Source organism: Sphingobacterium sp. ML3W (assembly GCF_029542085.1).
GTDB lineage: Bacteria > Bacteroidota > Bacteroidia > Sphingobacteriales > Sphingobacteriaceae > Sphingobacterium.
In genome coordinates, this window is the sequence record NZ_CP107036.1 from 3,920,584 (window position 1) to 4,035,926 (window position 115,343).

At 40.2% G+C, this 115,343-nt stretch carries 81 protein-coding genes (2 of these 81 only partly in view); 50 read left to right on the top strand and 31 right to left on the bottom strand.

Annotation, left to right across the window (positions count from 1 at the left end):
• Positions 1-617: the start of a polyribonucleotide nucleotidyltransferase gene (gene pnp / locus OGI71_RS16650; RefSeq protein ID WP_120261476.1), read on the bottom strand. Its footprint begins 1,570 nt before the window's first position; the window shows 617 of its 2,187 coding nt (coding positions 1-617); its start codon is at positions 615-617; its stop codon lies beyond the left edge, outside the window.
• Between the two features lie 612 nt (positions 618-1,229).
• Between pnp and OGI71_RS16655 the strand changes: the two genes are divergently transcribed.
• The gene (locus OGI71_RS16655; RefSeq protein ID WP_282250399.1) at positions 1,230-1,460 is read left to right on the top strand and encodes a DUF6266 family protein; all 231 of its coding nucleotides are present in this window, start codon (positions 1,230-1,232) and stop codon (positions 1,458-1,460) included.
• A gap of 20 nt (positions 1,461-1,480) precedes the next feature.
• Positions 1,481-1,756, top strand: a complete 276-nt coding sequence (locus OGI71_RS16660) for a hypothetical protein (protein WP_282250401.1) — start codon at positions 1,481-1,483, stop codon at positions 1,754-1,756.
• 111 nt (positions 1,757-1,867) lie between these two features.
• On the opposite strand, the gene rpsO is transcribed toward OGI71_RS16660, so the two are convergent.
• Together rpsO and OGI71_RS16670 are read right to left on the bottom strand one after the other, a co-directional pair.
• On the bottom strand, positions 1,868-2,146 hold the full coding sequence (gene rpsO / locus OGI71_RS16665; protein WP_120261475.1) for a 30S ribosomal protein S15: 279 nt from the start codon (positions 2,144-2,146) through the stop codon (positions 1,868-1,870).
• Between the two features lie 102 nt (positions 2,147-2,248).
• A complete protein-coding gene (locus OGI71_RS16670) occupies positions 2,249-3,463 on the bottom strand; it encodes a heparan-alpha-glucosaminide N-acetyltransferase domain-containing protein (protein WP_282250402.1) in 1,215 nt (404 codons plus the stop codon).
• A 317-nt stretch (positions 3,464-3,780) separates the two neighbouring features.
• Here OGI71_RS16670 and OGI71_RS16675 point away from each other — a divergent pair, with 317 nt between their 5' ends.
• From OGI71_RS16675 to OGI71_RS16725, 11 genes are all read left to right on the top strand, one after another.
• Complete coding sequence (locus OGI71_RS16675) at positions 3,781-7,086, top strand: SusC/RagA family TonB-linked outer membrane protein (protein WP_282250403.1); 3,306 nt, start codon at positions 3,781-3,783, stop codon at positions 7,084-7,086.
• An 18-nt stretch (positions 7,087-7,104) separates the two neighbouring features.
• Positions 7,105-8,859 (top strand): SusD/RagB family nutrient-binding outer membrane lipoprotein, encoded by a 1,755-nt coding sequence (locus tag OGI71_RS16680; protein WP_282250404.1) that lies wholly within the window; start codon positions 7,105-7,107, stop codon positions 8,857-8,859.
• Between the two features lie 153 nt (positions 8,860-9,012).
• The gene (locus tag OGI71_RS16685; protein ID WP_282250405.1) at positions 9,013-10,176 is read left to right on the top strand and encodes an ROK family transcriptional regulator; all 1,164 of its coding nucleotides are present in this window, start codon (positions 9,013-9,015) and stop codon (positions 10,174-10,176) included.
• Positions 10,177-10,532: 356 nt separating this feature from the next.
• A complete protein-coding gene (locus OGI71_RS16690) occupies positions 10,533-11,705 on the top strand; it encodes an ROK family protein (RefSeq protein ID WP_282250406.1) in 1,173 nt (390 codons plus the stop codon).
• A 24-nt stretch (positions 11,706-11,729) separates the two neighbouring features.
• Positions 11,730-14,825, top strand: coding sequence for a SusC/RagA family TonB-linked outer membrane protein (locus tag OGI71_RS16695; protein ID WP_282250407.1), 3,096 nt, complete (start codon positions 11,730-11,732; stop codon positions 14,823-14,825).
• Positions 14,826-14,845: 20 nt separating this feature from the next.
• Positions 14,846-16,744: a SusD/RagB family nutrient-binding outer membrane lipoprotein gene (locus OGI71_RS16700; RefSeq protein WP_282250408.1), complete on the top strand. Its 1,899-nt coding sequence runs from the start codon at positions 14,846-14,848 to the stop codon at positions 16,742-16,744.
• 357 nt (positions 16,745-17,101) lie between these two features.
• Positions 17,102-18,265, top strand: a complete 1,164-nt coding sequence (locus OGI71_RS16705) for an ROK family protein (RefSeq protein ID WP_282250409.1) — start codon at positions 17,102-17,104, stop codon at positions 18,263-18,265.
• 24 nt (positions 18,266-18,289) lie between these two features.
• Positions 18,290-21,637, top strand: a complete 3,348-nt coding sequence (locus OGI71_RS16710; protein ID WP_282250410.1) for a SusC/RagA family TonB-linked outer membrane protein — start codon at positions 18,290-18,292, stop codon at positions 21,635-21,637.
• Positions 21,638-21,648: 11 nt separating this feature from the next.
• On the top strand, positions 21,649-23,229 hold the full coding sequence (locus OGI71_RS16715) for a SusD/RagB family nutrient-binding outer membrane lipoprotein (RefSeq protein ID WP_282250411.1): 1,581 nt from the start codon (positions 21,649-21,651) through the stop codon (positions 23,227-23,229).
• Positions 23,230-23,302: 73 nt separating this feature from the next.
• Positions 23,303-24,739 (top strand): alpha-L-fucosidase, encoded by a 1,437-nt coding sequence (locus OGI71_RS16720; RefSeq protein WP_282250412.1) that lies wholly within the window; start codon positions 23,303-23,305, stop codon positions 24,737-24,739.
• 282 nt (positions 24,740-25,021) lie between these two features.
• A complete protein-coding gene (locus OGI71_RS16725) occupies positions 25,022-25,981 on the top strand; it encodes a sialidase family protein (protein ID WP_282250413.1) in 960 nt (319 codons plus the stop codon).
• Between the two features lie 89 nt (positions 25,982-26,070).
• Here the strand turns inward: OGI71_RS16725 and OGI71_RS16730 are convergent, their stop codons facing one another.
• Entirely contained in the window at positions 26,071-28,434 is a 2,364-nt protein-coding gene (locus OGI71_RS16730) for a glycoside hydrolase family 3 N-terminal domain-containing protein (RefSeq protein ID WP_282250414.1), read from the bottom strand.
• A gap of 381 nt (positions 28,435-28,815) precedes the next feature.
• Positions 28,816-29,316, bottom strand: a complete 501-nt coding sequence (locus tag OGI71_RS16735; protein WP_282250415.1) for a hypothetical protein — start codon at positions 29,314-29,316, stop codon at positions 28,816-28,818.
• Between the two features lie 429 nt (positions 29,317-29,745).
• Here OGI71_RS16735 and OGI71_RS16740 point away from each other — a divergent pair, with 429 nt between their 5' ends.
• Entirely contained in the window at positions 29,746-32,136 is a 2,391-nt protein-coding gene (locus tag OGI71_RS16740; protein ID WP_282250416.1) for a TonB-dependent receptor, read from the top strand.
• A 116-nt stretch (positions 32,137-32,252) separates the two neighbouring features.
• Here the strand turns inward: OGI71_RS16740 and OGI71_RS16745 are convergent, their stop codons facing one another.
• Complete coding sequence (locus OGI71_RS16745) at positions 32,253-32,945, bottom strand: outer membrane beta-barrel protein (RefSeq protein WP_282250417.1); 693 nt, start codon at positions 32,943-32,945, stop codon at positions 32,253-32,255.
• A 255-nt stretch (positions 32,946-33,200) separates the two neighbouring features.
• Between OGI71_RS16745 and OGI71_RS16750 the strand changes: the two genes are divergently transcribed.
• The 5 genes from OGI71_RS16750 to OGI71_RS16770 all read left to right on the top strand — a co-directional run bounded on the left by OGI71_RS16750 (position 33,201) and on the right by OGI71_RS16770 (position 42,700).
• Positions 33,201-36,404, top strand: a complete 3,204-nt coding sequence (locus tag OGI71_RS16750) for a TonB-dependent receptor (RefSeq protein ID WP_282250418.1) — start codon at positions 33,201-33,203, stop codon at positions 36,402-36,404.
• Between the two features lie 13 nt (positions 36,405-36,417).
• Positions 36,418-38,121: a RagB/SusD family nutrient uptake outer membrane protein gene (locus OGI71_RS16755; RefSeq protein ID WP_282250419.1), complete on the top strand. Its 1,704-nt coding sequence runs from the start codon at positions 36,418-36,420 to the stop codon at positions 38,119-38,121.
• 2 nt (positions 38,122-38,123) lie between these two features.
• Positions 38,124-40,046, top strand: coding sequence for a heparinase II/III family protein (locus OGI71_RS16760; RefSeq protein WP_282250420.1), 1,923 nt, complete (start codon positions 38,124-38,126; stop codon positions 40,044-40,046).
• Positions 40,043-41,305, top strand: a complete 1,263-nt coding sequence (locus tag OGI71_RS16765) for a DUF2264 domain-containing protein (RefSeq protein WP_282250421.1) — start codon at positions 40,043-40,045, stop codon at positions 41,303-41,305. The genes OGI71_RS16760 and OGI71_RS16765 overlap by 4 nt, the downstream gene beginning before the upstream one ends.
• 138 nt (positions 41,306-41,443) lie before the next feature.
• Positions 41,444-42,700: a glycoside hydrolase family 88 protein gene (locus OGI71_RS16770; protein ID WP_223583804.1), complete on the top strand. Its 1,257-nt coding sequence runs from the start codon at positions 41,444-41,446 to the stop codon at positions 42,698-42,700.
• Between the two features lie 151 nt (positions 42,701-42,851).
• Here the strand turns inward: OGI71_RS16770 and OGI71_RS16775 are convergent, their stop codons facing one another.
• Positions 42,852-44,951 carry a polysaccharide lyase 8 family protein gene (locus tag OGI71_RS16775; RefSeq protein WP_282250422.1) on the bottom strand — a complete coding sequence of 700 codons (2,100 nt, stop codon included), beginning with the start codon at positions 44,949-44,951 and terminating at the stop codon, positions 42,852-42,854.
• Between the two features lie 22 nt (positions 44,952-44,973).
• Positions 44,974-46,383, bottom strand: coding sequence for a sulfatase-like hydrolase/transferase (locus OGI71_RS16780; RefSeq protein WP_282250423.1), 1,410 nt, complete (start codon positions 46,381-46,383; stop codon positions 44,974-44,976).
• 122 nt (positions 46,384-46,505) lie between these two features.
• Between OGI71_RS16780 and OGI71_RS16785 the strand changes: the two genes are divergently transcribed.
• A complete protein-coding gene (locus tag OGI71_RS16785) occupies positions 46,506-47,117 on the top strand; it encodes a hypothetical protein (RefSeq protein WP_282250424.1) in 612 nt (203 codons plus the stop codon).
• 51 nt (positions 47,118-47,168) lie between these two features.
• Positions 47,169-48,254, top strand: a complete 1,086-nt coding sequence (locus OGI71_RS16790; protein ID WP_282250425.1) for a Gfo/Idh/MocA family oxidoreductase — start codon at positions 47,169-47,171, stop codon at positions 48,252-48,254.
• Between the two features lie 124 nt (positions 48,255-48,378).
• On the opposite strand, the gene OGI71_RS16795 is transcribed toward OGI71_RS16790, so the two are convergent.
• The 7 genes from OGI71_RS16795 to OGI71_RS16825 all read right to left on the bottom strand — a co-directional run bounded on the left by OGI71_RS16795 (position 48,379) and on the right by OGI71_RS16825 (position 60,934).
• A complete protein-coding gene (locus OGI71_RS16795; RefSeq protein WP_282250426.1) occupies positions 48,379-49,623 on the bottom strand; it encodes a YdcF family protein in 1,245 nt (414 codons plus the stop codon).
• 11 nt (positions 49,624-49,634) lie between these two features.
• On the bottom strand, positions 49,635-51,155 hold the full coding sequence (locus tag OGI71_RS16800) for a RagB/SusD family nutrient uptake outer membrane protein (RefSeq protein WP_282250427.1): 1,521 nt from the start codon (positions 51,153-51,155) through the stop codon (positions 49,635-49,637).
• Between the two features lie 75 nt (positions 51,156-51,230).
• The gene (locus OGI71_RS16805) at positions 51,231-54,482 is read right to left on the bottom strand and encodes a TonB-dependent receptor (RefSeq protein ID WP_282250428.1); all 3,252 of its coding nucleotides are present in this window, start codon (positions 54,480-54,482) and stop codon (positions 51,231-51,233) included.
• Positions 54,483-54,620: 138 nt separating this feature from the next.
• Positions 54,621-54,938 carry a hypothetical protein gene (locus tag OGI71_RS16810; protein WP_282250429.1) on the bottom strand — a complete coding sequence of 106 codons (318 nt, stop codon included), beginning with the start codon at positions 54,936-54,938 and terminating at the stop codon, positions 54,621-54,623.
• Positions 54,939-55,007: 69 nt separating this feature from the next.
• The gene (locus OGI71_RS16815) at positions 55,008-55,679 is read right to left on the bottom strand and encodes a hypothetical protein (RefSeq protein ID WP_282250430.1); all 672 of its coding nucleotides are present in this window, start codon (positions 55,677-55,679) and stop codon (positions 55,008-55,010) included.
• 19 nt (positions 55,680-55,698) lie between these two features.
• The gene (locus tag OGI71_RS16820; protein ID WP_282250431.1) at positions 55,699-59,118 is read right to left on the bottom strand and encodes a DEAD/DEAH box helicase; all 3,420 of its coding nucleotides are present in this window, start codon (positions 59,116-59,118) and stop codon (positions 55,699-55,701) included.
• A 79-nt stretch (positions 59,119-59,197) separates the two neighbouring features.
• Positions 59,198-60,934 carry a hypothetical protein gene (locus tag OGI71_RS16825; protein WP_282250432.1) on the bottom strand — a complete coding sequence of 579 codons (1,737 nt, stop codon included), beginning with the start codon at positions 60,932-60,934 and terminating at the stop codon, positions 59,198-59,200.
• A 786-nt stretch (positions 60,935-61,720) separates the two neighbouring features.
• Here OGI71_RS16825 and OGI71_RS16830 point away from each other — a divergent pair.
• Positions 61,721-62,794: a S41 family peptidase gene (locus OGI71_RS16830; protein WP_282250433.1), complete on the top strand. Its 1,074-nt coding sequence runs from the start codon at positions 61,721-61,723 to the stop codon at positions 62,792-62,794.
• 37 nt (positions 62,795-62,831) lie between these two features.
• Positions 62,832-63,923: a DKNYY domain-containing protein gene (locus tag OGI71_RS16835; protein ID WP_282250434.1), complete on the top strand. Its 1,092-nt coding sequence runs from the start codon at positions 62,832-62,834 to the stop codon at positions 63,921-63,923.
• 37 nt (positions 63,924-63,960) lie between these two features.
• Here OGI71_RS16835 and OGI71_RS16840 read toward each other — a convergent pair whose 3' ends face one another.
• Entirely contained in the window at positions 63,961-64,101 is a 141-nt protein-coding gene (locus OGI71_RS16840; protein ID WP_282250435.1) for a DeoR family transcriptional regulator, read from the bottom strand.
• Positions 64,102-64,372: 271 nt separating this feature from the next.
• Between OGI71_RS16840 and OGI71_RS16845 the strand changes: the two genes are divergently transcribed.
• The gene (locus tag OGI71_RS16845; RefSeq protein ID WP_282250436.1) at positions 64,373-65,836 is read left to right on the top strand and encodes a hypothetical protein; all 1,464 of its coding nucleotides are present in this window, start codon (positions 64,373-64,375) and stop codon (positions 65,834-65,836) included.
• A 99-nt stretch (positions 65,837-65,935) separates the two neighbouring features.
• On the opposite strand, the gene OGI71_RS16850 is transcribed toward OGI71_RS16845, so the two are convergent.
• The 3 genes from OGI71_RS16850 to OGI71_RS16860 all read right to left on the bottom strand — a co-directional run bounded on the left by OGI71_RS16850 (position 65,936) and on the right by OGI71_RS16860 (position 72,564).
• Complete coding sequence (locus tag OGI71_RS16850) at positions 65,936-67,828, bottom strand: alkaline phosphatase (protein WP_282250437.1); 1,893 nt, start codon at positions 67,826-67,828, stop codon at positions 65,936-65,938.
• Entirely contained in the window at positions 67,822-69,378 is a 1,557-nt protein-coding gene (locus OGI71_RS16855) for a RagB/SusD family nutrient uptake outer membrane protein (protein ID WP_282250438.1), read from the bottom strand. The genes OGI71_RS16850 and OGI71_RS16855 overlap by 7 nt, the downstream gene beginning before the upstream one ends.
• A 99-nt stretch (positions 69,379-69,477) precedes the next feature.
• Complete coding sequence (locus tag OGI71_RS16860) at positions 69,478-72,564, bottom strand: TonB-dependent receptor (protein ID WP_282250439.1); 3,087 nt, start codon at positions 72,562-72,564, stop codon at positions 69,478-69,480.
• A gap of 272 nt (positions 72,565-72,836) precedes the next feature.
• Here OGI71_RS16860 and OGI71_RS16865 point away from each other — a divergent pair, with 272 nt between their 5' ends.
• From OGI71_RS16865 to OGI71_RS16875, 3 genes are all read left to right on the top strand, one after another.
• Positions 72,837-74,630, top strand: a complete 1,794-nt coding sequence (locus tag OGI71_RS16865) for an alpha-L-fucosidase (protein ID WP_282250440.1) — start codon at positions 72,837-72,839, stop codon at positions 74,628-74,630.
• A gap of 370 nt (positions 74,631-75,000) precedes the next feature.
• On the top strand, positions 75,001-76,875 hold the full coding sequence (locus tag OGI71_RS16870) for a PAS domain S-box protein (RefSeq protein WP_282250441.1): 1,875 nt from the start codon (positions 75,001-75,003) through the stop codon (positions 76,873-76,875).
• A complete protein-coding gene (locus OGI71_RS16875) occupies positions 76,875-77,282 on the top strand; it encodes a response regulator (protein ID WP_282250442.1) in 408 nt (135 codons plus the stop codon). The genes OGI71_RS16870 and OGI71_RS16875 overlap by 1 nt, the downstream gene beginning before the upstream one ends.
• Positions 77,283-77,436: 154 nt before the next feature.
• Here OGI71_RS16875 and OGI71_RS16880 read toward each other — a convergent pair whose 3' ends face one another.
• Positions 77,437-79,212: an aminopeptidase P family protein gene (locus OGI71_RS16880; RefSeq protein ID WP_282250443.1), complete on the bottom strand. Its 1,776-nt coding sequence runs from the start codon at positions 79,210-79,212 to the stop codon at positions 77,437-77,439.
• 315 nt (positions 79,213-79,527) lie between these two features.
• Here OGI71_RS16880 and dacB point away from each other — a divergent pair, with 315 nt between their 5' ends.
• The 5 genes from dacB (at position 79,528) to OGI71_RS16905 (ending at position 87,048) form a co-directional block, all read left to right on the top strand.
• Positions 79,528-80,952 (top strand): D-alanyl-D-alanine carboxypeptidase/D-alanyl-D-alanine-endopeptidase, encoded by a 1,425-nt coding sequence (dacB, locus tag OGI71_RS16885; protein WP_282250444.1) that lies wholly within the window; start codon positions 79,528-79,530, stop codon positions 80,950-80,952.
• A gap of 93 nt (positions 80,953-81,045) precedes the next feature.
• Positions 81,046-83,328 (top strand): NADP-dependent malic enzyme, encoded by a 2,283-nt coding sequence (locus OGI71_RS16890; RefSeq protein ID WP_282250445.1) that lies wholly within the window; start codon positions 81,046-81,048, stop codon positions 83,326-83,328.
• Positions 83,329-83,361: 33 nt separating this feature from the next.
• Positions 83,362-83,943 carry a Holliday junction branch migration protein RuvA gene (gene ruvA / locus OGI71_RS16895; RefSeq protein WP_282250446.1) on the top strand — a complete coding sequence of 194 codons (582 nt, stop codon included), beginning with the start codon at positions 83,362-83,364 and terminating at the stop codon, positions 83,941-83,943.
• A 663-nt stretch (positions 83,944-84,606) separates the two neighbouring features.
• On the top strand, positions 84,607-86,463 hold the full coding sequence (locus OGI71_RS16900; protein WP_282250447.1) for a family 20 glycosylhydrolase: 1,857 nt from the start codon (positions 84,607-84,609) through the stop codon (positions 86,461-86,463).
• 108 nt (positions 86,464-86,571) lie between these two features.
• A complete protein-coding gene (locus tag OGI71_RS16905; RefSeq protein WP_282250448.1) occupies positions 86,572-87,048 on the top strand; it encodes a GAF domain-containing protein in 477 nt (158 codons plus the stop codon).
• A 169-nt stretch (positions 87,049-87,217) separates the two neighbouring features.
• Here the strand turns inward: OGI71_RS16905 and OGI71_RS16910 are convergent, their stop codons facing one another.
• The 11 genes from OGI71_RS16910 to OGI71_RS16960 form a co-directional block, all read right to left on the bottom strand.
• Positions 87,218-88,120 carry a WD40 repeat domain-containing protein gene (locus OGI71_RS16910; protein ID WP_282250449.1) on the bottom strand — a complete coding sequence of 301 codons (903 nt, stop codon included), beginning with the start codon at positions 88,118-88,120 and terminating at the stop codon, positions 87,218-87,220.
• Between the two features lie 430 nt (positions 88,121-88,550).
• Positions 88,551-89,135 (bottom strand): bifunctional phosphoribosyl-AMP cyclohydrolase/phosphoribosyl-ATP diphosphatase HisIE, encoded by a 585-nt coding sequence (gene hisIE / locus OGI71_RS16915; protein WP_282250450.1) that lies wholly within the window; start codon positions 89,133-89,135, stop codon positions 88,551-88,553.
• 122 nt (positions 89,136-89,257) lie between these two features.
• Positions 89,258-90,010 carry an imidazole glycerol phosphate synthase subunit HisF gene (gene hisF / locus OGI71_RS16920; protein WP_282250451.1) on the bottom strand — a complete coding sequence of 251 codons (753 nt, stop codon included), beginning with the start codon at positions 90,008-90,010 and terminating at the stop codon, positions 89,258-89,260.
• 1 nt (position 90,011) lies between these two features.
• Positions 90,012-90,764, bottom strand: a complete 753-nt coding sequence (locus OGI71_RS16925; protein ID WP_223583775.1) for a HisA/HisF-related TIM barrel protein — start codon at positions 90,762-90,764, stop codon at positions 90,012-90,014.
• 12 nt (positions 90,765-90,776) lie between these two features.
• Positions 90,777-91,376 carry an imidazole glycerol phosphate synthase subunit HisH gene (gene hisH, locus OGI71_RS16930; protein WP_282250452.1) on the bottom strand — a complete coding sequence of 200 codons (600 nt, stop codon included), beginning with the start codon at positions 91,374-91,376 and terminating at the stop codon, positions 90,777-90,779.
• Positions 91,377-91,546: 170 nt separating this feature from the next.
• The gene (gene hisB, locus OGI71_RS16935) at positions 91,547-92,686 is read right to left on the bottom strand and encodes a bifunctional histidinol-phosphatase/imidazoleglycerol-phosphate dehydratase HisB (RefSeq protein ID WP_282250453.1); all 1,140 of its coding nucleotides are present in this window, start codon (positions 92,684-92,686) and stop codon (positions 91,547-91,549) included.
• A gap of 4 nt (positions 92,687-92,690) precedes the next feature.
• The gene (gene hisC / locus OGI71_RS16940) at positions 92,691-93,749 is read right to left on the bottom strand and encodes a histidinol-phosphate transaminase (protein WP_282250454.1); all 1,059 of its coding nucleotides are present in this window, start codon (positions 93,747-93,749) and stop codon (positions 92,691-92,693) included.
• Positions 93,750-93,859: 110 nt separating this feature from the next.
• Positions 93,860-94,771 (bottom strand): ribonuclease Z, encoded by a 912-nt coding sequence (locus tag OGI71_RS16945; protein ID WP_282250455.1) that lies wholly within the window; start codon positions 94,769-94,771, stop codon positions 93,860-93,862.
• 1 nt (position 94,772) lies between these two features.
• On the bottom strand, positions 94,773-95,153 hold the full coding sequence (locus OGI71_RS16950) for an STAS domain-containing protein (protein WP_104385068.1): 381 nt from the start codon (positions 95,151-95,153) through the stop codon (positions 94,773-94,775).
• A 33-nt stretch (positions 95,154-95,186) separates the two neighbouring features.
• A complete protein-coding gene (locus tag OGI71_RS16955) occupies positions 95,187-96,137 on the bottom strand; it encodes a phosphoribosylaminoimidazolesuccinocarboxamide synthase (RefSeq protein WP_282250456.1) in 951 nt (316 codons plus the stop codon).
• Positions 96,138-96,172: 35 nt separating this feature from the next.
• Positions 96,173-97,138, bottom strand: a complete 966-nt coding sequence (locus OGI71_RS16960; RefSeq protein ID WP_223583768.1) for a PhoH family protein — start codon at positions 97,136-97,138, stop codon at positions 96,173-96,175.
• A gap of 422 nt (positions 97,139-97,560) precedes the next feature.
• On the opposite strand from OGI71_RS16960, the gene OGI71_RS16965 reads away from it, so the two are divergent.
• From OGI71_RS16965 to OGI71_RS17050, 18 genes are all read left to right on the top strand, one after another.
• Complete coding sequence (locus OGI71_RS16965) at positions 97,561-98,349, top strand: SAM-dependent chlorinase/fluorinase (RefSeq protein WP_120261416.1); 789 nt, start codon at positions 97,561-97,563, stop codon at positions 98,347-98,349.
• Positions 98,350-98,525: 176 nt separating this feature from the next.
• The gene (locus OGI71_RS16970; RefSeq protein WP_282250457.1) at positions 98,526-99,077 is read left to right on the top strand and encodes a hypothetical protein; all 552 of its coding nucleotides are present in this window, start codon (positions 98,526-98,528) and stop codon (positions 99,075-99,077) included.
• 172 nt (positions 99,078-99,249) lie between these two features.
• Positions 99,250-101,085 carry an ABC transporter transmembrane domain-containing protein gene (locus tag OGI71_RS16975; protein WP_282250458.1) on the top strand — a complete coding sequence of 612 codons (1,836 nt, stop codon included), beginning with the start codon at positions 99,250-99,252 and terminating at the stop codon, positions 101,083-101,085.
• Between the two features lie 103 nt (positions 101,086-101,188).
• Positions 101,189-101,584: a hypothetical protein gene (locus tag OGI71_RS16980; RefSeq protein ID WP_282250459.1), complete on the top strand. Its 396-nt coding sequence runs from the start codon at positions 101,189-101,191 to the stop codon at positions 101,582-101,584.
• 77 nt (positions 101,585-101,661) lie between these two features.
• The gene (locus tag OGI71_RS16985) at positions 101,662-102,321 is read left to right on the top strand and encodes a heme exporter protein CcmB (protein WP_282250460.1); all 660 of its coding nucleotides are present in this window, start codon (positions 101,662-101,664) and stop codon (positions 102,319-102,321) included.
• Positions 102,322-102,357: 36 nt separating this feature from the next.
• On the top strand, positions 102,358-103,020 hold the full coding sequence (locus OGI71_RS16990) for a cytochrome c biogenesis protein (RefSeq protein WP_282250461.1): 663 nt from the start codon (positions 102,358-102,360) through the stop codon (positions 103,018-103,020).
• A 351-nt stretch (positions 103,021-103,371) separates the two neighbouring features.
• Positions 103,372-103,581, top strand: a complete 210-nt coding sequence (locus tag OGI71_RS16995) for a CcmD family protein (RefSeq protein ID WP_282250462.1) — start codon at positions 103,372-103,374, stop codon at positions 103,579-103,581.
• A 20-nt stretch (positions 103,582-103,601) separates the two neighbouring features.
• Complete coding sequence (locus OGI71_RS17000) at positions 103,602-104,585, top strand: DUF6427 family protein (RefSeq protein WP_282250463.1); 984 nt, start codon at positions 103,602-103,604, stop codon at positions 104,583-104,585.
• A gap of 176 nt (positions 104,586-104,761) precedes the next feature.
• Positions 104,762-106,090 (top strand): hypothetical protein, encoded by a 1,329-nt coding sequence (locus OGI71_RS17005; RefSeq protein ID WP_282250464.1) that lies wholly within the window; start codon positions 104,762-104,764, stop codon positions 106,088-106,090.
• A 4-nt stretch (positions 106,091-106,094) separates the two neighbouring features.
• Positions 106,095-106,718, top strand: coding sequence for an LPS export ABC transporter periplasmic protein LptC (lptC, locus tag OGI71_RS17010; RefSeq protein WP_282250465.1), 624 nt, complete (start codon positions 106,095-106,097; stop codon positions 106,716-106,718).
• A 279-nt stretch (positions 106,719-106,997) separates the two neighbouring features.
• Positions 106,998-109,103, top strand: coding sequence for a SurA N-terminal domain-containing protein (locus OGI71_RS17015; protein ID WP_282250466.1), 2,106 nt, complete (start codon positions 106,998-107,000; stop codon positions 109,101-109,103).
• 64 nt (positions 109,104-109,167) lie between these two features.
• Positions 109,168-109,713: a DUF2480 family protein gene (locus OGI71_RS17020; RefSeq protein WP_282250467.1), complete on the top strand. Its 546-nt coding sequence runs from the start codon at positions 109,168-109,170 to the stop codon at positions 109,711-109,713.
• A 96-nt stretch (positions 109,714-109,809) separates the two neighbouring features.
• Positions 109,810-110,595: a DUF3108 domain-containing protein gene (locus OGI71_RS17025; RefSeq protein ID WP_223583759.1), complete on the top strand. Its 786-nt coding sequence runs from the start codon at positions 109,810-109,812 to the stop codon at positions 110,593-110,595.
• Between the two features lie 5 nt (positions 110,596-110,600).
• Positions 110,601-111,164, top strand: a complete 564-nt coding sequence (locus OGI71_RS17030; RefSeq protein ID WP_282250468.1) for a DUF3109 family protein — start codon at positions 110,601-110,603, stop codon at positions 111,162-111,164.
• Positions 111,165-111,214: 50 nt separating this feature from the next.
• Positions 111,215-112,186: a polyprenyl synthetase family protein gene (locus OGI71_RS17035; protein WP_120261403.1), complete on the top strand. Its 972-nt coding sequence runs from the start codon at positions 111,215-111,217 to the stop codon at positions 112,184-112,186.
• Complete coding sequence (locus tag OGI71_RS17040) at positions 112,186-113,238, top strand: TerC/Alx family metal homeostasis membrane protein (RefSeq protein ID WP_282250469.1); 1,053 nt, start codon at positions 112,186-112,188, stop codon at positions 113,236-113,238. Before OGI71_RS17035 ends, OGI71_RS17040 begins: the two co-directional genes overlap by 1 nt.
• Positions 113,239-113,436: 198 nt before the next feature.
• Complete coding sequence (locus OGI71_RS17045) at positions 113,437-114,624, top strand: C1 family peptidase (protein WP_282250470.1); 1,188 nt, start codon at positions 113,437-113,439, stop codon at positions 114,622-114,624.
• A 112-nt stretch (positions 114,625-114,736) separates the two neighbouring features.
• Positions 114,737-115,343, top strand: partial view of a thioredoxin family protein gene (locus tag OGI71_RS17050; RefSeq protein WP_223583754.1) — the 5' end (the start) only. It continues 632 nt past the right edge of the window; only the first 607 of its 1,239 coding nucleotides appear in the window; its start codon is at positions 114,737-114,739; its stop codon lies beyond the right edge, outside the window.

Below are 115,343 nucleotides of genomic sequence, written 5' to 3' on the forward strand. Positions count from 1 at the left end.
GCTTCAACCATTTCAGCTTCTGAAATTTCTTTGGCTTCACCTTCCACCATACCGATATCCTGAGCAGAACCAGCAACGATAAATTCTAAAGTTGCATTTTCAAGTTCAGATAATTTTGGATTGATGACCAATTGACCGTCGATTTTCGCTACACGAACTTCTGAGATAGGACCGTTAAAAGGAATATCAGAAACTGCAATTGCAGCAGATGCTGCCAGACCAGCTAAAGCGTCAGGCATAATATCTTTATCAGCAGAAATTAAGCTGATGGCAACTTGTGTATCTGCGTGATAGTTTTCAGGGAATAATGGACGTAATGCGCGATCTACCAAACGAGAAATCAATACTTCATAGTCTGACAATCTAGCCTCACGACGTAAGAAACCACCTGGGATACGACCAGTAGCCGCATATTTCTCTTGATAATCTACTGAAAGTGGTAAAAAATCAACACCAGATTTAGCTTCTTTGGCTGAAACGACAGTTGCAAGCAACATCGTATCACCTTGTTTTAATACTACAGCACCATCAGCTTGTTTCGCTAATTTTCCTGTAGACAATTCGATTTGGGTGCCATTACCCATATCGATGGTTGTTTTAATTTCGTTGTAATTCATTTAATCTTGTTTTTGACACGCTTTTCATCTTGTTGGCAGCGTGCCGATATTTTAAATACGTTAGATTTCAGCACAAAGGTAAATTAAAATATTAAGATTAATGCAATTAACGGTTAGCTAAATACGCAAAGCCAGTACTAAGGCCACAGGGAGGTTATGCAACCGTCGTCATTCTTTGAAAATTTGCTTTAAAAAAGCACCCTATCAACACATCAACTTATCAAGCCAGAAATCGTGATTTTTAAATTTGGGTATTTTCGTTACACAAGTGTAGCTTTATCCCTTTTTTCCTCTTTTAATTTTTAGAGAACAGCATTAGGATCAACTAGTGATCAAATTAGCCTTTTTCACAGTACTTGTTCAGTGCTCGTTCAGTGTTTGCTCAGTGATAACTCAGTAAAGACTGAATAATCAGTGACTGATCACTGTCTAAAAATTGATTGAAAATTGTTATTAGGTATAATGTGGTATTAGGATGTTTCGGCTTTAATGCCTATCTTAACTATCCATATTATAATCAGTTAGTTATGGCAATCATCAAAAATGGCGTTAATGGAACTGTTTCTGGGAAGGCAGGTTCCGTTGTGTTTGTGTTGACGAAAACAGGAAATTATGTACGTTCTCTCCCTCGCGTTAAAAAAACAAGCGCCCACTCCTGAACAGCTGCTCAGTAGAATACGCTTCAAGATTGTGAGGTCGCATATTAACCTGTTAAATTCGATCATCAATATAGGTTATAAGGCGTATAGCTATCCAAAGCGGGCATACGATGTCGCCATGTCTTATAATCTGAACGAAGCACTTATCCAGGGAGCCCCAATCCCATCACTTCCTACACGATAGATTTCGATCAAGAAAAACAAGTGCTTCAGGTTACTTGGAAATATGATGCCTATCTGGAGAAGAAGTTTGACACAAGGTCTTACGATTCCTTCTTAATCCTGTATAGCGCAGCGGATAATGGTGTTGAATATCCACTTTTGATGAACGACTCGAAAAATAGCTTAATATCTGGAAAACAATACGTTAATATTCCAGAGCATAGAAAGGAAGCGACTTATGAAGTGTATCTATTTTTTGTAGTGAGCTATGGTGGAGGTAATACAGACAGCCTGCACTTGGGGAAGATAAAGGTGTGACTATAGCTATTAATGACACTATCATATATTTATAATACCTAAGACGAGATATTTCATAAAAAAAGCCATCCAAAATCTGGATGGCTTTCCTAAAAACCTTTGTACAAAAGCTTATTTGATGATATCACGTAAACCTAGACCTTTGATGATCGCACGGTAACGGTTAATATCAGTTTTGTAAAGATAAGCCAATAATGAACGACGTTTACCTACCAACATTTGTAAGGCACGTTGTGTACCGAAATCTTTTCTGTTCTTTTTCAAATGCTCAGTTAAGTGAGCAATTCTCTTAGTGAATAAAGCAACTTGACCTTCTGTAGATCCAGTGTTAGTAGCTGATCCAGCAAATTCTGCGAAGATTCCAGCTTTGTACTCTTTACTTAAATACATCTCTTGAATAATATTAAAGCGTTAAAAAATTTATTAATTGCCTGCAAAGGTAGTATTTTTTTTTTGATCAGCAAATACACCTTCATAACCTCTTCGCTTTCACTATACTTTTACATATATCTTTTTCTTGTCCAGCCAGTAGCAGATCACCCACATCAGGGTCAAAAAACAGAGTGAATAGACAAAAGAACCAACTTCCGGGATTCCGGGAACCTGGGCACAGATATATTTATAAAACCAACCAAAAGCGTCAATATATTTTTGTGTTCCATCCTCAGCCAGTCCATCCGGGATCCGGAATAGCCCCAAAAAGCGAGGTAAAATTCCACTCAGTACAAATATAAATAAAGGGTTTTTGCCGAATACATCAAAAAATTGGGTCAATTTATTTTTGACACCCTGCACCTCTATAAACCAAATCATACTACCAATTGTCATTGTAGCAAGTCCTGTGGTATAAAGCACGTAGGAACTGGTCCAGATTTTTTTATTGATCGGAAAGCCGAGCGCCCAGATCCAGGCCAAAACAACAAGGATAAAGCCAGTCACAAACATCCCCGACAACAACTTAAAATGAGGTTCATTTGAAGCAGGCACCTTAGACCAGAGCCAGTTCACCTGGCCTTGTTTCTTAATAAACACCCCCACCAGATAACCAAACACAACCTGAACTACTGCCGGCAAAGTACTCATCAATCCCTCTGGATCGAATGGAACACCTTCACCTTTATAAATATGCGGCACCCCTAGAATAGCGATATCGTACTTTGTTCCAAACCATCCTTCTAAGCTATATGGATCCGCTCCCCCCGCCAATGCACAAACAGCCCAGTACAGCAATAGTATACCGGCAGAAATCCAGATAATTGCTTTTTCTTTAAAATAATAAGCTAATATAGAAGCAAAACAATAAGCGATGGCAATACGTTGTAATACCCCAAGAATACGGATGCCTCGACTTGGATCATTGGGATCTACCCATTGTTTAAAAACCAGTTCTGCCCCCTCCCATTTAATAAAAGGCCACCAGTTAATAAAAAGACCAATTGCAAAAATTAAGACCGTACGCTTAAGCACTTTCTTCCAGAAAACGGCCGGACCTGCTTCTTGCAAGCGAGGAATCACAAAGGACATCGCATTCCCCACAGCGAATAGAAAAAACGGGAAAACCAGATCCGTGGGTGAGCACCCATGCCAGGCTGCATGTTTCAGCGGTGCAAACATATGTGCCCAAGTCCCCGGATTATTTACCATAATCATCAGTGCCACAGTAGCCCCACGAAACACATCCAAGGAATAATAACGTTGTTTGATCATAAATTAAGTGATTAGCTAGTAAATATAGGCATTACACAATTCACATTTATGCATAAAAAAAATAATAATGGCACAAACAGGAGTTCTTTTTATTTTTTTTAAAAAGTATTTGGAACTTAATAATAAATACCTAATTTTATGTAACAAGATTTATACTAACCATATATTGTTTTTTAAACATAACGATCTGGAACAATAAGCCAGTTCAAACGGATTATTAACTAGAGTACCTTAGATTAACATTTAACCAATAACTATAGCTGATCCCAAGGATTGACATAGTACTAAACAATTTAATTAACCTTAAATAGTAGAAAATGAGTGTCTTTTACAAAAAAAGTGCGGGCTTAGCCTTATGCACACTGTTTAGCGCAACAGCACTTTACGCGCAACAAACGGTTTCTGGCAGTGTGTCAGACAAAACAGGTCCCCTTCCTGGAGCTACTGTAGCCGTTAAAGGCTCAATTGCCAAAACACTTTCCAACGAGCACGGATCATTCAAAATCAACGCTGAAAAAGGACAAACGATCCGAATCTCTATGATTGGTTACAAACCTCAGGAAATCGTTGTCGGTTCAGCGAGCACAATTAAAATCTTATTGGAAAGTGACGAATCTTCATTAGATGAAGTTGTTGTAACAGCTTTGGGCATCAAAAGAGATAAAAAATCGTTGGGCTATGCAACAGCAACCGTTACCTCTGACGACCTACTAAAAGCGGGTGCAACTCAGAACCCTTTTCTGGCAATGTACGGAAAAGCCGCGGGTGTGGGCATCAATATCGGTTCAGGTGGTCCAACAGGCGGTGTTAATATTCGTATTCGCGGAGCCGCAGGCTTGGAATCTGGAACTAATACACGACCACTATTTGTTGTAGATGGTGTACCGCTTTACGATGAAAGTACCTCCATGGAATCAAGGGGATATGATCCATTGAATTCTTTTGATATGGGTTCCGGCATTAACGATCTTAATGCTGAAGATATTGAATCCATTGAAATCTTAAAAGGGGCGAAAGCCACCGTGCTTTATGGTAGCCAGGCTTTAAATGGTGTTGTTTTAGTAACAACAAAAAGTGGACGGAAAACACGTGGACTAGGAATTCAACTTAACCAACAGATAAGTATCGACAAACCATTTACTTATATTGACTTCCAAAACGACTATGGATCTGGGGCATCTGCCAATGACATCCAATATGCAGATATTAATGGTAAAAAAATTAGAAAGTTACCGTTGAGCAGATTTAGTTTTGGGCCTAAATTTGACAACTCAGACATTATGCTTTATGATAGCACCATGAGTACATATCATGCCTATCCGGACAACTTTATTAATTTCTTTAAAACAGGAATTAATAACAGGACTAATATAGCCGTTTCGGGAGGAGGTGAGATTGGTAGCGCACGTGCATCCTATACCACCAATACCTACAACGATATATTACCTGGGTTTAAACAAAAGCAAAATACATTCAGTTTCAATGGAAATTTTATGCCATCGAAATTTGCCAGTTTCGAATTTGTAAACAATTTATATAGCGTCAACACAAAAAATAGAAGACCGAATATTCAACAATGGGTAGCTACAGGCTTAAATCGTGACTATGATTACAATTGGATTAAAGGATTTTACCATGATGCACAAGGATATAGAAAAGATCTTGAGCCTTATGGTTTAGCGGGCGGTTCACCAGGATTTTGGCCTAATGCCACCTCTAATATTCTTTGGGAACAGAATGATAATCTAGATAAAGACACCAAATTCCACTTAGTCAGCTCAATCAAAACGACATTACAATTTAGTCCACATGTTTCATTTATTGGACAAGCATCTATTGATTACACCAATACGGATGTTGTTACAGAAAATAAAATAACAAGAATGGTTCCAGATAGAATTGGAGGCGGATATAAATGGACCAAACGCAATACAACCGTACAAAACTATCAAGGACTCATGAAATACGAAAATAGTTTCAACAAAGATTGGAGCGTTTTTGGATTTATCGGTGGTGCCTATCAGAAGATTACCGACAACAACATGTTCACTTCCACAGGAAATATGGGCTTATTGTATCCAGACTGGTATTCATTAAACAATGCCAATATTGCAAATTGGCCCACTGCAGGAGCTCGAGGTCAGGTTATGGGAAATGGAAGAGGATCTGATGTTTTATATAGTATGCTAGGATCGGCTACAATATCTTACAAAGAAAGTCACTATTTGGAATTGCAGGCCCGAAACGACTGGAATTCCACCTTACAATCACCTAATAACTCCTATTTTTATCCTGGACTTTCCTATACATGGAACTTTTCAAACGACTTTAAAATACCCAAACTACAGTATGGTAAACTTCGCGTAGCCTGGGCAAATGTCGGTGGAGGTCCATCGACCGCTACCGGAGATCGATATTTTGCAAATAATATTTTTAGCGTAGGACAGTTACCCTACTCATATGGTCCTGTTACTGTCACCCCACCATCCAGTCTCTTCCTAGAAATGATAAAGCCGTTTAGAAAAAGAGAAATAGAGATCGGATTTAATACAAGGTGGTTCCAAAACAGCAGATTAGAAATCGACTATTCGTTTTATAACAACAATACCTACGATCAGATTGTTTCCCAGCCCTTATCTTCCTCAACAGGCTACTCGTCTGCCAAAATTAATACTGGAAATTTAAGGAATTGGGGACACGAGATATTCATCAAGGCTGCTCCAATTGCGAACGAAAAATTTAGATGGGATCTAACATTTACCGCTGCTAACCAATTTTCAAAAGTCATCGCCTTATATCCAGGAATCACTCAAAAATACATCACTGGAAATAGTGGTTTCCAGGTATTTGCTGAAGAAGGAAAAAGAATTGGCGAAATTAAAGCCTATGACTATAAAAGAGATGATAGCGGAAACAAGATTATTGGCCCAAATGGATTATACCAATTATCAGACGATGTCTCCTACATTGGAAAAAATGTCAATCCCGATATTTTCGGTGGTTTTATGAACGATTTCTTCTTCAAAGGGTTCAATTTCCACCTCGGGTTGGATTACAAATTCGGAGGCTCTGTGTTTTCTTATACCAATAATTATTTAATGGGTACAGGGGTCATCAAGCAAAGCTTACCAGGGCGTGACGAAGAAAATGGGGGGGTTGCTTATTATATCGATAAAAACAATAAATTTATTCAAACGCAACATAACGCAGCTGCTCCATCGGATTCCAAAGATGGGATAATTTATCACGATGGTATAATTTTGGACGGTGTAATGGAATCAAATGGATCATACGTCAAAAACAACCAAATTGTAAGCGCGCCAGCATATTATGGAACTTATATTAATGACCTTGGCACTTCTTGGCCGCCAGATCGTTTATTCAAAAACGACTATATCAAATTTCGAGAGATCTCGGTTTCATATACCATTCCGCAGCAATGGGCTAATAATTTAAAACTCCAAAAGCTGACCTTGACGGCTGCTGCTAGAAACCTCGGATATCTTTACAAAAGTATACCAAATATTGATGCTGAAGCCGCTCTTGGTGCACAATCCTACATTGAAAATTCGTTTTATCCATCCGTCAGAACATTCACTTTCGGTGTTAATGTTAGTTTTTAACCAATTAGACATTCAATCATGAAAAAAATATCAATAGTAATTGCATCGGTTTTTATCCTAATTACAGGATGTAAAAAGACATTAGATAAGGAATTTACCAATCCTGAAATATATGACAAAACAGGAAATCTTTTTAGTGGATTATTTACTTCTACACTGTACCAATGGAAATTTTATGTTCAGGACTACGGCGAATGGTGGTGGGATATAGCAGGAACAGGCGCCATGGGTGTCTCAGGCTATACACAAGTTTCACAACGCTATATAACGGATCGCTATGCTTGGTTTGGTCTTTATGATGACTTATCAGGTGTTAACGGGTTCGGAAGTGAAAATCAATTATGGCAGAACAGAATGAAAGCGTTTTATGAGCGCGCGAATGCTTGGGCTGTGATCAAAGACAACCTAAATAATGTATCTGGACAAGAGCTTGACGATAATATCATATACTATCATTTAGTGACGGTTGTGAAAGATTATGCAGCACTACTCACTGTAGATTTTTATAACTCCATCCCCTATTCGGAAGCCTTTCGTGGCAAGGACCGTCTGTTTTTTCCAAAATATGATGATCCGAAGGAAATCTATATCAGCGTACTTAATGATTTAAAGAAAATATCAGATGAACTTCCTGCTGCATACGACAAAATGAGCCCTGCTGCTGTTTCAACGTTTAAAAATCAAGATATTGCATTTCGGGGCGACATCAACAAATGGCTTCAGTACATCAATGCTTTGCGCCTTAAATATGCATTAAGAATATCCGGAGTAGACGAAAATACGGCGAAGACACACATTAATGAAACGTTGGCAAAGAACAATCTACCGACAACAGATATGGTCTGGCAAATGCCTTATGATCTAGACCCAAGAAACGGTGGTGAATGGGTTAGAGGATTATTTGAAGGTTGGGCAGGCACATTCATCCCTAATATTATTATAAAAAGGATGAATTATGGCACTTCTGCGTATGAAAAAGGTGTAGATGACCCTAGACTACCTGTAATTGCGTTTCCCACTAAGCACAGTAATTTTGCCGAATCCATCGGAGACTATCGCGGAGTCAGCATGAATGCAGATGCCCAAAAACCAATTTATGATGGTGGGGAGAAATACTACACAGGTGGACCTAACGGGAATATAAGTGACCATTTCAAACAGAATTCAAAATCCCTTTATAATTTTGCCAACATTACCATGAACAAGAAGTTCCCAGTCTATATGATGTCACAAGCAGAAGTAGACTTGATTTTGGCCGAAATTACTTTAAAAAACTTAGGAAATACCGGTCGTACAGCTGATGCACATATTAAAAATGCAATTTCTAACTCTACTAATTTTTGGTATAATAGAAGTGATGAGAGTGACTTCCAAAAAAGTCAACTGATATTACACCCAGTCAAACCAGCCGCGAGTGATGTCACAAAATATTCTGACTTCATCGCAGCTAAATATAATGCTAAAACCAATGTCGATGATAAATTGGAGATTATTATGCAGCAAAAATATATCCATTTAAACATCATGTGCCCTTATGAATTATGGACAGAAGTCAGAAGAACAAGACATCCAAAACTGGAACCAATGACTTTTAATGGAAAAGTAATGAAACCGTTCCCTGAAAGGTTAAGATACCCTACAGCAGAACAACAAAACAACCCAGACAATTATGCGAAAGTCAAATCTGATGACAATTTTACAAACCCAATCTTTTGGGTACCGCAAAATCTAAGAAATGTAAATCCTTATTGGAGCAATTCCAATTTCGAATAACACATAGCTCCATATTTACCAGCATTGAAAGCCTAGACTTGACTCTAGGCTTTCTACTTTTTAAAAGTATTTAAAAAGTTCTTAAAACTTATCCAAAATACTTATCTTTATCTAACAATTATAACCATTTCCTATATTTAGGTCAATTAAACGATGAAAGCGGACATTTTACGATTATTATATTATAATAAGACACAATCCATTGCGGATCTTTCTAAATCTCTTTCAAAAAGTACACCTATAGTCACAAAGACGATTAATGAACTTGTAAAACAGGAACTTATTCTCGATAATGGTCTGGGTGAATCAACAGGCGGTCGACGTGCGTCCCAATATGGGCTCAACAATAGCCTCCCTTATTTTATTATCAGCATAGCAATAGACCAATATTACAGTTCTTTTACAATTTCCAATTTAGCACACACTATCGTTGCACAGCAGAAGGATGTCGCGATCGACCTAAAAGAGCAGGATGCCGGAGAACGGATCCTCCATTCCTTGGAAACTATTCTTCATGAAAGCCAGATCGACAAAAAAAATATCATTGGCGTGGGAATCAGTATGCCCGGATTTGTCAATCCGGAAGAGAAAATAAACGATTCTTATCCCCAAAACTCCTCGCTCCACCATCTATATAAGCAAATTGAAGACAAGTTGCAGGTAGCCACGGTCATTGACAATGATTCACGATGCGTTGCTTGGGCGGAAAAAGAATTTGGTCATGGGGTTGACATTGCACATACATTAGTGATTAACTTAAATTGGGGGGTTGGTCTTGGAATTATCATAAACGGAGAGATCTTTAAAGGCGCAACAGGTTTTGCTGGAGAGTTTAGTCATATCCCATTATCAGATAAAAACACCCTATGCTCATGTGGTAAGAGAGGTTGTCTCGAAGTCGAAGCTTCCTTAAATGCTGCCATACAAAACACCGAATCAGATATCCAAAATGGTGAATATTCGATTTACTCCACTTTTGCTAAAATAAATTCAAATAAAGCGGATACATTGATTGAAGCTGCAAAGTTGGGGGATCAAATCGCGATTAATAATCTCGGAAAAATTGGCTACATGCTCGGAAAAGGTATTTCAACCCTGCTACATATCCTCAACCCGAACAAAATAATCATTAGTGGCCGTGGAGCGGAAGTGGGTGATATCATAGCCCCACAGATTCAGGTCGCCATCAATGAGTTCAGTATTCCCAAAATTGCAAAAATGACAAAAATAGAAATTTCTGAACTTCACAAAGACGCACAACAAATGGGTACAGCGGCCTTAGTAGCCGAACATCTGATCGATAATATTATCCATTAGCCATATAAATATGCTATTTACACATACAGCTATCTTGATTTTCAGCTTCTCCTCTAATACGCTGTTCCGATCGAGTATGGGTAAAAGAATATAAAGGATATTTGGAAGCTATAAAATCAAGCCATTTATAGCTAAAAATACTAGTCAACAACATGATGGATCCATATACAGGCTCCTAAAAAACGCTCCAATTTTGAGAGCGTTTTTTTTATACCCATGCAAACAAAATAAAATTCAACAAACCAAGAAGACTACTTTTTAAAAAAAAATAAAAAGTTATTTCTACTTAACACAAATATAACATATCTTTAGCGCTCACTAAATGGGAAAACACTAACGCATCCCCACATAATATAATGGAATTGAAGGAGAAAATCCTTGTATATCTTTACTATCTAAAGGAGCTGTCTATTGCTGGACTTTCTAAAAGTCTGTCAAAAAGTACTCCTATTGTTACAAAAGCAATTAATGAGCTATTAGAGCAAGATATTATTGTGGACAAAGGCTTGGCTGCTTCGACTGGAGGCAGAAGGGCTGCATTATATGCGTTAAATGATCACGTAGATCACCTCATTATTAGTGTATCCGTAGATCAGTTCTATACATCCATTCATCTGAGCAATCTGAAACAAGAAATCTTGGCCGAAACATCGGATATCAGACTCGACCTAAGAGATGAATCTGCAGGAAATGATATTCTTGAACACATCAAGACGTTTATTAATAAGCACAAATTAAAGAGCAACAAAATTATTGGAATAGGAATCAGTATGCCCGGTTTTGTCAACGCCCATCTTGGCGTCAATGATTCCTTTGCCGACCATAATCCACTTCATCATCTTAAGAATAGCATTGAAAGCAAGCTGAATATACCAACGATAATCGACAATGATTCTCGTTGCGTCGCTTGGGCGGAAAAGGAATTTGGTGCTGGAGTCGACAGTACACATACCTTAGTCATTAATCTGAATTGGGGAGTAGGTTTAGGGATTATCATTAATGGTGAAATTTTTACTGGTGCTACGGGTTTCGCTGGCGAGTTCAGTCATATCCCGCTTTCAAACACCAACAGTCTATGTTCTTGTGGAAAAAGGGGCTGCCTCGAAGTAGAAGCATCTTTAAAATCTGCCATAGAGCAAACAGAGATAGCCATCCAACAAGGAGAATACTCCATCTACAGTACACTCATCAAAACCATGAGCAACAAAAATAACGCACTCATTGAGGCTGCAAAAATAGGCGATCAATTGGTTATTTACCATATCGGAAAGATCGGTTTTATGATCGGAAAAGGGATCTCTACCCTGCTTCACATCCTCAATCCGAATAAAGTTATTATCAGTGGTCGAGGAGCCGAGATCGGAAATATATTAGGTCCACAGATCCAGAATGCTATCAATGAATTTAGTATTCCGAGAATAGCAAAAATGACCGAAATAGAAATTTCGGGACTACACAAAACTGCACAACAAAAAGGGACAACTGCATTGGTTGTCGAACATTATATCAATCGCATTTTAACGAATTAAACTCTTTACTTAATTACCTAAAAAATGAGTCTATTTTACAAAAAAGCAACGGGCCTAGCATTATGCACTATATTTAGTGCTTCCGCCCTCTATGCACAACAAACTATTACAGGTAAAGTATCCGATGACAAGGGACCTGTTTCAGGGGTTACTGTAGCAGTCAAAGGAACTACAAAGGCAACACAAACAAACGCCAGCGGATCTTTTAATATCGATGCCGCTCCAGGAGAAACAATCCGCCTATCAATCGTCGGATACAAAACCCAGGAAATCGTTGTTGGCTCGACTAAAACGATTAATGTTACATTGACCGCAGATGCTTCGACATTAGGAGAAGTCGTTGTGACGGCAATGGGTATAAAAAGAGAAAAGAAAACACTAGGTTATTCTTTTCAAGAGGTTAAATCCGAACAACTTACAGATGCCAAAGAAACCAACGTTGCGAATGCTTTAGTCGGTAAAGTTTCCGGACTTCAGGTGATCAAAGGTTCTGCAGGTCCAGCATCTTCGACTAAGATCACGCTTCGTGGTAACAACTCACTTACAGGAGATAATCAACCATTAATCATCGTCGATGGTGTACCGATGAACAATTTCCTTGGCGGTATGAAAGGAAATGGTGATAAAAATAATGACATGTGGAATCCTGCGACCGATATGGGTGGCGGATTGGGCGATATCAACCCTGACGATATCGAAAGTATGTCAGTTCTTAAAGGCGGTGCAGCATCTGCTCTATATGGATCAAGAGCTGGTAATGGTGCCATCGTTATCACGACCAAATCGGGTAAAGCTCAAAAAGGCGCTGGTATCACGTATTCTTCCACCATTGGTCTTGAAACCATCTTCATGACACCAAAGCTTCAAAATAGCTATGGCCAAGGAAAAGATGGTGTTTACAATCCAATAAGCACGACAAGCTGGGGCGATAAAGCAACTAAAGTATATGACAATATTGGTGCATACTTTAACACAGGTGTTAATCACACACAAAATCTTGCTTTTCAACAACAGCTGGGCGAAACCAATATTTATTCATCTGCAACCTATTTAAATGACCAAAGTAAGATCCCGGGTTCATCGTTGGAAAGAATCAATTTGATGACCAAAGTTACTTCATCATTCGGCCCTGACAAACGCTGGACCACTGATGTCAAGGTGCAGTACATGAATATGAATGCCAAAAATAGACCTATTTCAGGCCAAAACAATTCAAACGTTTATAGCACTTTATTTACCATGCCTCGTTCCATGAATATTCTGGATTTTAAAAATCCATTGAATGCAGTGGGGGATATGGCTTGGTATGGAACAAGTGAGAATAAGACAATGAACCCGTACTGGTTAGAAAAATACCGTTTGAATAATGACATTCGTGACCGTTTTATCATGAATGGAAACATCAAGTACAAATTCAATGATTGGTTAGATGCGGAAGCAAGATTTGGTCGTGATCAGTATACAACTAATTATGAAAACAAAACTTACGGTGGTAGCCCATTAATTACAGGTGGCAGTTATGGGGTTGGTAAAAATACATTCTTTGAAAACAACTTCACTGTAGCATTAAATGCACGTAAAGATAACTTGATTGGAAAATGGGGTGGATCAGCCTCCGTATTCGGACAAATTATGAAAACGAGATCTACTGGAATCGATGCGAGTACAGGAGAACTGCAAGTACCGAATCTGTTCTACATCAATAACAGTAAATCTTTTCCTACAATCGAACAGAGTTTATTGCAAAAGCAGATCAACTCCCTTTACGCAACGGCGGAAATCAATTATGACAACTATTTATTCCTTAATGTGACAGGCAGAAATGACTGGTCTTCTGCCTTAGGTTTAGACAACAGGTCGTTCTTCTATCCATCTGTAAGTGGATCATGGGTAATTTCAGATATGATCAGCAAGACAGGTGGTTCATTGCCAAGCTGGTTATCTTTTGCCAAGTTAAGAGGATCTTACGCTGAAGTTGGTAATGACCTTCCTTCTTTCCAATTATACAATGTTTATAATATCGGAAAGGATCCAAATGGCAATACCACTGCTGGTATGGGTAATACCAAATATAGCCCTAGTATCCTAAGTGAATTGATCAAAACCATCGAATTTGGTTTCGACACGCGATTATTCAACAGCAGATTAGGATTGGATTTCGCCTGGTATAAAACGAATGCGACCAACCAATTGATTGATCTTCCGATGAATCCTTATAGCGGCTATGAATATGAAAAAATCAATGCTGGAAATATTCAGAACTCGGGTTTTGAAATTGTATTGGATGGAAGGATATTGACCAATAAAGATCAATTAACATGGAATTCCAGCCTAAACTTTTCAAGAAACAGAAATAAGATCATCAGTCTTGCCGATGGAGTGGACATGTACCCATTAGGATCTTATGACAATGTTTCTATCAGAGCACTTGAAGGCGGGTTGTATGGTGATATTTATGGCACTAAATTTCTAAGAGTTGAAGATCCGAATAGTGAATTTAATGGGCAATTGATCTTAAATGGCAGCGGATTGCCACAAGCCGCAAGTGGCCTTCACAAACTTGGGAACCAAGCCCCTAAAGCACTAGTAGGCTGGAATAATAATTTTGCTTACAAAAACTTTGGATTAAGCTTCCAAGTAGACGGAAGATTTGGTGGAGAGTTCTTCTCAGGAACAAATCTCAATCTACAGGCTAATGGTAATGCGGAGATTACAGCACCAAACGGTGAGCGTAACCCATTTGTCGTGGATGGTGTGATTGCATCTAATGGATCATATACAAAAAACACCACACAAACGACCCAACAATTATATTGGACTCAAGTAACCTCAACATCAGGAAACTATGGTATTACGGAGCAAAATGTGTATGATGCGACGAATATCCGTTTGAGAAATGTGACATTGAGCTATAATTTCCCAAAAAGCATACTTGGTAACAGTATTGTCCAACGTGCTAAAGTCAGCTTGACCGGAAATAATCTTTGGATGATTAAAAGTTATGCAAATGGTGTAGATCCAGAATCTGTTTTCGCAATCAACTCCAATGCTACAGGCTTTGAGAACTTTTCTACACCTACATCCAGATCATTCTTTCTTAATGTCACTTTAGGTTTCTAATCAATTAAAAACGATAAATCATGAAAAATATCATATCAAAAATAGGTTTTGCTTTACTTTTGGGGGGAGTTATCAGCTCATGCTCTAAATTTGAAGAGATGAACGTCAATCCGTATAAGGCGAATGACGACCAAGTCAAAATCGAATTCTTTTTTAATAACGCACTTACTGGCGCGCAACAAGACCCTAATATCGCTGAACGTATCTTTGTTCTCGACTGGAAAACTACCGGAAGACAACATATGACCAATGGTTTAGCAACTGGAACAGTAAATGATGATTGGTCCAAAGAATATTATAGATATTCAGCTGAATGGATCAAAAATGCTACCAAAGGAATTGAGGTTGCAACCAATGAAATCAATGCTGGATCCGCAAAAGATTATACCAATAATCTGTTGCAGATCTCCCGTATCTGGAGAGCATACTTGATCAGTGAGGTAACAGATAATTTTGGCCCTACCCCGATTGCGTTCGCAGAAGGAGTCAATCCAAAATATAGTTCAGTCAAAGATGTTTACTATTACCTTTTCGAAGAACTTAAAGACGCAACTTCCAAAATAAAACCCGGAATTAAGGTTCCTGATGATGTTGTCAAGTTTGACCGTGCTTATGGGTTTAACGATGAGAAGTGGATCAAATACGCTAATTCAATGCGTATGCGTTTAGCGATGCGCCTATCTGAGATCGATGCCAACAAAGCAAAATCAGAATTCGAGGCTGCTGTGGCTACCAATAAATACATCAGCAATACAGCAGATAATTTTACTGTTGCGGAGAAAGATGGCTGGGATCCTTTGACAGGTGTCATGAGCCGTAGTTGGAACTATCAGGCCCTTTCGGCGACATTAAATAATCTCTATCTTGGATTAGGTGGAATTCAAACTGAAAAGCAAGTTGCTCAAGATCTGAAGTCTTCAATTAAAGCCGAAAACTATATTGGCAAGCGTTACAGTAATCATTTCACGAGTAAGACTAATGACCCTTCTGCGGGTTACTGGTTGGATGGTCTACCAAATAAAATAGATCCACGTGCGTTAAAAGCATTTTTTATCCCCGGAGATTTTAACAATAGCAATTTCTTCGATAACGGCGACGATTCTAAAAAAACGGTAGACACCTTAGTGAATGGCAATACCAAAATTGCTGTAAACACAAAATATACCTGGAATGCCTTCTCATTAGGCGACTGGGCGGCCAAAGGTACAAATAACCGGCTGAGAAGTACATTAGTCGGTAAAGTTCCGGCAATTGCCGTTCAATTTAGAAGAAGCGCAAATAGCCGTATTTTCTTTGCGAACTGGGAAAGTTATTTCTTGTTGGCCGAAGCATCGCTAAAAGGATGGATAACAGGAACAACAGCACAGGCAGCTTATGAAAATGGTGTAAGAGCTAATTTTGATTATTGGGGAGTAGGTCAGTTTGCTTCGGAATACCTAAGCTCTACGGATTATAACAGAGTGGGCACATCCGTTAGTTTCACACATATTGCGGAACCAGGCGATGCACATACCATGGATTATATTGATGGCTATACGAATGCTGCTGGGACAGTAAGCATTAAGTACCCGGTCAATTCTCTTTACAAAAATGGTACAGTACGTAATGACTTATTGACGAAGATTATTACCCAAAAATTCATTGCCAATTTACCTTGGTTACCATTAGAGTCCTGGAATGACCAAAGAAGATTGGGTTTACCATTCTATGAAAATCCTGCAATTGAAAATGCTTTACCGAACTTACCTGATCTTACATCAGCAAACTTTATGACAAGCAGCATCAAATTCTTTCCGCAACGATTAGCATTCCCATCTTCCTTTAGGGATACTGATCCTGCTGAATACCAAAATGCGGTATCGCTATTGGGTGGAGTGGATAAAGTGTTGACACCACTTTGGTGGGCAAAACAGAAATAAGTTTTTCACTCAATGAATTATAATTAAGCCGGCTCATAGCCGGCTTTTTTTGTATAACCATATATAACTAAATCTTGTTTGTTACAATACATCCTATTTGTATCCGCATAAAATAACAAAGAATAGCATTTTTATTCACTAATAGCCTTAAGTTCAAAATTCTTTTTAAAAAATTTAAAAAGAATTTTGAACTTAACATAAAAAGCACATATCTTTAACTTATAAAGCTTATACAAAGCTGGTATATCCGGTATTTATAAGCAACTATGAAAACCAGATTGATACTAAACACATGATAATCAATCATTAATAAGCTTAAAGAATAAACACAATACCACGAATACAATTGAACTAGATATGATCATCGAGATTTTAAGAATGTTGTATTACAAACCGATGCAACCGATTGCAGACATTGCAAATTCATTGTCCCGAAGCATTCCATCTGTTACCAAACAGATTAATGATCTCATGACTAAAAATGTCATCGTAGAGAAAGGTTATGCTGCATCTACTGGGGGAAGAAAAGCCATACAATATATGCTTAATGAAGATTTAACGCAAAGCATTATCAGCATTACCATCGACCAATTTTACACTTCCATATCTTTAACAAACCTGAAAGCCGAAATAATTTCTTCAAAAAACAACATTCCGATTGACCTTGGAGACAGAAATGCCACAGACGCAATAATAGAAGCCATAAACAATTTCATTAGCACGGGCAATATAGATCTAAATCAGGTTATCGGTATCGGAATCAGTATGCCCGGCTTCGTAAATACTGACACAGGACTAAATGAATCTTATAATGAAGATTCGTGTTTATACAATATCCGTGAGTGTGTAGAAAAAGAATTTCATCTTCCGACTATTATTGACAATGATTCGCGTTGTATTGCTTGGGCTGAAAAGAAATTTGGTGAAGCACAGGATTCATCTCATTCATTAGTGATCAATCTAAATTGGGGTGTAGGCTTAGGTATTTTAATCAATGATGACATATTCAAAGGTACATCGGGCTATGCCGGAGAATTTAGCCATATTCCACTTTCTGAAACACTGACATTATGCTCGTGTGGAAAAAGAGGCTGTTTGGAAGTCGAAGCATCCATTAGCGCAGCTATTCGGAATACCGAAAGAGATATTAAAAATGGAGAATATTCTATTTATGAAAAACTTGTCAATGAGCATGTCAATAAAATTGAGGCTTTAATAGAAGCAGTGCAAATCGGTGACCAAGTAGCCATCAATAATATTGGAAAAATAGGTTACATGCTTGGCAAAGGAATTTCAACATTAATACACATTCTTAATCCAAACAAAATTATCATCAGTGGTAGAGGAGCAGAAATCGGGCATATTCTAGTTCCTCATATTCAGGTTGCGATCAATGAGTATAGTATTCCCAAGATTTCAAAAAAGACAACACTTAGCATCTCCACTTTACACAAAAAAGCACAACAAATGGGGACAATAGCTTTAGTAGTAGAAAAATACATTACCAACATAATTAACTAACGTTTTTAAACAAACACCTAAAACATGAGTCTATTTTACAAAAAAACTGCAGGATTGGCGTTATGTACACTCTTTAGTGCAACATCGCTCTACGCGCAGCAAAGCATTTCTGGAATAGTTTCAGATGCTAATGGACCTATCTCTGGTGCTACTGTTTCTGTAAAGGGAACAACTAGAGGTACACAAACAGGAACCAACGGATCATTTACAATTCAAGCTTCTCAAGGCGAAACGTTACGCGTATCCATTGTTGGATACAAATCTCAGGAGATTGTCGTTGGATCATCCAAAACAATCAATATTAAATTAACTGAAGATGCTTCCAACTTAGAGGAAGTAGTTGTTACAGCGATGGGGATCAAACGGGCACCAAAAGAACTGGGATATGCAATGAGTACTGTAGATTCCAAAGAATTAACAAAAACCGGATCACCAAACTTCGCTGGAGCATTATATGGTAAAGCCCCAGGTGTACGTATCTCAGCAGCTCCCGGTGGCGCCACTTCAGGAATTAACATTAATATTCGTGGTACAAATTCCATTACTGGAAATTCCCAACCTTTAGTCATCATTGACGGGGTACCAATGAGACAAACTTCTTTCAACAACTCGGATTACTGGGGAGATCAACGTGCTCGAGGTAATGGACTGGAAGATCTCAACCCTGAAGACATCGAAAACATCAGTATTCTAAAAGGTGCTTCCGCTGCAGCGCTATATGGATCGGAAGCAATGAATGGTGTTGTTTTGGTGACGACTAAATCTGGAAAAGCAGGAAAAGGGTTTACACTCGATTTTAATGCGACTTACACGCATGACCAAATTGCGTATTTACCAAGATTTCAAGACGTCAGGGGGCCTGGATACTCTAAGGCATATCAAGATGACAAACAATCGGACGATATGTTTCAATATTATGGTAGTGCACAAACTATCAATGGCGTCAATAGAGGCGTCATGAATACTAGTGTGAATTTCGGGCCTCTATTTGATGGAAAAGATATTATTTCCTGGGATGGAAAGGTTCGGCCATACTCCGCCCAAAATGCCTATAATAAATTTTTCAACAATCCAAATAATAGCATTTTCAACTTAGCACTGGGCAATACAACAGAAAATTCCAATATTCGTTTCTCGCTTACTCGGCAAGATAATCAGATGACCGCATTAGAATCTTATAACAAGAAAAATATCGCGAATCTGAACGCTAGCTTTACGCTTTGGAAAAATTTCAAGAATGATGTTGTTGTCAACTTTGTCAATCAACGCACCCATAACAGACCATTTTTAACGGATCGTTTGATTAACAACTTTGGGGGTATGATTTCTACATTTGATAATCCTGAATGGTACTACGATAAATATCAAACGAGTTTAGGTTATAAATATGTAATTGATGCCCCAGATGCCCAAAGTCTAACTCCAGGAGAAAATATACGATACAATGGTTACCGTGGTGATGTTTTAGAGTATGCGTGGAATTCTAAAGCAAAACAATATGATGAATATTCAAACCGTTTGATTGGGTCGTATACAGCCACTTGGAGTGTGACGAATGATTTATCATTACGTGCACGTGTTTCAGCGGATGTCACCGCTCTAAAGACAGAAGACAAACAACCCAACGAAAAGCCGCTATTATTTGGTAACTCTGGGTTTTTCTCCTTGGGAAATCAAAATGCAAACATCTATTATACCGATTTATTGGCTACTTATAATAAACAGTTAAATAAAGACATTAAAATCGGAGTTGTTGGAGGATACACGGCAACTAGATCTGAAGATGTATATGTACAAAACCAAACTGATGGTGGATTAACTGTAAGAAATTGGTTTGACGTAAATGCAACATTAAATCAGGCTACGAGAAGCGACAGATATAATTATAGAAACCGTATGTTAAGAGACGCTCTCTTTGGGACCTTAAATTTCAATTTGAAAGAATTCTGGAATGTTGAAGGTACATTACGTCGTGAACGAATTTCGACCATGCGCCCAGACAACAATGTGCTTTATTATCCATCCGTAAATTCAAGTTTGATTCTGTCCGATGCTTTCCATTTACCAGAATTTTTTAACTATGCCAAATTACGAGGTTCATGGGGTATTGTTGGTAATTATCCGGACATCTATAAAAGTGCCCTGGCATATACACAAAAAACTTTAGGAACGCAAACAAATGGCGGTGCTTCTGTTATATATACAACAGTACCTACCACTGAATTTGGCAATGAAACTATCAAACCAGAGACTAAAAACGAGGTTGAATTTGGTTTGGAAACTAAAATGTTAAACGGGCGATTGGGACTAGATATCACTTATTACAATGGATTGATTAAAGATCAGATCTTAAACTATACTTTGCCAATTAGCTCCGGATCAAATTCAATCCTAGCGAACGTAGGTACTTTACGCAATACGGGATGGGAATTCGCGATTAACGGTACACCAATTCAAAAAGAAAATTTCAGATGGTCTACAACATTGAACTTTTCAATGAATAAAAATATGGTCAAGGAATTACCAGGCAATACCGGCACCTTATTGTTAAGAGATTATGATGGAAACGCAGCACAATTAGTCGCTAATGTAGGTCAGCCCATGGGAGACATCATGGTAAGACCGATTAAATTAGATGACAATGGAAATAAGGTTGTATCCGCAAATGGCTTGTATGAGATCGATGGAAATCGGTGGATAAAAGCAGGAAATGCAATGCCAAAAGCAGTTGGAGGTTTTATCAACAACTTCAATTATAAAAACTTCAACTTAGATATTTTAATGGATTTTAGACTCGGTGGAAGTGTTATGCCTACAGGTATAAATTGGATGACGAGTAGAGGGTTAACAGAGGAAAGTTTAAATAATATGGATGCAGCCCATGGAGGACTAAGCTACTATCAAACGAAAGATGCAAGTGGAAATATCATTGGTGTAGCGACAAACGGCAATACTGGTCCAAATGGGGAAACAGTCTATCACGATGGTATGCTTATGGATGGCAAACTCTCAGATGGAACAAATAATACAAACATTATTTCGCAGGCTACCTATTATAACAGCACCTATAATTGGGGCGGGCCACAATATTCCCAATCAAGGTATGAGCTCTATGTGCAAAAAAATAATTATATAAAAATGCGTGAAATATCACTGGGCTATCGTTTACCTGCTTCAGTCGCTGCTAAATTAAAGGCTAAGAATTTACAAATATCTGCATTTGGCCGCAACTTATTCTTTGTATACAGGTCAATTAAAGATATAGATCCGGAACAAATGACAGGTGGTTCTAACTGGATTAATAATGTTTCAAATGCAGGGACATCACCCGCTACAAGAACCTATGGTTTAATGCTACGTGCTAGCTTCTAAATTTTACGAAAATGAAAAAACAAATTTTTATTTTGGGGCTACTTGCAGCTTCCATATCGACGATAACATCTTGTAAAAAAGATTCTTTTGGTGATTTTTATAAAAACCCTGGTAAAGTGTCAGAATCAACGCCAGAAAAGCAATTTACAGGCATGATTTATGACTTTCGAGCATTAATTATCCCAACTTATGGAAATTATTTCATCACATTACGTCCAACAATCAATCTATACATCCAAAATCTTGGATCTGTAAATCAGGCCAATCAATTAATCCCCGGTTCTGCAGCCGTAGAAGAAAGATGGAACAAATATTATGCTGGTCTAGCACAATACAAGGAATTTGTTCGTTTGTATGACGCACTAAGCGCCGAGGATAAAATTCAGAAAAGGGCAATGGCTTTGGCCGCGAAAGTTTTGTTTTATGACCAAACACAACAAATGGTAGACTTAGTAGGTGATATTCCTTGGACAGAAGCGGGTAAATTAATGGGAAACGGGGGGGATTATACAATATCTTATCCAAAGTATGACAAAGCAGAGGATATTTATACCACCATGTTAGATGATTTAAAAGCAATAAGTACCGAACTAAAGTCTACTACCGTTCCACAAACTTTTGCTGCCACCTTCAAAACACAGGATTTAATTAACAATGGAGATATTACTTTATGGACAAAATATTGTAATTCACTCCGTTTAAGAATGTTAACCCGCGTTTCTGGAACTTCTCAATTTTCTGCGAGAGCGACCACGGAACTTGCTCAGATTGTAGAAGATCCAACGAACTATCCTCTTATTTTAACAAACAGTGAAAACGCCCAAATTGATATTTTTAATATAAGTTCAGATATTAAATCCGAAGACATCAAAGGTGCTTTTGAAACAGATGGTTGGTATTCAAACATAGCCAGTAAATATATGATTGATGAAATGAATAAAATCAACGACCCCCGTCGCCAGTTATTATTTGAAACTGGTTCAACTGCAAATAAAGCCTATATTGGTCTTGATCAGAGCGCCTCATCAGCTGACCAAAACATCTTGGTCAGGGGAACAACATTAAGCTTCTTACATCGTAACACGATTTCGCGAAACAAATTTCTTCCTGGTCTATTGGTAACCGCATCTGAAGTAAACTTATTATTAGCTGAATACTATAATAAACACAACAATAATACAAAAGCGAAATCTGTATTTGAAATAGCATTGAAAGAATCGGTAGACCTCTATACGAAGATTAGTCAGAAAAGTGATGATGCTACTATTGCTAAAGCCACTGTCCCTACAACGACTCAAATTAATGATTTTGTGACAGCTGTCAACTGGGATAATGCGAGTAATAAAATGCAATTGATCGCCACACAAAAATGGTTACATTTCAACTTGTTCCAGGCTGTGGAAAACTGGTCAGAACAACGACGTTTAGATTACCCCAAATTTACGATCCCAACATTTTCTTCTGATAGACAAAAAACTGTCCCCGTCAGATTAACGCTACCTCAAACAGAGGCTACTTACAACACAAAAAATTACGATGAAGTAAAAAGTAAAGACACACCGGACACCAAAATTTTCTGGGACGTCAATTAATAGACACTACATCTACCAAATAGAAAGCCACTCTCGGGTGGCTTTCTTATTATCATTTTCATTATATTTATACATGCAAAAACTGACAACCATTATATCAACCGCACTACTGGCAACAACCGCTACATTGACTTTTGGGCAAGCACACAATGTATCGGGTGGCTACCAAAAACCGACAGATCCCTTAGTGATCGAAAACCTCGAACAATGGCAGGACATGAAATTCGGTCTTTTCATGCACTGGGGAACCTACAGTCAATGGGGAATTGTTGAGAGCTGGAGTATCTGCCCCGAAGATGAGGGCTGGACACAACGCAAACCAGAGCATGGCAAAACCTATTTTGAATACCTCAAGAATTACGAAAATCTGCAGACAACATTCAACCCGACGGATTTCAATCCTCAAAAATGGGCCGACGCAGCAAAAGCAGCCGGAATGAAATATGTGGTCTTTACAACCAAACACCACGATGGTTTTGCGATGTTCGACACCAAAGAATCGGATTATAAGATCACTTCCACCAAAACACCTTTCTCCTCCAACCCAAAAGCAAATGTGACCAAAGAAATCTTTAATACATTTCGCAACGACGGTTTCAAAATCGGAGCTTATTTCTCCAAACCGGATTGGCACTCTGAATATTATTGGTGGCCCTATTTTCCACCTAAAGACAGAAATGTAAATTATGATCCGAAAAAATATCCTGAACGTTGGCAGAAATTTAAAGATTTCACCTACAACCAGATCAATGAACTAACGTCGGAATATGGTAAAGTGGATATTCTATGGTTGGATGGTGGACAAGTACGTCCCTTAGAAACTGTAGACAAGTCAGTAGACTGGCAACAGACAATCAAGGTGGATCAAAATATTGACATGGATCGTATCGGTGGTATGGCCCGAAAAAATCAACCAGGCCTCATCGTGGTAGACCGTACTGTTCCCGGAAACTGGGAAAATTATGTAACACCCGAACAGGCTATCCCTGAGCATCCATTGGATATTCCATGGGAAAGCTGCATCACTATGGGAGACTCCTTTAGCTATGTTCCCAATGACAATTACAAGCCGACAAAGAAAATCGTCGAAACGCTTGTCAAGATTATTTCCCGTGGTGGTAACTATTTGCTGAACATCGCCCCCGGCCCTAAAGGTGATTATGACCAAGCAGCATATGATCGTCTAAATGAATTATCAGCTTGGATGAAAATCAATCAAAGCGCCGTATATGCAACACGTACCGTTGCCCCTTATCATCAAGGTGATTACTATTACACCAAAAGTAAGGACAGCAAGATCGTCAATGTATTTCACCTTTCAGCGGGCGACGCTTATCAACAACCTAATGAATATGTCTTTGAGGTTCCAGCGGATTTTAAAGTGAAAAAAATCACAATTTTGGGCCACAAAGGTCGCTTGGATTGGTCACAACGTGACAACCAGATCACCCTGAGAAGTCCGGGCACCAGATTCAATTATGCTACCGCGATTCAATTGCAAAGCAAATAATAAAAAAGCAGCTGAATTACATCAGCTGCTTTTTTATTATCCGATAACGATGATCGACTTCAGGTATTTTCAAAGGTTTTCATTTGACTACTGAAAACCAGCAAATATAAATCGTCCCCATTTTCGTCCTCAATTAATACCCGAATAACTAAAAACACTAGCTATAAAAAAACAACACTGTTGAACTTAGCAGCACATACTAACAGAATGAAACAAATAACCTTATTTTTAGCATTAATACTCCTAACATTTTATTCATGTAAAAGCTATAAGCCGCAGATAATGTCGTCCCAGCAGATCTTCCAAGAGGGACAGGCCAGTTTCAAACAATGCCATGCCTCAACCATACAATCCATCGGTAAAGACAGCCTCCTGGCCTGCTGGTTTGGCGGTACACATGAATCCAATCCCGATGTGGTAATATGGAGTTCTCATTATAAAAATGGCAAATGGCAATCCCCAGTCCAAATCGCAGATGGGATTCTTGCAGACAAGCGTTATCCGACCTGGAACCCTGTACTCTATCAACAGCCAAAGAACGATACCCTCTATTTGTTTTATAAAATTGGGCCCAACCCACGCGAGTGGAAAGGCTACGTCAAATATTCCATAGACAAAGGTCATCACTGGTCTGCAGCACAGGCATTACCCGATGGTATTTTGGGACCAATCAAAAACAAACCATTTACATTATCTAATGGGGGTATACTATCTCCTTCCAGTACTGAATCAAAAGACGAAATCTGGAAAGCACATATAGAAATCAGTCACGACCACGGTAAAACCTGGTCTATTCATACAATTCGGCCTGACACAAGTATTCAAGTCATTCAGCCCAGTATTGTTCCACACAAAGATGGCCGCCTCCAGGTACTTTGTCGCAGTAAAGAAAATAAAGTAATGAGTGCTTTTTCCTCTGACCAAGGCAACAGCTGGGGACCTTGGAAGGCAACCAACCTGCTCAACCCCAACTCGGCTACTGATGCCATCCGATTGAAAAATGGACTATTTATGATCGTTTACAATCCAGCAATCGCTGGAAATGAATGGTGGGAAGGGCGAACAAAACTCCATGTCGCAACATCCCATGATGGTCTTCACTGGCATGATACACTAACCTTGGAAGATGGGGTCAAAGGAGACGAATATTCTTATCCGACCATTATACAGGATAAAAGTGGTCTAATACATATCACCTATACCTGGAATAGAAAGAGTATCAAACACATTGTCCTCAAATAACGTAAACACAAAATCCCCTCATGAAAATGGGGGGATTTCTTCTTTTCGTAAGACCTTTTAGACGGTCTCTAATCTTTCCAATTAACTGTTTAATAATCCTTCTTTAGCTCCATCTCCCCTTTCAATCGGATATCATCGGATGATGTACCAACCAGCAACCTGAATTTCCCTTTTTCTGTTTTCCATGCATGAGTTGCATTCCACAGTTTGAGGTCTTCTTTGTTCAAGTGGAAAGTGTACTTCTCTTTCTTTCCTGCTGCAATAGCTTTGCGTTCAAATTGTTTTAACTGCATAATGGGTGTTACTACCGAACTAACTTCATCGACAACATATAACTGTGCCACCTCATCGCCGGTCACACTACCCTTATTTTCGACATCAAAGGATACTGTACAGACAAAATCATCCGCCCCTTCGGTCAGTCCCATCTGTAGGTTGCTGTATTCAAACTTACTGTAACTTAATCCGTAGCCAAAAGCATATAGAGGTTTCGCGGACATCTCCACATAATCGTGATGTTTAGGTTTCGTATGATTATAATGTACCGGAAGTTGACCCACAGAGCGCGGCACGGAAATCGGTAACCGGCCAGCGGGATTATAATCGCCAAACAAGACATCGGCAATGGCCAATCCGCCCTCCTGTCCTGGATACCAGGCATTCATAATTGCAGGAATATGTTCTGCTGCCCAATTTAGATTAAGCGGTCTTCCCATAATCGTCACCAGCACCACAGGTTTTCCTGTTGCCTGGATCGCTTTCATAAGTTTTAATTGATCGCCCATCATATCCAACGAAACGCGGTCAAATCCTTCACCGCTTTCCATATCACTGACTGTATTGGGATCTACATTCGCCGCTCCCGTTGCCTGGTAGGAAGTTTTGAAATCCCGTGCACTGGAACCGCCGAGAATCAAAACCACCGCATCGGCTTGCTGTGCTGCTGCCACCGCAGCCGCAATATCAGATTTCGTCGTGTCACGGATAGCGCAACCTTTTACATAATCAACTTGCGTTTCTTTGCCTACCGCTGCGCGGATACCTGTCAATACAGTTTGAACCTTGCCATCAGCCTGTGGAGCCGTATAGTCACCCAATTGATTGTATGCATTGTCGGCATTCGGTCCGATGACCGCGATGCGTTTCAACGATTTGCTCAATGGTAGGGTATTTTGTTCGTTTTTCAGCAAGATGATGGATTCCCGGGCAACCTGTCGCGCAACAGATTTATTCTGCGCTGTGGCAACTTTTTGAACAACGAGTTTCTCATCCACATAAGGTCGGTCAAATAGACCAAGATTGAACTTCATCCGCAATACGCGGGCTACTGCGGTATCCAATACAGCGGGCTCCACCTGGCCCTGTTGCACAGCTTTCAAAAGATTTGGACCATATCCCGATCCGCTCAGGTCAACATCCAATCCCGCATGTATACTTTGTGAAGCAGCTTCCTCCGCTGTAGCGGCTGTAGCATGCCCCCCATTAAGGCCAGAGATACTCAATAAATCTGACACCACAAATCCAGTAAAACCCCAATCTTTACGGAGAACATCCTTTAACAACCAGGGATTTGCGGAGCATGGAATTCCATCAATGCTATTATAAGCAGTCATAACCGAGCCTGCGCCAGATTTAACGGCCTTTTCGAAAGGTGGTAAAAAATAGTGTCTTAAGCTCCGTTCACCAAATGATACCGATTCACCGTTGTGCCCACCATCTGGTGCAGCATAAGCGACAAAGTGTTTTAATGTACCTATGATTTTATCCTGTTGTCCAAGTTTCTCACCCTGAAAACCACGGATCATCGCAGTTCCCATCTTGCCCGTTAAATAAGGATCTTCGCCATAAGTTTCCTCCGTCCGCGACCAGCGTGGGTCTCGTGCAAGATCCAGAACCGGTCCATAGCCATTTTTTCCACCCACAGCGTAGGTTTCCAGCGCTATTGTTGATGCCATGCGTTGAATCAGCGTCGGATTCCAGGTACTCGCTTGCCCTATTGCCGTCGGAAATACCGTAGCACCAATAGCCATATGTCCATGTGGAGCCTCTTCCGACAGCAGCAATGGGATTCCCAAACGGGTACTATCCAGCATATACCGCTGAATGGCGTTGGTCGCACGTGCAGCCTCAATCGGATTAAGACCATTCAGGAGTGTTTTTTGCGTCCAGGGATCGGCACGCAGTGTTGCCCACAACAACCCGATGTGCTGCTCTTTGACTGCTTTCTTTAATTTGTCGCTCACCCCTACATGCTTCCCCTTCTTCTCATACATTTCCCATCCAAGCAATTTGCTCAGCTGTCCCACCTTCTCCTCTACGGTCATTCGTCCCAAAAGATCATTAACACGCTGTTCGGTAGGGAGACGACTATCCTTATAAGGCAATTGTTGCGCCTGGAGCTGTGGATAAAGCAATGTTGACATCGCTGTCAAAAGTAGTATTCGGAGTTTCATGTAGTTTAAAATTATCGGAGTTATGCAACCGGTTTCCAAAAGACTAAAATAAGGATTTAAAGATAATAATCAAGATAATTTTTCTGTTATAGAAATTTCAGTATTTAGAGTCAATAGAACTAATCTACTGCTAGATTTACGCAGTAATTAACGATAATTTTCAATATGAATATTTAATATTATGGTGATTATGGTTAAGAAATCAGTGGCACACATGTAGAAATTATAAGGCTGCTTCTGATGGAGCAAATTCAGCAATGCATTAAAAAGGTTACTAACGGTTCTTATACAAGTACGATCCATCGCCTGTAAAAAGAGATTGTCTATAGCCTAAATAAAAAAGACGGCAAGCCGTCTTTCCATTCATGTGTTATAGGAATGCTACTTATTTTTTTCTTTAATTTTTCCCTTAAAATAATATGCCCTGGAAATAACAAAAGCAAGGGGATTGTTATTTCGATAGGTTAAGACCAAATAATCTCCGTCCACAAGGACACCATAGCTCTCGTACTGATCGCTATCAGCAAACTTAATGCTCTTTTTCTCTTTGTCATAGGTAAAAGACCGTTCAGACTTTCCATCTAAAATAAACTGTTCAAAAGTTCCTTTATCAACCTCACAAAGCTCTTTTCCGCGCTCTAGTTTTAATTTTTGAAAATCACTGCCAAAAGAGAAAGAATAAATATTATCCTTTTCACAATCTTCCGGTTTATAATGAGACTGCTCATCTTTAGTATCACTGGTAGAAAATGTCGGAGTCCAATCATAAGCTTCCAATTGTTTTTTCACATCTTCCGGCGCGATTTTTTCCGGACTGATGGTATCCTTACTGCAACTGCAAAACAAAATCAATACTAGAATTCCCTTAAATAATTTATTCATCCTGGTTCTCATTTAGTTATAATTTTATAACGTTTCAGTGTCGAATTTCGCTACAAGATGAGAACATTTTCTAACCAAAGAGATAAAAGATTCGAACTATTCTTGAGAACGACTGACTTCCGAATGCGCGGCAATTGCTTCGGTCCAAAGATTAGGACAATCTGTTTGTACAATGCGCACATAAGGGTATTTTTCCAAAAAGGACTGACAGATTTTTGCACCTTCTCGACTCGCTTTTTCATCATCATCGACCAGAGTATAAAAAATGTTAATAACAATGTTAATTGATTGAATATAAGAATCATTTTTGTTAATAACATTCCAGCCATTTGAAGTTTTTGAGGAGGAAAAGAAACAGTTAAAAAAAATTATACTAATCACTAAGGGTAAAGTGAAAGTTAACTGTCATAGAGATAAAGCTTAATCAATATGAAACTAACATCAATCTTAATAATTGCGCTGGCGACTCAGGCCACGCAATCACTTGCCCAGGCACAAGATTCGACGAAGACAAACCGACGGGTCGTGACCGAGACTGTCAAAGGTACTGTCCTGGACAAAAATACAAGACTTCCAATTGTTGGTGCTACTATTGTACTGTCCTCCAATGGCAATACAAAATCTGTGAGTACAGATCAGCAAGGCATATTTAGGTTGCTGCAAGTTCCTGTAGGGCGCCAAGTCCTGCAAATACGCATGGCAGGCTACCGACAGGAAGAATTATCAGAATTGCTCATTACATCCGGGCGTGAGAATATACTTAACATTGAAATGGAACCGCAGGCAAACACGCTGAACGAAGCTGTCGTCTACGCCAATACGGGAAAGCAACCTTTAAATCAAATGGCAATGACCAGTGGTCGCTCATTTTCACCAGAGGAGACCAATCGGTATGCTGGGGCTTTCTTTGACCCCGCAAGAATGGCACAGAGCTTTCCCGGAGTCGTCGCTGGTGGTGACGATAATGAGATTATTGTGCGCGGAAATTCACCTAAAAGCTTACAGTGGCGATTGGAAGGGATTGAAATTGTAAATCCCAACCACTTTGGTGCCGAGGGAGCCGCTGGTGGGGGGATAAGCATGCTTAATACCATGGTTTTGGGAAAATCTGATTTCTATACAGGTGGACTGGCCGCTGAATACAACAACGCCATATCGGGGGTGTTTGACCTTAGATTTAGAAGGGGAAATACCGATAAACGCGAATACACATTCAATGTCGGCGTGTTGGGGGTAGGTGCAACTTTAGAAGGTCCTTTCAAAAAAGGAAGCGATGCATCGTATTTAATCAGCTACCGGTACTCCTCATTGAGTCTATTGGAAAAAGTAGGTGTAAAAGTCTCGGATACCGGTATCCCAAAATATCAGGACCTCTCCTTCAATTTTGTATTTCCAACCAAAAAGGCCGGAACATTTTCATTGTTTGGGATAGGCGGTCTGGGAACAGTCAAAGAAACTGCTAAACGCAATTTTCAGGAATGGGAGGAACGCACAGATGCACAGGACATGAACCTGGGATTTAACGCCGGAAGTGCTGGACTAAAACATCAATATATCGCCAATGATAGGCTGTATTTCATCAATATTATTTCGGCATCAATCAGCCGCAATTCCAATAAAACAGATACCCTGACACAGGATTATGTAACTAGCCTATATCACAAAGATAAATTTACAAATACCGCAATCCGTTATGCTGGAAGCCTCAATTATAGAGCGAGCATCAAAAACACGATCCGTGCGGGTATCAATGCCAGCCTGCTTCGCTATGATCTCTATGCGCTAACCTACGATACCGAACTCGCGGCATTAAAAGAACGGATCAATGAAAATGGAAGTACCAGTACCTATGACGCCTTTGCACAACTCAAAACTGAACTATCCGACCGTCTGACATTAAATACGGGTGTACATGCCAACTATTTTGCCTTAAGTAAAAGCTGGACTGCAGAACCCCGATTGGGCTTAAACTGGAAGGTCGCAGCAGACCAGACGATATCCTTTGGTACCGGGCTTTACAATCGTTTAGAACCACTCAGTTATTATTTTGCCAAGAGCGGAACCGGACAAAATACAACAGACAATACCGCACTATCTCCTACCAAGTCTGCTCAGGCTGTTGTTGGGTATGAAAAGAATCTAAGCCGGACACTCCGGGTTAAGACCGAAGTCTATTATCAACATCTATATAATGTCCCGGTTTCTTCAGATCCAGCAATGAATTTCTCCCTACTCAACGTATCAGATATTTCAGCTATTGGTACATCAACCTATCGTCAACTGGTCAATAAAGGTACAGGCAGAAATTATGGTATTGAGTTAACGGTTGAAAAATCACTCAGCAAAGGCTATTATTTTATGGCCACCACTTCGGTATTTGATTCCAAATTCAAAGCACTCAATGGTAAAGAATACAATACAACATTCAATACACGCTATGTTGGTAATCTATTATTGGGAAAAGAATGGACAGTAGGAAAGAATAAAAACAACCTATTTGGTATGAATGCAAAACTGATCTATGCCGGCGGGAGAAAATACTCACCGGTTCTGGAAGATGAATCCTTGCGTTTAGATGAGGAAATCATCGATCAAAGCCGGATTAATACGTTAACTGCCGATCCTTATATTCGACTTGATTTTTCATCGACCTATCGAATAAATCGTAAAAAAGTGAGTCATCTCCTTATTCTGGATATTCAAAACATCCTCAATAGAGAGAATACTGTCGGGATGCATTACAATTTCAGCAAACGTATTATCGAGCCGCAAAAATGGACTGGTATCATACCGACCATTAACTATAGGATCGAATTCTAAACGCTACATATAATAGACTCGAATAGACTTACGATATAAAAAGATTGATTCTTAAAATCATTTTAGGAATCAATCTTTTTAAATACAGGCTTATAGCTATAATAAAAAAATAGTTTCTAAAACTTGTAACCCAAAGAAATTCCTAATGAACGATTTCTTAGTGATCCCCCAGGTTTATAATCGCCCCATTTTGATTCCAAATTAGCAATCCCTTTTTGAAACTCCATACCAACAAGATAATGTCCCCTGAATAGATAGTTCACTTTGGCCCGAACACCGTAATCAAACGATTTTCCAAGAATATAATCTCCATAATCCGCTATACTGGCATCATTTTGAAACTTAATATCACCTTTCTGACCTATACCGATATCATCAATATAGACTGTTTCTGGAGTTTTCCATTTCCCCCCTAATCCAAAGCCTATATAAGGCCCAAGTCCAAATTGCAGGTGATCGTTACCGATTGGTGAATTAAAAACAACATCAATGGGTAATTCCAGATAGGAAGTATTAGCCTTAAAATTATTGCCCCAGCCTATGATTTTACCTTCATTTCGTTCGAAGCCCCGTTTAGCGAATACAACCGCCGGCTCAATAGCGAAACGCTCGCTCATTCTTATCGACGGACCAATTCCTAAATACAGACCTCCGACGGATTCCGTATTTGCTTTATTACCATCCTTGTTTTTTGCATCGATATTCGAGAAGTTCAGGCCTGCTTTCACATTCCATTTAGTTTGTGCGTGTACGAGACAGCCCCCGATCGACAAACATAACAATAACGACAGTTTTTTGATAGTAATCATAAAAGAAATAGGTTTATATAATTTTCATTGTTAACGATAAACAAATGCAAACCGCTACCATTAACCATCAATTTACGGAATAAATACAATTTCACTGCCTATATCTGGCTTCTTTTCAGCATAAATTCAGCTAGAAGCATACTGATTTCTTTACGAAAACGATTGCGACGAAATGACAGAATCGTTTATACTGAATGCTGTAAATTCACAGTACAGAAAATTCATTTTTTCATCCAATTAAATCTAACAAAGCCTATGATCAAGATCCAAAATGCATCCGTTGCGAAAAATCGCTGGGTGCAAGCGGCAATCCCATTATCCTGCCTGTTGGTCGTATCCAATCTGGCAACTTCCCACGCCGCCCCGTTGACCCCTAAATTTACACATAGCAAGCTTTCGCTAGCCATACAACAGAGTTCTATCCAAGGTAAAGTCGTAGATAGTGAAGGTAAGGCCATAGCAAATGTGACGATCCAAATCAAAGGGACCAATCAAGCCACATCGACTAATGCAACCGGTTTTTTTGAACTCAATAGCCAACAGAAAGATGTCATCTTGGTGGTAAGAAGTATTGGTTACAAAACCATCGAAACTGTTGCCCATGCCGGTTCACCTTTAACAATCACCCTGGATAAAGAATCTAAAGGACTTGAAGAAGTTGTCGTCGTTGGTTTCGGTACGCAGAAAAAAGAGAATGTGACAGGTTCCGTCTCCTCTGTTCAAATGTCGGAAGTCCTGGAAAGCAGGCCCGTTACCTCCCTATCTGCGGGTTTAGCAGGTCAGGCACCGGGGCTATATGTCAATCAAGGTTCAGGTAGACCGGGGAGCGATGGTGGTACTCTTCGGGTACGTGGTCAGGGAACATTAAACAATTCGAATCCACTTGTTGTGATCGACGGTGTTATCGGTGATATGAATCTAATCAATCCACAGGACGTCGAAAGTATGTCGGTATTGAAAGACGCAGCTTCAGCTTCCATCTATGGTTCACGCGCAGCCAATGGTGTTATCCTCATCACGACGAAAAAGGGAAAGACCGAACAGTTTAAGGTTACCTATAATAATTATTTCTCTAGCCAGAAACCTTCCAATACCATCCAAATGGTTTCCAACTATGCCAATTATATGGAGCTGATTAATGAAGGGTACAAAAATGGCGATCCAAATGCGAAACCTACATTTTCACAGGAAAAAATAGATCTTTGGCGACAAAATTCAGGGCAAGATCCGTTGAAATATCCCAATTCAGACTGGGTGTCTGAACTATTTCAAAATAAGATCAGCCAAAACCACAATCTGTCCTTTACAGGTGGAAGTGAAAAAATTAAATTTTTCGGTTCCTATGGTCTATTAAATAATCCCGGTGTTATTGAACAAGCTACCTACAAACGTCATACTGGTCGCATCAACCTCGAAGCCGATGTAAAACCCTGGCTTACGCTTGGAGCGAATATCAATGGTGTCGTCTCAAAGACCGATATCGGCACCAATATCATTGATGATGTATTCACCTTTGCGGGAGCGAGTACCCCAGGTATGGTGCTAAGGGCTCCGGACGGCCGGTTTGGTTCGCCCAGCAATCCGGAAGAGAACCCGCAATCCAACAATGTGCTTCACCGCCTCTATGCTCAAAAAGGCAATATTAATAAGAATCGTTTTGTATCCCGATTTTATGGAAAGTTAAAGCCTATTGAAGGCCTTTCTATCGAAGGATCGTACACCTATACTTATGACGACGATTTTATCTATTCGCAGCCTGTGTTCAACGATCGTTGGGACTTCTTGACTAATACCGTCGCCACCGCTGGCACTGGGCGTTCCTCTGTTACCAACGAGTCTGTTAAATCATATCGTTATTATATGGACGGAGTTGCCAAATACAAGAATAAGCTATTTGATAAATTAAATTATGAAGTGATGGTAGGTGCCAGCCAGGAATATTTTAAAGATGGTTGGTTTGCGGCATCCAAACTGGATCTTGTCGATCCTTCACTGACGGTGTTAAATGCGGCGACAATGGATGCTTCCGCCTCCGGCAACACCACGGATTGGGCCATGCGCTCCTTCTTTGGGCGACTCAACCTCTCCTGGGATGATAAATACCTCTTGGAAGCCAATCTCCGTACCGACGGTTCATCGCGCTTTATGACAGGAAAAAGCAGATGGGGTACCTTCCCTTCGGCATCTTTCGGATGGAAAATCTCTTCCGAAGATTTCTACGATGTCAAATGGATGCCAAGTCTTAAATTCCGTGCCTCCTATGGTGCATTGGGCAACAATGGTACTTCAGACGCATCTTTCCGCAGAGACGCTAATATTAACAACTACGAATATCAGACACTATACAATCCGGCCAATTACATCCTGAACAATCAGCTTTATGTCGGATTTGCCCAGACTGTCTTGAGCAACCCTTTATTGACCTGGGAAAATACCTATATCCTGAATGCGGGTCTGGATTTTGACCTCTTCAATTACAAATTGAGCGGTTCAATTGATGTTTTCAATAAAGTAACAGACAATATCCTGATCGACCTACCAGCACCTTTAGTTGTCGGAAATGCAAGCATACCACGTACCAACGCAGCAAAAGTCCGCAATAATGGTATCGAACTTAACCTCAACTACCGCGACAAAATTGGGGATGATTTCAAATTCAACATCGGTGGTAACTTCACCTTCATTGACAATAAAGTGGTCAAATTTAAAGGCAACGACAAATCTATTTCAGGAGCGAATCTTTTACAAGAGGGCTATGCCATCAACACGCAGTATATTTTGTTGACCGATCGCATCTTGCAGACAGACGCAGACATGCAACTCGTACAACAAATGATCGACAATGCTCCTACTGATCCAAATACAAACCAAAAAGTAAACCCATTTGCCTCCTATGGGACACCAAAGAAAGGCGATTTACTCTATAAGGACGCCAATGGCGATGGCATCATTAACGACAATGACCGGGTACCTGTCGGGCATGGTACTGCGCCAAGGATCACTTATGGCTTTAATATGGGATTTGATTATAAAGGTTTTGACTTTTCGGTTTTTCTACAGGGTAATGCAGGCAATAAGGCTATTTGGATAGATAATTATTACACACCAACTGTACGTTGGGGCTACCAGATCAACCAGGAAATCGCGGATGGCAGATGGACAGATGGAGCTACTGATGCCAAATATCCACGACTCTTGCCATACACAGATACAAGAAACACCAGAAACAGTGATTTCTGGTTACAGAACAAAGCTTTTATCCGTGTAAAAAATATCCAACTCGGCTACACCATTCCGAATGAGATTACCAAACGGATCCAGGTTCAGAATCTACGTGTTTTTGGATCGCTGGAAAATTTCTGGACGATTACTAGTTACAAAGGGTTCGACCCCGAGGTGAGTGGCACCAATTACCCAACAATGAAACAGGCTGTCTTCGGTCTTAGTTTAACATTTTAAGTTGTCAAATATCATGAAAAAGATTTCACTACTCATAGCTGGATGCATTGCATTATCATCTTGTTATAAGCTCGATACAACACCTTACAGTCAGGTCAGTGCCGATACATTCTGGCAAAATGAAGACCAGGCGCTCGCTGGCATATTAGGTTGTTATAATGATCTAAAAAAGGAAGCGACCTTCGGTTTACAATTTTCTTATGATGGGCTCAGTGATATTGGGCTGGGCTATGATCCTCCAGGCCTAGGCGAAGTCATCAGCGGTACATTTACAGACCGCTCATCCGTTATTGTGGAAAGGTGGCAGGCCGGATATGACCTGATCCAGCGCTGTAACCATGCCATCGCCCATATTCAGCCGATGACCATAGAAAAAGCCAAACAGGAAGGTTTTATTGCCGAAGCAAAATTTCTCCGTGCGCTAATGTATTTTCAATTGACAAACCTTTATGGAGCTTTGCCAATATATGACGAGACAGTTGATCTGAACAGAGATTTTAGTTCACTCAAAAATAGCCGTTCTTCCGTTGAAGATGTCAAGAAATTCATCCTTGCGGACCTCAACTATGCTATCGATAAATTACCTGTAACGTATGACGCAAAACACTATGGTCGAATCACAAAGGGTGCAGCCTATGCTTTGAGAGGCAAAGTAGCCCTGTACAATAAAGATTGGACATCAGCAATCCGGGATTTTGAAGAAATTGTCTATAACAAAACCAACACTTACGGTTATAACCTCAGTGCTAATTATGCGGCATTGTTTACCATGGAAGGGGATCAGGCTCCTGAAATGATCTTTGCTATACAGAACATGGGCGGAACAGGATTTCCTTATGGCATGCCTATGGCTTTCTATATGGGAACGAGATCAACTTTTGGCAGTGACTGGAACAACTGTATGCCAAGCACACGGCTTGCAGACCGTTACGAAAACCGAGACGGAAGTCCGTTCAACTGGAATGACCATTTCCCAAATTATAATGCAGACAATGCCGTTAAAAAACAAGCGATGGAATCCACACAATCGGGTGGTGTGCTGACAAAGGTACCCGACACAGCCAAGCTACGTCAGATCTATGCCAACCGGGATCCACGGATGAATCAAACACTTATTGTCCCTTATTCACACTACTTGGGCTGGAACGCCAACAAAGAACGTGACATGCAGTTTATTCTTGCAACAGGGGTAAATGAAAATTTCGGGCAGATCCGTAATAATCGGGGCTGGTATACCTACCTATGGCGCAAATTCGTACCTGAAGGCAATCTGAAAGGAGCGATTACCGATCGTGCTCATACACCGATCAATTTCCCGATCCTTCGTTTGGCAGATGTGCTTCTGATGCTTTCCGAAGCCTATAATGAAACCAATCAGCTGGACAAGGCAATCACGGAACTGAATAAGGTACGTACACGTTCGAAAATGCCTGCACTGAATAGCGGCAGTTCATTCCTGGTCGTGAACAGTAAAGCGGAAATGAGTAAACGTATCCAACACGAACGCGCAGTAGAATTAGCAGGCGAAGGATGGCGCTATTTTGATCTCAAGCGTTGGAATCTACTGGAAGATGTGTCGAAGGGCATTATTGAAAAAGGTGTTACTGGCGACAATCTCGTTACCAGAGGGTATCAACCCCGACATAAGCTTTGGCCGGTACCGGGACAAGAAATAGAGATGAACGCGGCACTTCTGCCACAAAATCAAGATTGGTAAACATGAGAATATATCTAATCCTATTCTTCTTTCTCAGTAGTCTCTCTTTTCAGAGGCTACTGGGAAAAGAATTAAAGCTACTCACAGGCACTTTTAAACAGGAAGATCTCAAGATCAACCTGAGCCGGGATAAGTCCTGGATTCCCTATCCAAGTTATTCCGATCGTAAGGCATGGGATCAGCTGATAGCACCCTTCCGGGAGCAGGTTGTTGCGAAAGGCGACAAAGCACTCGACTATCAATGGCAGGTGGTCAAGGCAACAGATTATCTGGAATATGAACGCTCAGGCAACCGCGGCATGATGGAAAAGCCGATGAACGAAAACTGTACCGCGCTTACAAACTTGCTATTAGCTGAGCTAGCTGAGGGGAAAGGACGTTATATCGATCAGATTTTAAACGGTACCTGGCACATGACCGAGATGTCTACCTGGTCATTATCGGCACACCTACCAGCTTTCCAATCCAGCAAAAGATCCCTACCACAAGAACGGACACATGTCATTGACCTCATGGCCGGCGATGTAGGATCCTTACTTTCGTGGATACATTATTTCTTTCGGGACACCTTCAATACTATCAATCCGGAAATTAGTCTACGCTTAAAACAGCACATCCAACAACGCATTATACAGCCTTATCTGGACCGCAATGATATGTGGTGGCAGGGCTTTGAACTCAAAGGAAACCAATTGGTCAACAACTGGAATCCCTGGTGCAATTTTAATGTGCTCACCTGCCTGCTGCTGATAGAAGACAATCCGGATGTTCAACTGACTGGCATCTATAAAACAATGACTTCGGTCGATCGCTTTATAGATTATATCAAAAAAGATGGTGCCTGTGAGGAAGGTCCATCCTATTGGGGGCACGCCGCCGGTAAATTGTACGATTACCTCAAGATCCTTTCCCTGGCAACACAAAACAAGGTCAGTATCTTCGACAAGCCGCTTATCCGTGATATGGGTGAATACATCGCACAATCGTATATCGGTGGTGACAGATGGGTGGTCAATTTTGCCGATGCCTCAGCCAAAGGCGGTGGAGATCCTCTTCTCATCTATCGTTATGGGCAAGATGTACATAGTACTGAAATGATGCAATTTGCGCGATACATGACAGATCTTGGTGGTAAAGGTGCGGACTTTAGACCCTCACGGGATATCTTCCGTGCATTTGAAGATCTACGCTGTTTTCCGCAGCTTAAGCACACACAGGCAGCACTTCCACAAAATGCATTTAAGTGGTATCCGGAAACGCAGTTTCTCTATCTGAAAAAGGAAGGTTTTTTCTTCGCCGCCAAAGGTGGTTTTAATAATGAGAGCCACAACCATAACGATGTCGGGAGCTTTATTCTATACCAGGATCAGCAACCCCTTTTTATTGATGCGGGTGTAGGAACTTACACGAAGAAAACATTTAGTGACGATCGCTATAGTATCTGGACCATGCAGGGTGCCTACCACAACCTTCCACAGATCAATGGTACTGATCAGGCGTTCGGCAAAGAGTACAAGGCCGAAAATGTGGTATTCCTACATGAACAAAATAAATTCCAGCTCGATATCGGGAAAGCCTATCCAAGAACAGCCAATATCGAACATTGGAATAGAAGTTACCGCCTTGCAGCTGACGGTCTGACCATAGCGGACGAGTTTAAGATCAGCAATCCAACACAGGCAAATATAATCCACTTTTTGGTTGCAAAAGAGCCAAAGATTACAAAGGGAGTAATAACCTTAGGTGATGGTCTGGCAGTGCTTCATTTTAACGATGGACAGTTTGTTGCTTCCTACGAATCTATTCCGCAGGACGACCCACGTCTGAGCCAGGTATGGGGTGAGCGGCTTTACCGCATCAGCCTCAAGGCCAAAAGCATTAAATCGACAGGAAAATATAATTTTATCATTAAAAAAGCCAAATGAAAAGAAGAAATTGGATTCAAGCCGTAACATTAACTACTGCAGGAGCACTAATGAACAGCTCCCTGCTTGGTCGTAGTCAATCCATTGGCTCAACGGCGCAACCTTCTACTGACGATCGTGCGTATTGGGTGTCTATTTTAACAAAAATGGCCAGCCCTATTCTCGATCGTATCAGCAAAGAGCGTTTTCGCGCGGAGATGCCAATTGTTAAAAGTGAAACTTATGACTATATAGATCCCAGTGTGGGTTATTTGGAAGCCTTTGGCCGATTATTGTCCGGTATGGCTCCATGGTTGGCCCTGCCAGACGATAAAACCGCAGAAGGGAAGATACGCACTCAATTTAAACAACAAGCCTTACTGGGCATACAACATGGTGTAAATCCTGCTTCGGCAGATTATTTCTCCTGGCGTAGCAAATCCAAGCAACCTCTGGTTGATGCAGCACATTTAGCGCAGGCATTTATGCGTGCCCCAAAAGCATTATGGGATCCGCTGCCGCAAGCAACAAAGCAACAGGTCATTACCGAATTCAAACACTTACGCTGGATCAAACCCAACGAAAGCAACTGGCTTTTGTTTGCCGCGATGACCGAAACTTTTCTCTACAGTATCGGTGAAGACTGTGCCCGTGATAAAATAGACTATGCGGTAAACAAATTTGATCAGGAATGGTACGTCGGCGACGGATGGTATAGTGATGGTGCGCGATTTAGCTTTGATCATTACAATGGTTATGTCATCCATTGCATGCAAGTGGAGACCTTAAGAAATAATCTTAGTGCTGATGCGAAGTACCAACCCATGTATGACCGCGCTTACAAACGTATGCAACGTTATGCACATCATCTGGAGCGCATGATTTCACCTGAAGGCACCTACCCTGTTGTTGGGCGGAGTGCAACGTATAGAAATGCAGCCTTTCAACCGCTCGCTGCAGTCGCACTCGATGGAAAGCTCCCCACGGATCTCTCCAATGGGCAAGTACGCGCGGCATTGACAGCAGTCCTCAAGCACATCTATGCTGATCGCATTTTTCATGAGGATGGTTGGATGGCCCTCGGATTTCTCAATGCCGATCAGGGAAATATAGCAGACAGTTATACCAACTCGGGTTCGCTCTATACTGCTTCCCTCTCATTTCTACCCTTAGGGCTTCCGCCAACGCATGCTTTTTGGTCTGACGCTGCTGCGCAATGGAGCTCACAAAAAGCTTTTGCAGGTTTACCCTTTCCAAAAGATTATTACGTAACTTACTAGGAATATACGCTGTTATGAAACTATCGAAAGTAACATGAGCCGAGTAAACCGAAGGCAGCGTGAAACAAGTGAACCAAACGAAGAGAGTTCATGAATACCCTAATCATAAAATAATAGATGAACAAATAATTTATGCAGATGAAAAAAAGAAAAACCAGTTTAAAAACAATCCTTCTTATCGCTTCTGGGCTTTTTGCGCTCAGCTTTATCGACCAAAAGCCAAACTTCATCGATGCTAGCTTCAACGCTGCAGAGAAACAATATCAATTTTTGGCCAAAGAAGCTGACAAAGACCATAAGTTCCCACGTACATTGACTCCTTCCGGACAATTGCGCGGAACCGATGAATGGGATTGGACAGGAGGTTTTTTCCCTGGCTCACTATGGTATATCTACAACCACACACACAATAAAGAAACGGAGAAAGAAGCGATAAAATGGACCGAAGCACTCGAAAAAGCGAAGGACTTGGACCAACATCACGATATTGGTTTTGTCATGTATTGTTCCTATGGCACGGCAATTAAATACCTCAAGGATCAGAAAAAAATTGCCGATTATAAAGCCATCCTTGTCCATTCAGCCAATACCGCATTAAAGCGCTTTAACCCACAGGTCGGTGTCATCAAGTCATGGAATGAGAAAAAGTCATGGGATGGCAAAACACTTTGGAAATACCCGGTCATCATTGACAATATGATGAACCTAGAAATGCTGTGTTACGTTTCGGATCTGACAGGTGATCCTAAATATAAAGATGTGGCCATCAGTCATGCAACACAAACCATGAAAAACCATTTCCGCACAGACTATAGCACCTACCATGTTGTAGACTATGATGCCAGCGGAAAAGCAATCCATCAACAGACAAATCAGGGGTATGCCGATAATTCAACCTGGGCACGTGGACAGGCATGGGCTATCTACGGATTTACCATGATGTATCGGGAGACAAAAAAACCAGAGTTTCTCAAAACAGCACAGGCAGCAGCTAAATTTTACATGACCCACAAAAATCTTCCAAAAGATAAAATCCCTTACTGGGATTTCAATGCTGGACAACAGGGATATAAATCAGATGCGGATTTTTCAACGTTAAAGCTCAATTACGTCCCTCGTGATGCCTCAGCAGCAGCCATTGTCGCTTCGGCACTCGTTGAACTATCTACCTTAACTTCTGGAGCAGAAAGTAAATCCTATTTAGCTTTTGCCAAGGAAAGTCTACAGACACTATCAGGAGCAGGTTATTTTGCCAAATACGCAAGCAACGGAGGTTTCTTGCTCAAACATAGTGTTGGCAGTCTGCCCCATCACTCCGAAATTGATGTCCCTTTGACCTATGCAGATTATTATTATCTCGAAGGTCTAACTCGATTGGAACAACTCAAAAAATAATAAAAATAGGCTGTATCAAAAGCTGATTTTGGGCAAGCAACGCCAATTAATATTTTGAAACCTCAGTTTCACGAATGAACAAGGTCCAAGTTCTGTGGAGAACTTGGACCTTACTTTTTAATATTCACGGCAATTCGAAAGAATTAAATCTTTATTTGTTACCCGTCGGGATTGTTTCTGATGAGGTACTACCCGCGTACTCAGCCTGCGGCAGCTTTATCTCAACAGTCTGATTTACTTTTGCACGTTTATTGATGAGATGAATACGTACGGCTTTTCCCTGTTGCAGTGGATCTGCCACATCCAGCTTGAAGACGCTATTTCCCTTTGTGATTTGCAGAATAACAGGCTTATCCACCTGAATAGACCAAGCTCCAATTTGATAGGTACCAGACTCATAAAACACGGCCTGAATAGCGGCCAGACCCAGATGTTCTACAGCTTGAATCGCAGGCGTATTGTGCCAAATTTTTAGCTGCTGCATAGCCCGCTTATCGATCTGATCCACACCAGGTACCGCGATATAAGCATAACTTCCATTTATAGGTTTCGCTGCGTGCTCAACCGATAACTTAAATACCTTACCATGTACAGCATCTTTTGATCGGGAACGATTGATGCGGTACCAAGAGCCCGATTGTTCCTTTGCCGTCAGAGCGATTTTCATCGCTTCTGGAAAGTAATAGCCGACCTGATTGTGCATGACATATTCACCTTGTTTGACATTTCGAACCAGTGAATCGGTTGACATCTGCTCTTTTCCATTCCATACGACAGGGCCATTCAACCAAGTTTGATTCAGTGTTGTTACGACCGGCTCCGCAGCACTACAGTTAATTCCGCTGCCCAGACAAACAATCTCCTTATCAAAAAAGAACCATGCTTTTTGTGCAGCCAGTCCATCGTATTGAACAGACATGGCCGATGCGCCGATTGTACCATTGCTGACCCCACCAGAGAAACTATTGGCAGCCAATACACCCCACTGTTCTTTCAGTTCCTGATCACCCTGATAATCTCGGGTTGTTGTCCCCGGAATTTTGTCCCATTCCCATACTGGCATGATATTATAGTATTCTGGACCAAATACCTGAATATTGGTTACACCATCTGTCATATTTTTACCAAGCATATTTTCACCGTTTCCTGACTCCGATTTGTTGGTTCGCTTGCTTGCCAGACGCAGGTTGAAATGAAACTGTTTTCTGAGGTGTGTTGTGTAGTCTCCTTTCCAATAATGTCGATGGAGAGATTGATCTTCTGCATTAAAAGCCTGTATACTATCTAATTTTGCCAATCCTTTCTTCCAGATCTCATTTTTAGCTGGATCAATCAATTGCATCTGCTGCAATATGGCGACTTCCTGATCTTTGCGCAATATATCTGGTCGTGATATCCCGCGCCCATGCACATTAAAATCAATATAACGTGAGCGTATGATCGGCAGGTAGGTTTCCAAAAGAAATTTTTCGAAGAGGGCCAATTTCTCCTTATTAACCGCATAAGGTGTCTCGCGGACATAGGCCATTACCTTAGAAATCCCCTTTAAAAACTCTTCACCATAGCCTGCAATATACAATTGTGGTCCATGTTGTAAGTAAGAGAAATCATATTGTAAGCCCTCTTTCCCATCCACCAACTGGATGGGAAAAAGCAGTTGTTCCATAGCAGCAGCCAGTAGACCGGTATCTTCGAGGATTAGTGCACGATAGAAATAATGCATGGCAATATCACTTTTGTTCGCGCCCGTTTTCTTATAGGGATCCCCTCTCTCCATCAACTTGACCAGTGCTGTTTCCACTGTAGCTGGGATTTTCTCCTGACCGAATTTCATCAGGATCAGACAGACACCTATTGCTTTAGGAGAAGCGATTTCATTGTGCCACCAGTTCGTTGATTCAAATCGGTTATTTGCCCAGTACTGTGCTGCCCGTACAATCTTGTCATAAAGCGACTTTTGCTGATAAGATTTACTCTTGGGAGATACATAAGCTACGATCAAAGCTCTCAAGCGATCCAAGTGTTCTCCTGGAGGCCAGAGTGAAATTGATTTACTCGTGTAATCTATATCAGACCAAGTACCAGCTTCAGTCAACTGATTGCTCCAGATTGTGGTTTTATCACCGTGAGCAGCCGAACTTTGCAATTCGTCCTCGTACACATGTTTTTTGATGCGATCAAATGTTTGCTTGTCCTGTGCCCTTGTCATGACCAGTCCAAATGATAATAAAAATATAAGTATAGCTTTCATTCTTTTTCCAATTATAATCCGATTAAGGGTATTTCTTTTCTGCTGCCCGTCCAATGACATCCATTCGATGTTTCATCATTTGGTTCTGATCATTATCCAAAACTCCACTCAACCATTTGGGAGCAGTCATCTTTTTTTCCCACTCAGCCAATTTATCCAACATTTTATTCACGTTATCGGGATATTTTTCGGCAAGATTATGTTGTTCTTTCAGATCGTTTTTCAAGTTAAATAACAATATCGGATCATCCTTGACGACAATCAGTTTCCATTCGGCATGACGGACCGCTTTAGCGACTCCCCGTCGCCAAAACAAGTAGTCGTGTCCATTTTTCGCTGTCTTATAAGCCGACAGGAGGCTCAGTCCATCGATCTGCTGTCCGGGAATATTTTTCCCCTGTATGGCATCTATACTGGTTGGCAAAATGTCCATACCCGACACCATCGCATCGACTACTTTTCCCTGCGGTAGTCGTGCCGGCCATTGTATAATCATGGGCACGCGTATACCGCCTTCCCATTTCGACCCTTTTAAACCGCGTAGCTGTCCATTATCCGCGCCATTATTTGTAGCCGCACCATTATCATTCATAAAGATAATCAGGGTATTTTCATAAAGTCCATCGCTTTTCAGCTGGTCTATCAAACGGCCAATATTGCTGTCCATATTCTCCAGCATTGCCAAATAAGCGCGGCGCAAAGGATCTGCAACATGACTATATTTACTATTCTGCGTCAGTGGAGCTTCCACAGGAGTATGTATCGCATTAAAAGCCAAATACATAAAAAAAGGTTGCTGGCGATAACGATGAACATAGGAGATTGCCTTGTCGGTCAATGTTTCTGTCAGATAGCGAATAGAATCTTCGGGGACAATACGACTATCATCGACCAGCATCTGCGTAGGTTTTACCTTTCCAGGGATTGGAAAATAAGAACGATCGCCGCCAATAAAACCATAGAAATGATCAAAACCACGCTTAAGTGGATGAAATTGGGGGCCGTCCCCCTGATGCCACTTGCCGATACCTACGGTTTTATACCCATTGTATTTCATAAAATCAGCTATCGTTGCCACCGATGTATCCATCCCAATATCTTCTGGTGTCGTTCCTGCCGTCGGCCGTTTGGAAATATTGTGTTCGAACCCAAAGCGTTGTTGGTACCGCCCCGTCAGCAGACCGGCACGTGAGGGTGCGCAAACCGATGCAGATGCATAAGCACACTGAAAAAGAATCCCATGTTTAGCCAGCTCATCGATATGCGGTGTATGCACCACCTTACCACCATAGCAACCAAAATCATCATAACCGCCATCGTCGCTCAAAATCACAATGACATTGGGCCGCTGCTGTGCAAAAACAGAAATTTCAACTAGAGAAAGTACACTCAACACCGCAAGTATACGATAGAACGTTTTCCGGTAGATCATCGCATTAGATTTATCCCTAAATGTAACCTTAAATGTATTGGATTTTTTGTAAAAAATCGAAAACGATTTCGTTAAGTCAATTTTTTTTAGTCCTTTAGATAAGTAAATCTAATGTGAAGCAGATGGAAACAAATGGCAGAAATCAACTCGCAGTTATTGCTAAAGTTTTGGTCGGAAATCTTCAGGAGCAGGCTTTAACAAAACCCCTGACAAGCCTACGCGAAAGTAGTCGGGAGTCCATCCTGCCAGACCTTTTTCAGTTTGTGGACAAATGGTCAAAAGCACCATTTCCAATTGTGGTAGCGGAGCTCTGGGCAGACTTTACGAAGCTCATTTCTCTTCATCCCGAATTGGGTTTTGTGGTTATTGAAGGCGAATGTATTGCGGATATTCCGAGTTTTTACGCCGAAATCAATCGGGTCTATATGGCCGATGAGAATTGGCAAATTGGGAGTCTGGATGGATTTGATGATCTGCTTTATGGTGGCTTTGGAAAAGTTCAGAACGCAAAAAAACATACAATCATTTGGAAAGACATCGATCACAGCCGTGCGGCATTAGGAGTGACAACCACCCTCGCCTACTATCAGGAAAAACTCGCTGCCAATTCACCTTTCAATCAGACTTATTTCCAACAGAAATTAAGTGATTTACAGGCCGGAAAAGGACAGACCTATTTTGATATCGTAGCGGAAATAATACAATCGCATCCAAAGGTTGACTGGATTTACTAAAGGATTTAAAGATTTCAAAATGTTATCTTTATTGAATCTAAACAGAATACCATGAAACATATAGTAAAGATATTTTTTTTGTTGACGATGCTATTTCAGCATATTGCTTATGCGGACAGTCCACTGAAAGTCGCTGTTGCGGGGCTCAATCACGACCATGTATATCTCCTGCTGAATTTATACAAAGAGAAGAAGGTCGAGATCATTGGAATAGCAGAGTCCAATAGTATCCTCGCGGACAGGATTCAGACACAATACAATCTTCCGAAATCCGTTTTTTACCCAGATCTCTCTTCATTATTAAAAAGAGTAAAACCTGATGTGGTTCTTGCTTACAACCCCACCAATGAGCATATCAATGTAGCGGAAATCTGTCTGCCTCTCAAAATACCGGTCATGGTGGAGAAGCCAATGGCGACCACATTGGCTGATGCCAAACGTATCGCCACACTCTCCAGGGAAAACAAAACACTTTTTTTGGTCAATTATGAAACGACCTGGTATAAAAGCAACCAACAGCTCAAGCAATTATTGGAGCAAAATGCCGTGGGCCGTGTGACACGGATGATTGTAAAGGATGGGCATGAAGGGCCCAAAGAGATCGGCTGCAGCAGCTATTTTCTCGATTGGCTAACGGAGCCGCAAAAAAATGGTGGTGGTGCATTAATGGATTTCGGCTGTTATGGGGCCAATCTCATGACATGGATCAAGAATGGCGAACGGCCTATTTCTGTCAGTGCTATTACACATCGACTGAAACCCGAGATCTATCCCAAAGTCGAAGATGATGCGACCATTATCTTAAAGTACCGCGATGGCAGTACTGGTATCATCCAGGCATCTTGGGCATGGCCTTACAGTGTAAAAGATCTTCAGGTATTTGGGACAAAGGCCCAACTCTATGCACAAAATGATAAAAGACTGGTGAAATATACACAGCATAATGAGGAGCCGACAGTTATTCCAACGGATCAGCCTTATTTTGAAAACCATATCCAATATTTGGAACATGTTTTAAACCGAAAGCAGCTAGCTGAAGGCGATCTAGGTTCCATCAGTAATAATGTGACGGTAGTTGAGATATTGGAGGCTGCGAAGCGTTCTGCGAAAGAAGGAAAGACGGTAACATTAAATTGATCTTTAATAGAAAAAGGTATATAAATAAGTAATCCACACACCTTTTTCTATATTTACCAACATCGTTGACAAAGACATGTTGGATTTGTTTTTTCTCGTTCAATCTGAGTTCTGAGGTGAACCGTTAGGGATCCAGCGGCTCATCCGGATCAATTGTGAATGCTTCTTCTTTCGCCTGAAATTCGATGATAACATCCGAAATTCGTTTTCCAAGGCTGTAGGGTACATAACCCAATTCGCGGATACAACGGTCGGCCATTTTTTCCACTGCATCGATATGTGCCTTACTGCTGTTGACGATAGCAAATTTATCTTTAGGAAATCCATAGTTCAATAGTATACGGGCAGTATTGCGCAGATTTGTAGTTGTATGGCGGGCATGCGGATCGATCAGGATCGCTTGTTCCGGAACTCCCATGACATTGATCAGGTATTTTTTCATCTCGATTGCCTCGATATAAGCCGTTTTATAGGGGTGTACCTTTCCGCCGGAAAGTACAATAAAAGGGGCCAATTTTTCAAAATAACTACGGGCAGCCATGCGTGCTCGCAACATTCCGCCGGGACTGATCGGCTGTCCATAGTTTTCGGGGCCTGCGCCCAGCGTCAGCAACAGGCTGTAAGGGTAAGCGGAAAAATCCGTTTTTTTCACTTGTTCAAACGCCTTTTTATTTTCCTGTGCTATCAGTGGCTCCAATTGCGCGGCATCCCAACGTTCATTGATCTCAAGCAGCCTTACTGCTGTCATCATGGTCATAAAAAGCGCCTCCTTACCAGTCGGAATATCTTTTAGCACATCCTGACGTATATCATCCAAAAGCTGAAGGTAAGCCTTACGATTCACATCAAAAGAAATTGAATCAATCTTGGGATAGTTGGGCTTCTTGCCACCGCCATAGACATCAACAACATAGTTCATGGCACCAAAGTCCTGTAACAGCGCTTTCTTAAGATACATTTTTGCAGTCTCATCCCTTGGTATACCATAAGTCTTTGATGGCATCAAAGCTGATTCAACCAGTTCCTCCAATTTCCTGTTGCCCTTGATCTGACTGGAAATTTGTTCAGCCATGAGTTCGATCTCAGAATTTTTCCATTTAAAAGCTTCCAGAAAACAGCTGAGATCCGCGCAATGATCACTTCGCTTAAAACGGTCAAACCGCTGGTTCAACAATGCTGAAACAGCTGGAGACGCACAAAGCTGCTGTGTTAAGGCAGAATCCTTTAACAACAGATAGCTTGCATAATAATTCTTGCGGATTACCCAGTCCTGCGGACCGGCAGGATTGGGTTTGAGCTGACCTTTGGAAATATGCATTCCGCATATTCCCAAAGTCAACAAAATGATCTTTTTAATGATACCTGTCATATCCGATTCTATTAATAACCCGGATTTTGATACATACGCTGTGGATCCAATTTATATTCATCGAAAGGAATTGGATAGTACCGATCCTTTGTGGATATATTGGAGATTTTAGCATTTCCATAATCCGCCTGGTTTTTAGTTTTAAAGTACGTCACCAATTCCTGCGGATTATAGTTCCGGATTAAGTCAAACCAACGTTGATTTTCGAAAGCCAGCTCCACACGGCGCTCGTGCAAGATCGCCTCCTTTAATGTCGGGTATTTTGTACGGTAGTCATTGTTTAACATTGAGGCTGCATAAGAAGACAGGCCAGCACGTTCGCGCACCTGATCCAATAGCGCAATAGCCTCAGCTTCTTTACCCAGATGGTATTTTGTTTCAGCCAATAATAACATCACATCAGCATAACGGATCAAAATCCAGTCATTTCCGCCCCAGCCTGCACTGCCTGCTTTCACGCTATTATCCCTAAATTTAGTCACAAACCAATCGTTGACTTGAGGGTCTTTTGCAAATTTGACGGAGAAATCCTTTCTTAAGTCACCTTCTTCATAGTCTTTGATTAGGTCCAATTTAACAACCTCGCCCCCCCCAGTTGCTTTGTTTTGCGAATTAATAAATTCACCTTTTGCCTGATAATTCCTTGCAATACTCGAACTGTAGTTCTGATCCCCCTGTAGGTACTGAATTTGAAAAACCAATTCTTTACATTGCATTTTCATCCCGACATCAAATACTTGGGTATATGGTATTTCTTTCAATTGACCGAAAGTCCGCATGCCATAGGATGCGCTAAGATATTGCTCAGCCTTTGCAAAGTTTTCAGCACTTCCTGAAGCCTGAGTAGCACCCAAAGTCAAATATACCTGCCCTAAAATAGCATTCACTGCAGCTTTCGATGTCCGCCCCACGGCATATTCCGCCTGTGTATTCGGCAAATCACTGGAAAGGGCGTCGGTAAGATCCTGAATGATCTGCTGATAAATGACCGATTCCTTTTGACGAAATGCGAGTTCATTTGCCTGTTCCTTGCTGGTTACCTGAACGGTTGACATGGGAATATCGCCGAATTTACGTACCATATGGAAAAGCAGTAATGCACGTACAAATTTTGTTTCGGCCATATACCGCTGTTTCAGCGCTTCGCTTGAGAAAGAGACTTCATCGATATGTGTGAGGATTACATTGCAACGACTAATGCCTGCAAACATTGCCGCCCAGTGTGTTTTTAAATAGGTATTGCTTGGCAGCAGTGAAAAGTCATTGAACTGAAAGGGCTCCCCTGCATTGGACTGATTATCATTACGTCCGGTATTATCGGATCGTTCTTCGTTGTATAGTGTACTGCCCTCGCCTATTGTACTCCCTGAGCGTAGGGTTTGATATAAGCCATTGACAGCTAAAAGCACGTCATTCTCCGACTTAAAATAGTCTTCGATCTGGATGGCGTTTGGATCTTTTTGATTTAAGAAATCTTTGCTACATGAAGACAGGGCAAAAAGCACTAGCGGTAATAAATATCTTTTTTTCATTGAAGTATTTTTTAGTAGTGTAGCCGTTCGATATTTTGCGATTGAAAAATCATAACAGCGTTATAAATATGAATATTAGAAAGTTACTTTTACACCGAGATTATAGGATCTGACCAGTGGGTACAGTCCATAATCGACACCCGGAGTCAGGTTTCCCCGTTGGTTATAATCCGGTTCGGGATTATAGCCTTTGTATTTGGAGATCGTAAAAGGATTGTCCACCGTTGCATACACCCGTATTCCGGATAAACTCAATTTTTCAGCGATGTTTTTTGGCATATTATACCCCAGGGCAATATTGGTCATACGTAAAAAGGAACCATCCTGTAGGTAGAAATCTGACAGACGCGTACTGTTACTTTGTGTACCACCGCGGGAAGCACGGTATACCTTGCCGTTACCTGGGTTTTGTGCCGATCGGTAACGTTGTGCAACATCTGCATACTGGTTGCCAGACCCCTCCATGTTATAGAGGTAGTAATCATAGCCATCCAGTACTTTATTGCCTTGTGATCCATTGAAAGATGCACGTAAATCAAATTCTCTGTAGCGCATACTCAACGCAAAGCCATAGGTAAAATTCGGATGGGGATTACCGATCACCCGTTTGTCTGCATCATTAACAATACCGTTTCCATCGACGTCCTCAAAATAAAGGTCACCGGGTTGCAGCGGCGTAGATGAAGCTGCTGATGGCGCTACTGTTTTATAATTGTCCTCCGTTGCCACGCCAAGAACTTTAAAGCCATAGAACATACCGATTGGGCTTCCTTCCTGTGTGATATGGGTCAGATAGGAACGTTCGGCACCATTGGTTAAGATCGTTGACGATCCACCCAAATCCAAGACTTTATTGCGGTTGACGTTAATATTTCCACTGATGCCCAATTCAAATTCACTTTTACGGATCAATGTCGCGTCCACCTGTAAGTCAACGCCTTTGTTTTGCACTTTGGAATTTGGCAAATTGGTCAATATTGTCGTTGATCCGGATACCGCAGAAATGGGTTGATCGAATAACAAATTAAACGAACGGCTCAAATAGAAATTAGCCATTACATTCAAACGCCCTTTCAGGAGTCCAAGATCCAACCCTGCATTATATTGAGAAGTCGTTTCCCAGCTCAAATTAGGATCATATAGATCACCGGCAGTATATGCCGTACTCACTTTATCACCTAAGATCACACCTGCTGGGGAATTAAACACAGATACAGAGCGATATTCTCGGATATTATTGTTGCCGCTACGCCCCCAGCTTGCCCGCAATTTCAGCGTAGACTGCTGTCCTAACCAATCTGTATAAAAGTCCTCTTTGGAAATTGTCCAGCCTCCAGAAATGGAAGGGAAAGTTCCCCATTTATTATTTGGGCCGAAGCGCGAAGAACCATCGGTACGGATGGAAGCAGATAGGAAGTATTTCGAATCAAAACTATAGTTTACCCTGCTGAAATACGATTGAAGTGTTGTAATACGTTTGAAAGTATCATCCTTTAATAGTTGAAAATTGGAGGGGTCAGCACCTTTATCGGTGATTTCACCAATAGCATTGCTATTAAATCCATTGGCTCTTACACCTTGATAATCGAAATCTGTCCGTTGTGCAGAGTAACCTAACAATGCAGAAATTTGGTGTTTCTCACCAAAAGTCTTGTTATAATTTAATGTCGTCTCAAGGAGCTTATCCACCTCATTTTTGGTTTTGGCATCCGCATAGGCAGCTGTGATTGCTTGTGGAGAATAAGGTTTATTATTTCCGTCAGAAATACTTGTTGGGCGGAAATAATCGTATTTTTCATCATAGGTAGACAATCCACCATTTACTTTGAGATTTAATCCATCGATAATTGAAAAGTCTGCGAAGGCATTATAAAGCCCTTTTTTACCACGGCGGTTATTTTTGACCTGAGTCACATAAGCCAATGGATTTTCGGGATTCTGGATACCATAATTATTTGCAGAAAGCCCGGCCATCAGGTATTGTGCATAAGAACCATCTTCGTTATATACGGGCAATGTAGGGAGATAGATTAGCGCTGCCATCGAGGGACTGCGGTCGTAGCGACCAGTGGTCACTTCGTTGTTGTCGTTGTAAGTAAAGGAAACATTGGCCCCGACAGTGAGTCTTTTACTAACCTTACTGTCAATATTAGCTCGGAAGTTAAATACTTTTTGATCTGTACCCAACATGATACCTTGTTGGTTTTGATACGAGCCACTTAGAAAGTAGCGATTTTTTTCATTGCCGCCATAAGTGGAGAGATTATGGCGTTGGAAAGGCGCATTACGGTAAAGAGCATCTTGCCAATCGGTATCGTATTTGGATTGTTTAGCTGTACCTGTTGCAAAATCATAATATTCTTCAGGAATACTTACAGAACCGGCATTTCCGACATTGCCGATACGGGTTTTATTATCATCATAACGGCGGCTGTCATTCCAAGTAATTCCTTTGGCTGCCAATAGGTCTTTGTAGGAGTTGTTACGACCATCAATCAAAAGGTCGATAAACTGTTCGGCATTCAAAACATCAATTTTTTTGGAGAGCTGACCAAAGCCACCCAGCACTTCATAATCGACATTGTTTTTACCTTCTTTACCGCGTTTGGTGGTGATCAGCACAACGCCGCCAGCTGCCCGCGATCCATAGATGGCAGCGGATGCCGCATCCTTGAGGATATCAATGGATTCGATATCATTGGGATTAATATTTAAATTATTTCCAGCAGGATAGCCATCGATAACATAGAGTGGATCCGAACCTGCGTTGATAGATCCCATACCACGTACGCGGATCTTGGTCCCATCATAAGGGGCACCACTTGTTTGCATTACCTGTACGCCGGCTACTTTACCAACTAAAGCCTGGGATAGTTTTGGTGCACTGAGGTTTAGTTCTTCCGCTTTGACGCTAGCAATTGCACCGGTAACATCAGATTTTCGTATTTTCTGATAACCGATAGAAATCGTTACTTCTTCAAGCGTGTTTTCATTGGTCTGTAGGACAAAGAGCTGCCCATTGGATTGTGCAATAGGTTGGACAAGATTGCTAAATCCGACATAGGAGATACCAAGTCTATCACCGATCTCCGCATCGATCTGAAAATTTCCTTTTTCATCGGATTGAACAGACTTTTTACTTTTCAGATTTTGGATCGTCGCCCCCGAAACTGCGTTGCCCTGCGCATCGACCACACGGCCTCTAACAGGATTTTGTACCAGTAGAAATTGCGAATTGGTGAGTGTGAGAGGTCTGGCTTGAACAGCTGATGAGCTTGCTGCAATGGCACATAACAACCAAAAGACATTGTTGGCTTTAATTTTCATAAGTAGTGCATTTGATTTATGGGTACAAGGTTACAAATGCAATATGAAGGTAGTATCAATAAAAGGTTAATAGTTTTTAACTAAACCGAGTTAGCAAACAATATTGGCTTAACAAAAGGATAACAATAATGAAAGCACTTAGCTCCTCTTCTTAGCAAAGCGCGCGCGAAGCAACAACCGCAACAGCATATACACAACTACTGCAAAAAGGATATTACCGGTCAGTTTGAGTGGTTCAAAATTTTCGAAACTGGTATTTTCATCGCTTTCGACATTGTAGCCTGTCCCGCTTGAATAAAATTCCCAAGGAAATCCTATTGTTAATTTGCCATCCACAGGTAGATCATTCTGATAAGAAATGACAGTCAAAACGACAAAAATAAAAATCGTACCAGCCACCCCTTTTAGGATGGCTGGTAATATTAATCTTCTATTGCCAGGAATCATTGTATACATTGGGATAAATATAATGATTGTTTTTTTTACTAAACGCCAGCCATTTAATAAATACTGTTTGTGGCTAGCTTACTGAAAATCTGGCAATAAAAAAGAATAACTGTTTTCGATATTTCTAACAACGAGTTTGTTTTGTTGAATAAAGCTATACAGGACATTTTTGAGATGTCGAGGGAAAATCTGTAAATGAACAAGACCGGTACGCTCGACCTGCCGAAATATCTGCAACGCTGTGGCACCATTTTCAAAGTAATTATTCTCCAGTAATGCTTCCAGTTTTTGTCGGACATGGAGCATGGCATCCGATTCAAGTTGAAGATCTTTCTCAGCTTTCCATTCTTCAAATTGTAATTCTGGCGCAGGAAGCTTTTTTTTACCCGTTAAAAAGGTCCAAGGCACTTCAATGGAATAACTCCATTTCACCTCATCCTCTTCGATTTTAATACGTACCAGACGCTCTTGAGAAACTTCATATTCTTCTCGATGGAATTCCATCCCTTCGATCCATGAGCTTGCATATATCCGATCAAGAAGGGGCGATTCTTGTGTTAAAAAATTTCGGACCTGAAACATTTTCTCAAAATCGAGATAGGCATGATCGGGCTTGCCCAGTAAGAATGAAAGCTCTTCGGGTCGCCACTCTTTTTCTATCCGCCGCTTGAGATAGGTATACCAAAGTTGGAAATCATGTGAATACATCATTCCGGAGCAGGAAGTTTTTATTGTAGATTCGGTATTCATAAATTAAGTTTATAATTGGTTACTCAAATAATTTAAGCAGTTCTTCTTTGCTAATAGACTTCATTAGGTTGGCTTCATCCAAAATCACTCCTTCAGCCACTCGTTTTTTACTTTCTTGAAGTTCCAAAATCCCTTCTTCGACAGAATCCCGGCAAACAATCTTATAAGCCATCACATGTTTATCTTGACCAATGCGATAACAACGATCTATTGCCTGAGCTTCAGCCTGTGGATTCCACCAAGGATCCAAAATGTAAACGTAGTCCGCAGCAGTAAGATTTAAGCCCGTTCCACCAGCTTTTAGGCTGATCAGAAAAACACGGCATGCATCTTCATTTTGAAATGTTTCAACCGCTGATTGCCGTTGCTCCTGGTTCATCCTACCATCGAGATAGGTGTACCCTATATTGTACTTTTCGATCCGTTGACCGACGAGTTTGAGCATAGAAGTATAGGATGAAAAAAGAAGAATCTTATGATTGGGAGCTACTTCTTCCATGATTTCATCAATAAAATCCAATTTGATAGATTCATTGGCTAAACCGTCATCTTTCATTAATACGGGTGAATTACACAGCTGTCTTAATTTCTGTAATGCCTCTATGGCCAAGAATTTGGATTTTGAAGAGTCTTCTCGGTTTAAATTTTCTTCAATTTCCTCTCGATATTTTTTACGATAGTTATCATAGATTCTCCGTTGTCCGTCTTGCATATCCAAATACAGAATAGTCTCCGTTTTATCTGGTAAATCTATTGCGACCTGCTTTTTGGTTCTCCTCAGAATAAATGGAGCAATCATCTTTTGCAAATTCATGAGTGGCGTATCGACTTCCTCCCCCTCTCCCATAGACTTAAACATTTTATTAAAATTTCTGTAATTCCCAAAAAAGCCGGGATTAACCATAGTCATTTGTGCATAGATGTCCTGAATACCATTTTCAATTGGCGTGCCCGTCATCGCAATTCGAAATAACGCTTTAATGGAGAAAAGGTATTCGAACCGTTTAGAATTTCGATTTTTTACCATCTGAGATTCATCCAAAATCATATAACTGAATGATTGAGATTGAAGAAAGGAAAAGTCTGTCATCGCTGTCCCATAGGTTGTCAGCACAATTGATGCTTTTGCTAATGTCTCTTGGTCCTTTCTTTTCATACCATGATAAACATAATAACTTCGTTCCGGAGCAAATTTTTCAATTTCATTTTGCCAATTGAATAGCAATGAATTAGGAACAATAACAATGGAAGGGTCTGCGTCTGGATTATTTTGATAATAGTATTCCAATAAAGTAATTACTTGTAATGTTTTTCCAAGTCCCATATCATCCGCCAGAATACCACCCCATTGAAATTCTTGGAGGAATCCCATCCAACTAAAACCAACCCTCTGATAGGGTCGCAACGTTGCTTTGACAGTATCCGGAACATCTAATAAAGGAATTTCGGTCATATTGGCTAATTTATCTCGCCGTTCTCTTGTACTATCATTAATAATCTTGGGATCTATTTTTTCTAATTGTGTTTGAAAAGAGATCAATTGAGCTGAAGTCAAAATAATGTATGGATCTTCTACACGTGCCTGAGCAAATAAGGGGATAAAAAGGGATTTCAAAGAATCGCTGATATAGATATGGTCTCCATTATTGATCTTGAACCAATTTTTCCTTTCAAATAAATACTGCTCAAACTGACTCGGTTCTAATACTAATTTCCCCAGTTTAAATTTTATGTTGATATATAATAAATTTGATTGAGACTTCAGTTCCACCACTTCCCATTTTAAAGAGAAAGGATAGTAACTAGATCCTTTAACTAATCCCGTAAGTTTAAGCGTTATCTGATGATCTTGACATGCCTTTCGAAGATTATTTATCCAATTTGTTCGGGAAATTAGGGATGTTCGCAGCTCCCAAGTATGAGCGGAAACCTGTTCTTCAAAAGATTCGTGTTGATTTTTGATAAAATTGCTAAAGATGAGTTCCTCTTCTACATTTCGCTCTTGAACGCAAATTTCATTATCATCATAAGTTAAAATAGTTGTGCTTGGCATCTCAACAATTGGTAGGCTAACTGTCCCAAAATCTATGGATGCTTTCAAGAGCAGTAGATCATCCTGAAGCGATACCTCTAATATTTTCGTCTCCTCAATTGTCTTTTTAATTGCGGCATGATCTTTAAGCGTTTCATTTTTATAGGCTATCGGGAGGTGCTGAGCTATTGGACACAATAGCTCTTCGTAAAATTTAGGAATGTCTTGGCGCAACACAAAAATTTTGAATGCGGAATGTCTAAATTGATTCAGCAATTTTCCGACTTGCATATCGTCAATAAAAAGTACATTTTTGGTACCTAATTCCACAAAGAAACTATGCACATCGCTCAAAAACTTGATTTTCTTTAACAAATTACCTTTATAATAGGCCAGTAGCTCCATCAATAAACCTTTTTGATTCTCCACTACTTGAATCTTAAGCTTAAAGTCGCCATTCGCAATTTTCAATTTATATGATTGATTGAAAGCAGAGCTATATCGGAATTGGTAGTGTCTTAGACCGAAATTATTCGTATGGGAATAGAAAAAGGTCACTTCATCATGACACAATTGATTTGAAATGAGATCCCTCCATAAATCCATTATTTGATAATCCCGTTCATTTTGTTCAACGCTTGAAAGTTCATTTGGTCTGATCATGTTAAATGCAGAAGCTCCTAGCTGCAACAACTTCTTTGCGACTGCATCAAGCATCATTTCATGGCATGTAAGACGTCCGGGATGCGGCATGTCATCTTTTAATAGATAGCTTTCTTTAAAAACATCTTTTTTCTTTTCTCCACTTAAAAATGGAAGAAAAAAAGGTAGTTGATCAATCGTATTATTAATCGGAATTGCAAAAATAAATTTGCCTTCCGATTTACAAATTGAAGGGTCGATTGAAGATATTTTATTACTAGCCACGTGACATAATTCCGATGGCGCATGAAAACCATAAATGCTCCCATATTCGGCTGCCGCTTTGATTTCAATTTTCGTTATTCTCTTATGTTCATCCTTAATAGATAGACCAAATAGTTCTCGTTGGTCAGGATGGGGTAAAAACCATTTTGGATCGTATAAATGAGAAAAATAATATTTATTCCCACCTAATTTTTCACGCAATAAACCATAGACATGTTCACATAATGTCGCGTCCATTTTCCCACATGAACAATTTACTTTCAAATGATCGGCGGTCAACGTGATCAGGACACGAATATTTCCCTTACACAAACTCTCGAACACATACCTATTATTAAACACACTCTCTTCTAGAATTATCTTAAAATCCCAAGTTAATCTTGCAGATTTTTCGTTAAAAAATCTTTTCAGATAGACGATAGACAGAGATTTTTCTTGCTTATTTTGCCATGGTATCGTTACATCTATTTCATTTTTCATTGGTTTATGTTTAGTTATAATGGTTTAATTTTATAAGTCTACCATACCTAGATGAGCATCTAGCCTTTTATTGTGAGCTTCAATTTATTTTAATTCCCGATTTCATTTCCATATACCTTAAACTCTGCTCACATAGGTCAGCAAAAAAGGCTATAATCCGACTAGCGTTGGATTTAAAATACTCCATTTCCAGCTGGTCCAATTCAGGAGGCAGCTCATATACCCGCCCTTTCATATCTTTTAATAGCTCCTGGTACAATAGGGCTTCAGAAGGTTCATTTGAGGTAAAAAAATCGCTTACTTTTTTATCACAGATACAGCTCCATTCCACCAACTCCTCCAACGTTGCATTCATTGGCGTGTAACCGATCCGTAGGTAGAGGTAGCTATGTATTCCGATCAGGATCAACTGATTTAACAACAGCACCGCCAATTGCTTGCTCGAAGGGCGAGCATCAGAAAATATGGCCAGCATATCGTGCATGAGCTTTGCATTACGTATCCAGACATTTGTCGTTTTAAATAGGGTGTCGGGCCAATTTACAGGAGTTAGCGAATAGGTTGGCTTATAGCCCGGATTGCGGTAAAGGACAACAGAGTCATTCCAGATCGTTTGCGAAAAGCGACTTCCTATATTTAATTTCGCTGCGATAAAGCTGCTGCTTAAAAATGAAATAACTGCTGTCGCCCGACCAAAAGAAACTTTACGGAAGTAACATTGTCCAACCCATTTTTTTATAACAACCAAGTAAATGCTGACGCTTCCAACATCTTTTAGGGGATAGTCGAATAACCCCTTTCCATGAGTTTTACTCACATAATAATTGAGCAACATCATCTGTTCAGCCTGATTGTCCCTGCGAATCTGATAGAGAAGCTGCTGTATATCCGACTGATACTGTTCAGGCCAGGGGAATGCGTGAAAAGTAGATGCAGCGACCAGCGTTTCCTGTTGTGCTATTTTAACTTTTTCTTCTTTCGCCAGTTTAGTCTTTGCTAGCTCAGCTTGGATGGCAGCTTCAGTCGCTATATTCTTTTCGTATTCGGCCTGCAATTCCTGCATAAAGTAACGGAAGAGTTTTTCTATCGCCGTTTGCATAACTGCACAATGATCGTATAACTGTGAGGCTGCTATAGCGGAAATCTCCAGATCTTTATTTTGATTGACAGCATTAAAGGAAGTATCCAATAAGCGGAAGCGCTCTTTCTCTTCATCGCCTTCACCCATAAATACTTTTTTAAACATCGAGAAGTGCGTGTCAAGGCTTCTTATTCTACTGTCCAGACTGTGTACATTATTTCCTTTGGCTTCCACCATCACTTGCAGCAATCTTAAATGGCTTTCCATACTCTGATGAACCATATATAATGCACGGAGATAGTTTGCCGTATCGGCAAATGTCTGTGCCGCCTGTAAAAATTCCGCGGAAGCAGCCTGCACTTTTTGGTAATGCTTATCAGAGAGATCCAGTATACCCCTTATCTCTTTCGGTTTACTCATTGCGGTATTGTTCTCACCAGAACTAAAAATCTCATGCTTGGCTAAAGCCGCATAACAATAGAATAAACTTCCCATCTTGATCTTGTTTTTCAGTTCAGGGGTAAAAATCAATTCAAATGAAATACGTTCCTGATCCAACAGACATAATTCCACAATAGGTTTTAATATCTTATGCGAAAGTCCACTCACGGGTTTAAGCGTTAAAACTAAGTGCTGATATTCTTGATCCAAAAACTGATATTTAACGAGATAAACCCGATCGAGATCCATACGTTGAGCTAAACGGTCTATGATCAATTGATTATTAATTTCCATAATAATGACTTAATGAATATAAAATTCTACAACATATAGCCTACTGAACAACAAATGGTTAAAACCTATTATTGTAAAAAAACAATAGCTATATTGGAAAAAAAACAGAAGTGACTACCAAGGTGATTAAATAGAAAATCAACAGGTAAAATGCATTCGCGTTTGCACCTTGGTTTATTTTAGGAAAGGTCGGCAATCAACATAAAAAATCGTATCGAAATTTCAAATGTACTTGTGAAATATAGCTAATCTGTTTGCCGACAAAGAGACAGATAAGATACTGGTGCATCATGTTATTCAAGAAAACACCATTACAATACAAATATATAGATTATATATACAAATGTAATAATTAAAAATATCTTATACAAATGTTTTTTAGAATAACATAGTTTCTCTATGAGTAGCATACGTCTCTTTCACTATAGGTTCCTATCGCTCCTTTAGGGCGTATTTAGCCCCGCTCAAAATATGGTATCATCCCTAATGAGATACTTGATCTTTACTTAGCCAGTACAACAGGGCTGCTTTATCCGATTTTGTTGTTCCCTTTTTTTCTATTCCTGCGAATAGGATAATATTTATTAAATTATTGTTATGTTTAAGGGTAGATTGCGAGAACGGGAATTGAAGATCATCAGGTTTTGCAATTTATCATAAACGAATCATAAATAGCCATAAGCGAATCGTAAACCTCTATCGAATGCGATGTTAATGTATCATATTTTTATAGCAAATTAAAATAGTACCATTATATAAGAAGTATAGCGTCTAACAAACCGACAAATGACCTTAAAACAAATACTTTTATTCTTTTGTATTTCATTTCTGATCTATCCGATATTCGGTCAGACCAACTGCAACTGTTCACAGGCACTCAAACAATTAATCAGTAAAATCGAAACAGAATATCCGGGCTTTCCGGAAAAGGTAAAACGTCACAACGATTTATACCAAGCCAAAAAGAATATTCTGAATAAAAAAAGTCTCAACGCAAAAAACGAAGCGTGCACAGCTCTTTTGCAGGAGTATCTCGATTTTTTTCAGGATGAGCACATTGTTTTAAGATCATTGACTGCAACACAGAAAAAAGTCCCCGAACCTACGGTGAATCCGGCTGAGCTTGAAGAAGAAGTGATGGCCAAAGCAATTAATCCCGAGGTTTTCTATATTAAGATCGGCAGTTTTGCTTATGAAAATATCGCTCCGGTAAAGGATTTAATAGCAAAACATAAGGAACAGATTGAACATAGTAAGGGACTGATTATCGATATCCGAAATAACGGTGGTGGAACGGATGATGTATACCAACCCATTTTACCCTATGTCCTGACAAATCCGATACGGATTATGAGTGTTGAATTTTTTGCTACCCATACCCTAGTCAATGGCCTCCGTGATTATGCCCTTAAGAATATAAAACAGGGGCTGGACTCCATTGCGGAAGCGAAAAAGATCGAGAACGATCTAAAAGAATACAAAGATAATATCGGAAAATTTGTACTCTATGGTGATAAAAAAGTACTTATCGATACGATAGCACTCAATAAGAAAAGCCCGACCCAAGTTATTATTCTAGCCAACAGAAATGTGGCCAGTTCAGGTGAAAATTTCTTATTCAGCTGCCGTCAAAGCAAAAAAGTAAAGATTATGGGCACGCCTAGTATGGGTGCACTGGATTATGGATCCATACGGGAGTTTAAATTTGGCTGCGATAATTATCAACTGTTTTTGCCAACCTACAGGTCGGCACGGCTACCGCAATACCCCATTGACAATATTGGCGTACAGCCAGATATCTATTTGGATGAATCCGTCCCTGATTGGATTGATTTTGCTGTCCATTATATCCAGGAGTAGGAATACATCATCAGGAGCAAATCATAGAAAGGAGAGTATGAAAAATATTTTTAAAATGGGAATTATCAGCACATGCATTGGCTTGTTCTTCTCCTGCAAAGAGCAGGTCAGCCCTTTGTCTGAAGACTATTATAAAAAAAGTGGAGCGATCTATTTTATCCCCGGAGGTAATGGTTTTGAACGCGGTTCAAGAAAGACGGAAGCAGATGTAAATAGTTTTTCTGTGATCAAAGGCGTCTATGCACGTGATAAAGACAATATCTATTTTATGGGTTGTCCACAACAATTCGTTGATGCAAAGACCTTTCGATTGAAAGGAAAGATTCCCATCGATCAGTCTCACGTATTCGATTTCAATGGCTCTCCATCAGCTACAGGAGCATGTAGCAAACAACAGCTTACCGTCGTGACAGGTGCGGATCCCGAAACGTATATTACCTTATATGATACAATCCCATCCCTATCTAAAGATAAATCACATTATTTCTACAATGCCCAACCATTAGCTGTTGACTACGCTTCATTTAAAATTTTAAATGAAAATTTTGTAAAAGACCAAAATAGGCTTTATGTGGTCACTCAGAAAAGTATCAATCCGCTCAATTACACAACGGATAAGATTGATGTACTTAACAATGAATACATCATTTTGGATGGTAAAAAATTACTTTATTACCAGCCATATCAGGGTATCGGTGTACTTGAAACGACTTTGCCTTCGACCAATAAAATTAAATTACTTGATAGAAAAACGGTAATCATTGATCAATTAGTGCTCATTGAAGGAAAGAAATTTGAATTCGCTGATGTTGATGCCGACAGTTTTAAAATATTGGAAGGAATTGGTGGAAACTCTTTTTGGTCCAGAGACAAAAATCATATTTATTATAATGAACAGCTCCTGACAGAGGCAGACCCAAAAACTTTTGAAGTTCTTAGGCGCGCTGTCGCCAAAGATGCCAGACATATTTTCGTCGGTGATAAAATCTTTGAAGGCCCCGATGTCAAAAGTTTCAGAAGTGTAGATAAAGCAGAAGTAAACCACGATTTTGAAGATGATCTGGGCAACAAGTACTGGTACCGACCCAAGGAGGGAGATGCAGAACTTGTTCCGGTAAAGAAGAAATAATGATATAGTTTAAATCTATTATTTTAGAACCGGTCGTCTAACTAAGTATAAGTTTATAATGTACTGATCTTCCAAACCCAATTTGTTCTAATATACCTTGCTCCTGCAGGTATTGTAGATCCCTTGTTGCAGTAGCTTTTGAGGTCCTCGCAATAGACATATACTTTTTTGCGGTCACACGCTTATGCCAATTTCAAATTCTAATCGGCTCATCGAAAAAATAACACACTGTCAAAAGGCCCCAACTTCCTAATATTACAATTGATCAAGTCGCTTCATAATCACTGAATTCGGCTATTTTTCCAAAGGCTATTTTCGTCTACTTTAGCCTCAGGATCACAGCATTTTGCATGAATCCCATCATAAAGCGTTGCATTGGCACAATGAGCATATACGAAACTTTTTGTTGCTCCTTTAACAGTGAACGCTTTCAATTAAAAAGAAAAAAGATGATCAAATCAGTATTAGTAGGTTTAATAACTATTCTTTGTATGACAGCCTGTGCACAAGAGTCTACCATAAATCCATCCTTGGAATCTATCCATTGGATTCCGATGCAGACCAAGGACAAACAATTCGTCTATGTGGACAGTTCGCTCCAGCAGCAGCTGACACAAAAATTCTACGGGGCCGAACCCTTTACCCCAACTGGTTACGCTATCGTCTCCAATGAGAAGAACCAGCAGGCTTTAATTAATTCAAAGGGAGATTTTATAGAACATTATTCTGATACCGATCTTGGGCTACAACCACTAGGTCAGGTGACGCTACTCATGAAACGTCGGGAGCATGAGAAAAAACTGCCTTTCTGGAACTGGAACTGGAATATCATGGGTGGTGGTGTAAAAAAAACAGCACCCTATGTTAAGGTAGAAATCCGTGTGCTTGAAACCGATCAGATCCTGTTGGACAAAGATATTCCCTATGACGAAAACGAATACAATTCGGATGCATACCATTTGGATGATAAACATTTTGTCCTAAATGGGAACCTTTATGAACTAAAAAATCAGTATCTAAAAAAGCTTAGTACAAAAATTGATATGATTTTGGAAAATGGCCGATATATTCCTCCTGCTGAAAATCGTTTTGAAATCTACGATATTCAACATAAGCAGCCTATTTTTTCCAATCTAGTCGGTGTGGATAAAATAGATTTGCTCTGGAACGGCCAGCCCTTACAGTTGGATTCCATCAATCAGGATCGCTATAAACCAACAGTGCCCAAATTGTTAAAAGACAACAACACAGGTGCCATCTATGTTTTCCCGCAATATGAGAAAGCTTTGCCAAAACAAATCAAACAGGCTACCACCGAACAGATCGCTTTTCTGAAAGAAGTTTCTCTCGTATATTCTGTCAACAATTCGCCTTACTTTATTCTGGGAAGATTTAATTATGACCACGAGGTATGGGCTTATGACTGGCTGTATCTTGACAAGGATGGTAATTTATTGGATGAGATCAACGTCAAGGATTTCTTTATTTTGGATCAGGTAGGTTATCTGGTCTGGCCGGATAAGCATATGTTATTTACAAAGAACGCCCTTGAAAAAGATTGGAAAACGGGAAAAATAAATTATGTTTATCAAACAGAAGCATTATATCTTATCAACGTCAAAAAAGGTGAACAGGATCCAACGATGGGCCTCTGGAATGCTAAGACCAAAACATGGGATCTAGCGCCAAATTTTCAGCATATTGATATCTTGAATGGCCGACGACAGATCTTTGCCTTACAGATGCAAAAAGACGGTCCTTTTACCTTGTACAATAATAAAACAAAACAGCAGATCGGTACAAAAAACTACGATACGATCAACCCAAGTGGTCTGGTGCGGGTAAAAGGCAAAGGAAATGAAGATAATTATTATCACATAGACATCTATACCGGAAAAGAGTACAAGGAGTAATCTCATGTGCATGAGCAGAAGTACTTAAGGTATCAAAAAAAAGCCCCGTTGTGATTTGACACACAAACGGGGTGAAAAGTGTAAAGGAAATTAAAACTTTTACTTCACAGCTTCCAGTAGTTTATGGAAAATAGCTGTATTATCGTATACCCCCCGAAATAAGAACGAGCGGGCTCCATAAGCAAATACTGGAACGAACGCATTCGTATGATCGTTGCTGCTAAAATTAACCATCACACGTCCTGATTTACGGTCAGAATCCAGCAATGTAAGTCCGCCGGTTTCATGATCTGCAGTTACAACAACCAGCATCTCTGGATCCTGATCGGCCAACTTTAGGGCTTCTTCGACAGTTTTGTCAAGATCCAATGTTTCCATGACCGAATATTTGAGGTCATTCGCATGGCCGGCATAGTCAATCTGCGCAGACTCTGCCATCAGAAAGAATGGTTTATCATCGCGGGACAGAAACTTTATGCCATCCAGCATGGATTGTTTTAAAATCGTTGATCGACCATCTTTCACAGGCTTAAGAAGTTCGTCCGACAGGAAGACAATCTGCTTACCACTGGATTGATCGATCTGATCTTTTACAATCGAAACACCAGCGTATCCTTTCCAGTCACTTCTCTTCTGCAACCAGCCGGGTTTTCCGCCCAAAATAAAATCCACTGTGGAATGTTGGAACTGTCCTAAAATGGATTCGCTCTCATTCCGTTCCTGCTGATGGGCATAGAATACTGCGGGAGTGGCGTCTGTCACATCACCGATGCTGATCACTCCTGTTTTCCATCCCTGATCGGCCAGCACTGCAGCTACGCTGGGCAATGGCTTACCGTTTGAATCGACAGCAATTGCGCGGTTATTTACTTTCCGCCCTACAGCGATGGCTGAACCTCCGGCAGCGGAGTCGGTATTGTCCGAATTCAATGCCTCGGTCTGTGAAAGTCCGACTGTTTTGATCTGTGTCATATTGAGCGCGCCACCATTGGCCAATGTCGCTGCTTTTACAGCGGCCAGCCCCATTCCGTCCCCAATCAAAAGCAGAATCCGCTTCACCTTACGGTCCTGACCGTCATATTGAAAACTCGGTGTATAGATCGCCTGTGGTTTTACCGATTGGAAAGATGACCGTTCACGCTGATCAAGAAATAATTCTAAGGTCTTGGGATGATCGGTATTGATCCAGTACACGCCGAGATTAATAAGCTGCTGCCAGGCATTGGGACTGTCGTGTGTTCCGTAAAAACGAAAACGGAGTCCCAGTGAATCTGCCTTGGCGACCGCCTTTTTGATGGCCGGAATATTTTCGGGCAATCCCTTACCGTTCCAGTCCGTATAATCCTTTAGATCCGCACTGATCAATCCGGTCTGCGCCAGGCTTGCTGCATCGTAGCTCCAATTGACTTCACCATCAAAAAACAGCCATTTGGGATAATCCTTAAATCCATCTGGCTTAGGTCTCCCGCCTGTTACGATTACTTTAACCCCATTGGTATTTTTAAGCGGATTGAACAGATCTCCATATTGTTCAAGCGCTTTGACAAGAATTGGCAATACCTGTTTATAGTTTTCTTTGACGTCGATAAGCAACTGTAGCTTTTTTGCTTTGTCAGCAAAGGCTGTTCCGCCATTTTTGCGATATAGTGCAGCCACAGGATCCAGATAAAGTGCATTGAGCGTATTCTCCGTTTTGATTTCCTTTGCATCATGCGCAACCATCAATTTACCATTGCGCAGAAAAATATCCGCTTCAATGGATTGCATTCCCGCATAATAGGCTGTGTAGAAAGGCTGACTCTGCCAATAATCGTTATGACTATGTCCAGCATAGTTGATCGCCCCCGCCTGTCCTTTTTCACGGTTGAACATCAGCTGCTCAAATTTCTCATTGAGTGTTTGTGCGGAAGCCCCTAAAGGTCCTCCACACAAGCCAGCGATTAGCAATAAGCCTCCCAGTTTATTTCGGGAGACTTTTAGAACTTTTACCATCCTTGATTCTGTTTAATCAGACCTGCACTATTATCCACTTCCCTACGTGGTACCGCCCACACGTGGTGAGTTTTTGGATCAAATTTACGACCCGCAAACTCAACCGGCATGCCTGAACCATTCTTCATCGCATAGGTATGAAGCGGCTTGGCATAAGTTGCCTCAGCATCGCCCCAGCGCACTAAATCACGGTGACGGTCTGAAAACTCACCAGCTAATTCATTACGGCGTTCGCGTTTCAGATCAGTCAATGTCATCCCTGTCTTTTCGAGAAGGTTGGCACGTTTACGGATCATATTAAGCTCTTTATCTCCAGCACCGCTACCATTAAGCATAATCGAAGCTTCCGCTTTAATTAACAATATCTCTGCAAAACGGATCAAAGGCACATTTAGATCTGTAGCCATATGATTTCCATTGGGACTCACATGCCCAGTTTTTACTGGATCAGTGTGCGAGAAAGGTTCCATATACTTATTGAACTGCATGTCACAGGTTGCTGAACTTGCCGGTTCGAATATCCGCTCCTTGCCAAAGAAAACAAATTTATCGCCCGGTTTTAGAATAGTTGCTTCACGACGTTCATCACCCGCTTCATAAGAATCATAAAGTTCCTTTGTCGGCATATAATACCCCCAGCCATTGTAAAATCCCCAGGCACCATTGGTCAGCATAACACCGGGTAAAATCGATCCCCAGCCATCTGTACCTGCTGCTGTACTTGTGACAGACCAGATATATTCAGGGCCCCAGTTATTTGCCGCTTTAAAGACATCTTTAAAAGTAGGTGCAAGCCCGCGTTTACCTTGATTGATCACCATATCGGCATAAAGGATCGCATTTTTATAATCCTTCTTATACAAGTACATTTTGGAAAGCACAGCCCATGCCGCTACCTTATGCGCACGGCCATAATCCGCTTCTTCCAATTCATTGAAAAAAGGCAGCTGATCAGCAGCCTCTTTCAGCAACTTTTCAATATGACGATAATTTTCTTCGATATTGGCCGCTCTAGGTGTCGCCTTTTCGTTGTCCATATTTTCAACGGTGACAATAGGCACACCAGCCCGTTCGTCCGCATAATTCACAGCCAACTGAAAGTACATATAGCCCGCATTAAAATTAGCTTCACCCAAGATACGTTTCTTTAACGCTTCATCCATGGAAATCGAAGGAACATAACGCAAGATATCATTGGCCTGCTTGATAATCGCATAACGCATTTGCCATTGTGATTCTGTATAGCCGCCACCGATGTAATTGCCGTTAAACGTACGGATATTCTCTGCCTGCGCATTGTTCCTCCCGGTGACCATATCGTCGCTGGCATTCAGGAACCATGCAAATCCACGACCATAGAAATCTTCTTCATCATAGAGGTAATAGAGCCCATTGGCCCCTTTTATCGCATCTTCTTTTGTTTTCCAAAAACTTGCCTTTGAAGGAGCTCCCTCTGGCAGGATATCCAATTTGTTGGTACAAGATTGAAAAGACATTCCCACGCTTCCTAAAAGCAGGGCAAAACATATATTTCGAGTTATTTTTTTCATTGGAGTATTTTTTAAATATTCACAGGACAATCAAGTTTAGTCATTCGGTTCACCGATTTGAAAAACCTATATCATCCTTCATTTTATCCAAATTTGAGATTAAAAAGTGACAGCTGCTCCCAACATAAATGTACGCGACTGCGGATAACGGCCCGCATCCACACCATAATTGTTCATTCCTACCTCAGGATCCATTCCTGTGTATTTCGTTACCGTGAACAGATTGGTTGCCGAAGCAAAGAATCGTAATTTCTGCAACTTATATTTTTGAGTCAGCTCCTTTGGCAGCGTATACCCTACAACAAGGTTTTTTAAACGTAGATACGATCCATTTTCCACATAGAAATCCGATACGTTGGAGAAGTTACCATTCGGATCTTTTACGGATACACGCGGTATATTTGAATTTGGATTGCTCTCTGAATACGCATTCTTGATCTCTTCAAACATATTGTAAGGTTGTCCAGAAGCCGCATTTAAACCTGTATATTTCAAGGTATTGAACAACTTATTCCCTTGTACACCCTGGAAAAAGATATTGACATCAAAGTTCTTGTAACTACCATTGAAGGTTACACCGTAGTTAAAATCCGGATAGGCACTTCCTAAAAACACACGGTCTTTGTCATCGATTTTACCATCACCATTTTGGTCGACAAATTTCATATCCCCAGCTTGGGCGTTAGGTTGTATTTTTGTTCCAGTACTGCCTTTATACTGCTCAGCCTCCTGATTGGATCTAAATAGACCCGCAGTTTCCAATCCATAATACGAATACAGTGGCTGCCCCGGCTCCGTCAACAAAGGTTTCAGTATGCCGCGATAGTCAACCTGCGAGGTTATTTTTGGAAATTCGTCAATTAAATAATCTACATTATTGGAGATCTTATTGACTGAAGCTGAAATATCATATTGAAAAGCTGCATCTGATTTACTGCTATAGGTCACAGCAAGTTCAATTCCTTTGTCCGTAACACGTCCACCATTGACAGTTTTGGTTTGCAAACCAGTTGTCCCTGCCAATGCGATGTCCATCAACATCCGATCTGTCCGCTTAACGAAATAATCCGCATTCAGAGTCAAACGATTATTTAATACACCAATATCTAAACCAATATTCGTCTGCTTCGACTGCGCCCATGTCAATATAGGATTGCCCATGATTTTTTCAACGTATCCAGGCATTAACGTTGGTATTTTACCAACCCAATTGTCTACACGCTGTAATAAAGGACTTACAGCCGTAGAAGTCAACGAACCCAGATTACCTAAAATACCATAACTTCCTCTTAATTTCAAGGTATTAATTACTTCGGAATCCGAAAGAAATGCCTCACGATGGATTGCCCAAGCTCCAGAAATAGAACCGTAATTTTGGAACCTGTTATCTTTTGCCACCAATGAAGTACCATCGCGACGACCAATCAAGGTCAACATATAACGATTGTCGTAGTTGTAGTTTGCACGTAAGAGGTAAGAAATTAAAGCTTGCTCAAGCTTACCATCTTCGATAGGTTTAATTCGTCCAGCATTGACTAAGTAACGGTAGTTTTTGGCTTCATCATCGAAATTTTCACCCACCACATTACTATAGTTTTCCGTAGTCTTTTGATACATATATCCTGCTAGGGCGTCGAAATGGTGTAGACCAAAATCTTTTTCGTAGGTCAATGTCTGCTCAGTCAAGATATCTGTCAGACGATTGGTATTAACGGCGAGGGAATTGGACATATTGGGTTTTCCAATTTCCGGAATACGTGCCGTAAATTCCTTGAAATCGGTGAATTGCTTCGTATAAGCAAAATTTGATTTAAATTTCAATCCAGGAAGCAATTTAAGCTCAATATAGGGATTAATCAATAGGTTATGTACGGGGTTATTGACATCCAATCGACTTAGGTAAGCTACCGGATTAATTACATCACCATAGGTACCCGGGCCATGATCCGACGGTAGTCCTGAAAACTTACCTACGGCATCATATACGGATATATTTCTTGGGTAGTGAATGGCAGATAATACAGCCCCCGTATAGCCGGAACTTGTATTGGCGCCCTGCCCGTTGGTAAAGGAGTAGGAAATATTCTCGCCCAATTTCAACCAAGGCGTCACCTGTGTCTGTGAATTTACACGGAAATTGTACCGTTTAGAATACGTATTGATCAATATACCTTCGGCATTTCGGTAGTTGAAGCCTGTGTAGAAAGAAGACTTCTCATTACCTGCACTTGCTGATAGATTATAATCCTGTACACGCGCCGTACGGAAAATTTCGTCTATCCAATCGGTACGGGTGATCTGCCCATCCGGATATTTGCTTGCATCAAAAGCTGGGTCACGTGCGACACCCGCATTGTCCGCCGCCTGATTGGAGATCATGGCACGGTCTGCTGCATTCAGCGCTTTGATCAAGTTGTGCGCCTTCTGTACGCCATATTTAGCTTCAAAATCAATTTTCAATTCACCACTCTTGCCACCTTTTGTTGTGATCAAGATAACACCACCGGAAGCACGCGCTCCATAGACGGCGGCTGCGGCATCTTTCAGCACACTGATATCTTGAATATCATTTGGATTGAGCTCTGGGGCTCTTGCCTGGAGTACACCATCAACAACGTATAAAGGCTGCTCACCATTGATACCGCCCATACCGCGGATATTGATACTCGGTTTAGACGTCGGATCCCCGCCCTCAGCTGTTACTGTAACACCCGGTGTCTTTCCTTGAAGCACTTCCCCTATCCCTGCCATTGAACGGCTGTTTGTACCTTTCAGATCTGTTGTAGCAACAGCACCAGAGACTGTACTCTTTCGTTGCGTACCATAACCAACCACCACTACTTCCTCCAGTTGACTGGCATCTTCGGTCAGGGTAACTGACAGGCTATTACCTGTCACCTGTTGATCCAATGGCTTGTACCCTACAAAACTAAAGCGAAAGGTTTCGCCTTGTTTGGCGGACAATTGAAATTGCCCCCTTGCATCAGTTACTGTTGTTTTTCCTGATTGAACGTTTTTAACGGTTACTCCTGCAACAGGCACGCCATTGTTCGCGACAACTGTCCCTTTAATTTGGTCCTGAAAGACACTGCTTCCGATGATGGAAGAAAACGGCTTTTTTACGGGGAATGCTTGTCCCTGATAGGCAATCCCAAGCGCCAGTGGTAGAATTAGAAATTTATTCATATGATTGATAATGTGTGGCGAAAGTAGAAATTACGGGTTATCACAATTTTAATATCGTGTTAACAAAATGTAAACCCGCCTCCAGTTTATTTAATCGGTATATTTTTTTTGGTTTTCATAAAAATATAAATTTTTTTTATGTCTTCAAATGTATGTACATAATAAAAATTCGATTTAGCAAGTTATTTTTCAAACCTTGCCCTATTCCAAAAGAATTGGATAGAGCATTCTGTTTTTTTACTTATCTTGTAATCCAAACAACAACAACCTTTATGATACCACAACTCAAAGGAATCGCGATTCTATGTTTATTGCTGATCAGCGCTTCCATACGACTTTTTGCTCAGGACAATGGAAAGGCGTATTGGTTTAAAGATGCCCGTTTTGGCATGTTTATCCACTGGGGCTTATATAGCGCTGCTGAAGGTATGTGGAAAGGTGAACCTCTACGGTATATGAATAATTATGCGGAATGGTTACGCTACCGCAACCGTGTATCGAAAGAAGAATATGGCAGTTTGGCCAAACGCTTTGACTGGAACAAGATAGATCCGGAAAAATGGGTGCTCCTCGCAAAAGAGGCCGGAATGAAATATATGATCATCACGACCAAACATCATGATGGTGTGGCACTATGGGATACCAAAGTCGGAACCTATAGCTTACCTAAACTGAGTGGCTCAAACCGCGATGTGATCAAAGAAATCGCAGCTGCCTGTAAAAAACATGGCATGAAACTCGGCTTCTACTACTCACACTGGATTGATTGGGAACATCCTTATGGCTGGAATCATCAGCAAGAGCTGTCCGGACATGTAACTGATGCCCAATACAACCAGTATTGGCAAGAGAAAGTAATACCGCAGCTTCGTGAACTTATGAGCAACTACGGCGATATTTCATTGATATGGTTTGATATGTGGATCCCTTATCAAAAATCCATCATCAAAAAAGAACAGTTACTTCAGGTCGTAAAATTGATCCGCGAGCTACAACCGAACTGCCTGATCAATTCACGCCTAGGTCTTCCGACAGATGCCGAAAATGTAGATTTCGAAACCCTTGGTGACAATCAATTTGGCAGCAACTATATTGCCCACCCTTGGGAGACACCAGGTACTATTGCCCACTCTTGGGGATATAATGGTCAGGAAAACGAGTGGAAATCAACAAGCCAGATCTTTCAATCATTGATTTCAAACGTCAGCCTCAATGGCGGATTTACCCTAAATATTGGTCCTAGGGCCGATGGAACCGTTCCTTACGAAAGTGTAAACCGTTTACATGATGTAGGATCCTGGTTAAATACCTATGGCAAAAGCATCTATGGTGCCACTGGTCTTTCTTTAAAAAACAACCATTTTGACTGGGGTTACCTGACCACAAAAACCGAACAAAATAAAACGGTTGTCTATGCGCATGTATTTAACTGGCCTTTGGATCACAAACTTCGTATTACAGGTATCAAATCCAAACCGTCCAATATAGCAATGATGAAAGGTAGCAGTTTGACTCCCCTGAACTATGAGCAGAAACTTAGCTCGATCCATATTGACCTACCTGTAGATCAACCGGATCATTATGTTTCGGAAGTAAAATTGACCTTTGATGGTCCCTTGGAACTGGACAAAAATACTGTCCCTGAATCCACTTTTGGTGGTTTTTCTCTAAAATCGACCAATAGCCTCAACAATGAACTGAAAATCGTACGTTATAATGGGAAGAATCCGACCCATGCTGTCCTTACAGGAAATACGAAGATCGACTGGGAAGTAACGGTTACAGAGGCCGGAACATATACGATAGATTTCTCTGCTCACAATCCCAATAAAGAAAATATCCCCTTCGAAATTGGCATTGCTAGCCAACAACTGAACGGAAGTTTTGAACCGACTAACAAAATGGTTGTCGAACCAAATGAAAACAACTACACCGAAGAATTTATAGAAAAACGTATCGGAACATTAAAATTTGATAAACCTGGTAAATATATCCTAACGTACAAAAGTCAACAGCAGCTTCCACTCTGGTTTAATTGGCTGTGGCTGGAAAAAACAAAAAATTGAGCTGTTTAGATTAAATAACTATTTAAAAAGGGGCTTATGATGTATTTATTGCCTTCATAAGTCCTTTTTCACTAATTAAAAACTGTGTTATATTCTTTTTCAATGAAGCCTCAATCAACAGTTTAAATCCATATTTTCAAATCATTTTTGATTGGATTAATTTTACAAAGGACTTATTTAAAATCCTCCAAAACCTTTTGTTCTTTTCCGCGTTACACATAATACCCTACCCAGCAACTCGTTATGCAAAAATTACCTATTTTAATATTTTTTTATTATTTTGTGGTAAAAGTTACCAATTTTGTAAATCGAGACCAGACTAGTCTCATATCTTATAAATGAGTAAATTAATCCTAAACATTGTTGGATAATGCATCTGCAACGGGACTCTTTATCTACACCTTCCGCTCAAACGCAACGTTCGGAGTTAGAAGGATTGATTACAACTTCGGAAGATGGAACCATTTTACATCTTAACTCACGCGCATGTGAACTTTTAGCCTTAGACGATAATGAGTCCAAGGGCAAAAAGCTCCATGAATTAATCACATTCTATTCATCCGAGGATGCATCCGCTCTCAGCGCGGAACACTCCCCCTTCCAAATCGCTCTTAACAACAATCAAGTCCATCAGGAAACAATCTTGGGAATCGCAATAGAAGACTCCTTTAGGTGGTTTGTATTTCATATTACTCCATTCACCGAAGAAAATAAGAGCCGCCTGCTGCTATCTTTCATAGATGTCTCCAAGCTTGTCAATCAGAATCAGGCATTAAAAGATAAACAACATCAGCTTCAACTACTGGTTGCCTCACTCAATGATATTGTTTTTGAAGTCTCCGATATGGGGGTATTTAAAAACTATTGGACAAACGATCCGAGCCTGCTATTTTATCCACCAGAGGAATTTCTGAATAAAAGTCTGATCGAACTTTTCCCGGCAGACTTAGCCATACCGACAATCCAACTGATCCAAAACTCATTAAAGCTTGACCGTGAGTTTAAAATGGAGTTCCAGTCTCCCTCCGAACAGCATAAAGACAGGTGGTATAGTTTACAGATAAAGCCCATTCACCGAACGCAAAACCGGGTCGCCTTGGTAGTTTCAGATATTACTAAACAGATTGAATCAACAGAAAAAATAAGATTTAACGAACATAAATTCAATCAGGCATTCCATTTCTCTGGTTTGGGTATTGCATTGACAAACCTCGATGGCTATTGTATTGAATCTAATCATACATTGACAAAAATACTTGGCTATACGCAGGAAGAAATGTCAACGATAAAATTCTCTTACAACACACACCCAGATGATGTTGAACGTGATATTGAACTCCATAGGAAGCTTATTCAGGGTGAAATTGAGAGCTTCACCATACAGAGGCGCTACCGGCATAAACTAGGGCATTTTGTATGGTGTTCAGTCACCATTGCAGCAGTTTTTGACAATGCCAATATGCCATTGTTTCTGATTGTTCAGGTCCAAGATATTTCCGAATCGAAGAAAAATATCGAGATATTAAAGCGACAGAAAATAGAATCTGATTTAGTTAAAATTGATCTTGAAACCAAAGTCAGACAATTGGAGGAATTTGCAAATATCCTTGCTCATAATCTAAAGGGGCCCCTGAGCAATATGCCAATGCTCATCGATGAACTCAAAATTTCGAAAGATGAAAAGGTGAAGGCTGATTTTTTAGATCTTTTAAAAATTAGCAGTGAACAACTCACCGAGACTTTACACGACTTGGGCGAGATCCTTGAATTGCGTTCAAATAAATCGCTTGTATTCGAAAATTGCTATTTCAACGATGTATATCTGAAAGTAAAACAACAGTATATTGAAGAAATACAATTGAAGAATGCAACGATTTCAGTAGAATTCAATGTAAAACATATTCATTACCCCAAAATCTATCTGGAGAGCATTCTAAGCAATCTCATCAGCAATTCCCTCCGGTTTACAGCCCCTGACAAAGCTCCACATATTGAAATTAGTACTTCCATGGTGGAGGATGGCACATTGCTAACTGTCAGGGACAATGGACTGGGCATCAATCTACCAAAATACAAATCTCAGCTTTTCATGTTCAAGAAAGTTTTCCATCGTGGTTTTGAAAGTAAGGGTATCGGATTATTTCTCACACGCTATCAGGTGGAGTCACTGGGGGGTAAAATAGATGTACAAAGTGAACCGAACGAAGGCAGTGTCTTTTCAGTCAAATTTTTAGAAAGAACGTAATGAATCAGGAAAACAAAAGAAAAATCATCCTCATAGACGACAACGCGATATTACGCACTATTTTTGGCTATATGCTTCAGGGATTTTCGGATTACCCTATTGAATTTTACCCATTTAAAAATGCATTGGATGCATTGGATTTTTTGGACACACATGATATCAGTGCATCTTTGGGGCAACCGATATTATTTGTTGATATCAATATGCCTTTTATGACAGGTTGGGAGCTAATGGACGTTTTAGAAGATAAAAGCGATTTTATTAATCAAACCAAGATTTTCATTATCAGCTCTTCCACGAGTAAAAGTGATCAGGAACAACTGGAAAATTATCCTTTTATAAGTGACTTTATCTTGAAACCTTTTGGTAAGGAGTTGTTATATGAAATTTTGAGACAGAGCTGTTAAAAGATTATCAGAAGCATTGGATTCCAAGCGTTTAACACAGAACATTATTAACTTGCCCGAATATACTATCAAACCCTTAATATGAGCAACTCATCTTAGTTGAATCAAAAAATAGGAACCTGTATCTTGTAGGTTCCTATTTTTATTTACATTATTAGATCGCCTTACATTTTTCGGCAAGCCAATTCTTTTCTTCACTTGAAAGATGCGTTGATAACCGATCAAATACCCATTGATTATAGTTATTCAACCATAAAAGATGTCTTTTTTCCAACAGGGATTTTTCAATCAAGTCTGTCGCAATATAACATATTGTCAATGTCTCAAAATCCAAGAAATCACCGAATTCCGACGAACCCGCTTTTCGAGTCAACACCAAATTCTCGATACGAATACCGTGCTTGCCAACACGATATAGACCAGGTTCAATGGAGGTAATCATACCCGGTTCAACAGCAACATCTATCGCCGCAGCATTAAATGTCTGCGGTCCTTCATGTACATTTAAGAAAAATCCAACGCCATGACCTGTGCCATGACCATAATTGCGCAAGGTCTCCCACAATGGGCGGCGGGTAATAGCATCGATTTGATATCCACGGGTGCCTACAGGAAAAATTGCCTGCGACCCCTCTATTGTGCCTTTCAGCACCAAGGTATAATCTTCTTTTTCCTCTTGGGTAAGTCCACCAAGAGAAACAACGCGTGTAATATCTGTTGTTCCTGTTTTGTATTGACCACCAGAGTCCACCAACAACAAGCCCTTTGGGCGTAATGTATAATTGGATTTCTCATTCGCTGAATAATGTGGCAATGCACCATGATCTAGGTAGCCTGCAATTGTCGTGAAAGAAACATCAACAAATCCCTCTTGACTCTCACGAAATCCACGTAATTTATCTGCAATGGAAAGTTCAGACAGCTCTTCGCTGGTAACGTTCTCTTCCAACCATTTAAAAAAACGGGTAAGCGCCACACCGTCTTTTACAAAAGTATGCCTGTTATTTTCAACTTCTATCGTATTCTTAATTGCTTTTAAAGTCGTAGAAGGGTTTATCTTTTCTACTATTTTAACGTTTTCAGGAACGCTATCAAACATTGCAAAGCAGGTACGTTTTGGGTCGATTAAGATAGCTTTTGCCTGCAATGTCTCGATCGTCTGATAGATATCGTCGTATGCAGCGATTTCAACGCCATAGCTTGCTAATTCAGCAACTGTTTCGGCGTTCAACTTTGACGGTTCAATGTAGAGTGTCGCGGTATCAGTTGTGATCAATACAAACCCCAAAACAACCGGATTGCAAGGTACATCCTGGCCACGGATATTAAGTAGCCAAGCAAGATCATCTAAAGAAGATATTAAATGTGCATCGGTCCGATTTTTCTTCATTTCAGCCCGTACAGCTTCAATCTTCGCTATGGTAGATTGTCCTGTTGTACTTTCAGGCAACAAGTAGGCCTGCGCTTTTGGCAACTCTGGTCTACCTGCCCATAAATCAGCTAGTAAATCTACATGACCATCCACCTCAATATCCAGGGGCTCCAACACGCCTTTGACAGATTGAGCTACCAAAAGCGACGCCAGATTTCCATCAAAAGCAACTTTCGCTCCTGCATGCAATTTCTCTCCTAACCAATCCGCATACTCCGCCGCTGCCTGGACTTTCAGTTTAACCAATTCAAAACCGGTTCCTTCCAATTGCTCCACTGCCTGGACAAAATAACGGGAATCTGTCCAAAGACCCGCAAAATCTTGTGTGATAGCCAAGGTACCTGCAGATCCTGTAAACCCTGATGCCCAAGCAATACATTTGTAACGTTCTGGTAAATATTCACTGATATGAGGATCTGATGATGGGATAATATATCCATCGATTCCTTGAATCTTCATAGCCTCACGAATAGCAGCTAATTTTTCGATATGCTTCATGTCGTCTATACAATTTTATGCAAGTTAGGATTTTTTAGGGTCGAATGCCTAACTTTAAGCCAAATAAAACAAACGAATCAACGCGTACGTGCATACATTAAAGTTATATGCACATCGCACTAAATATAGAATATCAAATAACAGGACAGCATAAGGTCCGACGAAATTACATGTTAATGAAACCATCATGATTTATTCAAACCGAGTGAAACGAGTTCATGAATGCAATTAAAAAACAAATTATGAATGAATAATCACATAGGGGAATGAGTAAATCTGATAGCTTCATCGCAAATGAAAAACAAATTTAAACGGATGAAAAAATTTGCACTATATTCCATTGCACTATCGACCTATGCACTTACCGGCATGACGAGTTCTTTAGTTGCACAGGATATCCGAGCCAAAATCCAAGATGCATTCAATCAATTTCAAAATCAGGAAAACGTAAAAAACGGCATTAGTTCTTTAACGGTATTTGACGGAAAGACAGGACAGTCTATCTATGCTGTCAATGAAAATATCGGGCTAGCTACAGCTTCCACCATGAAAGTGATTACTGCGGCTACAGCATTGGATTTTCTGGGTAAGAATTATCAATTTAAAACAACCTTATACTATACTGGCACCATAGATGAAACCGGTGTCCTAAATGGCAACATCGTTGTAACAGGGACGGGTGACCCTACCTTGGGCAGCGACCGCTACCCGGAAACCAAAGCAGCTATCGTACTGAACAAATGGATCGCAGCTATTCAAAACGCTGGGATACGAAGTATCAATGGAGCAGTTATTGCCGATGATCGCCTCTATAACGGCAATCAACTCCCTGGGGGATGGATCTGGACAGATATGGGTAATTATTATGGCGCAGGCATTTCATCACTCAACTGGCATGAAAATGCTTTTGGAATTGATTTTAGTCCGGCGGCCAAAGTTGGGGCAAAAGCTGAAATCGTCAATTACACGGTTCAGGTTCCCTATCTGCAGATTACCAATGAAACCACAACAGGCAGAGCAGGCAGTGGGGACAATGTCTATGCCTATGCAGCGCCTTATTCTACCAAGATATTTGTCCGCGGTACTTATGCTCAGGATTTAAAGAAAACCATCGAGCTCGCTTCTCCCGACCCTGCATATGATTTGGCTTTTCAACTGAATGAAGGTCTCAACAAACAGGGCATCCTTGCAATCCAACCTCCCGCAACAGGTGCGAAGATGGATTCAATAGACGTATCCCAGAAACAAACACTGGATGTGCACCTGTCCCCTACCATGGATAAAATTGTCTATTGGTTTAACCAAAAAAGCATCAACCTCTATGGGGAAGCCCTATTAAAAGCTATTGCCTATACCACTGCTGGAAAAACGAGAACGGATGATGGGGCCAATTACATACAGAAGTATTGGAACGCCAAATTAGGGATCAAGCCAAGCGAACTCAAAAGTATGGACGGCTCGGGGCTCTCACCACAAAATAGAGTCACCACGCTCGCCATGAACAAAATCATGCAATATGCACAAAAGCAAAATTGGTATCCTGTATTCTACGAAAGTCTACCGACCTACAATGACATGAAGATGAAGAGTGGAACAATCGGCGGTGTACTGGGGTATACGGGCGTTCATACCAATAAAAATGGACAATCCTTTACCTATACACTATTGGTCAATAATTATTCGGGATCGGGGTCCAATATGCGCAAGCAAATGTTTAAATTGCTGGACATTTTAAAATAACATATTATTGTCTATTTATAATAAGATATTGGCAAATATTTCCAAATATCAAAAAGAATGATAGATTTGTAGCCTTAAATTAATAAAATCGTAATGAGTAACACTAATCGTAAACAGGCAGCGTTAAATTACCACTCAATGGGTAGACCTGGAAAAATAGCTGTTGTTCCGACAAAACCAACAAATTCGCAAAGAGACTTATCATTAGCATATTCTCCTGGCGTAGCGGAGCCATGTTTGGCTATTGCCGAGAATAAAGAAGATGCTTATAAATATACCGCAAAAGGGAACCTTGTTGCTGTTATCAGTAACGGTACAGCTGTCTTGGGCCTAGGTGATATCGGCGCTCAAGCAGGTAAACCTGTCATGGAAGGAAAAGGTTTATTGTTCAAAATTTTTGCTGACATCGATGTATTTGACATCGAAGTGGACACCAAAAATGTTGACGAGTTCGTGAAAATAGTAAAAGCATTGGAACCAACTTTCGGAGGTATCAACCTGGAAGATATCAAGGCTCCTGAATGTTTTGAAATTGAGCGTCGCCTGAAAGAGGAAATGACGATTCCCGTTATGCACGATGATCAACATGGTACAGCGATCATTTCAGGTGCAGCCTTGATCAATGCCTGTGAAATTATCGGAAAAGATATCTCCAAAGTAAAAATCGTCGTTAATGGTGCTGGTGCTGCTGCGATGTCCTGTACAGCAATGTATATTTCTGTAGGCGCAAGCAAAGAAAACATTGTGATGCTAGACAGTAAAGGTGTTATCCGTACAGATAGAGAAAATCTGGATAGCATGAAAGCACAATACGCTACTGATCGCGATATCCACACCCTAACAGATGCCGTAAAAGACTCCGATGTATTTATCGGGTTATCAGCTGCGGATGTCATGTCAGCAGAGATGTTGTTATCAATGGCTCCTAATCCTATTGTTTTGGCGATGGCCAACCCAAATCCGGAGATTGCTTACGATTTAGCGATGGCTACCCGTAGTGATATTATCATGGGTACTGGCCGTTCGGATTATCCAAATCAGGTGAACAATGTATTGGGTTTCCCTTACATTTTCCGTGGTGCTTTGGATGTACGCGCAACAGCAATTAATGAGGAAATGAAAATTGCAGCTGTACGCGCTATTGCTGATCTGGCAAAACAACCAGTTCCAGAAGAAGTCAATCAAGCTTACAATACAAGCAACTTAAAATTCTCTGAAGAATATATCATTCCCAAACCTACCGATCCACGTTTGATCACAGAGGTTTCTATGGCTGTGGCAAAAGCAGCAATCGAATCTGGTGTAGCGAAAACAGCAATCGAAGATTGGGATAAATACCGCGATGCATTGCGTAAACGTCTGGGTAAAGATGATGCGATCATGCGCAACTTAACAATGGCAGCTAAAAGAGATCCAAAACGCGTTGTCTTTGCTGAAGCAGATAATTACAAAACATTACGTGCCGCTCAAATCGTAAAAGAAGAAGGTATTGCAATCCCGATCCTATTAGGTAAGAAAGAGAAAATCCAACGTTTGATCCAAGAGTATGCTTTTGAATTGGATGGTGTAGAAATTATTGATCCAGTTGCTGAGGTTGATGGTGAAACAGAGCGTTCAAAAAAATTCATCGAGCACCTTTATAACAAAAGACAACGCAGAGGGATCTCTCGTTACGACGCGCGCAAACTGATGTTTGACCGCAACTATTTTGGTGCTTCTTTAGTTGAGTTTGGTGAGGCAGATACATTGATTTCTGGTATGACCAAAAATTATGCAAACACCATTCGTCCTGCATTGCACGTTATCGGTGCTAAACCGGGCAGCCGTGTAGCAGGTATGTATATGATGTTAACCAAAAAAGGTCCTATTTTCATGGGTGATACCACCGTGAATGAGGATCCTACAGCACAAGAGCTAGCTGATATCACATTGCTTTTGGACAAAGCTGTTAAACGCATGAATATCCAACCGCGCATTGCTTTATTGTCGTACTCTAATTTTGGTTCCAGTGAAGGAAAAACACCTACCAAAGTAAGAGCAGCGGCGCAGATTATTCACGACCAACATCCTGACATTATTGCTGATGGTGATCTACAAGCTAACTTCGCCTTAAATAGCGATATGTTGACTGACAATTTCCCGTTCAGTTGTTTAAACGGGCAATCAGCAAATACACTTGTTTTCCCTAACCTGGAATCAGGTAATATTGCCTATAAATTATTGCAAGAAGTCGGTGAAGCGGAAGCTGTAGGTCCTATTCTTTTGGGTATGAACAAACCTATCCATGTACTACAATTGGATAGCTCTGTACGTGAAATCGTCAACATGGTGACTATTGCTGTAGTTGATGTTCAAGCTCATCTTAAAAATTTATAGAATCGCTTAAAATCTTCCTATATTCGTATTACTATGTACGAATATTTCAATGGAAAATTAGCATATAAAGCCCCCACTCATGTTGTTATCGACGTGAGTGGGATTGGCTACTATGTTCACATCTCTCTTTATACCTTTTCCCAAATCAAGGATCAGGAAAACTGCAAATTATTTATTTCACTGCAAGTCAGGGAGGATTCCCACACACTTTATGGCTTTGCCACAGAAGGCGAAAAGAAGCTGTTCGAGAATCTGATTTCAGTTTCAGGCATCGGCCCCAATACGGGTCGAATGATACTCTCATCCAATACACCTGATGAAATACAGTCTGCCATTGTCAATGGTCAGGTTGCTTTAATCCAGAAAATTAAAGGAATCGGTCCTAAAACAGCACAACGTCTGATCCTAGAACTTCAGGATAAACTGAAAAAACAAGGTGTGGAAACGCTCTCAACATCAATTCAATCGCAATCCATACCAGACGAAGCTTTGTCTGCACTGGTTATGCTAGGTTTCAACAAAGTGGCGGCTGAAAAGGTATTGAACACCATTTTAAAAACAGAAAGCAACCTTTCTGTGGAGGATATGATCAAATTAGCGCTAAAGAGGTTATAAAATGGGTATCATCGCTTGTTGATCCGCTGACGAACATTCGGTTTACAGATACTTCGACTGGACATATACAGAACAAAACATATAGCTCATACAAAAAAAGGAACTTTCAGGTTCCTTTTTTATTTTCTTAATAGCAATCTTAATTCGAATCCCGCAAAGCGATGCTGTGTTTCGAACTGCGAACATGTAGGTAACAATTTATGAATTGAAAGTAGGCTAACAGGGACTTTATAGGGACTTTATCCGGACCTCATTCGGATTTCATTCGGATAGACACGAATAAAGTCCGTTTTATTCCCCGCTAAGATAAGTGTTAAAAGCACTGAAAATATGAAGAAGAATCAAACTTGCCCTCTCCTTAACATGAACCTATTTGCTCCGATAATTAAGTGATCTGTTTATATATAGAATCGTGAGATGATAGGAATTGAAATAAAGTTTATTGGATTACAAATACAGTTATGGGTTTAATAATTATCGTACATCCCTAAGAGATAACACAAACGATTGCTCTAATACAAATAAACACATAATCAATTAGTTACAAAAACACATAAGCACCTCCCCTCACGTTGCTACAGCCTATTTGTTACAATCCGGCTTTGCTAAAACGTATTTATTCCCTTATTTTTAGGGCTTCGTATTTCAGTTATAATCTCACACATGAAAAAACTATTTTCACTTGCGCTCGCTTTAAGTTTAGGAGCAGCAGCATTTGCGCAAGAAAAGAAAGACATCACATTGAATATTGTGCCTTTACCGCAACATGTTCAGATCAAAAACGGGTCATTTAAAGTCAACACAAACACTAAAATTGCATTTGACAGCGATGAGGATAAAAAAGTTGCCACTTTATTCCAGGATTTTCTAAAAAGTAACTATAACCTCAACCTATCTTTAGTCAAGTCACCGGGTAAGAATAGCATCTATTTTTCGTCAAAAAACGTAAAATCCGCAAACACGGAAGCATACGAACTTAACAGCACCTCGGATCAAATTACGGTCAGTGGAAAAGCATCAGGTCTGTTTTATGGCATGCAATCGCTGATTCAGTTACTACCTGTCGACAAAAAAGCAAGCATCGAAATTCCACAGGCATCGATTCAGGATGAGCCCCGTTTTGCTTACCGCGGGCTGCATCTGGATGTTTCCCGTCACTTTTTTCCTGTAGAATTTGTTAAGAAGTACATTGATATTTTGGCTGCTTACAAATTGAATACTTTTCACTGGCACCTGACGGATGATCAAGGATGGCGCATTGAAATTAAATCACACCCGAAACTAACGCAGATCGGGGGCTATCGCAATCAAACGCTTTTAGGTAATTATAAAACCGATGGCGACTATGATAACACGCCTTATGGTGGTTTCTACACCCAGGACCAGATCAAAGAAGTCGTGGCTTACGCCAAAGCCAAGTATGTTACCGTCATCCCTGAAATCGAGATGCCTGGTCATGCTTTGGCAGCACTTTCAGCTTACCCAGAGCTCGGTTGTGGTGATAAACCGGGACCATATACCGCAGCACAGACCTGGGGGGTATTTGATGATGTATTCTGTGCCGGAAAAGAAGAAACATTTAAGCTATTGGAAGATGTCATCGACGAGGTGATCCCATTATTCCCTAGCCAATATATTCATATCGGTGGCGATGAATGTCCTAAAACAAGATGGAAGACATGTCCGCATTGTCAAAAAAGAATCAAGGATAACAATCTCAAAGATGAGCATGAATTACAAAGCTATTTTATTCAACGTATGGAAAAATACATTAATAGCAAAGGTAAACGTATCATTGGATGGGATGAGATCTTAGAGGGCGGTTTAGCACCAAATGCGACTGTTATGAGCTGGAGAGGTGACCAAGGAGCTATCGATGCTGCAAACCAAGGCCATGACGTCATCATCACGGCAAATAGTTATGGTCTATACTTTGATCACAAACAAGGAGCTGATCAAAATAGGGAGCCCTTGAGTATCGGAGGTCTTTCAACATTGGCTAAGGTATACTCTTCTGATCCTATGCCTAGCAAAATCTCTGAAAACAACAAAAAACATGTCTTGGGTGTTCAAGCAAATATCTGGACGGAATATATCGGCTCTTCCAATAAAGTAGAGTTTACCATCTTACCACGTGTGTTGGCCCTATCTGAGATTGCCTGGACTCAACCGGAAAAGAAAAACTGGAAGAATTTCTCCGAGCAACGTGCGGCACATCAACTGGCAAAGCTAGATCAGACAAATACATTCTACCGCGTACCTGAGGCTTATGGTATCTCTGATACAACGGTATACGCTTCAGAATATACGATCCGTGGTTTGAAACCATCGGTGGAAGGTGCCAAAATCTATTATACCCTAGATAACTACGACCCTTCGGAATTAGATCTAGAGTATACAGGTCCGGTTAAAGTGACTGTTCCAAATAGTAAAGAACGAGTATTCAAAGCGGTCGTTATTACACCCTCTGGAAAAAGAAGCAATTACATCCGGGTAAACATTATCAATACAAAGAAATAAAATAATATACCCCATGCGAAAGCGCTAATATTCTGTTAACTTTGAGCAGATATTAGCGCTTTTTTATTAGCGTGCAGTATCACTTCAAGAATTTAAAAAAGAATTTTTATGGCTGAGGATTTACGAATTGCCAAGGGCAGCAAAGAGGAACAATATCAGAATTTACTTCCGCAGATAGGTGGATTGTTACAGGGAGAAAATAATCAGGTTGCAAATCTTGCCAATATTGCAGCAGCATTAAAGGAGCAGTTTAATTTCTTTTGGGTGGGTTTTTATCTTGTAGACAATGCTGAAGAGCTTGTGCTCGGTCCCTTCCAAGGTCCTGTCGCCTGTACGCGTATAAAAAAAGGACGGGGTGTATGCGGTGGAGCTTGGGCACAGGAAAAAACACTTATTGTACCCGATGTGGAGCTGTTCCCTGGACATATTGCCTGTAGCTCTCTTTCACGCTCTGAAATCGTATTGCCCGTATATCGTCAGGGGGAAATTATAGGTGTTCTCGATGTGGATAGCAGTGAACTGGACAGCTTTGATGAAATTGACGGAAAATACCTTACCCAAATCTTGCAGTTATTGGACAATTAGTGTCTAGATAACGATAAAAATATGTCTATCGTTCAAACATACAACTTCAAAGGTCAGCGTTAGTCCCTGTTAACAAAAAAACAATAATGCGACAAAGTTCTAACGTCCCAAATTGGACACTATTTCCTCATTTTCTATGGGAGCTTCATCAGATTATTTTTCGAATATTTTACTGTTGAAATTCCCATATCTTGACTAATTTATCATCACTAACGCTAAAGAAATAGCGACCATCGTCAGACCAGACACCCGCATTGACAGATAGATGATGACCATCTTGCATTTTGTCACGGCTCATGTTCTTCAACAAAGCAAAATCCGCGTTAGACCAAAATTTCAATGACTTGTCTCTGCTTACCGTGGCGAATAATGGTTCAACTGGATGTGGATAGATTCCATATACAGTAAACAAGTGTGGGACAAATGAAAAGTTATTACTCAACTGACTGACATCCGAAATAATGAGCTGTGCATCACGGCCACCGCTTAATAGTCTATTTTGAAGAAAAGCCAACGAGGTTGTGGGCAGGCTATGGAGCTGCAAACGCTCAATGACATGAAAGTCTTCACTATCCAGTAAATATACCCAGCCATCTTTATCGCCTAATGCAATTCTGTTTGATTTTTCATCGACAGCAATACTCCGAACTGTTGTTTGGGATAGCTGTAGCTCATAAATACCTTTATATGTAGCGAGGTCGATCACATAGAGTCTTCCCTCTTCCCCTACAGCCAGAAGCTCATTTTTTTGCTTGACAAACGCAAGAGCAAAGATGGCTTTTTTACCCAATTGTAAACTCGCGACAAGTTTTTGTTCTTGTACATCCACAAAAAGTAATTTCCCCTCACGTAATGCAATCGCTAAGATAGCCGTTCCTGGGATCAGTTTTAAAGCATATACAGAGGAAGTCACAGCACAGAGGATACGTTTAAAGCTATTTTTTTCGATATCCCATTCAACCACGCCCTTGTCATTACCACCTGTAAAGAATGTATTCGGATCGTATCCTTTTTCTACGCAAAAAATTGGATTTTGATGTCCAGGTAATGTCGCTCTTAATTTAATATCCATAGTTATATCTTCAAGCTCTCCAGATGACATTCGGAGAGGCCATTCTTGCTCCAATCTTTTTCCAACGGACCATCCGCTTTTTCGTTTACTTGTTTATTACTTCGTTTCACTGACGCACAATAAAAGCGCAGAAAATAATAAAACTTTCATGCTTCCACACAAGCACCAACAGCTGTAAAAACAGCCGGAAAGTTCCTTCTGGCCAACAAACCTAACATAACGAACTCATTGATGTCCTAATAAAAAAAATAAGAATCAATAAAAACAGACACCTTCAGAAAAAAAGAAGTGCAGTATATCCACAAATATACTGCACTTCCAAGACTATTTTGTCATATTACCTTAAAGCCTCGTCCCCATCCCTAGATCCAATCTAATTTATCCAAAAATATTTGGGATCGATAACAGAAACTTTCTTTGAAAAACAGCGCTATTGATGTCTGCTTTCAAGATTTTTAGCGATTGTTTCCAACGAAAAGCCTTTTTCACGCAACAATACGATCAAATGGAACAATAAATCGGAAGTCTCATTGATAAAGTCAGTCTCGGTTTCCGTTAATGCCGCGATCACGGTTTCTACCGCTTCTTCACCTACCTTTTGGGCGATTTTATTAATTCCTCTGGAGCGAAGACGATTGACATAGGATTCGTCAGAAGGATTTTCGTAGCGATGATTTACAATACGTTCCAGTTCCAAAATAAAATTCTGATTGAAGTCCGTATTGAAACAACTCCGACTTCCTGTATGACAAGTAGGTCCCATAGGATCGGCCTTGATCAATACGGTATCTTTATCGCAGTCTATATGAATACTCTTTACATTTAAAAAGTTACCACTCTCCTCTCCTTTAGTCCAGAGACGATTTTTGCTACGAGAGAAAAAAGTCACGCGCTTTTCCGTCTGTGTCTTTTGCCAAGCCTCTTCGTTCATATAGCCCAGCATCAACACCTCTAGTGTTTGGGCATCCTGCACGATCACTGGAACAAGTCCGTCACTTTTTGCGAAATCTAACATTGTATTAGTATCTAGTATTTAGTATTGAGTAATTAGATTTTACTCACGTAAGCCATCAGCTTACTTAATATTATCCTTACTCCTTTATCCTCACTCTTTATTCCCTGATCCTTGCTCCAAAACTATCTTACGACTATACCATTATGCCGTAAGGTCTGTTTAAGATCTGGAATCAATATTTCCCCATAGTGGAATACGGAAGCAGCTAAGGCAGCATCCACATTGGCCTGTTGGAAGACATCGACAAAATGTTGTTGATTTCCAGCGCCACCCGATGCAATTAACGGTATATGAATGCGATCGTTTACAGCTTTTAATAATCCGTTATCAAACCCATTCTTCGTACCATCGTGATCCATTGATGTCAGGAGAATTTCCCCAGCACCGCGTTCCTGTGCTTCCAATATCCAATCCAAGGTATTGATCTCCGTCTTGATACGTCCACCACTCAAGTGAACAAAATCTTGACCTTCAATTGACCTTGTATCTACTGCAACCACAACAAACTGGGCACCGAAAGCTGCAGCCATTTGATTGATCAGTTCAGGGTTGCGCACAGCCGCAGAGTTGATGGATATCTTATCTGCCCCAGCATTTAACAGGATATCGGCATCTTTTATTTCATTGATACCACCACCTATCGTAAAAGGAATATTCACCTGACGAGCTACTGCTTTGACAAGATCTATTGTCGTCTTGCGCCCTTCATGTGTAGCCGCGATATCTAAAAAAACAAGCTCATCCGCTCCTTGTTGGGAGTATTCGTAGGCTAATTCAACAGGGTCACCGGCGTCGCGCAAGTCTACAAAATTGACTCCTTTTACTGTACGTCCATCTTTAACATCCAAGCAAGGAATTATCCGTTTTGCCAGCATGTTAAAATCTGATTAATGATTTAAGGTTCCAATCTTTGACTTCATCGATGGAGATTCTATTCTCATAGATTGCTTTTCCTACAACCACTGATTCTACTCCGCCCAGTTCCTGAAGTTTTTGAATATCATCCATCGAGCTAATACCACCAGAAGCAATCAGCTTAATGATTGGTGAATGGCTCAACAGTTTTTGATATAATTCTACACCTGCACCGCCCAATTTACCATCTTTGCTAATATCGGTACATAGAAACCTAAAGAAACCCAAAACCAAGCATTTATCAATATACTCAATCAATTTAATCGGTGAACTCTCTAACCAACCTGAGTATTTGATCACTTCGTCCAATACGTCAATTGCAATCACAATATGATCCGCATATTTCACTTTCCCCTCATTTAAAGTCGCTAGTTCCTCTAAAAAAGAAGGATTCGTAATTGCTTGTGTACCCACAATAACACGGTATACACCAGCATCCACCAATTCCTTTACTTTTTCAATGCTCCTTACCCCACCACCATATTGGATTTTCATATCTGTCTTCTGAATAATATCGAACAAATATGCTTGATTACTAAAATCACCTTTGGCACCATTTAGGTCTATGATATGAACCAATTCAGTACCGTTCGCACGATAGTTTTCTATCTGCGCTTCCAAACTAATATCATAAGTCGTAACGTCGTTGTAGTTACCCTCTCTTAAACGGACAACTTTTTTGTCCAAAACGTCAATTGCTGGAATGATATACATAATCGAATATTTTTAGTCTATTTGAATAGTTGAAAAATTGAGCAGCAACTGCTCACCTGCTTTCCCCGACTTCTCCGGGTGAAATTGTACACCAAAGAAATTATCTCTGGAAATGGCTGCTGAAAATGGTAACCCATAGTCGCATTTTGCGGCTGTAAACGTCGTATCATATTCAATATAATACGAATGCACAAAATAAAAATAAGTCTGATCTTCAATATTCGCAAATAAAGGATTATTTGCTTGCACTGAAACGCTATTCCAGCCCATATGAGGCACTTTGCCCGCTACTCCGGCATCAAAATGTAACGTCTTCAACGGGAATAACTCCAACATCCCGGCATCACCTTCTTCTGAATATTCAGTCAAAAGCTGCATGCCGACACAGATACCCAAAACAGGTTTACGCAGTTCTTTAATATAGGGTACTAATCCCGACTCGCGCAATTTATTCATGGCTGCTCCGGCATGTCCTACTCCTGGAATAATAATACGATCGTAAAGATCGATCTCATCCGCAGTATTGATCATACCATAGGTCACCCCTACCCGATCTAGTGCAGCAGTCAGGGAAAAGATATTCCCAGCGCCATAGTTAATAATTCCTATCATTTTTTTAGTATTGAGTATGGAGTATTGAGTATGGAGACTTTAGTTACGTTAGCCGCTGGCTTACCTACTTCATCTTTTTCTCTTTAGCCCAAACTTTTTTATCTTCTTACCCTATAAGGGCAATATCTTAGTTTTATAGCTGCGTCACAAAGACAACTATAAAGTAAAAACTACAAAACACCTTTTGTACTTGGTAGTTGCATATGATCCGCATCTCGTCGTACCGCTTTCTTTATAGATTTAGCAAAAGCTTTAAAGATTGCTTCGATCTTATGGTGCTCGTTATCCCCCTCAGCTTTGATATTTAGATTTGATTTGGAGGCATCAGAAAATGATTTAAAGAAATGGAAGAACATCTCTGTCGGCATGTCACCTATTTTCTCACGTTTAAATTCAGCATCCCAGACAATCCAATTACGTCCACCAAAATCCAGTGCGACCTGTGCCAGGCAATCATCCATTGGTAAGGTGTAAGAGTAGCGTTCAATACCACGCTTGTCTCCCAATACCTTCAAGAACACCTCTCCCAAAGCAATCCCTGTATCTTCGATAGTATGGTGCTCATCTATATGAAGATCGCCTTTAGCTTTGATCGTTAAGTCCAATGCACCATGTCGGGCTATTTGATCCAACATATGATCAAAGAAGGGCAATCCTGTTTCGATTTCCGATTTACCGGAGCCATCCAAGTTCAATTGAATAAAAATATCCGTTTCATTCGTCTTACGATGATGTTCGGCAGTGCGCGTTCCCAATTTCAGAAATTCATAAACTGTTTTCCAGTCCATTGTCTCTAAAGCTACGACTGCAGGGTCAATGTCCACATTTTCCAATGCGCCCAATTGATCATTCGCCCGCAACCAGATAGCCTTTGCACCAAGATTTTGAGCAAGCTTAACATCATTTACGCGGTCACCAATAACAAACGACTGGCTTAAATCATATTTTGAAGCGTCAAAATATTCACCGAGCATGCCGATACCGGGTTTACGTGTATCTGCATTTTCGTGTGGGAAAGTCTTGTCAATATGTTCCTTGGCAAATACTACACCTTCTGCCGCAAACGTATCTAGCACAAAATGATGGACAGGCCAGAAGTTTTCTTCCGGATGGGAAGATGTCCCTAGACCATCTTGGTTGGAAACCAAGATCAATTCAAAATCCAGTTCCTTCGCGATACGTGGCAGGTACTGTAAAGCACCCGGATAGAATTTTAATTTTGCAAAAGAATCAATCTGCTCATCTTCTGGTTCCAAAATTAATGTTCCGTCACGGTCTATAAACAGTACACGTTTTAAGTTATCAGGCATAGTATTATTTATTGATTTGATTAAGTTTTTCTAATAAAGTTCTGTTCTCTGCAGGTGTCCCGACTGTGATCCGCAAGCAGCCTTCGCAAAGCTCCACTTTAGACCGATCTCTGACGATGATCCCATACTGAACTAGATAATCGTAGACTTCTCTCGGCTGTTCCATCTTGACCAAGATAAAATTGGCATCAGAAGGAGTAATATATTGTACATAGTCCAGTTCGAGTAGTTCGCGTACCAGTTTCTCACGTTCCGAAACAGTCTCTTTGATCCAGTCATTGACTTGATCCACATTATTCAAGGCCTCCAGCACGATATCTTGTGTTGCTTGATTAATGTTATAGGGTGGTTTAATTTTATTATAAACTGCTATAATTTCTTTACTTGCAAATGCCATGCCCAACCGCAGCGCCGCAAGCCCCCATGCTTTAGATAAAGTCTGCAATACCACCAAGTTTGGATATTCGGCCAGTTCCTGTGTAAATGACTTCACGGCGGAAAAATTGATATAAGCTTCATCGACAACAACAAGTCCCTGGAAATTATTCAATACCGTTTCTATATCCTGACGACGGATAGAGTTTCCTGTTGGATTATTCGGTGAACAGATAAAAATCAGCTTGGTATGTGCATCTATCGCATTAGCGATACCATCCAAATCCAATTGATAGTCTGCTGTTAGGTTTACTTTCTTGAAGGCAACATCATTGATATTCGCAGACACTTCATACATACCATAGGTAGGTGGAACTAAAATTACATTGTCCACACCAGGTGTACAAAATGCACGGTATAAAATATCAATAGCTTCATCGCTTCCATTACCCAAAAAGATATTTCCTGCGGGTACTCCTTTTATGTTTGAAAGTTTTGCTTTGACTTGATGTTGGAGAGGGTCTGGGTATCGGTTGTAATCATGGTTTAGTGGGGATCCAAAAGGATTTTCATTAGCATCAATCAATATGGATGCCTCCCCTTTAAATTCATCTCTAGCGGACGAATAAGGTACGAGCTTCTTGATATTTTCCCGTAATAGGTTGTTTAAGTTGAATGGATTATCCATTATAAAAAAATTAGAGCCGTAAACTTAGATAAATTGTTTATCAAAAGCAATATAATAAGCAATTTAAAAAGCATTTGATGGTAGAAATGTGGTATAAAACGCACAAAAAACTAAACTAAAAACCATTTTCCTTCGATAGAAAGTTCGGTATTTGGGAATGCCGTTCGTGCCTCTTCCAATAAAGGGTTCAAATCCCGGTATCGGGCTGAATAATGTCCCAGCAATAATTTCTTTGCATGGGTTTCTTTTGCGATCTCCCCAGCCTCCAATGCTGTTGTATGGAAAGTCTCCTTGGCCCTGTCTACCATATCATGCAGGAATGTAGACTCATGATACATAAGATCAGCATGCTGAACATAGGGCAGATAGTCAGCAGTACGTACCGTGTCCGAACAATATACGTAACTTCTGGATTTAGGCGCGGGTAAGCTCAATTGGTCTGCTGGATAAACATTACCATTTTCATCCACGTAATCCATCCCTTTCTTTATGGTAGGATAATAGACTGTGGGAATATTGAGTGTCTGAACCACATCACCGAGTAGGGTGCGGGCTCTTGGTCCTTCATCGAAGCGAAAACCGGTACAGGCAATACGATGTGTTAAAGGGAATGTGCTTATTTTCATCGTTCGATTTTCAAAAATAACACCGGGCTCGTCGGGTGAAATCGGATGAAAAATAAGATTATAACGTAAGACTGTCTCAGAATGTAGAAATTGTATATCCAAAATCTCTTTTAAGGCAGCAGGGCCATATAGATGAAGATCACTTTTGCGTCCGACAAGGTGCATCGAAGAGAGCAGCCCGACCAAACCTAAGTAGTGATCTCCATGTAAGTGGCTAATAAAAATATGTCCTAAGCGATTGCTTTTAATTCCATATCGGCTGAGTTGCATTTGCGTACCCTCACCACAGTCGATCAAAAACAATTGTTCATTAAAGTTCAACACTTGGCTAGTCGGATGACGATCAAACATCGGTGTCGCGGAACTATTTCCTAATATTAGAACTTCAAACTTCATATTAATCCTCAATTGTCCCCCGATATTCAGATTCCAATTCGTGTGCAAAGATTAAATCTTCAGCGACCTTTAGTGATGGAGCAATCTTTATCGATTTATCCAAGTGCGACACACGAACCATATCCATTAATTTAGGACAAAGATTGACTAAAATAAATACGCCGCCAACAGATTGACATAAACGATGTGCCAGTATCCCCAAACGAATACCCACTTCATCCGTCTTTTGGACGTGAATCATATCCAAAACAATATTGCGTTGACCAATCGTATTGCGCAACAAAAACTCCCCCTTCAATTTAGCTGCATTATCGGCATCTATCACTTCAACATGAGGCTCTATGACAATATAACGATCGTGTTTATCAATAGTGTACTTCATAAGTCTATTTCATTAGTTTGAGGATACAATGTACTAATAATTTAGCTCTTTTAAGGCTTTTGCCACATTTCTTTCCACACGTTCAAGTACATTTTCCTGATCAGGATAGACAAATTTTTCTCCAACAATATGTTCGTATAGCTCAATATAGCGTTCGGAAATTGAAGCAATAATATCATCTGTCATCTCCGGAACCACTTGCCCATCCTTACCTTGAAAACCATTATCGATCAACCACTTCCGGACAAACTCTTTTGACAATTGCTTTTGTGCCTCACCATTTTCCTGACGTTCCTGATATCCATCTGCATAGAAATAACGGGAAGAATCCGGCGTATGGATCTCATCAATCAAAACGATTTTGCCATCTTTTTTACCAAATTCATATTTGGTATCCACTAAGATCAATCCTCTTTGTGCTGCAATTTCAGTTCCGCGTTGAAACAATGCTTTGGTATACTTCTCCAATTGCACATAATCCTCTTCACTTACAATACCTTTTTTCAAAATATCTGCGCGAGAAATGTCCTCATCGTGACCTACAGCTGCTTTCGTCGTCGGGGTAATAATTGGCTCTGGTAATTTATCATTCTCTTTTAGTCCTTCAGGAAGAGATTCGCCACAGACTTCACGTTTACCAGCGGCATATTCGCGCCAAGCATGCCCAGATAAATAGCCACGGATTACCATTTCTACTTTAAACGGCTCACACATTTGACCAATAGTCACACTAGGATCTGGTACGGATACAACCCAATTGGGGATAATATCAGCTGTCGCTTTCAAAAATTTAGCTGCAATCTGATTTAACACCTGCCCTTTATAAGGGATAGGGCGAGGAAGTACCACATCAAATGCTGAAATACGGTCAGAAGCCACCATCGCCAAGTAGGTATCGGCAATCGTATACACATCACGTACCTTTCCTCTGTAAAAAGCCGTCTGATTTTCGAAATTGAAATTTGTTTCTTTTATAGCGTTCATGTTCAAAGTAAAATTCTTATGTCAGTAGTTATTGATTAAATATCGCCATATGCTTCCAAAATACGTCGCACCAATTTATGACGAACCACATCGCCGCCACTCAGGTGAATAATATCAATACCTTCAATATTTTCCAGCAAACGGATCGATGTCGAAAGTCCGGATTGATTCTTTTTGGGGAGATCGACCTGCGTCATATCACCTGTAACAATAAATTTTGCGGTGGGTCCCATACGAGTCAAAAACATCTTCAACTGCATATCCGTTGCATTTTGGGCTTCATCTAAAATAACGAAACAGTTATCAAGGGTACGCCCCCGCATAAATGCCAATGGTGCAACCTCGATGGTACGGTTTTCTAAATATCCTTTTAGTTTTTCTGCGGGGATCATATCGTCAAGCGCATCATAAAGTGGCCTCAAATAAGGATCGACCTTTTCTTTCAAGTCCCCAGGTAGAAAACCCAAGTTTTCTCCAGCTTCTACAGCCGGCCTGGTCAAGATGATCCGTTTGATTTCCTTATTGCGAAGCGCTCTTACCGCTAATGCAACAGCCGTATAGGTTTTTCCTGTTCCCGCTGGGCCAATGGCAAATAAGATGTCATTTTTTGAAATACTATCAACCATCCGTCTTTGGTTAGGCGTCCGGGCCCGAACAATCACACCATTAGGTCCGTAAACAATGGGTTCAGAACCAAATGCCGCATTCTTGGCTGCAATCTCCTTTTCCTGCTGCGCGGCTGAGCCTGCGCTCGCCCCTAGGAGATTTTCAAAATCCAACAAGGTAATGTTGTTGAATTTCTCTAGATGAGCCATAACTTCCTTAAACGATTGCTCAAATAGTTCCAATTCCTTCGCATCTCCCAACACTTTCATTTCACTTCCACGAGCTACAATCCGCAGTTTTGGGAATTGTTTCTTCAAATAATCAAAGTGCTCATTGTCTGCTCCCCATAATATGGGTAAATTCAGACCATCTAATGCAATTAGTAATTCGTTCAAATTTTATCCTATTTTAGAAATAATTAGATTGTAGCTACTACGCAATAGCGCTTATACGTAATACTATTCAAAATTAACGTATTCTAATGAGAAAATACGCCATCCCACAGAGATTTTTGCAAAAAGAAAACCAAATTATTTTTTTTGCGTTTCATACATAAGTTTCGCTTTTAAACGTGGATCTTCAAGGTACACAAATCAATTCTTTACAGTAGAAATAGAAGCTATGTTTGTGTATATCAATTGAAAAAAGATATATTCAAAATAAGTTCTTCAATTAGCTTTACAAATCAGCTGATAAATAGTAATTTTGTCCTCTATTTGAATAGATTTTCAGGAACAGAATATGCAAAAGACAGGAGATCTATTTCTATTCATTCAAAAAGGGAATTTGACAGCAATTCGGTCTACTTTAGATTATAATGGCAGTAATTACGTTAACGACAGATCTAGGACATAAAGATTTTTATCAAGCTGCGCTAAAAGGGAGCCTTTTAACGCAGTTGTCTGATGTTAACATTGTCGATATCACCCACGAGATCCCAGCATTCAATATTCCACGCGCAGCTTTTGTACTTGGCAATGCGTATCATTATTTCCCAAAAGGAACGGTACATATCATCGGCATCAACACCCTCTTTCATGAAGAATCCAAATACATCGGCATGAAATACAGGGACCATTATTTTGTTGGTGCAGACAATGGCATTTTCAGCTTACTGTTAAATGGAAATGAACCACAGGAATTGTACGAACTCAATTTGATGCAGGACCTGAGATACCTCCATTTCCCCCTTGCTGATATTCTTTCGAAATCGGCCTGCCATATTGCAAAAGGTGGCAAACTGAAAGATGTCGGCACCCCCATGCATCAACTGATCGAAAAAGTCACTTTACAACCGATCTTTGACAAAGACATGATCCGCGGCAATGTCATTTATGTGGACGCCTTTGGTAATGCCATTACTAATATTTCCAAAGACCTGTTCAATAAAGTCCAAAAGGGACGGAATTTTATCTTGTATTTCAAACGCAACGAAACAATCACCAATCTTTCCTGGCATTATAACGAAGTTGGTGAGGGCGAAAAATTGTGTCTTTTTGGTATTAGTAATTACTTAGAAATTGCCATCAACAAAGGAAATGCAAGCCAACTCTTGGGGCTTCACGACGACGATTCCAACGTCATTCGTATAGAATTTAAAGATTAATTTCATAAATTCATTCCTAGAAATAGTTTATTCACTTCAATCTGTCCCTAAACTGCGCAACGGGCTTTTGGCAGTTTAACACTTGATTTAGCGGAGTTGCCAATCCTGCTTTGCAGTTTGACAAATTAAGGCGATTTCAGCAACGTTAATTTCAGATTGATTGGTCAAATTTAGGTATGAAATCTTTAAAACACACAGTACTATCTTTTCTTCTATTGTTTAGCATTGGCCTTTTAAATGCGCAAGAAAATGCAGATTCCAGCGCTTTTGAGGTACAACGTAAACGTGTCAACAGCCTACTCGATGCACGGCAACAAAAGTTTGGCGCCTATGACACCAGCCTTACTCAGAAAACAGGCCTTTTTGGCCTATTCAAATCCAAAGGTGATATGCAAAAAAGCATCGATATCCTGAAGGATGTCGTGATCACGGACAACAACATTTTTTTGGAGACGCAGCAGCTGTTAAAAATAAAAGATTTCGAAAAGGACAAATTTCGACAGATGGCGACCGAATATGATAAACAGATCTCCGCTTATATGGGCACGATCAACAAACTTCAAAATGAGAATGAGCGACTGCGGACAGAATTGGACAAAACAGCGGGAAAGGGTCTGCCCGGTAATTTATGGCTTTACATCGCTTTGCTTGTCATTATTATTCTAGCAGTCTTATTGTATCGTAGCCATACCCAAAAATCGACGCTCAGCGGCAAGAATTCAGGCTAGTCCTTTTGGATCTCCCCCATCAATCGGTGACATGTACCAATAAAACAGGTCAAAATATAACTTTAGTTGATTAAAATAGGTAAAAAGCTAAAAAATTGACCAAAGTATGATAGCAAAATATTTTTAATCTCTTTACATTTGTCCTCGCAACAAAACATTGAAGTAGCGGATTATGGCAAGAGGTTTCAATAGTGGTAATAAACAAGAAGAAGATCTACCAAAACCAAAGTTAAATAAGGAGCTCCTATTACGGGCTTCGAAAATAATGACCTATTTAAGGCCTTATCGGGTTAAGTTTGGAATTGGAATGTTATTTCTGGCATTATCCAGTCTTTCAATGCTGACTTTCCCCGCACTACTGGGTGCCATGATTGATGCTGCTCAAGGAAAGCAAAAATATAGCTGGTTAACTTCTGAAGTTTATTACATTGGCGGGATCGCTTTTGTTATTCTATCGTTCACCTCGGTTGTTTCATTTTTCCGTATCCGTATTTTTGTCGAGATCGCAGAACGTGCTTTGGCGAAAATCCGTAAAGACACCTATCATAAGCTCATCACCTTGCCAATTGAATTTTTCGCCAACCGTCGTGTTGGGGAATTAAACAGCAGATTGTCCGCAGATCTATCCCAGATCCAGGACACCCTGACGACCACATTGGCTGAAATTTTAAGACAATTGATCAGTCTTTGTTTTGGTGTATTTCTGTTGGTCTGGGTATCACCCAAATTGGCCTTGATGAATCTATGCATACTACCTGTTATTGTGGTTGCAGCTATTATTTTCGGGAAATTCATCCGCGAATTATCGAGACAGGCTCAGGATAAGATGGCGGAATCAAATAGTATTGTTCAGGAAACATTATTGGGGATTAGCAATGTAAAAGCTTTTGTGAACGAATACTTTGAATTCAACCGCTATAGTAATCAGATGGATTCTGTTGTCAAATTAGCCGTGAAAGGAGCAACCTTTCGGGGTGCCTTTGCTTCCTTTATCATATTCTGTATTTTCGGAGCTGTTATAGCCGTCATCTGGTATGGTGCAGCATTAGTATCTATCCACGAGATGTCTGTTGGTGATCTAACGACTTATATCCTGTATTCTATGTTTGTCGCCGGATCAATGGGTAGTTTCCCAGAATTATACGCAAACATACAGCGCTCACTAGGAGCTAGCGAAAGGATCCTGGAAATTCTTGATGAACCACAGGAAGATATCAACGTTGAACCGAGCTGTAAAGATATCCGTAAAAAGATGAGTGGAGATCTCCGCTTCAATCATGTGGCATTTGCCTATCCTAGCCGACCGGATATTGAAATTCTCAAAGACATTAACTTTACAGCCAATGCCGGCGATAAAATTGCCATAGTAGGCCCTAGTGGAACCGGAAAATCAACCATTGCATCTTTAATATTGCAATTTTATACAAACAATAAAGGTGAGGTACTGTATGATGGCAAGCCCGCCTCAGACTTTGACCTCTGTGATATACGGAACCAGGTTGCCATTGTACCACAGGACGTTTTATTATTTGGCGGAACTATCCGCGAGAATATCGCTTATGGTAAATTAGATGCCACCGAAACCGAAATAACTGAGGCCGCCCAACGTGCCAATGCACATCAATTTATATTAGGTTTTCCCGAAGGTTATGATACCATCGTCGGAGAACGCGGTGTGAAGCTTTCTGGTGGACAACGTCAACGTATCGCCATCGCCCGTGCACTACTCAAAGATCCAGCTATTTTGATCTTAGATGAAGCAACATCCTCTTTAGATTCAGAATCTGAACGTCAAGTTCAAGATGCCCTAGAAGAATTAATGCGTGGCCGTACTTCCGTTATCATTGCGCACAGACTTTCTACAATCGTCGATGCGGACAAAATCATCGTGGTCGAAAACGGGGTTGTTTCGGAGAGCGGAACACATTTCGAGTTGCTACAAAAAGAAAGTGGTCTCTATAGACACCTGTACACCCTGCAATCCAAACAGCAAAAGGTAGATATGTAAAATTTTGTTAATTATTGATTCTTTTTAAACAAATTGTTCCAGAGATTGTTCATTTGGTATCATACTTGATTATCATTTGAATACACAATAAAATAGAAGAATTATGAAAAATAAAAATGGATTAGTGGCATTTGCTTTGGTAGGATTGGCTGCGGGAGCTGCTGCATGGTATCTTTTAGGAACCGATGACGGGAAAAAACAATTAGATCGTGCAAATGATGGCATCAAAAGCTTAACTAAGTCATTGAAGGATCTTTCGAGAAAAGAAGCTAGAAAAGCACAAAAGTTAGCAAACAGAGCTTCTGCTGAGTTGGACAACTTAAAATCAAAAGCTCAAGCTGCATTCAGTAAAGCTTCAGATGATGCTGATGCATTGAAAAACAAAGCAAAAGAAGCCGGTAGAGAGGCTTTGGACCACGCAAACAATGCCGCACAGAATTTAGCAAGTAAAATCGACAACACAACCGATGCTGCTAAATCAAAAATTTCTAATGCATAAGTAAAAAAAACATTTTTTTAAGAATTGATGGTTTAACCACCTCCTGTGGTTAAAATACATTTGTATCTTTGCGGGATATGACTTTACTGCAACAGGTAAAAACTTTGATTCTTAAAGACATTATTCTGGAATGGCGATCAAAATATGCCATCAACGGAATCCTACTATATGTCGTATCTACTGTATTTGTTTGTTATCAGGCATTCAAATCAGTAGATACTACAGTTTGGAATGCATTGTTTTGGATTATCATGTTATTCGCTTCAATCAATGCAATAAACAAGAGTTTTGTTCAAGAAAATCCCAACCGACAGCTCTATTACTATTCACTAGTTGACCCACGGGCGATTATTCTCGCCAAAGTTATTTACAATATGTTATTGATGACCATCTTGGCAACCATTGCTTATTTCGTCTATTCAATCATATTCAAAAACCCACTTGGGGATCCCACATTATATTTTATTTCAGTCATTCTGGGTAGTATAAGTTTTGCCAGTGTATTTACCATGATTTCTGGTATAAGTTCCAAAGCAGGAAACAACAGTACGCTCATGGCTATTTTGAGTTTTCCGGCTATCATCCCCTTATTGATCGTATTGATCAAGCTCTCCCGCAATGCCATAGAAGGCCTGGAAAGGGCGGCAAGTACAAGAGAAATAATTGTATTACTCGCAATTAATGTAATCACGATCACTATTTCTTTATTGTTATTTCCGTACCTTTGGCGAGATTAAATTTTAGAATTGAAAACACATTAAATTCAATTTACCATGAGAAAAAAATGGTGGAAAATATTAGCGGTCCTGATTATCTGCACAGTCATTATCAATGGTCTTCTAGGGCCTGTTCCCCGCCTATTTATCCTTCACGAAAGTATCAGAAACGTCTATTTCCACGTCCCGATGTGGTCGGCAATGATCGTGATGTACCTGATTTCTGTTATTTATAGCATCAAATACCTCAATACAGGAAAACAAGAATACGACCTTATGGCTATTGAAGCGGTCAACACGGGTATTACTTTTTGTTTTTTTGGCTTGGCAACAGGAATGTTGTGGGCAAATATTACCTGGGGTGAGCCTTGGCCAAATGACCCCAAATTAAATGGTTCGGCAATAGCGACTTTAATGTATCTGGCCTACCTCGTACTCCGCAATGCGCTTGAAGAAGAGCAAAAAAGAGCGAAAATATCTGCCGTCTACAATATCTTTGCATTTCCGATCATTATTGTGCTGCTCTATATTCTGCCAAAGATGACAGACTCTCTTCACCCCGGAAGTGGTGGTAATGCTACTTTTGGCCAGCTACAAATGAGTAACGAGCTTCGCCCGACATTTTATGCTGCAATGATCGGATGGCCGATGATCGCTTTCTGGATCTGTTCACTCCGCTATAGAGTACGTTTATTGGAAAGAAAAGAACAGGAAAGCTAGTTGTAATCAGCAATAAGAATAAGAGGCAGGGTATTTTTCATGTCTTTGAAGATATCTCCAGTCAACAACGAGCTTAGGCTCAATAAAAAAGGATTGAAATAGCAATCACCAAAACATTCTCCAGCATAAATTAATACTGGATTTCATGTGGTGACAACATCGATAAAAAATAGAACTCTGATAAAACCAAAGCGTAAATAATACTGGCAAACAATGCTTTTTTATTTACGCAGGTCCTAATCAGCCATTAAAAGACAAATAAATAGGATGAAGCTATCAGATTTATTCAATCACACCGAGTTGTGAATAAATCTGATAGCTTCATCACAACTGAAAAACAAATTTATACGGATGAAAAAAATAACATTGTCAATTGCATTATTAGTATTATCAACGTTAAGCACATTTGCGCAGGATGACGTTGATATGGCAACGGGCTTACGTAGTGAGGGCAAAATCTATGTGGTTGTTCTCGTGATGTTGGTCATTTTTCTAGGTCTAGCCTTCTTTCTTTTCTTGCTTGACCGCCGCATAACGAAACTAGAAAAAAAGAATAAATAGTCAACTGTTTATCGCATACCATGATCATAAGTCAGTTCAGAAATTATACACCAATAAATATTTTATTTTTATCCCTTGTGGGGTTTGTATTGTGCCTTGGCATATTCTTGCACCTGCCGGATAAACTTGATTCTGTAATTTTTGAACCTGCTCTTGGGAATTTACTGGGTGAAAACAATTTAATCAACCTCTCCCCGGCAACAAACGTCTTTATCACACTGATCCTGACCATTTTTCAGGCAACGATACTGAATCGGATCACAAGCCATTTCAACTTACTGGGAAAACCTAGTTTTTTGGTTGCATTGATGTATATGACATTGGCCAGTTTATTTTTACCCTTTCTGGTTCTGTCTCCCACCCTTATCTGTAACTTTATTTCGATCTGGATGTTGAGCAAATTGCTTTCTCTCTATCGCCAGACGGACGTAAAGGCGGAAATGTTCGATCTTGGGATGATTGTTGGCATAGGAAGTCTGATCTACTTTCCTTTTTTGAGCATGTTCTTCCTCCTGTGGATCGCCCTACTTATTTTTAGACCATTCAATTGGCGTGAATGGATCACACCACTATTAGGGTTAGCTACAATCTATTTTATACTAGGGGTAATCTATTTATGGGTAGGAAAAATGGAATCGTTTTACACCATATGGTTGCCATTCACCTACAAATTCCCAACGGCTATTCGTATTCAATTATTTGATTACCTGGTATTAGTCCCTGTGCTTTTTACACTGATCCTCTTCTTGTTGATCCTCAAAGATAATTTTTTCAAGAGTATTGTGCATATCCGAAAATCCTTTCAGTTGTTATTTTTCATGTTATGCCTAGCTGTAGCCTCCTTTTATTGGAATAAGAAATTAACTGAGGCTCACTTTTTACTCTGTGCTCCACCGATTGCAATTTATATGGCCTATTACTTCACCTACGCCAAAAAGAAATGGTTTTTTGAAGTCGTGTATGCAATCATCACATTAACCATAATCTACTTTCAATTTTTCTAAACATTTGTACAACAAGCCTTTAACCTTTTTTAACAAAATCGGCTTAACAAGCTCACAAAAATTGAATAGTTTTGTATGCGAATAAAAGCAAAGAACATTTAATTACACGAGTCAAAAAACTCAAAGATTTCACAAAAACTAAATAAACATTAGTTTCTCAATTTTATAGGTTGACCATGCAGAAACGCTTTATAAGCTCTCTAAGAAATAAATCACTCCAACTGTTGTTAGCAGGTGGAATTTTAGCTAGTTCTACTACCGCATTTGCCCAAAAAACGACATCCGCTTCACCTTATTCTCAATTGGGGATAGGTCAGATACGTGAAGATTTATTACCTCAGTATAGAGCGATGGGTGGTATCAGTACGGCTATCCGTACATTAGATGGCATCTATTACAATACCAACCCGAGCAATCCAGCATCTTACTCCGCTGCGCGACTTAGTGTATTTGACGCAGGGCTGTATGGCAACTACACGCAATTAAAATCAACAACCAGATCTGCGAATACTGCTGATTTTGCATTTAGCCATATTACCATGACTTTTCCAATGCAAAAGTTTGGTGGTATAAGTTTGGGACTACTGCCGTTTTCGGATGTAGGCTATCGTACGAACTCACAGGAAAGCATTAATTCGGAAACCTTCAACAAGGTTTTTACGGGTGAAGGTGGCCTCACAAAAGCTTATGCAGGTTGGGGTGTGCGTGTTTATAAAGGATTGAGTATCGGTGCGAATATGTCATACCTATTTGGTACATTAAATGACTATAGCCGTGTTGAATTTCCTTTATCCTCTGGAGCTTTGAATCCGCAACGTCAAAATAAACGTGAAATCCAAGGTATTATCTTTGATTATGGTTTACAATACGAACAGCCTATAGGAAAAGAGTATGCCTTGACCTTTGGCTATTCGGGATCGCTGAATAACGATATAAAAGAGCGAACAACAATATTCGACACAAGGACTCAACCATCATCAGATCCAGACAATCAAAATATTCCAATAGATACAACCTATATGTCTGAGCGCACCAGCAGACATTTGACACTTCCATTAAAACACAATATAGGTGTTACCCTTGCACGAAATGGCAAATGGTTGGTTGGGGCAGATTTCAAATATGCAGATTGGTCAAGATTTCAGGTCAGAAATGGTGAGGGCGAGCTACGCAAAAATTATGGCGTATCAGTTGGTGGTCAGTTGACACCTGATAGATCTTCGCTCAACTATCTGAACCACGTAGATTATCGTCTTGGTTTTAGATACAACAAAACCCAGTATTTTCTAGCTGGTCAAGATATCAATGATATGGCCATAACGGTGGGTGTGGGCTTACCATTAGCCAGAACGCAATATTCAAGTGCTTTCTCGAAGATCAATTTCTCAGCAGAATTCGGCCAAATGGGTAAAGTAGCCAATGGTCTGTTACGTGAACGTTATATCAACTTCAATATTGGCTTTACGCTAAATGACCGTTGGTTTAGAAGAAATCAATTTGACTAAGATAATGGTACGCAAAGTATCTGCACTATCCATATTACAAAATATATCGCCCCTGGTAATTCAATTTTTGCTAGGGGCGCTCTTATTGACTTCCTGTGAGCCAGACCTAAAGGAAGTCGACCGGATCGCCAACTTAAAAAAAGAAGAAGCTGTAGACATATCACGCCATGTCGATGTCATCTATAGTGATTCAACCCGGGTTAAAGCGAACCTTACCGCACCCGAAATGCGGATCAAACACGATAGCACAGAAGTCTATGAGTTTCCAAAAAGCATAAAAATCATCTTCTATGATGAGAAACTAAAGGAAACCCAACGCATCACCTCTGACTATGCGATCAGGAAAGAAAAAGAGAAAATAACAGTCTTTACCAAAAATGTTATTGTCACCATGGCTGATGGATCTATTCTAAAAACGGAGGAAATCGTTTATGACGAAGGTGCAAAAGACCCCAATAAGACTTTTTACAATAATCTCCCTGTTACGGCATTCTTTAAAGACCAACGCGGTAACCTTTCGGGATCATCTTTTACTTCTGACAAGGATTTGCTACATGCCAATATACAGAATGCCACTGGTGTTGTCATCATCAAGGATAACAGTCTATTTCCATCCATAGGTAGATAGAGAGCGTATGTTATTTACTAGCCTAAAGATATGTACCTGCAAGTAGATCCTGTAAGCAACTCTGTCACAGATTTCTTAAAGGATATTACAGTCACCTGATCAAGACCATCTCCAATAAAAAATAGCGCAATACAAATACTTTTCAAATTTGTTTTATTACATTCAGGAAAATATTCCGTTTTTTTTTATAAAAATTGTATCTTGCACCGCATTTTGCTATGCTATGCATAAATTAACGAAATACAAGTATTTACACAATATAAACACAATAAGCAGACTATGGGATTAATGGGCTTTTTGCGTAACAAAGCTGGTGTCATCTTGACCGCAGCCATGGCTATCGCAATTTTAGCATTTTTACTAGGCGATGTCGTTCGAGGAGGGGCTCCTTTTTGGGCTAGACATCAAAATCGTGTAGGGGAAGTCAACGGAACTGAAATTGAATATCCTGCGTTCAACCAACAGGTAGAACAAGCAGAAGAAATGTTCAAACAACAAATGGGTGGCGCTGTTACTCCTCAAATGAGAACATACGCCGTACAACAGGTTTGGAATCAATTCTTATCCAGAGAAATCTTGAGAAAAGAGATTGAAAAAATCGGTTTGACAGTAGGTAGTAAGGAATTAAATGATCTAGTACAAGGTCCGAATCCTTCAGCTCAGATCGTTCAGGCATTTACTGACCCACAAACTGGACAATTTAACCGTGGTCAGTTGTCAACTTTTATAAGCCAAATCAACACAGCTGGCAACCAAGCCATGGCTGATCAGTGGGAAGCTTTACTTGAGGGTGTGAAAGATGAACGTCTAAGCAGCAAGTATGGCGAATTGCTTTCGAACAGTGTATACGTAACTTCATTGGAAGCAAACGAAGAATACCAAGAACGTAATAAATTGGCGAACTTCAAATACATTCTTTTAGACTACGCTTCTGTAAAAGATGCTGAGGCTAAAGTGACTGACGCCGATTTCCAAGAATACTATAATGAACATAAAAGCATGTTCAAAACACAAGAGGAAACACGCGCGATCCAATACGTTACAGTCGATGCAAAACCTCTTGCAAAAGATTCATTGGCAGTAAAAGAAGCTATTGACAAGTTAAAACAAGACCTTATTGTTGCAAAAGATGATTCATTATTTGCATCTATCAATTCGGACAACAAATATCCTTTCACGTATGTGAAAAAAGGCCAACTGAGTCCATCTTTGGATTCGGTAGTCTTCAATGTAGCTTCAGGTACTACGGTAGGTCCATTCCTAAGCAATGGCGCTTACGAAATTGCGAAAGTGGTTTCAACTGTCGTAGGGCCAGATTCAGTAAAGGCTTCGCATATCCTATTGGATGCTACTGCTGAAGGTGGTGTTGACAAAGCATTGGCAAAAGCTGATTCAATCAAAGGATTGATTCAAAAAGGAGATAACTTTGCAGCTTTGGCTATTCAGTTCAGCAGTGATCCGGGAAGTAAAACAAATGGTGGGGAGCTTGGTACTTTTACAAGGGGCCGCATGGTACCTGAATTTGAAAAAGCAGTATTTGAAGGTAAAGCTGGAGACATTAAAGTTGTAAAATCTCAGTTTGGTGTTCATATCATCAAAATTGAGAAACAAATCGGTACAGCAAAATATGCTAAGGTCGCTATCATCGATAAAGTCATCAATAGTGGTAAAGAGACTTTAAATAATGCACATAGTAAAGCCACAGCCTTCTTATCTGCCGCAACGGCTCAGAACTTCGCACAAGAGGCTAAGAAACTTGGCCTAGAAGCTAAAACTGCGTCACGTGTGACAGCAATGGACAATGTACTTGATGGTACAGAAGCTCCACGCGATTTAATAAAATGGGCTTTCGAAGCTAAAAAAGGTGACATCTCAGATAAGGTATTTGAAACTGAAACTTCTTATATCCTAGCGAGTTTGGTGAATGTGCAACCGAAAGGGGTACTTTCTCTGGACGCTGTGAAAAAAGATATCGAGCCTGCAGTTAAAAATATGGTTAAAGCTAAAGTCTTAAAAGAAAAATTTGGCAAAGCTTTAGCTGGAGCTTCTTCAATTGATCAAGTAGCTCAAAAAGTCGGCAAATCTGCTATCCACGTGGAGAATGTGGTATTTGCCAATCCTGTTATTCCTGGTGTAGCATTAGAGAACGCTGTAGTAGGTACAGTCTTTGGACTTCAACCAAACAAACCTTCTAAAGCAATTGAAGGAAATACAGGTGTGTATGTCGTACAGGTAAATGGTTTCACAAATCCATCAGCGATCTCTGATATCAACGGACAAAAGAAACAAATGCTTGCAGCTAAAGCGCAACGTGCTTGGGGATCTATTTTCCGTGCATTACAAGACAAAGCTGAAATCATTGACAATAGAGTGAAATTCTTTTAGAAGATTTTTAAGTAAATTTGTAGCCGGACGAATTATCGTCCGGCTTTTTTTTGATAGAATAGTTATGGAAATTCAAACAAATATTGTCAATAAAGTTGCACAAAGTGGATTAGTGACAGTTGATCTGGCAGATTATCATCCGAAGACCGACAATGTCCTATATGATATCAAGGAAAATTTGTTCCATGGTCTGATGTTAAGGGAAAAAGATTTCCGCGAGTTCATCAAAACACACGATTGGTCACAATATACAAATAAGCATATTGCCATAACCTGTAGCGCAGATGCTATTATCCCAACATGGGCTTATATGCTACTGGCAAATAAGTTAGAGCCATATGCGTCGACTGTTGTCTTTGGCGATTTAGATGAGCTGTTACGTATACAGTATGCCGCCGCCGTTGACCAAATTGATATGGAACAGTTTCGGGATCAAAGGGTAGTTGTTAAGGGCTGTGGAGATACCTATATCCCCGAATCGACATTTGTCCAATTCACGGTGAAACTCAGTAAAGTAGCGAAAAGTATTATGTATGGAGAACCTTGTTCAACGGTTCCAGTTTTTAAAAGAAGTCCTCAAGCGCCAAAAGCGACTGACAAACAAGCATAAGCAGCTGGCTCATGTGGGTTTCATCACCTTAAAAACACAATTTATTCTGATGAAATTAACATCTCTTTTTCAAACAATTTTCGTAAACTTACGTACATGAAACTTATATCGACATTGCTCCTTTACTTATCAGTTTTTGTAAGTACAGTTTTCGCTCAAGATTTACCCCATTTAAAGGAATCTGCATTTAAAGGTGGAGAGAAATTAAAGTATAAACTCCGCTATGGAATTATTTCAGCCGCAACGGGAACGTTGACTGTTGGCGATACGAAAGACGGATTTGGAAATCCCTCCTTTCATCTGTATGCCGCTGGTAAAACAGCAGGAGCTTTTGCCATCTATACCGTAAGAAACGAATACAACTCTTATATAAATAGCAAGACATTTTTGCCTTACTATTATACAGAAAACATCCGTGAGGGAGGCTACAGACGGAACGACAAAGTACGTTTCAATCAGGATACACATACTGTGGTCGGTAATAAAGGAACATTTACATCCAAGGTCGATCAGACCTTTGATTTACTATCGTCCTATTATTTCGCCCGCAATCTGGACTTAACTTCGGTCAAGCCTGGTGAATCCTTTAAACTGACTTACTTTCTGAATGATGAAATAGCCACCTTGGGCATACAGTATATTGGAATTGAAAAAATAAAAACGGAATTGGGCACATTGGAATGCCTTAAATTCAGTCCCGAAATTAAACCGGGACGTATCTTTAAAAAAAATAGCAAGCTTTATCTTTGGGTAACCAATGATGGTAACCGTATTCCAGTGAAGGCTAACGTCGATATTTTAATTGGCTCTGTTACCTTGGAACTTCTGGAAGCAAGCGGACTAAAATATAAATTGGGACAAAAAGCAAGCTACTCAAAATAATTAGAATGATTGAAGTAGGAAATGTGTTGGTACATGAAGATCTGATTAACAATGATTTTGTGTGCAATCTATCAAAATGTAAAGGAATATGCTGTATCGAGGGAGACTCGGGAGCACCTTTGTTAGAAAGTGAAAAGGCAATTCTGGAGGAAATATACGCCAAGGTAAAGCCTTATATGACAGAGAAGGGTATTGAGGCCATCGAAGAACAAGGGAAATATGTCATTGACGTAGATGGTGATTTAACCACAACCTGTGTTGATGGGCACAAGGAATGCGCCTATGTAACCTGGGAAAACGGCATTACCAAATGTGCAATCGAAAAGGCATATGAACTGGGTGAAATCCACTGGCGGAAACCTGTTTCCTGTCACCTCTATCCTATCCGTACAACGCATTATCCAGAATTTGATGTCCTTCATTATGACCGTTGGCATATCTGCAAAGACGCTTGTAGTTTCGGCAAAGAACTACAGGTGCCTGTATACAAATTTCTAAAGGATCCCCTGATCCGTACTTATGGAGAAGAATGGTACAAAAATCTTGAACAAGCAGTCGATGAGTTGTAACAAAATTACTATCTTTAAGCTTTAACTTTTTTGGTGTTTCATTCCAATTCATGTCAAAATTAACAGAGATCCAACGCCCTATTATCCACGAACTTGAAGCTTTTGAAAAGAAATTCAAAGCATCGATGAAAAGCTCCGTTCCCTTGTTGGATCGTATCACACAATACCTGATCAAACGCAAAGGCAAACAAATGCGACCGATGTTTGTCTTTTTCTCGGCAGGCATCTGCAATGGGATTAATGAATCTACCTACCGTGGTGCTGCTTTGGTTGAATTACTGCATACAGCTTCGCTTGTTCACGATGATGTCGTGGATAACTCTTACGAACGTAGAGGCTTCTTTTCAATCAATGCACTCTGGAAAAATAAGATTGCGGTACTGGTTGGTGATTTTTTACTGTCAAGGGGTTTACTACTTTCTGTAAAACATCAGGACTATCATCTGTTAAAAATTGTTTCGGAAGCGGTCGACCAAATGAGTGAAGGAGAACTGCTCCAGATCGAAAAAGCGCGTAAACTGGATATCGAAGAATCCATATACTTTGAGGTCATCCGAAAGAAAACAGCATCATTAATTGCTTCCTGTTGCGCCTGTGGATCTGCTTCATCCAATGCTGATCAAGAGACGGTAGAGAAATTGCATCAATTTGGAGAGAAAATTGGTATTGCTTTTCAGATAAAAGATGACTTATTTGATTTTGGTCTGGATGATGTGGGCAAGCCTCTGGGAAATGATATCAAAGAGAAGAAAATGACATTGCCGTTGATCCATGCCTTAAATCAGACAAGCTCTAGCGAAAAGCGGCGAATCATCAATCTGGTTCGAAACCATAACGAAGACCCCAAAAAGGTGGCTGAAGTTATTGATTTTGTCCGCAACAGCGGCGGACTAGCCTATGCAACAAACAAAATGCTGGAATATCAACAAGATGCATTTCGCATCCTAGAAGATTTTCCAGATAGCGAATACAAAGAAGGATTACTTCAATTGGTAAAATATACAACAGAAAGAAAAAAATAATGAGTCACGAATTAATGTTTTTTGGAGGTTTCCTGATCTTCATTGCACTGATGCTAGCAATTGACCTTGGACTATTTTCCAAGGGCGATAAACCCGTTAGCTTAAAGACTGCCGCAATTATGAGTGCTGTATGGGTATTATTCTCATTAGGCTTCTATTGGTTGCTCCGTCAGTATGGATTTGAATTGCATAATATCCAAGACCTAAACCATCTGCAGGAAGTCATTACAAAACATCATCACGATATTAAAATTATTCCTGGCGATCTTGCCGCAAGTTTAGCCGTCTATAATAACAACCTAGGCTTGGAATATTTAACAGGATATGTTGTTGAGTATGCGCTCTCTGTCGATAATATTTTCGTTATGGTGTTGCTCTTCACATCATTTGGAATTCCCGAAAAATACTACCATAAAGTTTTGGTATGGGGGATTCTTGGTGCCATCGTTATGCGGTTTCTATTTATATTCCTTGGCGCAACCTTAATCGCTAAATTTGGCTGGATTCTATATGTTTTTGGTGCATTCTTAGTATTCACAGGTGTTAAGATGTTTATCAATCGGAACCAAGAGGAAGAGGTCGATCCTCAAAACCACCCTGTTGTCAAATTTGCGTCTAAATATTTCAAGGTAACCCCAAAATTAGATGGTGGTCACTTTTTCCATATCGAGAATGGCGTGAAATACATGACACCTCTATTTTTGGTTTTGTTAGTGATTGAATTTACCGATCTAATTTTCGCAGTGGATTCCATTCCCGCAATTTTCTCGGTTACCAAAGATCCTTATGTGGTATTCTTCTCTAATATCTTCGCCATCCTCGGATTACGTTCCATGTTCTTCTTATTGGTCAATATTATCCATAAGTTCCAATATTTAAAAGTCGGGTTAGCTTTTCTATTGGTGTTCATTGGTCTGAAGATGTTATTACATCACTGGCTGGCAGAAGTCGGCTTTACAACGACGCATTCACTGATTGTGATCATCAGTATACTTGCCTTAAGTATTATCGCCTCGCTACTCTTTCCAAAGCATAAAGAGATTGCCGAATAAACATAAAAGCAAAGGGTCGTAAAAATTACGACCCTTTGCTTTTCAATATTTTAGCCTAGTTCGTACTCCTCCTGTCTCGTGACAAAAGGACCTAAATTATAGTTCATTTTTAAGAACAATTATTTTACAGAGGAATTTGCCTTACTAAATTTTATTTATTTAATTTAGCACCACTTTAAATTAACAAAATACTAACAAATGAATTGGAATAAATCGATTGTACTAGCTGCCTCTCTTTTTGCAGCTTCATTCCAAGTACAAGCACAGGACAATTTGATCAATGCCCTAAAAGCAAATCAAAATGACAATAGCAAATCTGGATTTACATTTACAGAAGTTATCAATTTAGGTAATACTTCGATCAAGAATCAAGGTTCTTCGGGTACATGTTGGTCTTATTCAGGAAACTCTTTTCTAGAATCCGAAATGATCCGTATGGGTAAAAAACCTGTTGAGATTTCTCAGATATATACAGCACGTAATACGTACTTAGATAAAGCACGTACTTATGTACGTCTTCACGGTGGATTATCATTGGGTGAAGGTGGTCAATTTCATGATGTATTGAATTCATTCCGCAAATATGGCACAATGCCACAGTCAGCTTATACAGGCCTTCACTATGGTACCACACTCAACAACTTTGGTGAAATGACATCAATGCTTGACGCGATGTTGGGCTCGATTGTAAAAGGTAAAGGTTTAACTCCAAACTGGGAAAAAGCCTATACAGCAGCAATGGACTCTTACCTAGGTGAAGTTCCTGAAAAATTTGATTACAATGGCAAATCCTATACACCACGCACCTTTGCTGACCAGGTAATTGGCATCAATCCAGATGATTATGTTGGTATTGCTTCAGTTACTGACCACCCCTATTATAGCCAATTCGTTCTGTTAATCCCAGATAACTGGTCATTTGATCGTTTCTACAATGTTCAGATGAATGATTTAACAGATATCATTGACAACGCGCTGCAAAAAGGTTATACTGTCGCTTGGGCAACTGACGTTTCAGAAAAAGGATTCTCCTGGAAAAACGGTGTTGCTTATGTTCCAGAAAAACCGTTCGAACAAATGAGCGATCAAGAAAAATCGAGCATGTTCGTTGGTCCTAAACCAGAAATGAAGATCACGCCTGAAGAGAGACAAAAAGCTTTCGACAATTGGCAAACAACAGATGATCATGGTATGCATATCGTTGGTCTGGTAAAAGATCAAAATGGTAAAGAATATTATATTGTTAAAAACTCTTGGGGAACATCCAACGACTACAAAGGCTACTTGTACGCATCCAAAGAGTTTGTACGCTACAAAACAACTTCTTTGTTGTTACATAAAGATGGTCTTGCAAAAGATTTAAAATCGAAGATAAATATCAAATAAGCGATTTATCCATCGTTTAAAACACCTCTGAAATTAATATTTCAGAGGTGTTTTTGTTTTCAGATTAATTTGATAACTTAAACATAATTATGAATCTAGTTGTTCAGTGAGTATGAGAAGTATAATCGCATTATGCCTTGCAATTTTATTTGGGAATTTAGCACATTCCCAGACCAAAGGGGTGAAATTTGTAGAAGGATTAAGTTGGAAACAGGTCAAAGAAAGAGCGAAGGCAGAAAATAAGTTTATCTTCGTTGAACTTTTTGCGACATGGTGTGGCCCCTGCCAGTATATGAGTAATGAGGTGTTCCCCTTGGAACAAGTTGGTCAGCCCATTAATCAAAATTTCATTAGTATCAGGGTCCAAATGGACTCCACCGAAACGGACAATGCTGCCGTCAAAAAGTGGTATGCTGATGCCCGAGCTATTTCCAATGAGTACAATATCCAATCTTTTCCAACTTTTTTGATTTTCAATCCAAACGGAGAAGCTGTACACCGGATTGTTGGCGCAAACGATGCACCTGAATTTGTCAGCCATGTGTCAGACGGACTGTATCCCGAAACACAGTATTATACCCTGTTAAAAAAATTTGAGAAAAGACCTCAGGACATCTACACCGCCAAACAGATGTTAAAAGCAGCAAATATCGCTTATGACGAAAGCACCGCACGTAAAGCCGAAAATACTTTAGCCAATTCTTTGGGTACCGATGAGC

Bases quoted from the DNA above. Each gene is read 5' to 3' on its own strand.
- OGI71_RS16720 (WP_282250412.1), top strand. From the start codon at position 23,303: ATGCAAAAACTGACAACCATTATATCAACCGCACTACTGGCAACAACC.
- OGI71_RS17035 (WP_120261403.1), top strand. From the start codon at position 111,215: ATGTCAAAATTAACAGAGATCCAACGCCCTATTATCCACGAACTTGAA.
- OGI71_RS16815 (WP_282250430.1), bottom strand. From the start codon at position 55,679: ATGAATACCGAATCTACAATAAAAACTTCCTGCTCCGGAATGATGTAT.
- OGI71_RS16810 (WP_282250429.1), bottom strand. From the start codon at position 54,938: ATGTATACAATGATTCCTGGCAATAGAAGATTAATATTACCAGCCATC.
- OGI71_RS16820 (WP_282250431.1), bottom strand. From the start codon at position 59,118: ATGAAAAATGAAATAGATGTAACGATACCATGGCAAAATAAGCAAGAA.
- OGI71_RS16990 (WP_282250461.1), top strand. From the start codon at position 102,358: ATGAGAAAAAAATGGTGGAAAATATTAGCGGTCCTGATTATCTGCACA.
- OGI71_RS16740 (WP_282250416.1), top strand. From the start codon at position 29,746: ATGAAACTAACATCAATCTTAATAATTGCGCTGGCGACTCAGGCCACG.
- ruvA (WP_282250446.1), top strand. From the start codon at position 83,362: ATGTACGAATATTTCAATGGAAAATTAGCATATAAAGCCCCCACTCAT.
- OGI71_RS16775 (WP_282250422.1), bottom strand. From the start codon at position 44,951: ATGAAAGCTATACTTATATTTTTATTATCATTTGGACTGGTCATGACA.
- OGI71_RS16970 (WP_282250457.1), top strand. From the start codon at position 98,526: ATGAAATCTTTAAAACACACAGTACTATCTTTTCTTCTATTGTTTAGC.
- OGI71_RS17005 (WP_282250464.1), top strand. From the start codon at position 104,762: ATGCAGAAACGCTTTATAAGCTCTCTAAGAAATAAATCACTCCAACTG.
- OGI71_RS16965 (WP_120261416.1), top strand. From the start codon at position 97,561: ATGGCAGTAATTACGTTAACGACAGATCTAGGACATAAAGATTTTTAT.
- OGI71_RS17045 (WP_282250470.1), top strand. From the start codon at position 113,437: ATGAATTGGAATAAATCGATTGTACTAGCTGCCTCTCTTTTTGCAGCT.
- OGI71_RS17040 (WP_282250469.1), top strand. From the start codon at position 112,186: ATGAGTCACGAATTAATGTTTTTTGGAGGTTTCCTGATCTTCATTGCA.
- hisC (WP_282250454.1), bottom strand. From the start codon at position 93,749: ATGGATAATCCATTCAACTTAAACAACCTATTACGGGAAAATATCAAG.
- OGI71_RS16945 (WP_282250455.1), bottom strand. From the start codon at position 94,771: ATGAAGTTTGAAGTTCTAATATTAGGAAATAGTTCCGCGACACCGATG.
- OGI71_RS16875 (WP_282250442.1), top strand. From the start codon at position 76,875: ATGAATCAGGAAAACAAAAGAAAAATCATCCTCATAGACGACAACGCG.
- OGI71_RS16750 (WP_282250418.1), top strand. From the start codon at position 33,201: ATGATCAAGATCCAAAATGCATCCGTTGCGAAAAATCGCTGGGTGCAA.
- OGI71_RS16735 (WP_282250415.1), bottom strand. From the start codon at position 29,316: ATGAATAAATTATTTAAGGGAATTCTAGTATTGATTTTGTTTTGCAGT.
- OGI71_RS16785 (WP_282250424.1), top strand. From the start codon at position 46,506: ATGGAAACAAATGGCAGAAATCAACTCGCAGTTATTGCTAAAGTTTTG.
- OGI71_RS16855 (WP_282250438.1), bottom strand. From the start codon at position 69,378: ATGAAAAAAATAACTCGAAATATATGTTTTGCCCTGCTTTTAGGAAGC.
- hisB (WP_282250453.1), bottom strand. From the start codon at position 92,686: ATGCCTGATAACTTAAAACGTGTACTGTTTATAGACCGTGACGGAACA.
- OGI71_RS16780 (WP_282250423.1), bottom strand. From the start codon at position 46,383: ATGATCTACCGGAAAACGTTCTATCGTATACTTGCGGTGTTGAGTGTA.
- OGI71_RS16850 (WP_282250437.1), bottom strand. From the start codon at position 67,828: ATGGTAAAAGTTCTAAAAGTCTCCCGAAATAAACTGGGAGGCTTATTG.
- OGI71_RS16760 (WP_282250420.1), top strand. From the start codon at position 38,124: ATGAGAATATATCTAATCCTATTCTTCTTTCTCAGTAGTCTCTCTTTT.
- OGI71_RS16705 (WP_282250409.1), top strand. From the start codon at position 17,102: ATGATCATCGAGATTTTAAGAATGTTGTATTACAAACCGATGCAACCG.
- rpsO (WP_120261475.1), bottom strand. From the start codon at position 2,146: ATGTATTTAAGTAAAGAGTACAAAGCTGGAATCTTCGCAGAATTTGCT.
- OGI71_RS16790 (WP_282250425.1), top strand. From the start codon at position 47,169: ATGAAACATATAGTAAAGATATTTTTTTTGTTGACGATGCTATTTCAG.
- OGI71_RS16800 (WP_282250427.1), bottom strand. From the start codon at position 51,155: ATGAAAAAAAGATATTTATTACCGCTAGTGCTTTTTGCCCTGTCTTCA.
- OGI71_RS16725 (WP_282250413.1), top strand. From the start codon at position 25,022: ATGTCGTCCCAGCAGATCTTCCAAGAGGGACAGGCCAGTTTCAAACAA.
- OGI71_RS16985 (WP_282250460.1), top strand. From the start codon at position 101,662: ATGACTTTACTGCAACAGGTAAAAACTTTGATTCTTAAAGACATTATT.
- OGI71_RS16950 (WP_104385068.1), bottom strand. From the start codon at position 95,153: ATGAAGTACACTATTGATAAACACGATCGTTATATTGTCATAGAGCCT.
- OGI71_RS16865 (WP_282250440.1), top strand. From the start codon at position 72,837: ATGATACCACAACTCAAAGGAATCGCGATTCTATGTTTATTGCTGATC.
- OGI71_RS16675 (WP_282250403.1), top strand. From the start codon at position 3,781: ATGAGTGTCTTTTACAAAAAAAGTGCGGGCTTAGCCTTATGCACACTG.
- lptC (WP_282250465.1), top strand. From the start codon at position 106,095: ATGGTACGCAAAGTATCTGCACTATCCATATTACAAAATATATCGCCC.
- OGI71_RS16765 (WP_282250421.1), top strand. From the start codon at position 40,043: ATGAAAAGAAGAAATTGGATTCAAGCCGTAACATTAACTACTGCAGGA.
- OGI71_RS16955 (WP_282250456.1), bottom strand. From the start codon at position 96,137: ATGAACGCTATAAAAGAAACAAATTTCAATTTCGAAAATCAGACGGCT.
- OGI71_RS16755 (WP_282250419.1), top strand. From the start codon at position 36,418: ATGAAAAAGATTTCACTACTCATAGCTGGATGCATTGCATTATCATCT.
- OGI71_RS16795 (WP_282250426.1), bottom strand. From the start codon at position 49,623: ATGACAGGTATCATTAAAAAGATCATTTTGTTGACTTTGGGAATATGC.
- OGI71_RS16905 (WP_282250448.1), top strand. From the start codon at position 86,572: ATGGCTGAGGATTTACGAATTGCCAAGGGCAGCAAAGAGGAACAATAT.
- OGI71_RS16770 (WP_223583804.1), top strand. From the start codon at position 41,444: ATGAAAAAAAGAAAAACCAGTTTAAAAACAATCCTTCTTATCGCTTCT.
- OGI71_RS17025 (WP_223583759.1), top strand. From the start codon at position 109,810: ATGAAACTTATATCGACATTGCTCCTTTACTTATCAGTTTTTGTAAGT.
- OGI71_RS16700 (WP_282250408.1), top strand. From the start codon at position 14,846: ATGAAAAATATCATATCAAAAATAGGTTTTGCTTTACTTTTGGGGGGA.
- OGI71_RS17030 (WP_282250468.1), top strand. From the start codon at position 110,601: ATGATTGAAGTAGGAAATGTGTTGGTACATGAAGATCTGATTAACAAT.
- OGI71_RS17020 (WP_282250467.1), top strand. From the start codon at position 109,168: ATGGAAATTCAAACAAATATTGTCAATAAAGTTGCACAAAGTGGATTA.
- OGI71_RS16655 (WP_282250399.1), top strand. From the start codon at position 1,230: ATGTACGTTCTCTCCCTCGCGTTAAAAAAACAAGCGCCCACTCCTGAA.
- OGI71_RS16870 (WP_282250441.1), top strand. From the start codon at position 75,001: ATGCATCTGCAACGGGACTCTTTATCTACACCTTCCGCTCAAACGCAA.
- OGI71_RS16845 (WP_282250436.1), top strand. From the start codon at position 64,373: ATGATCAAATCAGTATTAGTAGGTTTAATAACTATTCTTTGTATGACA.
- OGI71_RS16995 (WP_282250462.1), top strand. From the start codon at position 103,372: ATGAAAAAAATAACATTGTCAATTGCATTATTAGTATTATCAACGTTA.
- OGI71_RS17015 (WP_282250466.1), top strand. From the start codon at position 106,998: ATGGGATTAATGGGCTTTTTGCGTAACAAAGCTGGTGTCATCTTGACC.
- OGI71_RS16685 (WP_282250405.1), top strand. From the start codon at position 9,013: ATGAAAGCGGACATTTTACGATTATTATATTATAATAAGACACAATCC.
- OGI71_RS16830 (WP_282250433.1), top strand. From the start codon at position 61,721: ATGACCTTAAAACAAATACTTTTATTCTTTTGTATTTCATTTCTGATC.
- OGI71_RS16925 (WP_223583775.1), bottom strand. From the start codon at position 90,764: ATGTATATCATTCCAGCAATTGACGTTTTGGACAAAAAAGTTGTCCGT.
- OGI71_RS16710 (WP_282250410.1), top strand. From the start codon at position 18,290: ATGAGTCTATTTTACAAAAAAACTGCAGGATTGGCGTTATGTACACTC.
- OGI71_RS16670 (WP_282250402.1), bottom strand. From the start codon at position 3,463: ATGATCAAACAACGTTATTATTCCTTGGATGTGTTTCGTGGGGCTACT.
- OGI71_RS16900 (WP_282250447.1), top strand. From the start codon at position 84,607: ATGAAAAAACTATTTTCACTTGCGCTCGCTTTAAGTTTAGGAGCAGCA.
- OGI71_RS16695 (WP_282250407.1), top strand. From the start codon at position 11,730: ATGAGTCTATTTTACAAAAAAGCAACGGGCCTAGCATTATGCACTATA.
- OGI71_RS16980 (WP_282250459.1), top strand. From the start codon at position 101,189: ATGAAAAATAAAAATGGATTAGTGGCATTTGCTTTGGTAGGATTGGCT.
- OGI71_RS16910 (WP_282250449.1), bottom strand. From the start codon at position 88,120: ATGGATATTAAATTAAGAGCGACATTACCTGGACATCAAAATCCAATT.
- OGI71_RS16975 (WP_282250458.1), top strand. From the start codon at position 99,250: ATGGCAAGAGGTTTCAATAGTGGTAATAAACAAGAAGAAGATCTACCA.
- OGI71_RS16680 (WP_282250404.1), top strand. From the start codon at position 7,105: ATGAAAAAAATATCAATAGTAATTGCATCGGTTTTTATCCTAATTACA.
- OGI71_RS16890 (WP_282250445.1), top strand. From the start codon at position 81,046: ATGAGTAACACTAATCGTAAACAGGCAGCGTTAAATTACCACTCAATG.
- OGI71_RS16860 (WP_282250439.1), bottom strand. From the start codon at position 72,564: ATGAATAAATTTCTAATTCTACCACTGGCGCTTGGGATTGCCTATCAG.
- OGI71_RS16690 (WP_282250406.1), top strand. From the start codon at position 10,533: ATGGAATTGAAGGAGAAAATCCTTGTATATCTTTACTATCTAAAGGAG.
- OGI71_RS17000 (WP_282250463.1), top strand. From the start codon at position 103,602: ATGATCATAAGTCAGTTCAGAAATTATACACCAATAAATATTTTATTT.
- OGI71_RS16835 (WP_282250434.1), top strand. From the start codon at position 62,832: ATGAAAAATATTTTTAAAATGGGAATTATCAGCACATGCATTGGCTTG.
- hisH (WP_282250452.1), bottom strand. From the start codon at position 91,376: ATGATAGGAATTATTAACTATGGCGCTGGGAATATCTTTTCCCTGACT.
- OGI71_RS16745 (WP_282250417.1), bottom strand. From the start codon at position 32,945: ATGATTACTATCAAAAAACTGTCGTTATTGTTATGTTTGTCGATCGGG.
- hisF (WP_282250451.1), bottom strand. From the start codon at position 90,010: ATGCTGGCAAAACGGATAATTCCTTGCTTGGATGTTAAAGATGGACGT.
- OGI71_RS16715 (WP_282250411.1), top strand. From the start codon at position 21,649: ATGAAAAAACAAATTTTTATTTTGGGGCTACTTGCAGCTTCCATATCG.
- OGI71_RS16880 (WP_282250443.1), bottom strand. From the start codon at position 79,212: ATGAAGCATATCGAAAAATTAGCTGCTATTCGTGAGGCTATGAAGATT.
- hisIE (WP_282250450.1), bottom strand. From the start codon at position 89,135: ATGTTAGATTTCGCAAAAAGTGACGGACTTGTTCCAGTGATCGTGCAG.
- OGI71_RS16730 (WP_282250414.1), bottom strand. From the start codon at position 28,434: ATGAAACTCCGAATACTACTTTTGACAGCGATGTCAACATTGCTTTAT.
- dacB (WP_282250444.1), top strand. From the start codon at position 79,528: ATGAAAAAATTTGCACTATATTCCATTGCACTATCGACCTATGCACTT.
- OGI71_RS16825 (WP_282250432.1), bottom strand. From the start codon at position 60,934: ATGGAAATTAATAATCAATTGATCATAGACCGTTTAGCTCAACGTATG.
- OGI71_RS16805 (WP_282250428.1), bottom strand. From the start codon at position 54,482: ATGAAAATTAAAGCCAACAATGTCTTTTGGTTGTTATGTGCCATTGCA.